The sequence below is a fragment of the Ruegeria sp. BHSA163 genome (assembly GCF_059613365.1).
The window spans coordinates 171653-264469 of sequence record NZ_JBXWSJ010000001.1 but is presented as its reverse complement, the minus strand read 5'-3'; the positions used below and the strand labels follow the sequence as shown (position 1 = coordinate 264469).

Below are 92817 nucleotides of genomic sequence, written 5' to 3'. Positions count from 1 at the left end.
TTTACCGACCCTTCGTGAAGCGCGCTTGGCGCGTGGATCGCGCCGACCTGATGGCCGAGATTCTGGAAAAGGCGTTTCATCTCGCTGAAAGCGGCCAGCCCGGGCCGGTACTGGTCAATGTCCCCATGGACATCTTTTCAGAGGTGATCCCCTCGGACAGTTTCGACCGTATCCGCGACAACACGCGCGCGCTCAAGAAACCGTCGATTGACGACGAGACAGCGGGAGAGATTGTCGAAGCGTTGGCTAAAGCCGAAAACCCAGTCGCTTATGTCGGGGGTGGTATTCTTCTGGCACAGGCCAGCGAGGAGTTGCGAGAATTTGTTGAACATATGGGCCTTCCAGTCGCGCATTCCCTGATGGGTAAAGGCGCGTTGCGAGACGACCATCCGCTTGTACTGGGAATGACCGGGTTTTGGGGCACCGAATTGGTCAACCAGTCCTGCTTGAATGCGGACTACATCTTTGCGGTGGGAACCCGGTTCAAAGAGGCCGATTGTTCCAGCTGGTATCCCGGCTATACGTTCAACATTCCCGGCTCGAAGGTCATCCATATCGACATCGAACCGCAGGAAATCGGTCGGAACTATCCCACCGAGATCGGCGTCGTTGCTGACGCCAAGGCCGCTTTGCGCGTCCTCAACCGGGTCGCCCGCGAGATGTATCCGGACGGTTTCAAACGCCCCGCTCTGGAACAGAAGATCGCCGACTTCCGAACGGATTTCAAAGCGCACAACGTGGAAATGGCGACCTCAGCAGCCTTTCCGATGATGCCCGAGCGTATTCTGGCAGATACCCGCCAGGCACTGCCCGAGGATGCCATCATCACCACTGACGTTGGGTGGAACAAGAACGGTGTCGGGCAACAGTTTGACATTTTGACGCCGGGTTCAATCCTGACCCCGGGTGGGTTCGCGACGATGGGTTTCGGTCCTCCGGGTGCGATCGGCGCGAAACTGGCGGCACCTGATCGTGTGGTGATCAGCCTTGTTGGCGATGGTGGTTTCGGCCAAAACCCGTCGATGCTGGCAACGGCCGTCGAACTCGATCTGGGCATTATCTGGCTGGTCATGAACAACAATGCCTTCGGAACCATAGCAGGTCTGCAAAAGGCGCATTACGGTCTGACCTATGGAACCACGTTCCCCGGATCAGCCGCCGCACCCGCAAACGGACCGGGCTATGCCGACATAGCGCGAGCCTACGGCGCGGAAGGGCACAGACTCAGCGCTGCTGACGAGTTGTTGCCTGCATTGGAAGCGGCAATCGCCAGCGGCAAACCAACCGTGCTGGATGTGCCAATGATCAACAACCCGACACCAACGACCGGTCATTGGAACATCCTGGACATTTATTCGCCGGACAAGGATGTTTCTCACGTCGCGACCTGACGATACTGAGCGCGGTAACTCGAACTGACGCGAGAAGACTACGAGCAGAGGCTCTTCAATCCATCGAAGACCAACCTGAATTTCCACGCCCACATCCTGATGACGACGCGGAAGGTTGATAGGATCACTGGCGATTTTGGTGAGAAAACGCGTATTCTTGACGACAGAACCTCAGGCCCTGGAGAAATCAAGCGTATCCGCGGAGAATGGGAAAAGCGGACCAACGCGGCCCTGCGCAAGATTGGCTCCCACGCGCGGGTTGATCTTCGTTCGTATGCCGAGATGGTCGAGACAGGCGATGCACCGCAAGGCCTGGCAAGACAAGATCATGTCGGGCCACGCAGATCCGCCAGGTCGCGCCGCAGACTGCAAGAAAGCGGAAGCGACGACACAGTTGCCGGAGTGCGGCGCCAGGCTGTCCATGAACACAATTCAACACTCTGGCACTCGTGGTTGCAGCTGCGCGCCCTGGAGCGTCAGAGAGACGACCTCGAAGTGGAGCGTATCGCGCGGGTGAGAGAGGCTGCCCGCAAAAAAACGGCCAGCGATGAGAAACGTCGAATGCTGGAGGCGAGATCCGAGCGCGAAGTGAAAGCAGCGCTGGAAGCTTCGTCGCAAATAGAATGTCTCAGAACCGAAACAGTATACCAGAAAGCGGTGCGATACGGTATTCTCAGAAATTCCCTTTATGCTGGCATACTCGTTTGGGATCGCGTCAAAATGGTACGAAACCCGACAACAGGCAAAAGGGTGAGCCGTGAAAAGCCTGACGAAGACTGGAAATTTGCGGAAGTTCCGCACCTTCGTATTGTCGAAGAGGAACTCTGGGACGCAGTTCAGAGGCGTTTGGCCACGCAGTCTGCGGCCAAGCGATCGGGAAAATCGACCCGAAACCCTGTGCGCCCGTTCTCCGGGCTGATCAAATGCGGGTGCTGCGGTGGCGGCATGTCGATTCATGACAGAAACGGCAATGCCATCCGCATCCGTTGCTCAACGGCCAAAGAGAGTGGCTCCTGCAACAATAACGGGAAGGTTCGCCTCGACAAGATCGAGGGCGCTCTGCTGACCGAATTGCGAAAGGAGTTGTCTAAGCCAACCTGCATCGATGAGTTCATCCGCACCTACAATGAAGAACGTCGCGAACTCAACGCAGCGGACAAACCGGACAGGAAGAAGCTCGAACGCGCTGTAGCAGAAGCTAACAAGCTGCTATCGCGCCGTATCGAGCTTTTTGAGATGGAAATTCTTGAAGGTGTCGAAGGCGAGGCAAAGTTGAACGAGGCCAAAGAACGCGCCTCAGTTGCCGCGGACGAATTGGCCAGCTTTGACGAGAAGGAGAAGGCGCTCGAATTCAATCCTGCGACAGCATCCAGTTATGTCACGGCACTGGATGAAATGATCTCTTCCATGCAGACGCACGACGGCAATCCGAATCCAAAAGCACGTGATGCGGTGCGCGGCTTGATTTCGGAGATCGTTGTGTCTCCGACCGAGGAAGGCGGCGTGCCGGTCGAAGTGAAAGGCCGCCTTAGCGCCTTGGTTTCAAACCGTTCCAAAAAGGTGGGGGGTTTGGTGGTAGCGGAGGAGGGACTTGAACCCCCGACACGCGGATTATGATTCCGCTGCTCTAACCACCTGAGCTACTCCGCCACGAGTGAATGGCGATTTAAGCGAGGGGCAAGGGAGGGTCAAGAGGAAAAAACTGCTCCGTCTGGGTTTGTTGTTGTCGGGTATCCTTGACTGATGTCATTTGGAGGCGGCCTCAGCGACGGAGCGAATGAAGCCGGCACATTCTTTAGGTGCTGTGATTAAGATCATGTGACCACGTCTGTCCATTTCTTGATAATTCAGACCAAAAGCCGTCATGGGGGCTCCATGAACATGTGCAGAAAGAACCGGGTCTTCTGCGCCGAATAGCACGCCTCCCGGAACAGTGAGATCAGCATATCTTTGGCTGAGCAAACCTATGCTGGATTCTGCGCCCACTACGTCTTGCGAGGCGGTAATAAAGGCCGACGGGCGCAGCCCCAATGCGCCCCCGGCGCGATCTAGAAAGTCTGTTGGAGCGGGCTCGGGCGCAAACACATCTTTCAGCACAAATGGGGCCGCTTTGCGTGCCAATGGAACAGCGAAAGTGTGCCCGATCAGGTTGCGCAACCACGCGGTTCGAATTTCTAAAGGTTTGAAGACCGGAGGTGTGTCGGGCATTTCGTGGGTCAACGGCGAAAGCAGGGCCAGTGCTTTTGTAGCCTGAGGAAATTCAAGCGCCATTGACAGGGAAACGGCACCACCCAGCGAATGTCCGACCAAAACGGCGTTTTCTATGTTTTGGCTTTGCAGGAATTCTTGGATCATACGTCCCTGCTGGGGCAGAGATGCGAGCCGTGGGTCGTCACGAGTGGAATAGCCGCAACCTGGCCGGTCCACGGCCAAGACGTGAAAGTCGTTCGATAGCTCATCTACTAATGCGTACGTAAAGTGCTGAAGTTGACCCGAAAGTCCATGTATCATGACGATGGTCTGATTGTTGGGATCTCCGCGCTCAACAAAATGGATGCTTCCTCCAGAAACAGTTATAATTTTACCAAGTTGTGGAACAGTTTTTAACCCTTCCCGAGTTAGGCGACGTGTCCAGAGGTTCATCATCACGAGTAAAAGGATGAGAAGAAGGACAACTGTAAGCAAAGCCGTCATCTCAAATCTCTCCCGTTTGGCCAGACTCGGCAAAGCCTGTAAGCTAAATTTCAGTTTCCATATTGACCAAAGATGGCGTTCATGCGTCAAAAACCTCGGGTCGGTAGGCCGGTTAAGTTAGTTCTTCAAGCAATGTAGTAGTTCACTTGGGTGCATTTTTTCTTTTAGACCTCGGGCAGGGTCACAAGTTTTCGATCGAGCATTCCTTGTAACCGGATAAGATATTCTGTCAGGGTTCTTCGGTTTCGTTTAGGGTGTCCAAAGTGGGGCGAGGCAGCCCTTCGAGCAATTGAAACACTGCCCTCCTGCACTCAGCGCCTGTCCAGTCGGGTGGGAAAAACTCTGGTGGTAGATCTGGTTGGCGTAATACCACCCGCCGCCACCGATGTACCAAAAGTAATCTCAAAGTGGCGCTTTCTGTTGGTGTGGGTCGCCACGCCGCTGGCCTGGTGCGCGCCGTACGCTGCGCGGAGACCATTAATTCGCGGCAGGAACTGCGAAGATCTGTTGAGCAAAGACTCTGCTGAACCCATTCGGGCACTGAGCGGGCGGTAACCTCAAACGCCAGCAATCCATCCGTTCGTTCCGGTACTGGACCGGGACCCAGAGCAACAGTGCGACTGATCGGAGTGTAATCATTGCTGAGCATCATATCTTCCAGCAATGGAGTTCCGGAACCTTCCTCGGCTATCAGCAAATGCCAATGACTGATGGGCTTTGGGATTTGGGCGTAGATTCTGGGCGACACTGCAATTGACTGCGTACGCCCAAAGTCGGTCAGGAAATGCCGCGAAACCCGCCCGATGCGGTCACTTTCGATCCAGCCGTCCTTTCGCAAACGGTGCAGCGCTACCCTAATTGCTTCGGGTTTGACGCCAATTGGCTCGATAATACGTGTTAAGGCACCGCCAGAAATCTGAGAGCCGGGTTCTTGGGCAAGATCACCAAACAGGGATACGATTATAGACCAAACCCGCTGATTTTGCGGGTCTGTCAATTCGGCGACTGCGGACTGGAACCACGTGTCTGTACTGACCATGAAAACAGTTTAACTTATTCGGAGAAATAAGAAAAACACATTCCCCATAATGCAGGATCAATCGGCGCACATGGTCAACAAATCGTATTCCGCGACCGCTTCGTCGTTTTGGTTTGCGACTGTTACATGCCAGCGTACTTCGCCATAATCTTCGTTTCGGGGTGTTTTCTGTTTGACAGTCAGGCGAACCTTGATCGCATCCCCAGGTGACACCGGTTTCAAAAAACGCAAACCGTCCAGTCCGTAATTCGCAAGAACAGGGCCTTCACTCGGCTCTACGAAAAGGCCCGCAGCAAAACTCAGCACTAAATAGCCGTGGGCGACCCGCCCCGGGAAGAAAGGATTTCGCTCTGCCGCGGCTTCGTCCATGTGGGCATAGAACGTATCGCCAGTGAAATTGGCGAAATGCTCGATGTCTTCGAGAGTTATCGTTCGGGCTTCTGTGTGCAATGTCTGACCTGTACACAACTCGCTGAATTTGTAGGTAAACGGGTGATGAGGCTTTTGGATTTCAGTTGCGCCTGGAACCCATTTCTGCCCAATTTGGGTCAGCATATCTGGCGAGCCTTGAATGGCGGTTCGTTGCATATAGTGTTTGACCGCGCGGACACCGCCCAGTTCCTCGCCCCCGCCCGCGCGTCCAGGCCCACCGTGCACCATATGCGGCAACGGAGACCCGTGCCCAGTCGATTCACCCATCGAAGTGCGGTCATTAATGTAGATGCGTCCGTTGAAAGCCGCTGCGCCGATCACAACCTCACGTGCGACGTTGGTGTCGTGTGTGATCAGCGACGTCACAAGTGAACCGCCGCCCCGATTGGCAAGCGCAATAGCGTGGTCCACGTCTCTATAGCCCATTATCGTTGATACAGGCCCAAAGGCTTCGGTTTCGTGAACATGTGTTGCTGTGTCCGGAACACCGCAATAAAACAGCATTGGAGGAACAAAGGCTCCGTTTGAAACACCCTCGCCTTGAAGCTCGAATGCATCGGGTTCGCCGAAAACCTTTTCACTCTCCGTAGCGATTAAGTCAGCTTTGGCCATGACGTCGGCCTTTTGCGCGCCAGAGATCAAGGGGCCCATCTGAGTGTCGTCAATTCGGGGATCACCTATTGTCACGCGCGCCAGACGTTTCGTCAGGGCCTCGATCAATGCCGAGACCTGTACTTCGGGTGCGATAATGCGGCGAATGGCAGTACATTTCTGCCCTGCCTTTACAGTCATCTCGCGGCTGACCTCTTTAACAAAAAGATCAAATTCCGGCGTTCCGGCGACGGCATCTGGACCAAGGATCGAGGCATTCAAACTGTCCTGTTCAGCGACGAAACGGACAGAATTCCGGATGAGCGCATGAGTTTGGCGTAATTCCAGTGCCGTTTTAGCTGACCCCGTGAAACTTACTACGTCCTGACAATCAAGCCGATTCAGCATGTCGCCAAGGCCGCCCGACACCAGCTGCAACGCGCCTGCCGGTAAGAGGCCGCTTTCTAGCATTATGCGAACTGCCAACTCGGCAACATAACAGCTATTCGTCGCTGGCTTTACGATAGCGGGAACTCCCGCCAGCAAGGTGGGCGCCAGTTTTTCCAGCATGCCCCAAACTGGAAAATTGAATGCGTTGATATGGATCGCCGCCCCCAATAAAGGAGAGCAGATGTGCTGACCCAGAAATGTTCCCTCCCGAGAAAGCCGCTCAACCTCGCCATCAAGATAGACTTGTGTATCGGGCATTTCGCGTCGGCCCTTCGATGCGAAGACGAACATCGTACCGATGCCGCCGTCGATGTCGATGAGATGATCTTTCTGCGTCGCGCCGGTCTGAAAACTCAGGTCATACAAAGCTTGTTTGTGTTTAGACAGCTCTTGCGCCAAGGCCTTGAGCATCCGTGCTCGTTGATGAAAGGTCATTTTCCGCAGGGCCGGACCGCCAGTTTCCCGCGCATAATCCAGCATGGCCTGCATATCCAGATCGCTACTTCCAGCAGTTGCGAAAGGTTCACCTGTAATGGCTGATGGTACCACTCGTGCTCCGCTTCCGGGTTTTATCCAAGAACCCGCAGCGAAACTGGAGATTTGATGCAGGGACATATATATTCTCCTGTTTTTTGAGTTTCAGCCGGATGTTGTTGAACGCACGAGTGCGAACCTTAAGGTCGCAGGCTTGCAGGGCTCCATAATTTATTGACCAACCGTTCGGTTTATGCAAGAATTTTGTTGGGTCACTTGTAAGGCGAACAGGAAATGTCCGATACAGTTCTTTCGCGAAACCATGGTCAATGGGTTGAAATCACACTGAATCGGCCTGATCGTCTGAACAGTTTCACCGACGAAATGCATCTCGCCCTGCGTACGGCACTTGAGGTTGCCCGCGACGGTGGGGCAAGGGCAATTTTGCTCACTGGCGCAGGGCGTGGATTTTGTGCCGGGCAGGATTTAGCGGATCGAAATCCTGCTAAGATGGATGGGCCACCGGATCTGGGAAGCACGGTTCGAACTTACTATGCGCCATTGGTTCGCCTGATCCGGTCTTTGAATTTTCCCGTTGTTTGCGCAGTAAACGGTGTCGCGGCGGGTGCAGGAGCTAACGTCGCTTTAGCTTGTGACGTTGTACTGGCCGCGGAGACAGCGAAATTCATTCAGTCTTTCTCGAAGGTCGGCTTAATCCCCGATACCGGTGGCAGTTGGCACCTAACGCGATTGTTGGGTGAGGCTCGTGCAAAGGGTCTGGCTCTTACTGGGCAACCCTTGATGGCGTCTCAGGCGGAAGACTGGGGATTGATTTGGAAAGCTGTGCCGGACGACGTACTGATGTCAGAAGCCCGCGCGTTGACTGCAGATCTGGCTTCCGGGCCGACCCTTGGGCTTGCTATGACAAAACAAGTAATTCAGACGGCAGCGACAAACAATCTATCCGAACACCTAGAAGTTGAGGCCGATGCAATGCGCGTTTGCGGTCGAAGCGCCGATTACGCAGAGGGTGTCACGGCATTCCTTGAAAAGCGTGCCCCGGTTTTCCGAGGTGAATGAGATGACGCCAAAAATACGTGCTGAAAAATCGGCAGCTGCTATGTGGAGCCGGGACCAAGCCTCGCAATGGGTTGGAATGGAACTCGTCGAAATCGACGAGGGGACCGCAACGCTCGCTTTGCTGGTCGAGGGCCATCACTGTAACGGGCACGGGATTTGCCATGGTGGTGTCACGTTCATGCTGGCCGACAGTGCTTTCGCCTTTGCCTGCAACAGTCGCAACAGCTCGACCGTCGCGCAACATAACGTTATCAGTTATGTCGCGCCAGCGAGAGCTGGCGATCGTTTGACAGCCCATGCTGTAGAGCTGAACCTGACAGGGCGAAGCGGCATTTACGATGTGACGGTCATCAATCAAGACAACCTAAAAATTGCCGAGTTTCGTGGATTTTCCCGCGCACTCGGTAACCCGGTATTCGAGGAGACCTGAGATGAGGTGGATTGGATGAAAGATTTGACACCGAACAAGGCGGACCTTGAACCAATCGAAATCGCATCAATTGATGAAATCCGCGGGTTGCAGTTGGATCGCCTGAAATGGTCACTTAGACACGCGTATGAAAATGTTCCCATGTATCGCAAAAGGTTTGAAGATGCAGGCGTTCATCCGGACGATCTGAAGACGCTCGGAGATCTTGGCCGGTTCCCGTTTACGTACAAAAATGACTTGCGCGACAATTACCCTTTCGGTCTTTTTGCCGTGCCGCGCGAACAAATCATACGCATCCACGCGTCGTCGGGAACGACCGGCAAGCCGACTGTCGTTGGTTACACGCAAGGCGATATCGATACTTGGGCCGATTTGGTCGCCCGGTCCTTGCGTGCCAGCGGGTTGCGACAGGGGAACATCATCCACTGCGCCTATGGTTATGGTCTGTTTACCGGCGGGTTGGGCGCGCATTATGGAATTGAACGCCTGGGCGCCACAGTCATCCCAATGAGCGGGGGCCAAACCGCCAAACAAGTCGACCTGATAAACGACTTTAAGCCAGACGGGATAATGGTGACGCCGTCTTATATGCTCAACATTCTTGAGCAATTCCATAAGGTCGGTTTGGATCCTCGGCAAAGCTCGCTGGCCGTGGGAGTATTTGGGGCAGAGCCGTGGACGGATTCGATGCGAGCCGAAGTCGAGCAAGCCTTCGATATGCATGCGGTCGACATATATGGACTGTCCGAGATCATAGGGCCGGGCGTTGCCAATGAGTGCGTTGAAACTAAGGACGGGCCGGTGATTTGGGAGGATCACTTCTACCCAGAGATCATCGATCCAGAGACCGGAGAGGTATTGCCGGATGGTGAAATGGGAGAGCTTGTCTTTACGACGCTTACGAAAGAAGGGCTGCCCATGGTCCGCTATCGTACGCGCGATCTGACACGGCTGCTTCCGGGGACGGCACGCTCAATGAGACGTATGGAAAAAATCACAGGGCGTTCGGATGATATGATCATCCTGCGTGGCGTAAATGTGTTCCCCAGTCAGATCGAAGAGCAGGTGCTCGCAACAGTCGGTCTTGCGCCTTATTACCAAATCGAACTTTTTCGCGCCGGCCACATGGACGCGATGCGCGTTCACGTCGAAGCCATGCTTTCTGTTTCTGATGAGGCTAGCCGGAAAGAGGCATCCCAAAAGCTGGAACGCCGAATAAAAGACGTCGTTGGACTTTCGACTGAAATCCATGTCGGGGAACCAGGCACTGTTGAGCGAAGCCAGGGCAAGGCCCGACGTGTCATCGACAACCGGAACAACTAACCCTTTTCTGGAGATAACAGATTGGCCCGCACGATCGCCAAAGACCACGACCACAAACGCGCCCGTATTCTTAAATCTGCGGCGCATGTTTTCGCGCGCGAAGGGTTCGATCGGGCCTCGATGACGCAACTAGCCACCGAATGCGGAATATCAAAAGCCAATATCTACCATTATTACGAAAGCAAAGACGCAATCTTGTTCGATATGCTGGACACCTATCTGCGGCAGTTGCGCGATGGAATTTTAGGATTAGATATGCGGGGCCTGTCCGCGCCCGACAAGCTGCGCAGGGCAGTGCGGGAAATCCTACTGGCGTATCAAGGTGTGGATGACGAACACCGGGTTCAAACCAGCGGTATGTCTGCGTTGCCTCCAGATCAACAAAAGCTTCTAAAAAGTTACCAGCGGGAGTTGGTGCAGTTTCTGAGCGACATCATTGGCGACATTGCTCCTGATGTTTTCCGGGGCAACCCGGCCAAATTGCGGGCTACTACGATGTCGATATTTGGGATGCTGAACTGGTTTTATATGTGGAATACCAACGCGGACGCCGAAGCGCGGACGGAATATGCCCAGTTGGTCTGTGATCTGGCGCTAGAGGGTGTGCGCGGACTCTAAATCTTGGCTCGCAAGCGTTTGATTGGGCCCCCAAGCAATTAAGTGTTAATTGGACTCAGGAGGCTCGCAATGAATGACCCCGAACGATTTGAAAAGTTCTACTTCGCCAAAGTCGGACTGGGCGAGGCATGTGGCTGCGCTGAAAAAATAATCGATGTTTTTGAATTCAATCGCCAAGGCGGTTCTTCGGCCAAGTTGGGTTTGAAATCGGTAAAATCCCGGCGAAAATCGCTAAGGTCGTTTGCCTTGAAATACGGCCTAATTAGCCGAAAGCGCCTCAGTTAACCCTTTACGGTTTCGTCAGGCCCAGTTGATCCAGAAGGTCTGACGCCTTTTTTGTCCAACTACGTTTAAGTTCGGGGCCAGATTTATGACGAAGGCCCATTTTTCTCAGGTTTTCGGTTTTTTCTACGTTCCCCGAACCAAAGCTGGCCGCCACGCGCGGCCACCAATAGTCTACCGAGTTTTGCATTGTCTCGGTTTCCCCTTGTGCAACCAACTTGATGGCACCTTCCAAAGCAAGTTCACCGTGGTGCTCTTCAATAGGTGAAATCTCGCGGAATGCCTCGGCCAACGGTTGATAAGAGATTGATGAGAACTCGGCCAGTTGTTCGACCACCGCGTTGCTCATCAATAGGTTCATTACGACAGCGTCGGTCCAACCTTGAATCGGGTAGTTGAATACAGCCAAGCGCATATCGTGTTCGCTGCGCACGGCGCCAATATCAGCACCGCGGGCCAAACGTGCCGTCCAAGGGTGATGCGTGGCGTATCTGTCTGTATCTACTCCGAATTCCCCCATAATCCTCAGGACGCGCTCGGCGCTGTCCGTTTTTTCCAGAACGATACGCGCGGCGGCGATCCGTTCCTTGATCCCCGGGCCAAGATTGATTGCGTCCGCAAAACCCGCCGCACCGGCCAGTTCACTGTCAACAAACGTGGCCATCAGTTTCATCAACTCAGCGCGATATCTGGGTGGGACATTGGTGGGGTTTGTCAAAACGCCACCTGCGGCGAGATAGCTGTCGATGGACATGGCGTCTGACATTGGCTTTTCCCCTCTATTGGTCGTAGTCGACGACGACACGGTCAGTCAGGGGATAGGCCTGACAGCTCAGAACATAGCCTTTCTCGACCTCGTAATCCTCAAGCGCGTGGTTCGACATCATCTCGACCTCGCCTTCGATCACCTTGCATCGACATGTGGAACAGACACCTGCCTTGCAAGCAAAAGGTGCATCCATGGCGTTTTCTAAGGCTCCATCCAGAATGGATTGATCCTTGAGCAACGATATTGTTTGAGTTGATCCATCAAGAGTGATTGACGCCTGTGTCTGATTGGCCTGAGTTCGATTATTCGCTGCGTCCAACCTGCGCTTGACGCGTCCCGGTTGGGCGCTGGCAAAAAGCTCGAACTTGATTTGGCTTTCATCCAATCCATGATCGCGCAAGGCGGCCGCGATACCCAGCATCATTGGCTCGGGCCCGCAGATAAAGGCTGTGTCGACGTTGTCGACGTCTATCCAGTGCTCAAACAACTGAGCACATTTTTCCCGCGTCACCAAACCAGTAAAAAGGTCAATTTCCTGCGTATCGGTTTCCAGAACATGGATTACGTTCATTCGACCGATGTAGAGGTTCTTGAGATCCTCTAGCTCCTCGCGGAACATGATCGTATTCACGCCTTTGTTTGCGTAGATGAGTGTGAAACGTGATTTTGGCTCACGGGCTAGAGTTGTGCGTAAGATCGATAGAACCGGGGTTATGCCAGACCCACCCGCAAAGCCTAGGTAATGCTTTTCAGAGGCCGGGTCCAAGGGCGTGTGAAAGCTGCCCATGGGCGGCATTGCCTGCACAATGTCACCAACTTTCAAGCCTGAGTTTGCCCAACTTGAAAAAGCGCCGCCGTCCACACGCTTGATCCCTACCTGCAACAGGCCATCATCTTTGCCCGCACAAATTGAATAGGACCGCCGCAGCTCTTCTCCGTCAAATTCCTGTCGGAAAGTCAGATACTGTCCGGCAGCAAAGTCGAACATTTCTGCATCTTCGTTCACAGGTTCCAAAGTCACGACAACCGCATCGCGGATGGTATTGTAGATGTCAGTGACTTTCAGATCGTGAAAGCGAGCCATGCCGTGCTCCTCCTCAGATGCATTTGAAATAATCAAAAGGTTCCATGCACTCAGTACAACGCCAATGGGCCTTGCAGGGTGTTGACCCAAACTGACTTACCTTTTGAACGGCCTTGCTGCCGCAATGTGGGCACCGCTGTGGCCCGCCCGCAGGTTGCGGCGGGGCGATGCCATACTTTTCCAGCTTTGCCCGGCCTTTTTCGCTCATCCATTCTGTCGTCCATGGCGGCGAAATGCTGGTCTCTATTTTCAGATGCTCAACGCCGTGATCTCGCAGCGCGGTTTCAATATCCATATTGATAACCGAGGTCGCGGGACATCCGGAATAGGTCGGTGTCACGATGACTTTTAACGTTTCTGCATCCCACCGCACGTCCCGTACAATGCCCAAATCCACAACTGAAATCACTGGGATTTCGGGATCTGGAACAGCTTCCAACCATTCCCAAACCTGATCGGTTGAGACGCGCATTGGTCTTACCAGCTTGCGCCGGGATAGGCGCGTTGCAACCATTGCATCTGTGTCAGCAAGTGACCCAGATGCTCTGTATGCATCCGTCCGTCGCGACCACCCTTGTGCGCAAATCTGTTTTCTGGGATGGTGAGCGTCGCTTTGGTCATAACCTTTTCGATCAACGCGTCATATTGCGCGCGCAAATCCAATGGGTTCGGAGCGACGCCTGCGTCAGTCATTATCGCATCAACTTCGTCGACAGCAAACATCTCTCCTACGTATGGCCAAAGATAATCCAGCGCCCCTTGCATACGGCTATGGCTTTCCTCTGTTCCGTCGCCAAGACCCACCACAGTGTCTCGTGAACGTTCGAGATGATATGCAACCTCCTTGCGTGCTTTGGCAGCGATGGCTGCAACGCGGTCATCCGCAGACGATTGCAGCTGTTCCAAAACGATTGAATGCCAAGCGTCGAACAGGAATTGTCGCATTATGGTCCGGCCAAAATCACCGTTAGGAACTTCGACCAGCAGGACATTGCGAAAATCCCACGCGTCACGCAGAAATGCCAGGTCATCCGCGCTTTGTCCGCCCTGAATTTGGCCCGCAAGCCCAAGCCACATCTGTGTTTGACCAATCAAATCCAGCGCAATATTGGCAAGCGCAATGTCCTCCTCAAGCACGGGTGCGTGGCCGCACCATTCACTAACACGGTGCCCAAGGATCAAGGTGTTGTCGCCCATCCGCAGCAGAAACTGTGCCAATGCTTCGTCGTGGGTCATTACATTGCCCCCACGTCGTCTGGAATGTCGTAGAAAGTTGGGTGGCGGTAGACCTTGCTTTCGCTGGGTTCGAACATCGGCCCTTTGTCACCAGGTGATGACGCCGAAATGTCATTCGCCTCCACTACCCAAATCGAAACGCCCTCGTTTCGCCGTGTATAAACATCCCTCGCATTCTTGATCGCCGTTTCAGAATCTGGGGCGTGCAGCGAACCGACGTGGCGGTGGCTCATCCCATGTTGACCGCGAATGAAGATTTCCCATAGTGGCCATTCGTTTTTCATGCTGCTGTCTCCTTTTCTCGAAGATAAAGAAGGGTGAGTACTGCGGCCAAAGCCGCAAAACTAACCGTTTGCAACCAATAGGGAAGAGTGCCTTGGTTTTCTAAAACGGTACGTAGCGCTGAAGACAGGTTTACGGCGGAAAGTCCCAGAACAGTTCCCCAAATCGAAATCAGCGCGTAGGGCACTACGATCAGATGGCGCGATGCCGCAAAGAACAAGGATGCGTAGGTGATCAAAGTGAATGAGATGATCTTGTCCTGATAGGCGTAGTAAGGCGTATCAAAGTAAACAAACAGAACCGGCCATTTGAGGCCGCTGAAATGCGCCAGCCCCATGCAAAGAAAAAAAGCGACACAAATCAGCAGCAAAATGCGAAGTAGCGATGAAGGAGGGTTCATATGGTCACTCCGCAGCAAGATTTCTTGCACGTTTCTTTCCGGCATGTGCCAATAGCCCCTCGCGCACCCATTTGCCGTCGTCCCACGCCTTGTTACGTGCTGCAAGCCGATCGACATTGCATGGGCCGTTGCCCTTGATGACGTCAAAGAACTCGGACCAGTCAGGTTCCGAGAAATCGTAATGTCCGCGCTCATCGTTCCATTTCAAATTTGGGTCAGGAATTGTCAGTCCGAGGTAATCGGCTTGTGGCACTGTTTGATCCACGAATTTCTGACGCAGTTCGTCATTGGTATTGATCTTGATTTTCCAAGCCATCGATTGCGTCGAGTGCACCGACTCTTTGTCGGAAGGTCCAAACATCATCAAAGACGGGAACCAAAAGCGGTTTAATGCATCCTGCGCCATTTTACGCTGTTGGGGCGTACCTTCTGCCATCTTGCGGATCGCGTCATATCCCTGTCGCTGGTGAAAGCTTTCTTCCTTACAAATTCGGATCATGGCGCGCGAATAGGGTCCATAGGACGTGCGTTGAAGCGGTACCTGGTTCATGATCGCTGCGCCATCTACTAACCACCCGACTGCTCCGATATCTGCCCAATTGAGTGTCGGATAGTTGAAGATCGACGAATATTTCATTCGACCGTCCAGCAGCATTTCGGTTAACTCATCGCGGCTGACGCCTAGTGTCTCAGCCGCGCAATACAGGTAGAGACCGTGCCCAGCCTCGTCCTGCACCTTGGCCAGCAGAATTGCTTTTCGCTCAAGCGTAGGGGCGCGGGTTATCCAGTTACCCTCAGGCATTTGTCCAACGATTTCGGAATGAGCATGCTGACTAATTTGCCGGATCAGGGTCGCACGGTAATCATCGGGCATCCAGTCCTTGGGCTCGATCTTGATATCTGCGTCGATCTTTTCCTGAAACTTACGTTCCTGTTCCGTCATTTCTTCACGGGACTTTACGCCGGTTCTAGCCGTCTTGATCATCTGAGCGTACATGCGGGCTCTCCTCCCTTAGACGCGTTCGAGAATTATTGCTGCGCCTTGGCCGGCTCCGACGCACATAGCGCAAAGCGCATATTGGCCTCCGGCGCGACGCAATTGAAATGCTGCGGTCATCACTAACCTGGCACCAGACATGCCCAGCGGGTGGCCGATGGAAATTGCTCCGCCATTTGGGTTCACATGTGCCGCGTCGTCAGGAATGCCCAGCTCTCTCAGGGTGGCCAGACCTTGTGCAGCAAAAGCCTCGTTCAATTCTATCACATCCATCTGGTTGATGCTCAATCCGGCGCGGGCCAGCACTTTTCGAGTGGCGGGAACAGGGCCAATCCCCATAACACGAGGCTCGACCCCGGCGACCGACATGCCGACGACGCGTGCTATCGGGGTTAGCCCATTGCGCGTTGCAGTCTGTTCATTGGCCAGCAATATTGCAGCGGCACCGTCGTTGACACCCGAGGAATTCCCGGCTGTCACGGTTTTTTCAGGTCCGTTGATCCCCTTTAACGTAGAAAGTTTTTGCGCGTTCGTACCTGGACGAGGATGTTCGTCGGTATCGAATACAATCGGTTCACCCTTGCGCTGAGGGATTGTGACCGGGGTGATCTCCTCCTCAAACACCCCGGTCTGGTGCGCCGCGGCCCAACGGGCCTGGCTGCGTTCGGCAAAGGCATCCTGATCTTCGCGGCTGATGCCATATGTTTCCGCAACGTTATCCGCTGTTTGAGGCATCGAGTCGATACCAAACTTCTGCTGCATCTTCGGGTTCACAAACCGCCAACCGATAGTCGTGTCATAAACTGCATTGTCGCGGGTGAAGGGTGAAGTTGCTTTTGGCATAACGAAAGGCGCGCGAGTCATGCTTTCAACGCCCCCGGCGATGACCAGGTCATAGTCACCAGAGCGTAGTGCCCGCGCCGCCATACCCACCGCGTCCATGCCGCTGGCGCACAATCTGTTGACAGTCGTACCGGGGACATCGACAGGCAGTCCTGCTAAAAGGGCTGCCATCCGAGCGACATTGCGATTGCTTTCCCCGGCCTGGTTTGCATCGCCGTAGATCACATCATCCACGCTGGCCCAATCGGTTTCTGGGTTTCGCGCAATCAATGCGGAAAGTGGAATGGCGGCCAGATCGTCGGTGCGCACCTGGCTTAAACTTCCGCCATACCGCCCGATGGGGGTACGTTGTGCATCACAGATAAATGCTTCCATTTAAAGGGCTTCTCCGAAACCGTGGTAATTTGATTAGGTGACCGTTGGGTCGGTTAATATTCGCCCAGTCGATTCGGGACAAGAAAAATGTAACACGAAAATCCAAATTGACAAAAATCGGTAACATAAAAAGTGAAATCAACTCGTCAGACTGCAAGCTTCAGGTTGGGGGATTTCAACACCTTCTTCTGGTGGGCGGAACATTCGAGATCAGATCACACTGGGTATTACCATTACCATTCGAAGGATGGCTTGACGCTGAAGACCCTGCGCAGCAATTTCCGCTTCAGACATGTCCCAATAAGCCTGAACTTTCTGGGCTTTGGTGTGTACCTTCTCGAACTTAGTCAGCGCTTTGGCGGCGCTCTTTTAAAGATCGTAGCCACCTGCGGACAAGGCATTGAACTTGGTACCGACCTTCATTGAAGGTTGCATATTCGATGTCTCTTTTTGATTAGGATTTTTTCGCCTTGAAACGTAATCGATAACTACCCGTTCAGGCGGGTTAGGCTGTACATAACCGATATGCGCGGACAGAATTTCTGAAGTTTCGGAACTACAAACCAGATGCATCCGGTTTTTTGGGTTCAGCGTAGTTGAACACCCCCAGCTATATATTTTGGGATAATCGAGTGCCACTAACACGAAGTTTTTTTTCACTTCTTCGAGGGGTCAATTCTTGTGTTCAAAATGACAAACTGGAAATTAGGGTTGAACAGCTCGTCAGCTCGCGCCAGTCTTTTGTCGATTTCAGAAAATTTCAGGTTTTCACGGGAGACTAAGTGGGATGTCGCAGGCAATAGAGTATGAGAAGATAGGTGATGTTGCCGTCCTTGCTGCCAACAATCCTCCGGTCAACGCGCTCGGCTTAGAAATACGTAAGGGGATTATCAACGGTTTAGAGAGCGCCGAGGTGGATGGAGCAAAGGCAGTATTGATCTATGGCAAGGGCCGTACGTATTTTTCCGGCGCAGACATACGTGAATTCGGTAAGCCACCAGTTCGGCCATTTCTGCCGGATGTGTGCGACCGCATTGAATCCTCACCGTTGCTGGTGGTATCCGCCCTGCACGGCGCAGCGCTGGGCGGGGGGCTTGAAGTTGCGCTATCCAGCCACTATCGCATAGCCATTCCCACAACCAGAATTGGTTTCCCCGAAGTCAATTTGGGGCTTATCCCAGGTGCAGGTGGCAGTCAGCGCCTACCGCGTATCTCAGGTGTCAGCGCTGCGTTGGAAATCATTACATCCGGACGCCACGTACTTGCGCCCGAAGCATTAGAATTGGGTATTTTGGACGAAGTTCAGGATGGTGATCCTTGCGAGATCGGTCTGAGTTACGTGCAGGCGCTTTTGCAACGATCAGCGCCGCGTCGGCCAATTTCGGAGCTGCCTTCGCCTGCCGGGATCGACTTTGACGCAGCCTGCGAAGCAATGCTGAAAAAAGGTCGGGGGCAGTTATCCGGGGCGGTGGCCGTGCGGGCGGTGCAAGCCGCTTGCGAAGCCGATAGTTTTGCGGCGGGGCTGGCACGCGAGCGCGAGCTGTTTCTGGAGCTTATGGGCACAGACCAGCGCAAGGGTCTGATCCACGCCTTTTTTGCCGAGCGAGCAGTTGCCAAGCTACCCGAATTGAAAGGTGTCGAACCGCGGATCCTGCATCAGGTTGGTGTTGTCGGCGGCGGCACGATGGGGGCCGGAATTGCATCTGCGGTACTATTGGCAGGCTTACCAGTTGTGATGCTTGAGATGTCGCATGAAGCGGCCTACGCTGCAAAGAACCGAATTGCCTCCAACCTAAACGGCGCGGTTAAACGAGGTAAGCTGAGCCAAAGCGATTTTGACGAAATTCTCCAAGACCGGCTTGTTCTGGCTATAGACTATGGTGCACTCAGCAACGTCGATCTGGTGGTCGAGGCCGTTTTCGAGGACATGGAGGTAAAGAAGCAAGTGTTCTCGTCATTGGATGCGGTTTGTAAACCAGGTGCGGTTTTGGCGACAAACACGTCCTATCTGGATATTAACGAGATAGGGGCGACCACTTCACGGCCCCAAGATGTAATTGGGTTGCATTTCTTTTCCCCTGCCCACGTGATGAAGTTGCTTGAGGTCGTTGTGGCGGATGAGACGTCTTTGGAGGTTATGGCCACTGGGTTTGCTTTGGGGCGTCGATTAGGCAAAGTTTCCGTTCGCGCAGGAGTTTGCGACGGTTTCATTGGGAACCGCATTCTCAATACCTACAGAGCTTGTGCCGATCATATGGTTTTGGATGGGGCGACCCCTTATCAGATTGACAAGGCGCTGACTGATTTCGGTTTTGCCATGGGACCATTTGCTGTGTCCGACCTTGCTGGTCTGGATATCGGTTGGGCGATGCGCAAAAGGAAAAGAGCAGAAGGGCTGAACCCTCAAGCCCGCGACAGCACATATGCCGACAAGCTGTGCGAGGCAGGGCATTTCGGTCAAAAGACGGGCAGGGGGTATTACGTCTACGAACCAGGTAAACGGACTGGCACGCCAAATCCTGACGTCATGTCTCTGGTTGAGGCAGATCGTGATGCACAGGGTATCGTCGCGCGCTCATTTTCAGACGAAGAGATTTTACGCCGTTACATGGCCTCGATGGTTAACGAAGCCGCCAAAGTCGTTGGCGAAGGCATCGCAAGTCGTCCGCTGGATGTCGACGTAACATTGCTGTTTGGCTACGGTTTTCCGCGTTTTTTTGGGGGGCCATTGAAATGGGCGGACTTGCAGGGTTTGCCCGGAATACTAGAAGACATTCGGAAATGGTCGAACGAAGACTCGTTTTTCTGGCAACCAGCGCCGTTGCTGGAACAACTCGTATCTGAAGGGAAAACCTTCGAGGATCTGAACGCGCATAACTGAAACTTGCTACGAGCGATAAGTTTCTACTATCAACCCATCTAAAAATTCAGTTTTCACGGGGCTGCAGATAGAAAGAAGTGCACTTTATGACAATGCGCGTTCCGCTGCGGTTCGGATGGCTTGGATATTCTCTCCGTAGATATTCGGGTTTTCTACTGATCCACCTTTGAATACTGCCGATCCCGCAACAAGCACATCAGCACCTGCCTCCGCGACCAGAGGTGCGGTACTAGGATCGACGCCGCCGTCAATTTCGATGTGTATTGGCCGATCCCCAATCATTTCGCGCAGACGGCGCACTTTGTCGGTCATGTCGATGAATTTCTGGCCACCAAAACCGGGGTTTACTGTCATCACGCAAACCAAATCCGCCAAATCCAGCAGGTGTTCTACGGATTCCGCCGACGTGCCAGGGTTCAGCGCAACGCCTGCTTTCATTCCCGCCGCCCGGATCGCCTGCAATGTACGATGAATGTGCGGGCCAGCTTCGATGTGCGCCGTCAGGATGTCCGCTCCTGCATCAGCATAGGCCTGAATGTATGGATCGACCGGCGTGATCATTAGGTGTACGTCCATTACCGTTTTCACATGCGGACGAAATGCTTTGACTGCCGGGGGTCCAAAAGTGAGATTGGGAACGAAATGACCGTCCATGACATCAACATGAACCCAATCTGCCCCCTGTGCTTCGATGGCCTGAATTTCCTGCCCAAAATTTGCGAAATCGGCAGAAAGGATCGAAGGGGCGATCTTGATCTTACGGTCAAAGCTCATTTTGGCCTCATGCAATACATGGATTTATCAGCGCGTATATCCGCGATTTTTAACAAAGTGTAGAGCTTGCGGCGCAATACCGGCATTTACAAAACTTTCATCAAACCGACACATATTCGTTGGCCGCCGTCTATAGCTGACCTCCAAAGTCAATTGGGGGTGGCACGTGCTGCGGATCGAGAAACTGACCAAACGCTTTGGCGGCAATATCGCCGTAGATTCTGCAACGCTGGACGTCGACAAGCCCTGCATGATTGGAATTATCGGTCGGTCAGGCGCAGGGAAATCAACGCTTCTGCGGATGGTCAATCGACTTACGGATGCCAGCGATGGCAAAATTGTTTTTGAAGGCCGCGATGTTACAACATTGAAGGGTCGCGAAAAAAGGGCATGGCAAGCCGATTGCGCAATGATCTTCCAGCAGTTCAATCTGGTTCCGCGCATGGACGTTGTGTCAAACGTGCTGCATGGAACGCTGAATCGGCACTCAACACTGGCGACAATGTTCAATCTATTTCCGATGGAGGAAATCCATCGGGCAATCGATATTCTTGATCGTCTTGGTATTGCCGAGCACGCGCCGAAAAGGGCCGAAGCCCTTTCGGGAGGTCAGCAACAAAGGGTCGCCATTGCCCGCGCCCTGATGCAGGACCCGAGGATTATTCTGGCAGATGAGCCCATTGCTTCGTTGGACCCAATGAACGCTCAGGTCGTGATGCAGGCGCTGCGTCGTATCCACGAGGAAGACGGTCGCACTGTAATTGCCAATCTGCACACACTGGATACCGCGCGTCGGTATTGTGATCGCGTCGTTGGAATGCGGGATGGTCGCATAGTATTCGACGGGTTGCCCGAGCAGCTCACGACAGGAGTCGCACGCGAAATCTACGGTGCCGATACAAGCTTTTCAGAAGAAGCGACATCAACCGAGATCGATACGCTCGACGCCACGCAAAAGGCTCTTATGGAAGCTGAAGCAACCATTTAAGCCGACAAAAACCTTTCATCACCTGGTCTGATGAGAGGCCGGGGACATCAACCTGGAGAGAGACAGATGAAAAAAATAGTTGCTGCCCTTGTTGCGACCACGGTTATGGCCACACCGGCCATTGCTCAGGAAATCAGCGAGTTTCGCATCGGCCTTTTGGGCGGCGAAAACGCGCAGGATCGCCTGAACAATAATGAGTGTTTGCGTAAGTACACCGAAGAAGAGCTGGGCGTTGAAACCAAACTGTTCGCCCCTGCGGACTATGATGGTGTCATTCAGGGTTTGCTGGGTGGTACAATCGACATGGCATGGCTTGGCGCGTCGGGCTATGCAAAGACGTATCTGAGCGATCCCGAAGCGGTCGAGCCGGTACTGGTTAAAGTCAATGTCGATGGCGGCTATGGTTATTATTCGATCGGTTTTGCCCGTAAGGATAGCGGCATAAACTCGCTGGAAGACATGAAAGGCAAGACCTTTGGTTTCGGTGACCCGAACTCGACATCCGGTTATTTGATCCCGTCGATTGAAATCCCTCAAGCCACTGGCGCGACCATGGACTCTGGTGACTACTTTGGTGAAGTTAAATTCACAGGAGGACACGAGCAGACCATCGTTGCCGTCAACAATGGGGACGTTGATGGCGGCGTGACCTGGGCCGATGGTCTGGGCGATTGGGAAGACGGCTTTAACTCGGGCGCATTGCGTCGCGCGGTTGATGCGGGCTTGGTCGATATGAACGACATGGTCATGATCTGGCAATCAAAGCCGATCCCAGAAGGCCCGATTGTTCTGCGTACGGCCCTTCCAGCTGACGTCAAAGAGAAAATGACAACGCTGATGGCGGGGCTGGCCGTGAAAGATCGCGATTGCTTTTACGGCGTAGCGGCAGGTGAAGCCAAAGCGTTTGAGCCGATCACACATGACGCTTATGAAATCATCATCGAAGCACGCAAGCTGAAGTCAAACTAAGCTAGCAGTTCAATATATTGGGGTCTGGTGTCTCATCAGGCCCCGATTTCCGCGCGGGAGCATTCCATGACAGACCAGACCGCTGGGTTCCTCAGCGTTTCGCAAATCCGCGATGAATATACTTCACTGACGCGACGCAAACGGGTCTATGGTGGCATTCTTCTGATCGTATTCATAGCCGTTATGGCTTCGGGGTTTCGTATTGCCGACAATCGAAATGCCGGGAGCTTTTTCGATGGCTGGCATCGGATATTAGATTATCCAACTGTGGTGCTCTCAGAAGCATGGGAGAAAATCGCTGAGATGCCTTTGCATCTTGTAGCCTTTTTCCCCGCTTTGGTAGAGACCATCAACATTGCCGCAGCCTCAACTTTGATTGGAACCATCGCAGGTACATTTCTGGCGCTGATGTCAACGCGTGGAATGGCGCTTTGGCCATCTCAGATCCCGCTTTTCAGACGTATCTCGGACATCTGCCGCGCAATACCCGAGATCGTTATCGCCTTGGTTTTGATCTTTGTTCTTGGTGGGGGTCCTGTTCCGGCAATGATTGCAATTGCCATACACACTGCGGGTGCATTGGGAAAATTGTTTTCCGAAGTAAACGAAAACGCGTCACTTAAGCCGGTCGAAGGGTTGCATTCCGTCGGAGCCAATTGGTCTCAGCGGATGTATTTGGGCGTGATTCCTCAGGTGGGTCCGAACTACGTGAGTTATGCTCTGCTGCGGTTTGAGATCAACATTCGAGCTTCGGCCATTCTTGGATTCGTCGGTGCAGGTGGACTTGGTTATGAACTGCGCAACGCGATGTCCTGGGGGCAGGGTCGCTATGACGAAGCTGCGGCAATCTTCATTTTGCTATTCGTGACTATCGTAGTCGTAGATCAACTCTCGGGTTTGCTGCGGGAACGACTGACTCATGGTTCCAATAAAGGGGCACGGGCATGAGCACTTTTGCAACCGATCTGAGCGTCGATGACCTGAAGACCGAAGCGAGCCGATTATTCAATCGCAAGCGCCTGACAAATTTCGGGCTTCCTGCACTGTTGCTTGCTTACCTGACATATGTGTTCTTTGCGTTCGATGTGCCTGGCCTTACCTCACGCGCTGATTGGGAAAACGGTAAAACTCTGGTTTCTGACAGCTACAGCTACAAAACGCACGTCGAAAGGGATAACCGCAACGCCCAGATCGCGATAGCGATCGAGGGCGAACGCAAGGGCACCTATCCGGAAGGAATGACACCTGATTGGGTGACATTGGGCGAAACGACTGTGATCGATCTTGAGGACGGCCACGTCGTACGTTTCGGCCCGGAGACCGTCGAGTATGACATTCCAGGCTATGGAACGGTTCGTGCAACGCCGACGCGGACAGCAGGGGTACAAGCCGAACTGCCTGACGGAGAAATTCCAGAGTGGATAAATTTGTCCAAAAACCGTTTGGCCGTAACAACAGATGCCGGGCGATTAACCGTAACACGAAACAGGTCCGAAGTTTTTCGTTATTTCACCGGATGGGAGCTGTTCTGGTTCACGCTGGACAGTCCTTATTATGGTCAATCCTTTACCGAGCTTGCCGAGCGGGCCGTATCTGGTGAAGCAAGCGAGATATTTAGCGATTTCTGGACAAACAAGATGTGGCGGCATCAGGACGTCGCCTGGGCAATTTTCGAAACAATTCTCATGGCCTTTCTGGGCACATTTGGTGCGGCGATGGTCGCGCTTCCGTTGGCCTTTCTGGCAACGCGTAACTTTAACCCGCTAAAATCAGTACGTTTTTTTACGCGCCGGGTTTTTGATTTCGTGCGTGGGGTGGATGCCTTGATCTGGACAGTAGTACTGGCCCGCGCTTTTGGTCCGGGACCGCTGACCGGCGCGTTGGCAATATTGATTACGGACACTGGAACCTTCGGAAAAATCTTTTCGGAAGCGTTGGAGAACGTTGATCAAAAACAGATTGAAGGTGTGCAATCCACAGGGGCAAATGCGCCCCAGCGGTACAGGTTCGGCGTGATCCCTCAGGTAACTCCGGTTCTACTCAGTCAGCTACTTTATTTTCTGGAATCCAATACCCGCAGTGCCACGGTAATTGGTGCAATTACGGGCGGCGGCATTGGCTTGCTGTTGACGCAGGCAATCATCACGCAAAAAGATTGGGAGGAAGTAGCATACTACATAATGCTTATTATCCTGATGGTGATGTTGATGGACTGGTTTTCGGGCTGGCTGCGTAAACGCCTGATCCAAGGTAAGACGTAACAAAGCATTAACCGCAAAAACGAAAACGCGGCTGGCGACAGCTAGCTCGCGTTCAGATATCAGAATTGAAAAACAGACAATGACACGCCTCCGTTCCGACAAACCTTTCCTCCATCCCGATTGCCAGATTTCCAACAGTAGTTTTGGGGCTTTTGTAGAAATCGGAGCCGGGACACGGGTCGCAAATTCGGAGTTCGGGGATTATTCGTACTGTGACCGAACTTGTGATATCGAGAATGCGAGGATCGGCAAGTTCTCGAATATCGCCAGCTTCACGCGAATAGGTGCAACTGATCATCCCATGGACAAGGCCTCGTTGCACCACTTTCATTATCGGTCGGCCAGCTATTGGGACGATGCTGAAGATGATGCGGAGTGGTTTGAATACCGCGCGAGCCGAAGGACCGAAATTGGGCACGACACCTGGATCGGACATGCTGCGATAATCAAGCCCGAAGTCACTATCGGTCACGGGGCAGTTGTCGCATCCGGAGCAATAGTCACCAAGGACGTAGCACCATATACAATCGTTGCAGGCGTCACGGCCGAACCTATACGTCGGCGTTTTTCAATGGATATTTCCGAGCGTATGACAGCGTTGGCTTGGTGGGATTGGAGTCATGACCGCCTTAGAGAAGCTTTATCGGATTTCCGAACTCTGAAAGCCGAAGCATTTCTGGAAAAGTATGAATGAAGCCCCAAAACACATCATCAGACTAGCGCTTTCGTCTAAATCGAGCCTGTGGTTCAGTCCTAGCTTTACCTTCTCAATGATGATCGAAGTGCTCAGCCGTTGCCTGTCTTCATTCCTCGCTCAGCGTTAACGTCACGCGCTCGCCAGCAAAAACGGTCTTGCCGAACTCTACTGGTTGTCCGCTGGAATCCGCGTTGATGCCTAGTGAATGAAGAACCGGGGCGCCTTCGGATAACTTCAGGTGTAACCCTTGCGTTGCGCTGGCTGCTCTGGCTGTCAATCGCGTCGACACTCGAGTGTAGTCGTCCACTCCGCAGAGCTGTAGTGCGCGCGTGACTGAACCCGTCTGTGTTAGGGCATCCAGAATGCCGGGCAGGCGCTCTGCCGGAAAAAGGCTTTGAAACATAGCGATTGGTTGACCATCGGCTAAGGACAACCCATCGTATACATGCACCGCGTCCCCAGCGGTAAGATTCAGTGCATCAGCTTCAGTTTCGTCAGCAGCTCGAGTAGTCAGTGCAAGGATCTTTTTCCCGGGAATTTTGCCGCTAGCGGAAATACTTTTGTGATACCGGACGCGCTTTCCGATGGGGTAGTCCGTGGGTCGCGCGGCGACAAAAACTCCCGCACCTCGTCGAGGGTGGACCAATCCCTGTTCGGCCAAATCCAAAAGCGCGCGTCTGACGGTGTGTCGATTGACCCCGTGCTTGGCTGCTAATTGCGCTTCGGTCGGCAGGCGGTCTCCGGTTCCGTAACGGCCCTCTGCAATGTCAGAGGTCAGATTCAGGGCGATGCTTTTCCAAATCGGCGTTTTTTTCATGTCACCAAAAATTCACACGGTAGAGGATTGCGCGCACGAAAGCGCAACTGTATTATTTGTCTAGTTGTATAGTATAGGCAGACAACCTGGCCAAGAGGCTTTGATGGCGGAAAATTCGGATATTTCAGCAGAGGCGCGTCGTACGTGGATGGGGCTTTTGGCCCGCGTGCCCCACGATGCGTTAGAGGATGCTTGGACAAAAGCTGCGCTAAGCCCAAAGTTTGAGTGGCTGCGCAGACCCGAGGTGGGCGGTGTTATGATCCAAGGGCGCACAGGAGGCACGGGTGCGCCGTTCAACCTAGGTGAAATGACGGTCACTCGATGTTCGCTGGCGCTGCAGAGCGGACCGATTGGTCATGGATACGTTCAGGGCCGATCCAAGTCCGCAGCTGAAATAGCGGCGCTTGTTGATGCGCTCATGCAAACGGGAACGGCGGATCAAGTGAAAGATCGGGTGATCGATCCGTTAATGCGGCAAATGAATGACACTAAATCTGCCCGAGCAGCAAAGGCCGCTGCCACCAAAGTCGAGTTTTTCACGATGGTGCGTGGAGAAGACACATGACCCAACACACGCAATTTTCTGGCGGATTTCAAAACGCGCCGGTCGACGCCGCCCATGCGTTTCGCGCCGCCATGACCGTCATGGCGCGCCCGGGAGAAATTCGGGAGTTGAAGGGGGTCTTGCCTCCTGGGCCGTTGTCGGTCGCCACAGGCACTTTGCTGCTGACGCTTTGCGATCAGGAAACATCAGTTCACTTAGCAGGCCGAATAAACACGTCGGAAGTTCGGAATTGGCTTGTTTTTCATACGGGTGCCCCGATCACCTCAGCGGCAGAAGCGGATTTTGCGGTGGGAACTTGGGATGAGTTGATGCCCTTAAGTTCATACCGGATTGGAACTCCGGAATACCCTGATCGATCGGCGACACTGATAGTGGAATGCGACGAATTGCTTCCGCAAGGAAGCGCTCTGCGTGGACCTGGCATCAAACAAGCCAGCCACCTTTCACTGCCGGACATCGGGGTGCTGCAGGATAATGCTCGGCTTTACCCACTTGGATGCGACTTTTTCTTTACCAGCAACGATAAGATCGCGGCGCTGCCGCGAAGTACACAGATTGGGGTGGGGGATTAGACAATGTATGTTGCCGTAAAAGGTGGCGAGAAAGCCATCGAAAATGCCCATGCCTGGTTGGCCGAAGAAAGGCGCGGGGCGATCGATGTAGCTGAGCTGAGTCTGGCACAGATACGCGAGCAACTTAGCCTGGCCGTCAATCGAGTTATGGCCGAGGGATCACTGTTTGACCCTGATCTCGCAGCATTAGCAATCAAGCAGGCTCGGGGTGATTTGATAGAAGCGATCTTTCTGATCCGCGCCTATCGCACGACGCTGCCGCGCTTTGGATACTCAGTTCCGGTAGAGACCGGTAAGATGGCTTGTGACCGACGAATATCGGCAACATTCAAGGACGCCCCAGGTGGGCAGGTTCTTGGCCCAACATTCGACTATACGCACCGATTGTTGGACTTCAAACTGGCTGCTGAGGGCGAGGTTGCTTCGGCGCCAGAGGCCTTACCTAGAACAAATCCAACGCCGCATATTACCGAGTTTCTGACGGGCGAAGGTATCATTCAGGACGAACCGCCAAGCGATGCTACACCCGGTGACCTGACACGCGAGCCAATGGAGTTTCCGTCAAACCGTCCGCTTCGTTTGCAATCCTTGACGCGCGGGGATGAGGGGTTTGTGCTGGGTATGGCCTATTCGACCCAGCGCGGTTACGCACGCAACCATGCGTTTGTCGGTGAGTTGCGGATCGGCAAGGTCGAGGTCCAGATGGACATTCCCGAACTTGGATTTGCAATTGATATTGGGGAAATCGAACTGACTGAATGCGAGACGGTAAATCAGTTCAAAGGCTCAAAAACGGAACCTCCCCAATTCACGCGGGGCTATGGGCTGGTATTCGGGCAATCAGAGAGAAAATCTATTGCAATGGCTCTGGTGGACCGCGCCTTGCGTTGGAAAGAACTAGGCGAGGACAATATGGGCGCTCCTGCGCAGGACGAGGAGTTTGTGCTTAGCCATGCGGACAATATTCAGGCGACCGGCTTTCTAGAGCACATCAAACTCCCGCATTACGTTGATTTTCAATCTGAACTGGAACTGGTGCGCAAACTGCGCCGAGAGGCTGAAGAACGGGTTACAATGAAGGAGGCGGCAGAATGAGGGCAGTCGTCTTCGATATCGGCGGTGTTTTGATAGATTGGCAACCGCATTTAGCATGGACCGAGATCCTTGGTTCAGAAGATGCTGCGCGCGCATTCCTTGAAAGGACTGATTTCAAGGTCCTCAATGCACGTGGAGACAACGGGGAAAGCTTTGTCGATCTGGCACAGGAAATAGACGATCCGCGGGACCGTAACCTGTTCGCTGAATACGTCGCGCTATACACGCGAACTGTTGAAAACCCGATACAAGGAACATGGGACCTTTTGGGCCGGCTCAAAGAGGTGGGAACGCCAGTTCATGCTATAACCAACTGGTCAGCGGAGACTTGGCCCGAGGGATTGAAGGTTCATCCACGATTGGCTGAGGTGTTCGGTACCGTCATTGTTTCCGGACAAGAAGGCGTCATGAAGCCAGACGCGCGAATTTTCCAGCTGCTTTGCGAAAGGGCAGGAATTGCCCCTGAGGACTGCACCTTTATCGATGATGGGTTGCACAATATCGAAGGCGCTCGTGCCGTCGGCATGGATGGCATCCATTTCACAACACCGAAGGCGTTGGAGATCGCGTTGATCGAAAGAGGTTTCCTATGAGCGAGTACAATTTTGCATACTTAGACGAGCAGACCAAGCGTATGATACGCCGCGCCATCCTCAAAGGGTTGGCAGTACCGGGATATCAGGTGCCTTTTGCCAGTCGAGAGATGCCGATGCCCTATGGCTGGGGCACAGGAGGCGTGCAAGTCTCGGCCGCGACGCTCACACCGGATGACACTTTAAAGGTTATTGATCAGGGCGCTGATGACACGACGAATGCGGTATCAATCCGCAAGTTTTTTGAAAAAACAGCCGGAGTCGAAACGACCGAAGAGACGGAAAAAGCAACGATCATTCAAACCCGTCATCGAATTCCGGAAGCGGCTTTGCGAGAAGATCAGATTCTTGTTTACCAGGTGCCGATCCCTGAACCTTTGCGTTTTCTAGAGCCCCGAGAGACCGAGACGCGCAAGATGCACAGCCTAGAGGAATACGGGCTGATGCATGTGAAGTTGTATGAGGATATCAGCCAGCACGGCGCTATTTCGACCTCTTACGCTTACCCGGTAAAGGTGTCGGAACGGTATGTGATGGATCCATCGCCAATCCCAAAATTCGATAATCCCAAGTTGGAAATGAACGCGATACAGCTGTTTGGTGCAGGGCGCGAACAACGAATCTACGCTGTGCCGCCGCATACCAAAGCCGTCAGTCTAGACTTTGAGGACTATCCGTTCGAAGCGACCAAGGCTGATCATCCATGTGATTTGTGCGGTGCGGAGAACAGTTATCTGGACGAGGTAATTACAGATGATGCAGGCAACCGCATGTTTGTCTGCTCGGACACAGATTATTGCCGGTCCCGGCGTGAGGCGGGTCACGCAGGCCGATTAGCTAAGGAGGACGCGGCGTGACCCCCCTGTTGCAGGTGAAAGGCATCGAGAAGCGTTATGGAACCCGGATCGGATGCGCTGAAGTGAGTTTTGACCTCTACCCGGGCGAGGTTATGGGCATTGTAGGCGAGAGCGGTTCGGGCAAGTCGACGTTGCTGAACTGCTTGGCTGGCCATCTGGAACCTGATGCAGGACAGGTGGTCTTTGATACAAAAACCGATGGCCCGATGGACACAGTTACCATGTCCGAACCTGAACGCCGGATGCTGGGGCGGACCGACTGGGCATTTGTGCATCAACATGCGCGCGATGGGTTGCGCATGTCGGTAAGCGCCGGAGGCAATATCGGTGAGCGGCTTATGGCAGTCGGCGAGCGCCACTACGGTAATATCCGCACCAAAGCAATTGACTGGTTGGGCCGGGTCGAAATTGATGAAACCCGTTTAGATGATCGCCCAACTTCTTTCTCTGGCGGTATGCAACAGCGATTGCAGATTGCGCGAAACCTAGTGACCGGACCCCGATTGGTGTTCATGGACGAACCAACAGGTGGGCTGGATGTTTCGGTTCAGGCGAGGCTGCTGGATCTGTTGCGCGGACTGGTGCGTGAGATGGGGCTGAGCGCCATCATCGTCACCCATGATCTGGCCGTTGTGCGACTGCTGGCAGACAGATTGATGGTCATGAAGGATGGCCACGTGGTCGAGGCCGGGCTGACTGATCAGGTACTGGACGATCCGCAGCATGCCTACACACAGTTACTCGTCTCGAGCGTTTTGCAGGTCTGAGGTGGCCAACAATGATTGAACTCAAAAACGTAAGTAAGAGTTTTACGCTGCATAATCAGGGCAGTGTAACGATCCCGGTAATGGAGCGTACTTCGCTGAAAGTAGAGTCGGGTGAATGTGTTGCATTAACCGGGGCCTCGGGCGCGGGCAAATCCACTTTGATGCGGGTGATCTACGGAAACTATCTGGCCGGGTTGGGACAGGTCTTGGTCGCCGGGTTGGATGTGGCAAAGGCTGAACCGCGCGAAATTCTAAAGTTAAGGCGTGAAACGCTGGGCTATGTCAGTCAATTCCTTCGCGTTGTTCCAAGGGTGCCGACACTTGAGGTTGTGGCTGAACCATTGCTTGCCACAGGCAGTGATAAGCAAAAGGCTCTTGAAAAGGCTGCGAGTTTGCTAACCCGGCTTAGTATTCCTGATCGGCTTTGGCCGCTCAGTCCGACGACCTTCTCAGGTGGTGAACAGCAACGTGTGAATATCGCTCGGGGATTTGCTCACGACTACCCGGCGATGTTGTTGGACGAACCAACGGCAAGCTTGGATGTAAAGAACCGCGAAACAGTTCTGACACTGATCAAAGAGGCAAAAGCACGAGGAGCTGCCATTGTTGGAATATTCCATGACATTGAAGCCCGCGAAACAGTATGCGACCGAGAGGTCAATGTCTCGGAATTCACACCGGAGATGGTTGCATGAGTCTGGCACCTGTAATCGCGATTGTGGGTCCCTCTGGGGTGGGGAAGGACAGCGTAATTGAAGCTTTAGAGACCCGTTTCCTTGGATATCGGCGTGTAAGGCGAGTAATTACACGGCCCGAAGGAGAGGAAGGCGAAGACTTTGATCGGGTTTCACCCGAGGCATTCGCACAAATGGTTTTGGACGGTGTATTCGCTTTGAATTGGGTGGCCCACGGCTTGAGCTATGGCATACCCAAAGACGTCGAAGCGCAGCGGCAAAACAGTGACGCTGTTTTGGTCAATCTTTCCCGTTCGGTATTGTTAGAAGCACAGCAAACGTTCGGCAATCTGATCGTAATTTCATTGACTGCGGATGCCGAAGTACTGGCGCAACGGCTTTTGAGGCGAGGACGGGAAAGCAACGAAGAACAAAAGCGGCGACTGCGGCAGGCCAAAGCACCATTACCCCAGGGGTTGAAACAAGTTTTTGTCGTCGACAATTCAGGAACTCTCGTCGAAACAGTGGACAAAATCTTGGACCGCCTTCAGTCGGTGAGAGCGTAACGGTGAATCAAATGAAAGCGCCCGTCTTCTGCTTCACCAACCAATGTCAGGTCATTGATCTGAAATGGCACTGGCAACATCGGTGCCAGATCGCGGTCCAGTGTCGTTTTTACGATTTGCAGTATCGACTTGTCCAGCTTGCCGCTAAGGGTGATGTGAAATCGAAACTCGTCCAAGACGTAAGGATATCCCCACTTCAACAGGTTTTGATCCTGTTTGGGGGTCAAGCCGGCAGCGCGGCGTCGATCCAGTTCGCTGGCAGAAGGTGGATGGCGAAACTCGTCAAGCTCTTGGACGCATGCCGCAGCCAAATTGTTCAGTTCGCTCAAATCGCCGATCGGACGCAAGGCAACAAATCGACCAAGGCGGGCAACTTCGAGGCCGTCCAGCCTGATCGGAGTCAGGTGGCTCGCCAGAAGCTCACACGCACTTTGCAATTCCGAAAGTGTTTGCCCTTGGCGCAGGTGGAAGGGTGGTTTCATCGTCGCATGAAGACCGTACTTTCGCGGAACGTCCGTGACAGCAGAAACATTGATGCCCTCTGCGACCGGATGCGTGACTTCGACGCCGCGCGCCATGTCCCAACCCAGCCAGCTGGTCGCGAACTGCGCCCACGGAGCATCCGTTGGTGGCGAAAAATAGATAGCGTATCGCGTAAATGTCACATTGGCCTCCTATTGCGTGGCCGTTCCTTAGCTCAAACATTGTGAAGTTCAGATGACAGAAGAATTGATCCTTGCCAATGCGTCGGTTGTATTGACCGACGAAACCATTACCGGCAGCGTTCGAGTCGTTGGTGAAACCATAACCGACATCGCAACCGGATCTGCGATACCAAAGGGCGGAATAGACTGCGAAGGTGATTACATCAGTCCTGGTTTGGTAGAGCTGCACACGGATAACCTGGAACGTCATATCCAACCTCGGCCACAAGTCGATTGGCCGCATGCCGCAGCAATAATCGCCCACGATTCGGAATTAGTGAGCACAGGGATCACGACAGTTTTCGATGCAATGCGGGTTGGATCCATCCCTTCAGGTGCCCGCAGGTATCTGAAATACGCGCGGGGCCTGTCACAGGAGCTGTGGCAGCTGCGAGAGGCAGATGCGTTGAAGATCAGCCATTTCCTGCATCTGCGCGCCGAAGTGTGCTCGGAAACCCTAGTTGATGAGTTGGATGAATTTGGCCCAGATGACCGCGTTGGTCTTGTGTCGATAATGGACCATACTCCGGGACAGCGGCAGTTTCGGGATATTGGTAAGCTGGAAGCCTACATGAAGGGCAAATACGCGATGGATGACGATACATTCATCCAGCATGTATCGCACCTAAAAACATTACGTGATCGGCACGGCGAACAGCATGAAATTGAAACCGTCAAAGCTGCGCGCCGTTTTGGGGCCGTTTTAGCCAGTCATGACGATACGACCGAGGAACAGGTCAAAGTATCCGCAGGCCACGGTATTCGTCTTGCCGAGTTCCCGACAACCATTGAAGCGGCACGGGCCTGCCATGATCATGGCATCAAGGTCATGATGGGTGCACCGAACATCATTCGCGGTGGATCTCATTCCGGGAACGTTGCTGCGCAGGATCTCGCTGAACTTGGTTATTTGGACATAATGTCTTCGGATTACGTGCCTTCCTCACTGTTACTTTCGGCGGTACAACTGGGGGATATCTGGGGCGGTTTAGCCCGCGGAATCAGAACAGTGACGCAGGCACCTGCGCAAGCCGCCGGATTGAAAGATCGTGGAGAGTTGAGACCTGGGCTGCGTGCCGATTTGATCCGGTTTCGGATACGCGCCGGTGTACCAGCATTGAATGCTGTCTGGTCACGTGGGCAGCGTGTCGCCTGATCCAGCGCGATAGAACAAATATCGGTCCGGAGCGATTGTTTTCGGGCCTTTAATCTGATCAAGACCCACCAAAGGCTGCCCTGAGATCAATAAACCATCAGGCAGCATTACCTTTGAAATCAAAGGACTCAGGCGGGCGGCCTCGGCAACGTCTTCGGCCTTGATGCCTCGCCCGAAATCGTAGTGTGCCAAAATAATTCTTCGACCCATACTGGCGAGCTTTTGCAGCATCGGTTCTGCCTCGCCCTGTAGAAAGTCTTGGGCCGGAGGCACACAAGACGGATGACATTGCAGCGCGCGGTCCATGACCCAAATTCGCCGATCTGGCAGAATTTCTCTCAGATGATCATACGTGCGACCATTTCCAAGCCCCATATCCAAAACATCGCCCTCACGGCCGGCAATTTGATTGGCGGCCCAGTTCAGACCATCCCTTTGAGCGGTAAGGCGGCGCAGCATGGAATCCAATCGGCTCATCCATGGTCTCCTTGGTTATTCAGTGTTTCGAGATCGGCCCAGACAGTTGCGGGACCTTCAAGAAGCCTAACTATCAGTTCCCGGGTAAATGCCCAGACAGCTTGATCGTGGACAAGGTGATGCGTCAGCACACCTAAGGGTTCAGAGTTGTCTGCCAGCCCTTCGCGGCGATCGCGCAGCAGGCTCACTACGTCGCCGACAATGATGTCCGGTTCGATCAAACTTCGAGTTCCATGCCAATCAATCGGGTCGATGTGGGTATTTATCTGTTCAAGCCCGGGCGCAATAAATCTGGTTTCGCGTGGCGTGGCAGTCGACAGGAATCGAAAGCCCAGAATAGGCAATTGTTGAACGGTTTCTGCAGCAATTCGGTTCCAAGGTGGGACAAACATGGGGCACAGACGGTCACCAAACAAATTCCCCAATTTGTTTTTTCCATTTTTAATTTCAGCTACCATTTCCGCCATTGGCCGATGCAAGCGAAACTCGGATTTCTTTTCAACGTCAGGGGCATGATTCTGATGCGCCCAACCGTGTACAACCGGGATCAGAAAGGGACTGTCGGCACAAAAATCAACCAGCGAAGTTCTAGCTTCCTGAGGAATTACCGCTAGGTGAACGGGTAATTCAAGCGACTCTGAGATTGCCGTAAGAGTTTTAAGTTGATCCGTAACAGAAATTGCGTCGTCGTCCCGCCACCAAAGCGGAAACTCTAAATCATCTGCTTGCCAATGTCGCAGTTCGTTCCGCAAAGGAGTCCAGTCGACGCTCATTGTTTGGCTTTCCAAATTTCTTCTGAAATTTCGACTGATTTATTTGCCCCATCGACTCCATGAGTCATTTTGGCTCGCCTTTTGTTTGACAGCACCGTTTTTACGGCCTTGGCAAGGGTTTGAGCATTCAGGTCGGAGTTGGCGACCGTAGCAAATCCAGATTGATGCGCCAGGCTGCGCGCGCGCAATGTTTGTTCGACCTCGTTACCATCGTCGAATGGGATCAAAACGGCAGGAACACCGGTTTGAAGCAAGTCCATCGCGGTGTTGTAACCGCACATGCTGACCGAAGCGGCCGCCAACGGCAGCATCTGTCGAAAGTCGGGCCGCACCGATTCAATGGTAACTGGCGCGCCTTCCGCCAATTCCGTCAGATGTGCTATGCGGGCCAGAGCGTCTTGACCGCCAACCAGAAGTCGCCAGCGATGGCCCTGCATTTTCCGAGCAGCCTCGATCGCCGCGTGAAAAATCGGCTGTCCGACCGAACCTCCGCCAGCACTGACCAAAATCTCTCCGGTCCCCAAGCCATCAGGGTGAGGCTCAGGGGAATTTGGGGCAACAAATCCTGTATATCGTAACCGTCGGGCCAGTAAGTCTGATACCGGCCAACTGACGCTTAACTGGGTAATCGAAGGTTCAGAATGTACCAGAACGGCATCATAGAACTGCCCTATAATTTCATCCGTCCTCTCAGCCTTTGATGGCTTGGAAGGTGGCGCCAGAATGTCACGGATCGATGCAAGAATGATTGGTGGTTTTGTCAGAGCGCGAGCTGCTGACAAAACATTGAGAAACTCGGCAGTAAGTGCTCGCCGTCCAAATGGGAAAAGTTCCGTTATTAATACGTCTGGCTGAAACGAAATTAAAGCTTTCTCCAAGGCTTCGGTTCTGGCGTCCATGTAGTTGAGGTCAGCGACCTCACTGTACTGATCTAATAATCGCGTGAAGTGAGTGCCGTCTGACCGGAGGGGCGGCAACCCAAACAATGTTAATCCTGTCGTGTCCAACTGCGGTGCTGGCAATCCACCCGAGACTACAAAAACTTGATGCTGTTTTTGTGAAAATGCCCGGCCCAAGGTCAGCGCCCGGCTCAGGTGCCCTGTGCCCAACAGATGTGTCACGACGATCATGACTTTCATCCGGATACCTCGTGCCTTGGCAAACGGAGCGGGTCAGGCTCGGCCCGCATGGTATCGAGATGTACTATGTACAAACGGTTTCTCTTGATTTTGAAAGGTGCGGGACCTTGAAACTCCCACCCGGATGCCTTCGCAAGAATGACCCGCATTATACCTATGTGACAGACAGCCAAATTTTCACCTTGCAGCATTTGAAGCCAAGGTTTCAATCGCGCCCACAGCTCGGCCGGGCTTTCGCCTTGCGGAGGGCGGTAGTCCCAGCCCCAGTCCTCAATATGACGAAAGGTGCTGTCTGGTTCTGCGATCAAATCCTGACCGCGTTGACCTTCCCAATGCCCCCAGTCCATTTCGGTAAGAGCATCTGAAATGCGCGGAGAGCGACCCGCAACCAATTGAGCAGTTTCTTTGGCTCGTTCTAGCGGACTTGACCACAACACCGCGCTATTCCAAGGGGCTGGCAGGCTATAGCCGGACAACTCGGAACGAGCCTCTGCATCCAGCGGGATGTCGGTGCGGCCCTGAATTTTGCCAGCGCGGTTCCATTGCGTATGTCCGTGACGCAGCAGTGCAAGACGGTTCATGATCGTGCCTCCAATAATGGTCGAACTGCGGTCCAAAACCGCTTGGTTGCTTTAGGCAAAAGGTGACGTTCTGCAACATACTTACGCGCACGCGCGCCCTCAGAACGGCGCAAGGAAAGATCGGCCAAAAAATTCTGGATTTGGTCGGCAAGACCCCGGGGTCCGTCTTCGATACCAGGATAAGAGGACGGCATAAGAACATCGCGTACTCCGGGTCGATCTTGCGCTGCAACTGGCAGCCCTGCCGCCTGCGCTTCAAGATAGACCATGCCATAGGCCTCATTCACGCCCGGCCAGACAAGTATAGACGCACTTTCGTATTCGCGTTGCAATTGGATCCGGTCCAATTGCCCCAAAAATTGAACCTTTTTCCCAAAGGGCTCCATCAACGATAGAACGTCGTGTCGGGCAGGCCCATCGCCAGCAATATTCAGTTTCCAATCACCGGTCAAAAGATTCAGCGTTTCTGCCAGAATTCGGTACGAAGCCAGTTTGTCCCCGCTTCGCATCATCCCCACGGCCAGCATTGGACCGTCATTCAAGGACGCATTGGGCAATTCGTCGATTGGCAGAAAAGGCGGCATTTCAACTAACACCTGACTTTTGAAACGTTCACGTTCCAACGCAATCAGGTCATTTGCGGTGTGATAAAAAATCAGGTCTGCCGCATCGCATGCTTCATGCGCTGCTCGGGCAAAACTTGCCCATGGCCCTGTTAGGCGACTAAGCGCTCTGGTACTTTCAAGCTGAACGTAAGGGATCTCACGAGCTTTGCAGACTTTTGGTCCCAATAGGTCGGGGGCCTTGTAGTAGTTGTGGTAGTTTACCCAAATCTCGGTGTCCCGCGGAAGCTCGTGAATCAGGCGATTTGCCTCGATTTGTGCCCGTTCCAGCAGTTCCGCTTGCGTAGCTGGGTTGCCTAACTTGTCGTAGATTCGCAGTTCCGACGCTAAATCCACCCGATCTCCTTGAGCTTTGATTGCCGCCATCAGGTTTCGGGCCATTTCCCGATCTCCGGACGGTTTTGAACTGTTCGGAGATTTCATAGGCGCGTAAAAAGCAACCCTTGCCATCAGATGAGACCCGCACACATTTCATTTAACCGTTTTGACAACCGGGCAATGCCGGGGGCCATTCGAAATTCGGCAAGTAGACGTGTGTATGCAGCGTCCGCCATGTGTGCGGCGTTTTCGGGGTTTTCTGCGACTTCAATGATCGCGTCCGCCAAAGCCGTTGGTTCGTCCCGGGACAGAATACCATGCGTGCCGTTTTGAATGAATTCGGGAATGGCTGAGACTGGCGTCGAAAGGATTGGTAGACGCTGAGAAGCAGCCTCCATCAGAACATTTGGCAGACCGTCGCGGTCACCATCCGTTGCTATGCGACTGGGTAGTACGAATAGGTCCGACTGGCGTATTTCTGCGACGACCTCGGGTTGATCACAGGCACCTTTCCAAGTGATGCGATCCGACAATCCTCTTGAGCTTGCATAAGAGCGCAGTTCCCGATCCAGCGCGCCGCCACCGATATGCGTCCAAAACCAATCCAGCGATGAAGGAAGAAGGGCGAAAGCGTCCAAGAGCCTGTCAAACCCCTTTTTTTCGACTAATCTACCGACCGAGAGCATACGGAAAGGGCTATTGTTCGCGCGTTCGGTTCTATCTGGCGGCTCCGGAAAACGGCTTAGGTCAAGACCATGGTAAATCAGATCCACCCGGTCGGGGTCGTCTGCCAGACCTCTCAGGTGGTCGGCACCGATAGCCGTGCAGGTCGCTCCAAACGTGGCTCCGTAAGTGACCGCTTGTAATTTTTCCCGCTTCTCCCAGTCCGGAGATGTCCAAATGTCCTTGGCATGAGCCGAGAAACTCCAAGGTAGATCGCGCATAATGGCGGCGTACCGCGCAACTGAAGAGGGCGTGTGCAGGAAATGTGCGTAAAGCGCCCGTGTTCCCGCGGGTAACTCGGCGGCCAATACGCAAGCCTGCCCGAATCGACGAATACGATTGTGGGTTGGGTCGCGACGCAAATCCTTACGAAAAATCCGGTAGGCGGCTTCATATCCGGGAAGGTGAACCGCAATTCCCCGCGCAGCGTCCAATCGATTTGGTTCGTCGTAAAGATACTCGGGCAGGTAGTGCACCTGCCCACGGAACTTGTCGTGCAGTGGATGGCGTTTGGTGTCCGTTGGATGGCGAAGAGACCAAATATCGAACGAGTGGCCTGCATTCTGCAGCGCAACAAGTTCCTGAGCGATGAAGGTCTCGGATAGGCGCGGCCAGCCTTTGACCAGCACCGCCAGATTGGGGCCTTTAGCGTTCATCCCGTCGCGCGCTCTTGGTCCGGTTCCAGTAATACGTCGATACGGTTTGCTACATAATCGAGCCCGTCCAGCAATCCGCTTTCTATGGCCTCGGATGGTAGCGGTTGGTTCGGCAAATCTCGAATAGCGCGGATCATGGCCTCTGGCGTCAGCCCGTCGCGTTTTTCGTCCAACATCCGGACAAGTCCCAGATCCTCGGCCCGAGAGGCGCGAATCCATTGCTCCAGCCGTGGTGTAGTGCGTGGAACAATGACGGCTCGTTTGTCAAAAGACAGAACCTCGCAGAACGTGTTGTAGCCACCCATACAGACGACACCAGCCGCGCCAGCAAACAGAGTTTCGATCTGGGATTCAAATCCAACCGCCGTGACGCGGCCATTCAATGCGGCAACGCGTGCCTCGAATTCGTCGCGCAGCTCACCTGACAGGAAAGGGCCGTAAACCAGTATTGCGCGCGGCGAAAGATTCTCGTCTTTTTCGTAAGCCGAGAGCACTAGATTCACCATCGCTTTTCCGTCACCACCACCGCCGGGCGTAATTAATATATAGGGCTGTTCGGGCGCTTCACCGATTGGCCCCAAATCGCGTCGCAGATAACCTGTCCAATGAATGCGGGCTTGTGCAGCAGGGCTGAGCGGCAAGCCGATGGTCGGATCGTAGACAGAGCGAAGCCCGTACACCCAGATTTCGTCGTAATACCTTTCGGTCGCGATTAGCGCCTCTTTCCGCTCCCATTCAGCGGCCAAAACTTCGGGTTCGTCCAGAACATCACGAAGCCCTAACACCAGCCGTGTGCTGCACGAGTTTTCCAGATATTCAAGCGTCGGCAGCAATTCACCGCGGAAGCCGGTGGGTTCTTTGTCAACGATCAGCACGTCAGGATCAAAATGCTGGACGGCCGTCTTGATAAGATTCGATCGTAACTCGGTCACTTCATCTATGCCCATACCAATGGTCTGCGACGCATATGATCCGTCGGCTCTTTTGGTGACTCCGGGCAATCGCACGTGATCGACACGTTGCGGAAAGGTGAAGCGACCGGCAACTGGCGAACCGGTCAGAATCAGAGCCGATGCGCTGGGATCTGCCTGTGTCAACGCAGAAGCCAAAGCGCGAGAGCGCCGTAAATGGCCCAGACCGAACGTATCGTGACTGTAAAATAGGATGCGCGGTGCGCGGCCTTTATTTTCGTTTGTTTTGCCTAGGCTCATGCCTTTGCCTGCTTCAGGTTTCGATGCAACTCCGCGCGTTTGCACCCTTTATCGTACATCTTCTGCCGCCACTTGCAAAAGAGGCAAATCGCCACTTGTCAATACGCCAGACACTTCGAGTAGGAAAATGCGATCCTTTTGTTTGTCTGACCTATTTATCCGTCGTAGCGCAACATATGACCCCTGCACTCGGCAAGAGCCGGCCACTAATGCACTTTATTGGCGGTCATATTCAAATTTCATTGGCTTGAAAACCGTTTATGCCAAGCATAGCGTTCGGAACACGGACAAAACACGAATTCGGGAAGCCTTAGCACAAGGTTTGAACCACACCGAAAGCTTATGTACTCTATCCGTCAACTTTGAACTGGATGAAAAAACTATGAAACTGAAACTCTTGGCCGCGTTGGTCTGGGTACTTTGGTCCGTAACAATGGGTCTGCCCACCGAGGCCACAGCGCAGAGTTCTTTGATCCCAGGCTATACTTCTGGAACGAGTGAGGATGCAGCGCCTGAAGGTGATTTGGCCGGAGCGATCCGAGCCGCAACAGAAGCAGGTGCCAGCGTAATAGTTATCGACAGTACGGGACAAGTTGTTTCGGCGACTGGAAATAGTAAACCCGGCGATGAAACATCGTCCGACCCCATGGCGGCCGGTTCGCAGTTGATGAAGGCGCAAGAGCGGTTCTCGAAATTCCGTGCGGCTTTGGAGTCCCGGCTTGAGGCGCTGCCTTACTCGATATTCGAGGTGCAATACATCCTGCGCAACACGAGCCCGGATGGCCGTATCCAGTTCTACGTCGAGCTTTTGGGCTGGAACATTCTGTTCCTGCTGGTGGGGCGCTGGCTGTCCATCGAAATTTACGGCAAGCGAATTGCCCGTCGCTATGTTGTGTCGCGGATTAAGGAAAACCCGATCGGCTATCGCGAGAAAATGCCCTTTCTGGTGATGCGTTTTTTAACAGGGATCGGGGCGACAATTTTTGCCATGCTCTTTGCCCTTGTGGCTGGTTTTCTGGTTTTTGGCAGAACCGAAGATATTTCGGTTCAGTTTACGGTTACAGCCATTTTTACGGCATATTTTCTGTCGCGCACGGTTTCAGATCTGTGGCGAATGGTATTGTCACCTTATCTAAGCCAGTATCGTTTGCCACCATTCTCGGACCGGCACGCAAAGAGGCTTTATTTTTGGGCTTCGGGCTTGGCTACTTTTGACATCATCGTGGTGATGTTTTCCACCTGGGTGGCGGATTTCGGGCTGAACTATAATGTTTATGCAATGGTATATGGCATCCTGACATTGGTGGGTGCCTTTGGGAACATCCTTATGATCCTGTTCAACGCCCGCGCCATTTCTCATGCAATACGAGGTGGGCGAGCTGCAGACCAGGTTTCTTGGTTACTGCGGTTTGTGTCTTTTGCCTGGGCACCTGCTTTGATTGTCTATATTGTGTTCAGCTGGTTCAGACTTGCGGTGGATCTGGCGCTGGAAAATCCGATTCCGCTACCGTTAATCGCCAGCACATATCTGATCTTTATGTCCGTGGTCATAGCTTATGGGGCAATGAACTATCTGCTGGAAAGGTACTTCGATCGTTCCCGTATGATCGAAGAGTTGAACTCCGAAACTCCCGAAGGTGAAAGCGAAGTTCTCGAAACTGAAGAAGCTGAATTGCGAAAGCACTATCTTCTGACCTACGAAGACCTTGCCCGGCGTGTGGCAGGAATCCTTGCCTTTGTAGTAGGCGCGTATGCACTGGTGGTGATCTGGTACCCGGATGCCGATTGGAGCCAAGACCTGCCGATCGAACGGGCTCTGGATGTGATGGTGATCCTGTTTATAGGTTATATCCTTTTTCACTTTTTCCGTATTTGGATCGACACGAAAATCGCAGAAGAGTCCGATGACGGCGGTGTCGAAGCAGAGCTGGGCGACGAAGGCGGTGAAGGCGGACAGAGCCGACTGGCCACGCTGCTTCCACTGTTCCGTGGGGCCATTCTGGCGGTTGTTGTCGTCACAATCGCGCTGATCATCCTGATGGAACTAGGCATCAACGTCAGCCCATTGTTTGCAGGTGCAGGTGTGGTCGGTTTAGCCGTGGGTTTCGGTTCGCAAACGCTGGTGCGTGATATCTTTTCGGGTGCGTTTTTCTTGATGGATGATGCTTTCCGCAAAGGAGAATATATTGATATCGGCGACGTAAAAGGCACGGTCGAGAAGATTTCGGTGCGATCGTTTCAGTTGCGCCACCATTTGGGAGCGCTCAACACCATTCCTTTCGGCGAAATCAAAGTGCTGACGAATTACTCTCGCGACTGGGTTATTATGAAGTTGCCGCTGCGCGTGACCTATGACACTGACGTGGAAAAGGTTCGAAAGCTGATTAAGAAGCTTGGTCAAGAGTTGTTGAGCGACCCCGTAATCGGAGAAAACTTTATCCAGCCATTGAAATCGCAGGGTGTGATTGAAATGCAGGATTCAGCCATGATTATCCGCGTAAAATTCATGACCAAACCCGGCGATCAGTGGTTGGTGAGGAAAAAAGTCTACCAGGAAATTCGCGAACTCTTTGCACGGGAAGGTATCCGGTTCGCCCACCGCGAGGTAACGGTTCGACTGGCTGATGAAAAGGAAGCTCAGGATTTGTCACCCAAGCAGCGCGAGGTAGTGACTGGTGCGGTGCAGGCCGCCATCGATGAAGATTACCTTGATGACATTGGCCCTGGTGGAGATGATCGCTAGGGAGTGTCCAAGACGCCTTGGCATACTTCGTCAATAAAGCTTTTGCTGTTTTGGTGTTTCGGGATTACTTGGCCCAGCGCAAAATTCAATCGCCGAGTGAAGCCCATTCCGGGGCAGAAGTGCCCAGCCGACCAGCGGGCAGATTCCAACGCATGTTTGCGGGTCCAACGGTTAAAGCGGGCTTTAGGCGGTGACCGGGCCCCCATCCTGTATCTTCCGGCGTTTGAGAGTAATCCTCAATTGAAGCGGTGGTAATGTTTCCCTCAGTGCCGGTCTTGGCTAAGCTGGCCAACAGTTCGGCAGTCCTAGCCAAGGAAAGGCGTGCTGTCATGACTGTGTGTCCAGACGCAGCTTCGGCCATTGCGGACAGCGCTGCCGCCGCCATCAAATAGCCCGTCGCATGATCCAATGCCTGCACTGGTAGCGGAGTAGGTTTATCAGCGTTAGCCCATTCCATTCCGGCGTGCGCAATGCCTGAGCTCATTTGCACCAAACTGTCAAAGCCGCGTCTGTTGGCCCAAGGTCCCTGCCAACCGTAAGCATCCAGAGTAACTTCGATTCTGTTCGGAGCCAAACCGTCACGTGCGGTTTTAGTCAGGCCGAGCGAATCCAGGGCGCCGGGGCGATAACCGTGAATAAATACATCTGCTTGGGCAAGAAGCTCTCTCAGGCGATCCAGCCCTGATTGCGATTTCAAATCCAGATAGGCACAACGTTTACCCAAAGAAACACCTGTTATGACCCCCGGTTCGTCCCAGCCAGGTGGATCAATACGCAAAACATCTGCTCCGAAACCGGCAAGTGTTCGGGTCGACACAGGCCCGGCCAAAATGCGTGTCATGTCCAAAACCCTTAACCCAGCCAAGGGTCGGCTTACGGATGCTTGTGGTCGATCACGAAGCTTGACGCCTCTTGGAGACTGCCAGCCTATGAGCGGGTCGCGAGAAATTGCCCGGCCCTGAGGATGGTCCTGCCACTCAGCCCGGCTTCGCATGGCGGCGGCGACGCCACCTTCGGCAACGATCGCGCTTTCAAGATCGGCAACGGTCCATCGGCGAATAGCCCTAGCCACAGATTCCCGATCTACTTCGGCTTTAAGAACCCCCAGCGCGGCCGCCCTGTGGTGAGGAAGGTTGGTGTGCAATCTGATCCAGCCGTCCGCTGCACGGTAATCCCCGGCAACGGCGTCCCACAAGCTTGGCATCTGCCAGCCGTCAGGTTTAAAGGATTCGCCGAACCATAGCGAGGCAAGACGATGGTCAACTGACACCGACTGACTATTCGCGGTCAGGTTTGTTACTGTCATCAGACGGGAAAGTTCTTGCCCCACAGCGGCGTAACTCAATGTCGCCAGCTCTGAAACAGCAAAGGCGCTGGGCAGGTCGCCTGTGCCCGCAGACTCAAAAGTACCGGGGGCCGGGAGAGAGGCAAGAAGGCTCATTGTTGGTACGGATCCAAACTGTCGCGCAGGCCGTCACCAAGGAAGTTGAATGCCAAAACAACAACGATGATTGGCAACATTGGGATTGCAGTCCAAGGGTAAATTTCGATCGACGCTAGGTTCTGCGCGTCGTTCAGCATCACACCCCAACTTACTGCTGGGGCACGCAGACCGAGGCCAAGAAAACTGAGTGCCGTTTCACCTAGGATCATCGCGGGGATAGAAAGCGTGGCCGAGGCGATAAGATGAGACATGAAATTCGGCAGCAAATGTTTTCGGATCACCCGACCCGAACTTGCCCCCATCATCTCGGCGGCACGTACGTATTCTTCTTCTCGCAGCGACAGAAACTTGGCACGAACGGATCGGGCGAGCCCAGGCCAGTCGAGGATGCCCAGAATAATCGATATTATGAAGAACACCGCCACAGGACTCCAGTTCGATGGAACAGCAGCGGATAAAGCGAGCCACAAAGGTAATTCGGGCAATGAGCGGAGGATTTCAATAACACGGTTGATAACCCAGTCGATCTTGCCACCAAAATACCCAGCCATAGATCCGAAAAGAATGCCTAGAAAGAACGACACCGAAATTCCGATTAGGCCAACTGTCAACGATAGCTGAGCGCCGTATAAAATTCGGCTAAATACATCACGACCAAGGCGATCTGATCCCCAAAGGAACAAAGTCGCACCTTCAGGCGCACAGAAAAGATGGGTGTCCGTCTTGATCAGCCCTGCTAGTTTGTATTCCGATCCTTCGCAAAAAAACCGAACTGGGCGTGGATCTTCGGTATCAGGAACAAACTTCCATTGAAAAGTTTCAAGATCAGCCTCGGCTACAATGGGATAAACAAATGGGCCTACAAATTCCCCTTCGTGGAACCAGTTGACGGATTGCGGCGGTGCATAAAGATGTTCCCCGTTTCGGTCATTAGGCCCATAGGGTGCAATGAACCCTGCAAAGGGCAACATCAGATAGCAAAACAACAGGAATATGCCTGAGATCAAGCCAAGTTTGTGGGTTTTAAACTTCCGCCAAACCAGAACCCAGTTCGGGGCATCAAGATCCGCGCGCTCCAATTGCTGTATGGATGCGTTTGGGTCGAACGGGGCATCGTCTACGAAACGGTCGTCTGGTCTGTCGGTCATGCTTCACGCCCCTCATATCGAATGCGTGGGTCCAGCATGACAAGAAGAATATCCGATATCATGGTGCCAATAAGTGTTAGCAGTGCCACGAACATCAGAATAAAGGCTGATAAGAATTGGTCTTGCGTCTTTAGAGCCGTCAATAGGGTCGGACCAATGGTCTGAAGACCAAGGACAACCGAAACCAGAACCGAACCTGAGACCATTGACGGCAAGAGGTTGCCGATGTCCGCGACGAATGGGTTGAAGGCCACACGCAGTGGGTACTTTGTAAGCATCCGCGACGGGGACATGCCCTTTGCAATAGCAGTTTCCACATAAGGCTTACCGAGTTCGTCCAACATGTTTGCCCGCAGGCGTTGCATCATTGCCGACGCGCCAGAAGTGCCAATTACAAATGTCGGGACGATCAAGTGAACCAGAATGGATTTCAGCTTATCCCAACTCATCGGTTGGCCTTCGTATATTGGATCCATCAAGCCACCGATTGGTAGGTTGAAATACCGGTGCCCGTAATAGAACAAGATAAGAGCCAACAAAAAGTTGGGTGTTGCCAGTCCAAGATACCCCACGAAAGCAGAGGTATAATCGATCCACGTTCTGGACCGAGCAGCGGCCAAGACACCAAGAGGAAGCGCAACAGCGTATACAAACAGGATCGCTGCCAGATTAACCACCACGGTTAGCCAAAGCGTGTCGCCTACAATCTCGGACACGGGCCTGTCAAACTCAAACGACCAACCGTAATTTCCCTGCAATAAGCCTTCGAAACCATGCGGTCCCGGCCAGAAACCCATCCAGATCAAATATTGCTCCCACATTGGACGGTCCAGAGCATATTCCTTTCTTAGGAACTCTGCCTTAGCCACACCGGCAGACTGGCCCGAGGCCTGCAATTCCGCGATCTGATTGCTGAGGTAGTCGCCTGGTGGAAGGTTGATAATTACGAAAATCAGGACCGAGACCACCAACAGCGTCAGCAGCATCGTGAAAAAGCGATACACTGCGTAGCGCAGCATGACCATATGGCTGCTCCTGACTCAGTCGGCGAAGAAGAATTCGTCTGGGCGGTGGATGCCAAAATGCGCACCCGGCTCCCACGCCCACATGGCTTGCTCGGGTACGTTGCGCAGTCGGTTCGAAACGACTATGGGCTGCGGAGCCCCATTTAAGATGCCGATCGCGTACAACTGATCTGCGTGAATATCCAGCATTTCACGCCAAGCCGCCGTGCGTTCTTCGTCTGTCGCCGCAATTTCCCAATCGTGTGCAAGTGTCATCAAACGCTCAGCTTCGGGCAAATCTGGCGGTTCACCGGCATCGCCACCTGTTTGGTAGAATTGCCCCCATTTCGGCCAAGCAAGAAAGACTTGATCGGTCGGTGCCAAGTATGCAGGAGACGTGTGCACCTGTGGAATACCATCGTCCCATCCAAACCAGACCGATGCCATCGTATTGCCTGAAAAAACCCGGTTTCGCAGAATGTCCCGATCCAGCGGGCGCATGACAAGTTTGACCCCGACGTCTCGCCAGTTGTCGGTAACAATCTGCAAGGCGTTTTCTACCTCTTGCCGTTCCCCGGCCGTTTCGATCAACAGCTCCATTGGGCGACCATCAGGCAGTTTCCGAATGCCGTTGCCGTCGCGCTGGTCCAATCCAGCCTCATCCAACAGAGCGTTGGCTTGCTCGGGGTCAAACTGGGCCCATGACTGTGCGTTTTCCTCGCTATAGAAAGGCGAGGCTGGCAGGACTGACATCGCCCCGGGTTTGGCCAGTTTGAAATAGAGAGCTTGATTGATTGTCTCCCTGTCAATTGCCAGAGATAGAGCTCGCCTTACGCGGACATCGCGCAGCACATCGCGCCATGCATCGTCTGAGAAATTCAGGTTCGGATATATAGCGATCTGAGAAGCCACCCCGGTTTTCCACAGTAGGGTAGTGTAACCGCCCTCTGCCTCGCCTTTCTTAAGGATCGAGGCATCTCGGAATGCGAGACCGCGCCCCTGCAAGTCCGATTCGCCGGCGTTTGTTTTGGCAGCCACCAGTCCGGGGGCGACAATCTCCATTTCGACCACGTCGATATACGGCAGTTGCACACCATTCGTATCGATCCTGTGATAATAGGGATTTCGTACAAAGTTGTGCCGGATTTTCTTTCCCGAGCTTGCATTCAGCCATGGCTGCAAAGTCGGTAGTTCGTGATTGTCGAATTTGTAGAGGTTATCCAGCTTGTTGTGCAAAGCCGCCCAGCTTTTTACGCGCGCGTCATCAACAGCAAAAGCCAACTCCTCACTATCAGCGAATTTCTCATGGTATTTTTTCAGGAATTCCGAAGGTCGATAAATAAACGGTGGGCGAGCTTGGGCTAAAGACTGCAAGAAACTCGGGTTGGGGTTTTCCCACTCATAGACAATAGTTCTTTCGTCGGGGAAACTCACCGTCGGAGACTGACCTTCGACAAGCAGAAAATCTGGTGGGCCAGAAGGACTGAGCAGTTCGTTGTTCGCAACGTCCTCCCACCAATAGCGGAAATCTTCCGACGTGAATGGTGAGCCGTCAGACCATTTATGCCCTTCGCGCAACTTGAGTGTAAATTTGCGGTTATCTTCGTTTTCGAACGATGCAAGAATATCGGGAACCAGTTCGTAGTTGTTGTCAAAACCTACTAGGCGGGCATAGCCGTAAACGACCATCTGGCGAATGTCTTTGGATCGCGTGACCATAGTACGCAATGTGCCGCCCGGCGTGCCCAGTTCGCGCCCTTTCTTGGTGAGGTCCACTACTAGTGGTTCGGAAGGAATGCGATCCTGAACCGGCGGCAGGTCGCCACTGTCGACTTCGGATTTCCAGAACGCGCTTTCCTGCAATTCCGAATTGGAAAATGCGTTCGTGGGCAGCATACCCAGCAAGGTCAGCGAAGCGGCAAAAAACGTATCACGGGTAGTCTTAAACATGGCAACGTACCTTATGGCCAGGCTCCATCTCTATTAGTGAGGGTATCATGGAGTCGGAGAAACGGAAGGCATCTTCCCAACTGTCGGGCGAACCCGCGCCTAAAGCAACCAGTTTAAGGTCGATCGGCCTGTTTATGTCAGGTTCTGGTTGCGCTGCGATCAGCGCTTTGGTGTAGGGATGCCGGGGGTTATAAAACAAAGTTTCTGGTGGGGCCTGTTCCACGACCAGCCCCTGCCGCATAACAGCTACTTCGTCGGCAATGCGTGCCACGACAGCTAGATCGTGCGAGATGAACAAATACGACAGGTTCAAGCTGTCCTGCAGATGTTCCAAGAGCGTGAGGATTTGTTCTTGAACAGAAACGTCGAGCGCCGAAGTCGGCTCGTCGCAGACGATCAAGGCAGGGTCCAACATCATTGCTCGGGCAATCGAAAGACGTTGGCGTTGGCCGCCTGAGAATGCATGGGGATAGCGTTTCAGCATGTCTGCATTCAACCCAACCCGCGTGAGCATTTCTGCAGCTTTGTCTTTTTGTTCTGCCACAGTACCCAATTTATGGATCTCAAGCGGTTCAGTCATGGCATCCTGGATACGCATTCGCGGGCTGAGCGAACTATAGGGATCTTGAAAGACCATTTGTGCCTTGCGCTGGAACGCATTGCGTTCTGCTCGCGACATCTGATTTACCGTTATTGGGTTGGCCTCTTCAGATGAACGGAACAGGACCTGTCCGCCGGGGTCGGGAAGTTCCGCCCCCAAAGCGATTCGCGCAGCAGTCGTCTTGCCCGAGCCGCTTTCGCCTACGATAGCCAGAGTTTTGCCACGCGCCAGTTTCAAATCTACGCCCCGGCAAGCATGGATAAGCTTATCGGCCTTCCATGCTTTGCTGGAACGCATGGTATAAGTCTTTGACACATCGATCATTTCGAGGATCAGATCCTCGCTTGGCATCGGCAGGCCCACGGCGTCTTGTTCCGGGATAGCCGGAGCGGCGTCAAAAAGCTGTTTTGTATAGGGGTGAGCAGGGGCACTGAGTATGGGGCCGGCGGGGCCTGACTCCATAACGCGGCCCTTGTGCATGACCACTACTTGCTCTGCCATATTTGCGACAACTCCCAGATCATGCGTCACAAGGATCAAGGCCATGCCAGTTTCACGCTGCAGTTCTTTTATTAGGCCAAGAACTTGTGCCTGAGTGGTCACGTCCAGCGCTGTAGTCGGCTCGTCCGCAATCAGGAGTTCAGGTTTTGACACCATGGCCATCGCGATCATCGCGCGTTGACGCATTCCGCCAGACAATTCAAATGGGTAAGAATTATAGGCCCGTTCCGGGTCGGGGAAACCGACCCGTTCGAATTGGGTCAGCACTTTTTTGCGGGCTTCCGCTTCTGATGTTCTGTGATGCAGCCACAAAACCTCGCTGACTTGATTGCCTATCTTGTGTAGCGGGGATAGCGACCGCATGGGTTCTTGAAAAATCATAGAAACCCGGTCGCCTCGGATGTCGCGCATTTGACGTTCGCTGGCGGCGATAAGATCAGCAGTTCCTTTTGAATAGTTCAGGGTGATGGAACCGCTGCGTATCTGCGCCGTGCGTGGCAAAATGCGCAGCGCAGCCCGGCACGATATTGTCTTTCCGGATCCGGATTCACCCACAAGAGCAAGCGTTTGACCAGGCTCGACTTCAAAGCTGACGTTTTGGACCACGGACGGACCCGCGCCAAACCCGATGCTAAGATCCTGTACGGACAGCAACGCGGTCATTCGGGTTTTCCACCCGGTTGGCCGTGGATCAACATCGGCTTTGTGAACTCCCTGACTTTTTGAAGCACTTTCGCGCGGTTGGGGCGCGGTAGTCAAACACCTTCTTTGGCAGAATTGTCGCGGAATTGCTAAATAATGGCATGTTTGCCTACACAATAGGTTGAGATTTTGTAATCAACGGCTCGGTCGGCCCTGCTTTGTCGTGGGCGTGGAAAAAAGAAAGAGGTCTCTTGTGTCCGACAATCAAAGCCGTCTGGATCTGTTTATTGATCGAATGGTGTCGCAACGCGCCTGTCTGGATTTTGCCATTTCTGAAACGTCGGATCTTCCCGGCCCGGTTATCGAGTTGGGTTTGGGCAACGGTCGGACGTACCACCACATGAAAAAACATATTCTGGACCGCCCCATTTACGTGTTCGAACGCGCAGTGGCTTCTCACCCCGATTCTACGCCTCCCGAAAATCGGGTGATTCTAGGCGACGTGCGCGAAACTCTGCCGGCTTCGGTTGATCGTTTCGGTGCCACGGCCAGTTTGATTCATGCTGATCTTGGCGGTCACAACCGCGAAAAGAATGATGCCTTTGCCAAGCTGGTTTCGCCACTTGTCCAACCATTGCTGGCTCCGGGTGGCTTGATGGTTTCAAGTGACAGAATGTATTTCGACGGTCTGCAGGAACTGCATCTGCCGCCGGGCGCTGTCGCAGGGCGGTGTTTTATTTACAGACGATGAGCTGCGTTTTAATCACGAATTGAACCTTCTCTTTTCGGCCAAAACCAGCGCTCTAAATTCCTGAAATCTGACTCTACTGGGAAACTGGCGATGCTTTTTTATGATTGTTCGACGGCACCAAATCCTCGACGCGCGAGAATGTTCATCGCGGAAAAAGGGCTCGATATCGAAACCCGCGAAATTTCGATTGCGCGCGCAGAACAGCGCGATGCGGCCTTTCTTGCCGTGAATCCGAGGGCCACTGTTCCAGTATTAGTTACCGATCTCGGAACGACGCTAACCGAAAACCTCGGTATAGCAGCCTATCTGGAGGCCAGTTTCCCCGAACCGCCACTTATGGGGAGAACTCCGGACGAAAAGGGAGCGGTCCTGATGTGGAATGCGATTGTCGAGCAACAGGGTGGCGCGCCAATAGCCGACGCTCTTCGAAATTCGCATCCGGCGTTTGAAGACCGGGCAATCCCAGGGCGCGTTAACTACGCGCAGATACCGGAATTGGCAGAACGCGGGAAGCTTCGCGTGGCGGCATTTTTCGAACTATTGGAGGAAAGATTGCAAAACAGCGCCTATGTAGCCTGTAGCGATTTTTCTCTGGCTGACATTTCAGCATTCGTCTTTGTGGATTTTGCAAGAGTCATAAGGATGCGTATTCCAACTGAAAACAGTGCCACTTTGGCTTGGTTTAAGTCGATTCAAAGCCGACCCAGCGCAAATCTATGATTTTCGCGCGGGTGTAGGTAATCCAACGTTTTATGAACTAGACAGAAATGTCTAGACAGAATTGAACAGTACCACTAGCGTACGCCTCAACATCATCCAGGGGAGGTCGGGATGAAATCCCAATATCGCGTAGTGGTCATTGGTGGTGGCGTGGTGGGCGCCTCGGTTCTGTACCATCTTGCTAAATTTGGCTGGTCGGACGTTGTAATGCTCGAACGGCGGCGGCTTGCATCAGGGTCTTCCTGGCATGCAGCAGGCGGCATTCATGCGCTTAACGCCGACCCCAATATGGCGTCTCTGCAAGCCTACACTATCGACCTATTAAGTGAGATCGAAAGAGAAACCGGTCAGAACATCGGTCTTCACATGACTGGCGGGTTGACGCTGGCCGGAACCCCCGAACGATGGGAGTGGTTGCAGGCCAACTATCGAATTTTCCAATCCATCGGCATTGACGATTGCGAACTTCTTAGCCCGGAAGAAGCGCAAAAGCGTTGTCCGATAATGTCCACTGAGGGTGTCTTGGGTGCCATGTGGGCTGATCGCGAAGGGTATATCGACACGACCGGCACGGTTCAGGCTTATGCCACGGCTGCAAAGAAACGCGGCGCAGAATACTACGAGGAAACCAAGGTCGACGAGTTGATCCAGACAGCAGACGGGTGGCAGGTCGTGACCGACAAAGGCACGATAACCTGCGAACATGTTGTCAACGCCGCAGGTCTTTGGGCCAAGCAAGTCGGACGTATGGCCGGGGTCGAGCTGCCGGTTTCACCCCTGAAGCATCATTACTTGATAACGGATACGGTGCCCGAAGTGGCGGAAGCAGACTTCGAAATGCCAATGACCGTGGACCTCGAAGGGTTCACCTATATGCGGCAGGACCAAAAGGGTGTGCTGGTCGGCATTTATGAGGTCGATCACGAACACTGGGCTATGGATGGTGCGCCCTGGAATTATGGAGAGGAGCTGTTTCAGGAACAGCTTGACCGGATTGAGAATGAACTGACACTTGGTTTTGAACGTTACCCCTCGATTCAGAATGTTGGCATCAAAACATGGGTCAACGGTGCCTTTACCTTCTCACCCGACGGCAACCCTTTGGTAGGCCCGGTACCCGGCAAACGTGGTTACTGGTCGGCGTGTGCGGTCATGGCGGGCTTTCTTCAAGGCGGCGGTGTCGGCAAGACACTTGCCGAGTGGATGATCCACGGTGAACCGGAAGCTGACGCATGGCCGATGGACGTGGCTCGTTATGGGGACTTCGCGCAAAACAAACGTTATATCCGAGAAACCACGGGTCAGTTTTATTCGCGCCGTTTCGTGATGACTTATCCAAACGAACAACTACCCGCTGGTCGTCCGCTCAAAATGGCCCCGGCTCACGATGCGATGACCGAAGCTGGGTGCAAGTGGGGCGTAAGCTGGGATCTTGAAGTTCCTCTGTATTTTGCTCCCAAAGGGTTTGAAGAAACGCCAACTCTAAAACGGTCAAATGCGCATGATATTGTGGCCGAAGAGTGCCGAGTGATCCGCGAAGGCGTGGGTTTAATGGATATCTCGGGCTTTTCTCGTTTTGAAGTCGCGGGGCCGAATGCCCAGGTGTGGCTTGATAAAGTCATGGCTTCGAAGTTGCCTGCGCCGGGAAGGGCAAAGCTGGCACCCATGCTTGGTGAGAACGGGCGGCTCAAGGGCGATTTAACTGTCCTCAACTGGGGCGATGGGACATGGTGGATCATGGGCAGTTACTACCTTCGCGCCTGGCATATGCGTTGGTTTGACGATCACATGATCGAGGGAGTGAATATTCGTGACCTGGGTGAGGAATATTGCGGATTCGCCGTTGTCGGCCCCAAATCACAACAGGTTGTCGAACGATTGGCCGAACAGGATATCTCGGACCTGAAGTTCATGGGCTGCGGAGATTTCGACATCGGCCTTGTACGTGCCCGGGTCGCGCGCATGTCTGTCACAGGCGAAAAAGGGTACGAGATCAATTGCCGCTATGGTGATCATATCAAGTTGCGTCGAATGTTGCTGGAAGCCGGGGCTGGCGAAGGTATTCGCGAATGCGGGTTCAATTCGATGCTGTCTACCCGGCTTGAAAAAAGCTTTGGCATCTGGTCGGCCGAGTTCACGCAGCTTTATACGCCTGGTATGACCGGAATGGATCGTTGGATCGATTGGGATAAAGACTTCGTCGGCAAAGATGCGGCAGTTGCCGAGCGCGAAGGCAACGGCCCATCTCAGGTTCAGGTTACCTTGGAAGTGGATGCGATGGATGCAGACGCCAGCGGGTATGAACCGGTTTGGGCCGGAGGAGAACGTGTCGGGTTTGTGACGTCAGGCGGTTACGGCCACTATACCGGCAAGTCGCTGGCGATGGCGCTGGTGGATCGCGACAAAGCGGAACCGGGAACGGAATTGACCGTGCATGTAGTCGGTGTTGAACGGCCTGCCAAAGTAATCGCACCGTCACCTTATGACCCTCAAGGTAAGGTAATGAGAGCGTGAGCACGACGTCTCAATCCCTTTCGCGTGGCAGGCGGCGACGTGGGCGAGGGCCCGATGCATCACCCGCCGTCATTCGAGATGTAAATTACCGCCAGCTGAGAAACCCATTTCCTCTGATGGAGGTGTTCCCGGCCGATCAAATCGCTGACATGCACGAAACAGCGCTTCGAATGCTGGAGGAATTGGGGATCAAAGTTCTGCTGCCCGAGGCGCGGCGTCTTTATGCAAAGGCGGGGGCAAGGGTGGATGAAGACAGCGAAATGGTCTTTATCGGGCGCGACATAGTTGAAACAGCTGTGGCGTCGGCTCCTAAGTCCATCTTATGCCGCGCTGGTGCGCGACATCGAGACTTCACTTTGGAACTTGGCTCGCTGGTCTTTCAGCCGGGGGCAGGGGCGCCGAATGCAACCGATCTCGTTCGGGGTCGTCGGCCCGCGTCTGGTCAGGACTACTTGGAGTTTCTGAAACTTACCCATCATTTCGATGTGTTCCAGATGATTTCGCCACAGGTCGAACCACAGGACGTTCCGACCCATCTCAGGCATTACTTTACAACCAAGGCGCAGATGGAGCTTACGGACAAGTTCCCGTTCTTCTTTTCGCGTGGCACTCCGCAGGTGTCGGACTGTTTCCAAATGCTGGCAATGGCGCGTGGGTTGTCTGACGAGGAATTTACCAGCAATGCGTATTGCTACACGATAATTAATACCAATAGCCCTCGTACACTGGACATCCCGATGGCTCAGGGACTGATTGATTTCGCCCGATATGGTCAAATGTCTATAATCACACCTTTCACGTTGATGGGCGCTATGGCGCCGATCACGGTGGCGGGCGCAATTACGTTGTCGCACGCCGAAGCGATGGCGGCTCTCGCGCTTACGCAGATTGCCAATCCGGGCGCACCCGTTTGCTATGGCACGTTTACCAGCAATGTAGACATGAAATCGGGAGCGCCTGCATTTGGAACGCCCTCGCATTTTCAAGCATCTTTGGCAGCAGGGCAGTTGGCCCGGCATTTGGGTTTGCCTTGGCGGTCAGCGGCAGGGTCGGCAGCAAATATCAACGATGTCCAATCCGCGAATGAGAACCAGTTCGGCCTGTGGGGTTGCCTGATGGCTGGGGCGACGGTCATCATTCACTCCGCTGGCTGGCTGGAAGGCGGCCTGACAGTGTCATTTGAAAAGATGATCTGTGACGCCGAAGTTTTGAACATGATCGCGGAGTTGTGTGCCGGTGCGCAGGCAGGAACCTCTGAAATAGGTTTTGATACCGCCCTCAGCGAAGTTGAACCCAGTGGTCACTTCTTTGCCTCCAGCCAGACGATGGAACGTTACAACACAGAATTTTACGAGCCTCATTTGCATGACTACGCCAATTTCGGAACATGGACTGAACGTGGCTCGGTCGATGCCAACCAGCGTGCGACAGGGGTGTGGAAGGGTATTCTGAACGATTTCAAGGCTCCGCCCAGCGACAGCGATCGTATCGGTGCGTTGCATGATTTCATCGCACGCAGAACCGAAGAAGGCGGAGCGCCACCGGAGAGCTAAATGAATACGAAGCCTATTCTGCACCGCGATGATCCCGAAGCCGAACCGCTGGTCGGTAACGTAAAAGTAACACGGGACGATTGGTTGAACGTGGCGATGGACGTTCTGATCTCGGACGGTGTGGACCAGATCAAGGTCTTGAACCTGGCAGAGAGGATGGCTGTTTCGCGGTCGTCTTTTTATTGGTATTTCAAGTCCAGGCAGGAGTTGCTCGACGCCCTTTTGGCTCGTTGGCAGGCTACAAATACCGCAGGTTTGATCAGGCAAGCCGAAGCTCCGGCAGATACAATTACTGCAGCGGTTTGTAATGTACACCGGTGCGTCGTTAATACATCGCTGTTCGACACCGCGCTGGATTTTGCGGTAAGAGACTGGGCCAGAAAATCAGGAAAAGTTCGCCGAATTCTAGACCAATCCGATGCAAAACGGCTGAAGGCTTTGCACGCCATGTTCGCAAGGTATGGCTATCCGGAGATTGAGGCCGAAACACGGGCACGGGTACTTTACTACATGCAGATAGGATACGATCTGGCGCAATTGAACGAGCCGATGGAAACACGGTTATCGATGGTTCCCCATTACCTTTACGTATTTACCGGGGTCGAACCGAAACCCGAAGAAGTGCAAGAGTTTGGAGCCTATTCGCAGCGCCATTGGCAGGGGGACAAGTCATGAGCCAACCAGATGCAATCATAATCGGAACCGGAGTTATTGGCGCCGCAATAGCGTTTGAACTGGCCAAGAAAGGTTGGAAGACCCTTTCGTTGGACCGGAATTCACAGGTTGGGCATGGGTCAACGGCCGGATCTTGCGCAATTATCAGGATGCACTATTCGACTTTTGACGGGACGGCCTTTGCTTGGGAAGGTTACCATTACTGGCGCGATTGGAGCGAGTACCTGGGGTTGCCGGACGACACGCAGTTGGCGCAGTTCCGTGAAACCGGTTGTCTTGTGATGAAGACAGAAGCCAACGGCCTTCTGGACAAGCACAAAGAGTATAGCGCGCAACTTGATTGCCCGTTCGAGGATTGGTCTCCACAACAGATAAAATCGCGGCTGCCAATTTATGCGTTGGACAGTTATGCTCCGGCGCGACGTATGGACGACCCTGAGTTTGGCCATCCAAATGGCAATCAGATGAATGGCGCGGTTTTTTGGCCAAAGGCAGGTTATGTTACTGACCCGGCACTTTCAGCTCAAAACCTGATGGACGCGGGAAAACAACACGGCGCACAAGTTCGGACTGCATCCGAAGTATCGGAAATATTGACCCAAGATGGTCGGGTGTCCGGCGTCCGTTTGACCTCTGGCGAAGAAATCAAGGCTGGGGTCGTGATAAATGTAGCGGGGCCGGGGTCATCTATCATAAACGGAATGGCGGGTGTTCTGGATGACATGACCATTGAAACGCGTCCTTTGCGACAGGAAGTCGTGCACGTACCTGCGCCCGAAGGATTTGATTTTGAAAACCAAGGTACAATCGTCTCGGATAGTGACATTTCGCTTTATTGCCGGCCTGAACACGGGAACCACATACTGATCGGATCCGAGGATCCCGAATGTGACCCGCATCAATGGTGTGAGGACGACCAGAACTATAATCGAGATTTTACAGATCAATGGACAACTCAGGCGATGCGTTATGCGCAGCGAGTTCCAAGCCTTGGTATTCCGTCCAAAACGCGCGGAGTCGTCGACCTATACGATGCCTCAACCGATTGGATTCCGATCTATGACAAGTCCAGTTTGCCAGGGTTTTATATGGCCTGTGGCACCAGTGGGAACCAATACAAGAACGCGCCCATTGCTGGAAAGATGATGGCAAACCTAATCGAATACTGTGAGGGTGGAGCGGATCACGACTCGCAGCCGATGCAATTCGAATTGCCCTATATCAAGCGGACAATTGACGTTGGCTTTTACTCTCGCAAACGTCCTATCAACGAGGACAGCAGTTTTTCGGTTCTGGGCTAGATTCCTCATCCGAACGGATTAAGTTTCCCGGAAATGCGGATGAGAAAAAACTCGTTATGGAACAAAAAAAACCTCATGTACTGATCCTTGGCAGCGCACCAACCGCGCTGATGGCAAGAGGTTGGCCAAGCCATAGCTTCACGCACATCGTCGCGATTAACAACGCGTGGCGCATTAGGGCTGATTGGGATTTCCTTATTCACCCCGAGGATTTTCCAACCGATAACCTGCCTGACCACGTCGGCCCGAACCAGCGTGTTGTTACGGCAGAGGATTATGTGCCACTGCAGAACGAATTAGGTGGATTTGTATATGCGGGCGGGACGATGGCCTTTACTGCAGGGTATTGGGCCTTGGCCGCGTTGAAGCCATCGGTGATGGCCTTTTTAGGATGCGACATGGTCTATCCCCGGTCTGGAAATACGCATTTTTATGGCAATGGGGCAGCCGATCCGTTGCGGCCAGATATTACCTTGCGTTCTCTTGAGGCAAAGTCCGCGCGGCTGGCTTTGTTTGGTGCTACCCAAAATTGCAGTGTTGTCCGTCTTTCCGATGGGGAAAGTAGGCTGGTGTTTCCTACTGTTTCTCAGAATAATTTGGATTCGGCGCCGCTGCCCAGCTTCAAAGGGATGACACAGGCTCTCAAACAAGAAGCAGAGATGGGCTATTTCGTGCCCTCCGGTCGGTATTGGGAATGCCAAAGTCGTTTTGACCCAGTCAAAATAGACGAACTGGATAATCTGTGGCTCAAGACTTACCGGAACTCAATTGTGGCTCATGTGGTCTGATGCGGTAGACCGTTCAATAAGTTGTCTACCTTTGCGCGGGCTAAGGTTGCGGCTCGGCTTCTGACCGGGCCATAACCACGAATTTCATCTGCACACCCGAGAGTTTTGATCCAAACTTCGTGCGTGCTTTCATCGTACTCAGCAATCAGTTTCGCTAGCAATTTTTTGTACCAATCCAGAAGATCCCGGTGCAAACGCGCTTCGGAGTGATAAGCGAATGGGTTCAGGGGCGAACCACGCAAACCCTTCATGTGGGCAAGACCAAATAATATCGGCCGTATCCAAATCCCTAGTTCCCATTTCATCGGGCGTCCCTGTTCATCTTTGCGCCAACTCATCAAAGGCGGCGCCATGTGGTAGGACAGCTTCAGATCCCCCTCGAACTGGTCTGACAGCTCATTTGCAAAGTCGTTGCTGGTCATCAGGCGCGCGACCTCAAACTCGTCTTTATAAGACATGAATCGAAAAAGATTTCGCGCGACGGACCGAACCAACTCTTCATCAGCGTTGGGCAAAGCGTTTCGAATGGCGGAGATCCGGTTTGTATAGTCCTCGCCGTATCTAGTATTTTGGTAGTGCTTCAGAAATTCAGCCCGGCGGTCGACCATCTTATCCAAAGGTTCTTGATAAGACGGCTGGCTAAGATCAATTTCCAATCGATCAGGATGTTCAGCAAGCACGCGACCAATGGCAAACGCAAGCCGATTTTTTTCAACCGCAGTGCCGTTAAGCAAAAAGGCCTGAGACAGCGCGGTTCCCGAAACCGGGACCAAACCCTTCTGCCACGCGTATCCCAATAATATTACATTTGCGAATACGGCGTCTCCCAGCAGCTTTTCGGCGGCAGCGTTGGCATCCACGCCCCAAAGATTTTTTGCCCCCACAACTTGCTGGATCGCTTTTTCACGACTTGCGATATTCAGTTTCGCGTCTCGGTGCAGAACCAGATCACCGGTTGGCATTTCGGCACGGTTCAGAATAACGCGTGTTTTGGTGCTGTAGTGAACGGATGCCTTGGGCCCTGAACTGACTACGGCATCACAGCCGATAACCGCATCGGCGGATCCGCGGTCAATGCGAACCTGGTTCAAAGCTTGCGGCTCGGACCCAAGCCGGATGTAGCTTAGGACAGTTCCGAATTTTTGAGCGAAACCGGTGAAGTCCAAAACCGAAGCGCCTTTGCCCTCAAGATGAGCGGCCATGGAGATCAAAGCTCCTACAGTAACGACACCGGTGCCGCCGACTCCGGTCACGAGCAGGTCAAAGGGTTTGTCCAAGGACGGCAATTTCGGCACTGGCAGCGCTGCCTCTAAGTCACACGGGTTCAGCGCAATTTCTCGTGTACGCCGTTTTGCGCCGGTGACTGTTACAAAACTGGGGCAAAACCCGCTGAGGCAGGAAAAGTCTTTGTTACAAGAGCTCAAATTTATCTTTCGCTTACGGCCAAGCGATGTTTCTCGAGGCTCTACGCTCAAGCAATTTGAAGTGACCGAACAATCCCCACAGCCTTCACACACAAGATGGTTGATCCAGACAAACCTATCGGGGTCTTGCATGCTGCCACGCTTACGTCGGCGGCGTTTTTCCGTAGCGCACGTCTGTTCGTAGATCAAAACAGTCACGCCGGGAACATCGCGTAACGCACGCTGCAGGGCGTCCATTTCGCTGCGGTCGTGAAAGCTGGTTCGATTGGGGAAGTCGGAGTAGTTAAATTTCTTGATGTTATCAGAAACCAACGCGATCCTTTCGACTCCTTCTGCCCTGCATGTCTGGGCGATGCCGGGGACGCTGACAGGGCCGTCTACAGGTTGGCCCCCCGTCATTGCGACCGCGTCATTATATAGAATCTTGTAGGTTATATTCGTGCCAGCCGCGACGGCCTGCCGTATCGCGAGCGAACCAGAGTGATACCATGTTCCTTCGCCCAGATTCTGGAAGATGTGTTTGCCTCCATTGAATTGAGAAGACACCACATGGGGTACACCCTCGCCGCCCATCTGCGCATAACCCACGGTCTGACGGTCCATCCAAGATGCCATTACGTGGCAACCAATCCCGCTGGCTGCGGTCGAACATTCGGGGATTTTTGTCGAACTATTGTGTGGGCAGCCCGAGCAGAAATATGGTGTTCGAGTAGCTCCGGGCACGTTGAGCAATTGAGGCGGTGTGTCGGTCAGCGCACTAGCTTTCGCAGGCAGGTTTTCTTCTGGAAAGAACGTGTTAAGCCGTTGGGAAATTATGGGGACGAGCATCAATGGGCTGAGTTCACCGGTCCATGGAATCAAAGGCTCGCCATGACTGTCGTATTTTCCCACCATCTTATGCGGCTTTTCACCGGGCCAGTCGTAGAAGTATTCCTTGAATTGGCTTTCAATGATCCCACGCTTTTCTTCGACAACCAATACTTCTGACTTACCTTTGACAAAGCGCAGCGCATTGCGCCGGGCGAGTGGCCAGACCATTCCCACTTTGTAGATATCAATCCCCAGACGTCGACAAGCGGCTTCATCAAGGCCAAGCAGTCGCAGTGCCTCCATTAAGTCCAGATGCCCCTTGCCCGTGGTAACAAAGCCAAACTTAGCGTTATCGATATCGTATATCCGCCGATCAATTGGGTTGGCTTCTGCAAAAGCACGCACGGCTCGCAACTTGTGTTGAATACGCGTTTCAATTTCTGGAGAAGGCAAATCAGCTGACCGTACATGCAGGCCATTTTCAGGCAATTCGATTTGTGGCAGAGAGAAGTTTCGATCTGGCCTTAGTTCAATTGATTGGGCGCTTTCTACTGTCTCTGAAATTGCCTTGAATCCAATCCACGCTCCCGAAAAGCGGGAAAGCGCAATCCCGTATTCTCCGAACTCCAGATACTCGTCCACCGATGCCGGGTTCAGCGTCGGCATAAACCAAGACATAAAGGCCACGTCAGATTGATGCGGCATTGATGAGCTAACGCAACCATGATCGTCGCCTGCCACCACCAGTACTCCGCCCATTGGGGCTGAACCGTAGGCGTTACCGTGTTTTAAGGCGTCACCTGACCGGTCCACGCCGGGTCCTTTGCCATACCACATGGAAAAGATCCCTTCGACCTCGCAATTCGGATCAAGCGAAGCTTGTTGCGCCCCCAAAATCGCCGTTGCACCCAAATCTTCGTTAACAGCGGGCATAAACTTAATTTGGTTGTCTTTGAGCCTTTTTTGGGCGCGCCAAAGTTCCAAGTCCAATCCGCCCAGCGGGGATCCGCGATACCCCGAGACAAATCCGGCCGTGTTCAGTCCGGCTTTCCTATCGCGACGGGCCTGATCCAACATGATCCGCGCCAAGGCCTGTGTGCCAGTCAGGAAAACCCTGCCGGCTGTCATGTCGTAACGGTCTTGTAACTTGTATGTCCGGGGTGAGGGTTCGTGGTGGCTCATGCTGTCGTCCGAAGTCTGCCAGATTTCTTGGTTATTTTACTCGGATAATCGTGGAAATACGTACCTTTTTATCAGCCTAAGGCACCATCAGTCGAAAAATTTGGTCGATTATTGTCAAAAATTGACTATTTTATTCGCTATGACTTTCATCGAAGAAAAAGATCATCGGATACTGAAGCTGCTGCAGGAAGACAGTCAAATGTCTAATGCGGAATTGGCCGAGGCGGTGGGAATGTCGCCGTCAGCTCTTTGGCGACGAGTGCGCGCGCTTGAGGATGCCGGGATCATTCGACGCTACGGAGCGGTTGTCGATCCATCTGCTATGGGGCTGCATTTCGAAGCGATTGTTCATGTTCACCTTACCCGGCACGACCCGGAAAGAATCGTCGAATTCATTCGTGCGGTTGAGCTGAATTCGGACGTTCAAGAGTGTTACGCGACCACCGGTCAGGCAGACTATCATCTGCGTGTTTTGTGCAAGGATTTGGCAGGGTACAACGTATTTCTCGAGGAATTTCTCTTCCGCCTTCCGGCCGTTGCGAGCGCGCAAACCAACGTGGTTTTACGCACGATCAAAAGAAATCGGCCAATTGTTCCTTAGAAACTAGGCCGCGAAAGAAACCCATGCCCAGGCCATCGCGATGTAGGTCAGGTTGTGCAAACACTGATCCAACCCTGCCGCGCGCCAAAATGCCGCCTGATTTGGTTGTAGGCGTTTCTTGTCGGAGTAGCTTGCCTTTGCAAAGTCGATATGAAAGTGAACAATCCATTCCAGAGCCGCGACAATTAGAATGAATTCCACTGGCGCGCGGAACAGAGCAAATATAATCACTGACCCCAAAACATGTACAGCGGCATGCTGGGCCCGCCCGAGATGAAAGTATGTGCCACGCCCCGAAAGCATTTTGGGCGTTTGCAAGTAATAGTCGGCAAACATGTGCTTTATCTGCAGTAGACAGAGCAAAAGCAGCACGGTGCCTATCGTCGCAGGCAAATGAATCCTCCCGATATCGTCCTCGTTAGAAGATTAGGGTGGAAATCCGTGAGGTGCAAATGAACTTGTTCACACAACGCGAAATTGTCTCGAATCGGAAATTCATTTGCGTATTCGGATATGAATGCGGTAAATTCTTCGTATTGTATTCACGTTCAAATCAATGATTTGACTGACGGATCAGCAGTGGGGCGGGTTCCATAGAACGAACGATTTTTCAGTTCATCTGGAAATACTCCAAACGCGATCAGTTGACCTTGCTGGCCGTGACAGCGACTTTGTTCCCTTTGCTATACCTCACGCTTGAATTGCCCAAGCGCATTATCAATGACGCGATTGGTGCTTCAAGTTCGATCATAAATGTGTTGGGTTTCGATCTGCCACAGACAACGTTCCTGATCATTCTATGCATCGCATTTTTATTCGCGGTCTTGGCCCACGGTCTAATGAAAATGCGCATCAACACCATGAAGGGCATTCTGAGCGAACGGATGTTGCGTCGTTTTCGCTATCAATTGATCAATCGGGCGCTCAGGTTCCCACAGCCATATTTTGAGCGGGTCAGCCAAGGCGAAATGGTTTCGATGATCACCGCTGAAAGCGAACCAATGGGCGGGTTGATGGGTGACGCGATCAGTCAGCCTGTCTTGCAAGCTGGTCAGATGATAACCATCCTGTCCTTTCTGTTCCTTCAGAGCTTCTGGTTCGGGCTGGCAGCTATTGCATTGATACCGCTGCAAGCTTGGCTCATTCCTAAGCTTCAACGGCAAATCAACCTGTTGAACAAAACTCGTATTCAAGAGGTTCGTGTTCTGGCTGCGCAAATCGGTGAAAATGCTGCAGGTGCCGCCACTCTGAGGGCCAACGGCGGCTGGCGGTACCGTCGCTCCATGATTTCAGATCAGCTGAGCAGGCTTTTTGCAATTCGTTTCGAGATCTATCAAAAAAAGTTTTTCATGAAGTTTATCAATAACTTCATCTCGCAACTGACACCATTCTTGTTTTATCTGGTTGGCGGATTATTGGTTTTACAAGGGTCCGTATCGTTAGGGGCATTGGTAGCTGCGCTTGCGGCTTACAAGGACTTAAGCTCTCCGTGGAAAGAGCTTTTGACATATTACAACCAGACCCAAGATATGTCGCTTCGATGGGACGTGGTAATCGAGCGGTTTGCCCCCACTGGAATGCAGGACGAAGCTTTGTTCGAAGGGGAGCCGAAAGATCGGCCGCATTTGAACGGGGACATTGTTTTGGACAGAGTTTCTGTGCGCGACATGGACGGAAATCAGGTGTTGGACGATCTGAACCTTAAGTTTCCCGCCGGAAAAACAATTGGAATAGCGGCCCCAAGCGAAGAAGACCGGCGGGCAATGGCCGAGCTTTTGACGCGTGAAATCCTGCCCGGTTCGGGGCATGTCAAGATTGGCGATCATGATCTTGCATCGTTGCATCAAGCAGTCGTGGCCGCACGGATCGGTTATGCGACCTCGAGACCTGTAATGTTCCAAGGTTCCCTGGGCGATAATGTGATGATGCCGATGCGGTATAGACCTGTTTCGATACCAGAGGCGGATTCGGAGTTTGCCGAAACTCTGCGTGCAGGCAATAGTGACGATCCCTTCCGCGCCGATTGGCTTGACCCCTCGTTGGCGGGATTAAAAAGTCCCGAAGAACTGCGCGATTGGTGGTTGAAGTTAATCGACGGGATGGGGTCGGGGGCAGCATTATTCCAGCGAGGAGCAGACCAAGTCTTTGATCCCGAAGAACATCCAGCGTTGGCCCGAAAGTTGGTTGAACTGCGGCCCATTGTGCAACAGGCAGTGCGACGGGCCGAACTTGACCAACAAGCGTTGATTTTTGATCGAAAGGTTTACAACCCCGCATTGCCTGTCGCAGAGAACCTTTTGTTTGCAACGCCGCGCGTTCCCGTCACCCAAGAGTTGTTGGCCCAGCAGACTGTTTTTCTGGGTCAATTACGGGAATTGGGGTTGGATGAGACTTTGATTGGATTGACCCGTGACGTCATCGATATGCTGCGTCAGATCTTTGGCTTGGACGGTACGGATCACCCGCTGTTTCGCAAACTCGGCCTTCAGGCACAGACTTACGAAGCCGCCGTCGAACTCGTAGAACGCACCCGGCAAGAAGGGGCTTCTGGGTTGGATGACGGGCAACTGGCCAATTTGCTTGCTGTTCCCTTCGTTATATCTGCAGAACAGATTGGCCCCGCATTTACCGATGAATTGAAGAACCGCATATTGGAATTACGAGCCAGTCATTCTGATAAGTTAATGGAGCGTTTGCAGGATGTGTTCGTGCCGCTGAATCAAGCGGAATTTGCTCCTGGGCTCACGGTCATGGAGAATGCACTATTCGGAAAAGTCAGTCAGATTGGGGGAGGTCGGTCTGACGAGGTTCGCAAACTTATTGCTGACGTTCTTTCGGAAAATGGAGCACGATCACTTGTGGTGGCTCTAATTTACGACATTCCAGTCGCGCTTGGCGGTCAGAACCTGCCCGCCGTCTTTGCCGAGCCGCTCGCATTTACCCGGGCAACAATAAAAAAACCCGACATCCTTATTCTGGAAAATGCGTTGGCTAGCTATGACATGGAAACGCAAGTGGCCGTATATAAAAACTTGCGTGAGTTGCTGCCCGAAACAACGGTCATCTACCTCAATGATCAGTTTCAGAATCCAAATGTGTTCGACATGTACGTTGAAATCCGCCAAGGTCGTGTTGTGACAGACGAAAAACCAGAGGACGTGGAAGAAGACAGTGCCTCTTCTGCTGACCTTGCGCGTAAGCTGCGCGCACTGGAACAGACACCGTTGTTTTCGGGTCTGGACAGGAGGCAGTTACGGCTGCTTGCGTTTGGTGCGCGTTGGTTCAACGCGTCTGCTGGTGAAGTCATTTTTCTTAAGGACGATCAACCAACCGACGGTGCATATGTGGTTCTTGAGGGCGAGGCAGGTTTGTATCTGCCACAACCTGACGGGCCGGATAAACTGATCTTGACTGTTGGCTCGGGGGCTTTAGTAGGTGAACTCGGCTTGATCCGAAAAGAACCCCGCGCGCTCAGCATGATCGCAGAGACAGATCTTGCTTGTTTGCGCATTGGGGAAGAGGAATTCCTGGCCGTGGTCGAAAATGACGCCGCCACCGCATTCAAGCTAATGCAGGTTATTGCTGGATATGTCTCGAACTAATCGGGTTGTGTCGTCGGAACGCAAAACAAACTGTACAGCAGCTCGATGGTCTGCGCAGTCTTCCCGTCACTTAATGCATAGTAAATCGTTTTCCCATCCCGACGGGTTGTGACCATCCCCTCTTCGCGAAGACGGGCAAGCATTTGGCTGACTGTCGCCTGACGCATGTCCAGAAGCTTCTCTAACTCCCCAACAGAGTACTCACCGGCGCTAAGATGGCAAAGGATCATCAAGCGCCCTTCATGGCCAAGCGCCTTGAGGAACGCAGCCGCATTGGCCGCGCTTTCCTTCATGTTGTGCGGCGTCTCGGGGGGTAGTACGTTGGGTCCAGGGTGATGGGCGTTCACGGGAGGTCCAGTCGACAGATTGGAGTTGGCACAATATGCCTTATTCAAGTCAAGTTTGTCACCCCTCTGTCGCGGGTGCGCCGCCCTGAAACGCGTTTCCGTTGACGTAATCACATGGATCTTCCTGCATCTGCAAATGCAGCCCATCCCCAGAATATGGGTGCGCGCGCGCCAACTCCTCGTCGACTTCGATCCCAAGGCCGGGCGCGGTGGGAGGGACCACAAAACCGTCCTGAACCTTGATCGTCCCCTTAATCAATTGATCGTGGAAAGGTGTTTCGATGGTTTCCAGCAACAACAGGTTCGGTATCGACGCTGCCAGGTGAATGTTAGCGGCCCATTCAACTGGCCCCGCGTACAGATGCGGTGCCATTTGCACGTTAAACACTTCAGCCATGGCGGCCACTTTTTTCATTTCCCATATCCCGCCAGCGCGGCCCAAAGCAGGTTGCAAAATTTCAGCCGCGCCTGCGCGCATAACAGCCCCGAATTCTGCCTTGGTGGTCATCCGCTCGCCTGTCGCCACGGGAATACGTACATTCCGGGCGACACGAGCCATATCCTCAATCATGTCAGGTGGCGTCGGTTCCTCATACCAGAGAGGTGAATAAGGCTCTAACGCCTGGCCAAGACGAATAGCGCCGGCTGTATTGAACTGTCCGTGAGTCCCAAATAACAAATCTGCCTGATCCCCGACCGCTTCGCGAATAGCTTTGCAAAATGCGACCGACATTGAGATGTCGGACATTGCAGGCATATGCCCACCCCGGATTGTGTATGGGCCAGCCGGGTCGAACTTGACTGCAGTAAACCCTTTTCGCACCATTTCAGCTGCGCATTCACCGGCCTGTTCCGGAGAAGTCCAAAAGTCGGTGAGGTTATGGTGAGGCAGTGGATAAAGATATGTATAAGCCCTGATTTTTTCATTCATTCGCCCGCCCAACAGCGCATAGACAGGACGGCTACGATCCTTACCCAGGATATCCCAACAAGCGATTTCCAAGCCGGAAAATGCGCCCATTACTGTCAGGTCAGGCCGCTGCGTGAAACCGCTTGAATAGACTCGGCGGAACATCAGCTCAATGTTTTCAGGGTTTTCATCGGCCATGTGTCGGTCGAACACGTCGCGGATCACGTGTTGCATGGCTTCGGGCCCGATTGACGATGCATAACACTCGCCCCAACCGGTAATACCTGTGTCAGTAGTTACTTTTACTAGTATCCAATACCGTCCGCCCCACCCTGGGGCTGGCGGGGCAGTGACAATGATATCGAGATCCTGCAGTTTCATTCGCTGTCCTTTCAGGGACTCAATCTTTGCCGAACATGATCACGTTGCGCTTTGCTGAACCAGTTTTTGTGTCTTCGATCGCCTCGTTGATCTGGCTTAAAGACCAACGGCCCGAAATCAATTCATCCAACTTCAACCGCCCTTGTTCATAAAGATCGACCATCCATGGGATATCACGTTGAATGACTACATCGCCCATTTTTGATCCAACCATACCTTGCGCAACCGCGGCCAAAATTACAGGCTCATAGCTGGCTTGCGCTCCGGAATGGGGCATGCCGATCATCACGGCCTTGCCACCGCGTCCAAGGTATCGCGGAGCCTGATCGTAGGCCGGTATCGCGCCAACGGTGATCAGAACGGCATCCGCGCCTCGCCCACCAAAAGCCTTGTAAGCGGCCTTCCACGGCTCGCTCAGAGTCGCAAGGACGCCATGAGTCGCTCCGAACTCTTTAGCGATATCCAGCTTCTCTTCTGTCATGTCTACGGCGACGATGCGACGTGCGCCGGCAATGCGCGCACCCTGAATTGCGTTCAGACCGACACCGCCAGCACCGATCACCACAACATCTTGACCTGGGCGCAGGGCCGCCGCGTTAACGGCTGCTCCAACCCCGGTAATAACGCCGCAGGACAAAAGACTGGCGACGTCCTTTGGCATCGATTGAGGTATTTTTACGATCTGGCGATGGCTAACCACGACTTTTTCAGCAAAGGCACCGCAAGCCATAGCTTGTTCCAGTGGCTCGCCATCAGCCGTACGCAGCGGCCCTTTGACGGTGTCATAAGGCGTTTCGCAAATGGTCGGCTTTCCGCCAGCGCAAGACGGGCAGGTGCCGCAAGCACGGATGAGTGTCACGACCACAGGGTCGCCGACATTGAATTCTCCGGCACCTTCACCCAATGCCGTGATTACACCAGCGGCTTCGTGGCCGTACACTGCGGGTAAAAACCCACCCCAGGCACCACTGGCATATGAAATATCGGAATGGCAAATTGCTACGGCTTCCAACGTGACTTCGACTTCGCCCATACCGGGCGGCGCGATCAGAATATCCTCGATGACCAATGGGTCGCCAAAAGCATGGCAAACTGCGGCTTTGATGGTTTGCATATTTGTCCCCGTTCACTTTTGACGCCACGGTGGACTGTCACGATGCGAGCTGCAAGGCAGTTTCCGTCAAACGCGTGTCGTTTACGTCGCGTTGGTCGTACTTGTCTAATTAACTATAGTCTTGCGGGCATCAGAAAGACGGTCAATAACAAGGCGCGACGGGTATGAAGGGCAGGGTTTGCCGACTGACTAATTTCTCAACGGCATTCTGCAACCGGCGACGCGACTACCGAACGCGCGTTTCGTGCAACCAATCCTTTTTATGCCCTTTGAAAACAGCGGACTGACTACATCTTCCGAGCGGCAAGGGTGATAAGCTCAGCCAATTTTTTCGGGTGTGAGAAAAAAGGTGAATGGGAACTGTCGATGGTCAGTTGAAGTTCCGGTTCAGCGCACAGACTCATCTCGGCTTGATATTCTGTTGGTACCGTTTGGTCATTGGTCGTGCGGATATATACTTTGGGAACTTTCGCAAAATTAGATCCAGTTTTGAGCGGCGTTTCCTGTGGCCGGATTGCCTGCGGGCACAATCTGGCTTGGGCATAGCTAACCACCTCGGGCGGACAATCGTGATAAAACAGAGATTGCACCCGGCCAGGTAGCATCCTGTACGAAAGCCCGTCCGCAGATTTTTCAATTGCATCTGCGATCAATTGCCGTGGGGCACGTTTGCGCATTTCGGCCATCGACAGCCCGTCTTTTGGAACATATGCGCAAAGGTAAATTAACCCACGCAGCCCTTTTGGGTCGGCCTCCGCCGCGGCGCTGATTGGAAAACCGCCCCACGAATGTCCTACGACAATTGTTTCCGGGCTTGAGGCATCAAGTATTGCGTCGCGACACAAATCCAAGGAAACATCCGCGATAGGCGTCGGATCAGAACCATGGCTGGGCATATCTATTGCGCGCGCGGAATGCCCCATTCCAGTTAGTTCGGGAATAAGGTCGCGCCAGCACCAGGCACCGTGACATGAACCATGGATCAATAAAAAGTCTGTCACAGAAGGCTCCTTTAAATGTGACCGATCCGGGTCATGAAATCGGCAAGAATGGTCGCGTATTCCTTGGGACGTTCGACGCAAGGTAAATGACCGGCTCGTCTGATTAGCTCGAATTGGGAACCGGGTACCAGATCAACCGTTTCGCGGACCAGATCGGGTGGGGTCGAGCCGTCCTCACTGCCGGCGATGCCGAGCGTTGGCAAGCGTAACCCGCTAGTGGGTGTGTAGAAATCTGTTCCCGAAATGGCCGCGCAACATCCCAAATAACCATCAACCGGCTGTCGTGTCATCATGTTACGCCAAAGGTTCATTTCCGGTTTTGCGCGAAAATCACGGGAAAACCAACGTTCCATAGTCGCGTCTGCAATTGCTTCGATTCCACCGGATTGCACAGCATTGATGCGATCCTGCCAGATCGAAGGAGTACCGATCTTGGCAGCGGTGTTTGACAAAACTAGCGCTCGTACCGTGTCCATACGTTTGACGGCCAGTCCCTGACCGATCAACCCGCCAACGGAAAGGCCGACAAATACGCAATCTTTGATTTCGAGATAATCTAAGAGCCTTTCTGCATCATGCACTAATGCACCCATGGAATATGGCCCCGGTGGTTCTGACGAAAGTCCGTGTCCGCGCTTGTCGTAGCGAATGACTTTCAATCCATTGGGTAAGAACGGCAACATGAGGTCCCATAGACGCAAATCTGTTCCCAGCGAGTTCACCAGAACCAAAGGGGCGCCATGCGGATCGCCATCAATTCGGCAATGCAACTGTACATCCCCGAGGTCGACAATGTTCATGGTAAATATCCCATCCTGCCTGTTTCCGCCAAACGGACCCGATCTATCAAATATGCACCCCGCACTGCGGGTTGTCAGGTCAGGAAATCCAATGCTTGCGCAAAAACCTGCGGGTCGGCGTTTCCGCCTGAGGCGACGACTATAACCGTTTCGCCCTTGATTTCATCCGCCCGGAACAACGCTGCAGCCAGTGAAACTGCGCCACCTGGTTCCAAAACGATCTTTAACCTCAGAAAAGCCTGCGCCATTGCGCGAAGTGATTCTGTCTCTGAGACGGCAAGTCCTGGACCGCAAAGCCGCTTCAGGATCGGAAATGTGACATCTCCCGGCTGCGGTGTCAGGATCGCATCGCAGATATTGCCTGAGACGGCATTGTTACTTTGGATGTGTCCTGTCAGCAATGAACGTTTCACATCGTCAAAACCCTCAGGTTCGCATGGGCGGGGCCGCAATCCTGGGGAATGGCCCTCTAGCGCCAGCGAAATACCGGCAGTCAGGCCGCCACCTCCACAGCAGATCAACACATCGGCTTCGGTGACACCCGCATCGCCTGCCTGACGCGCTAATTCCAGACCAACCGTGCCTTGGCCCGCGATGACAAGTGGTTCGTCATAAGGTCGGATCAATGACAAGCCTCGCTTTGCGGCAAGGGATTCGCCAATTTCTTCGCGGCTTTCATTGGCGCGATCATACAATACGACCTCGGCACCCAAGGCGCGCGTGTTATCGATTTTAAGTTGCGGTGCATCGGATGGCATAACGATGACTGACGCCACCCCATGTTGCGCAGCAGCGTATGCCACCCCTTGCGCATGGTTACCCGACGAGTAGGCAATCACTCCGCATTGGCGCGAAACCTCGGTCAAGGCAGAGATGGCAGACCAAGCGCCGCGAAACTTGAAACTGCCTGTATGTTGCAGGCACTCCGGTTTCACCAGAACCTTACGACCAGCGATTTCATCCAAAAAGGGCGAGGACAGCAAGGGCGTCTCGCGAACATGTCCATTCAACCGTTGAGCCGCGGCCTCGATCATTTCCAACGTGCTCATGATGCGTCCAATACTTTGCGGATGATGGCCAGTGATTGTGGTTCATTCAGAAATGGCACGTGCCCACGATCTGGCACTTCGACCGAGATCAGACCAGGATGCCTCTCATGCATTTTTTGCACTGTATCAACCCCCAAAACGTCCGAGTTTTCTCCCCGGATCACACCGGTCGGGATGTTTCGCAAGGCTTCGAAAAATAGCCACAGGTCAGGAGTTGCGCCAGCCGCGGCTTGTTCAAGCAGCGCTTTTCGTAACGCGCCATCATACCGCAATTCCAATCCACTTTTCGACTTGGCATACTGGATCTCAGCCTGTTGCCTCCAGACTTCCAAAGGGACGCCCGGAAATTTTGGCTCCATTTCTTGTTGGATAAGGGCGGCGGCTTGGTCATAAGTGGCTGCGACTGGTTCTTTGCCGACATAATCCATGATTTTTGCTATACCCACCGGTTCAATGACCGGTCCGACATCGTTCAGAATAACACCAGCCAGACGATCAGGATTGCTTGCCGCTAACGCCATCGCGATTAAGCCACCACGAGACGTGCCCAGTATCGTCACCTTATCAAGGTTCAAATGATCCAATAATTCGATGACGTCATGTGCTTCCCTAAGTACGTTATAGTTCATGAAATCGGGGTCATAGTCTGATTTTCCCCGCCCCCGATAATCCATCGTGATCATGCGCAAGTCGTTGGCGTGTGGCGCAAAAAACGAGAAATCACGACTGTTTCGGGTCAATCCTGCGAGGCACAACAGAGGCTTGCCCGTGCCACTGTCCTCGTAGTGGATTCGCAGACCATCGGATGTCGTAAAGAACGCCATTAAAGACCTGCCAAAGCTGGGATCGTCGATAGGTTGGGCAGAACATGCGCTGGCGTCCAGGGTAGTCGATCCATAGGTTCATTTGCGCGGTTGACCCACGCAGTAATAAAACCATATCCACTTGCGCCAGCGGCATCCCACCCGTTCGAACTGACGAAAAGCACTTCGTCTCGGTCGCAACCAAACCTTTTTTGCACCAGATCATAGACACGAGAGTGAGGTTTGAAGACTCCTACGGCTTCAACCGACAGCACATCGTTAAGTAATTCTTCGATCCCCGCCGACTGTACCGCTCCATCCAACATCGGTGGCGACCCGTTGGAAAGAATGGCCGTTTGCAGGCCTCCGGCCTTTAGAGCCGCCAACATTTCTGGAACCTCAGGGTATGCTTGTAACTCCCAGTATAGGTCCAACAGTCTTTGCCTTAGCCTGTCGTCACCTTGCAGCCCAGTGGCCTCCAGTGACCAGTCAAGGCCGTCCTGTGTAACATCCCAGAAATCTGCGTGGGCATTCGCAACTGCACGCAGCCATGTATATTGCAATTGTTTCAGACGCCAGTGAGCTGCCAATTCAGGCCATTTGTCACGAAGCGCTTCGAACTCTGGCTCGGCAGATGCTTGACGGGCGGCTGCTGTCACATCGAATAGTGTGCCATAGGCGTCAAAAATACAGGTTGTAATAGCCATCGGTTCCTCCCGCGATCGCGCGCAAGGTGACACAAGAATATGAGGCTTTAAAGTGCTTAGGGAATTCTATTCCATTATGTCGGGCCATGCTCTAATTTAGGCCGCTCATGCCCTGAGGCTGGAGGCCGAATTGACCACTATCAGACAAGGCGACACTGTTCGCATTCATTACACGGGAACACTTTTGGACGGCAAAGTTTTCGACAGTTCCGACGGACGTGATCCTTTGGAGTTCGCGGTTGGTTCAGGCCAAATCATTCCTGGCCTCGACGCCGCCCTTCCGGGAATGGCAATCGGTGAAAAAAAACGTGTCGAAGTTCCCTGCACGGAAGCTTATGGTCCGATCAATCCGGGTATGAGGCAGCAAATCCCAAGAGAGGGGATACCAGACGATATCCCGCTTGATCCAGGCAGTCAGTTGCAGATGCAGACGCCTGATGGGCAAGCTGTACCTGTTACCGTTGTAGATAGTGATGAGGCGACGGTCACCTTGGATGCAAATCATCCGCTAGCCGGTCAGGATCTGATTTTCGACATTGAGATTGTTTCGATAAACTGATCCAGACTTTCAAAGATCGGCAAACCCGTGCAGAAGCGATTCAAAGGCAGAAACGACCTGAGGCTGCGTAAAAAACAAAAACGCGGTCAGTAGGCCAACTAAGGTTACCAGCAAGAGACGCGCGCGACTATTACGAATCCCGGGTTTCTTCTGAGACGCGAGGGTACGACCATTGCTTGCAAGTATCTGATCAAGTTTGCTCATGCCGCAATCCCTGCATCGGAAACGTGGTGAAATCTTGACACCAACAGGGAAAGATAAGGTCACATTGCGTCTGGTTGCGGCATGCCAAGAATGTGAAATCCGCCATCCACGCGAATAATTTCTCCCGAAGTATACATCCCGGCATCCGAAGCCAGGTAAACAGCAGTGCCGCCTACTGCCTCGAGCGTTGCGTTTGAACGCATCGGCGCATTCTGGTCGCAAAACTTGTAGGTCTTGCGCGCACCACCAATAGCGGCACCTGCCAGTGTTTTCATAGGGCCAGGGGAAATCGCGTTTACACGGATACCTTCAGGGCCGAGATCATTGGCCAGATACCGAGTCGCGGATTCCAATGCAGCCTTAGCAACACCCATGACGTTATAATTCGGCACCACCTTGTTCGACCCCTGATAAGTCAAAGTCAGTAGAGTTCCACCGTTGTCTTTCATCAGCGGATAAGCCCGACGGGCGATCTCGATAAATGAATACGCTGACACATCGAGCGAGTGTTTGAAATTGGCCCTGGTAGTGTTGAGAAACCGTCCGGTCAGCTCTGATTTGTCAGAATAAGCGATAGCGTGAACCACAAAATCGATCGTTGGCCAACGGGCAGCCAATTCGTGAAAGGCGTGATCTAATGAGGCATCGTCAGTGACGTCTGCATCCACCATGAAATCGCTGCCAAGGCTTTCGGCCAATGGTGCAAGGCGCTTTCCGAATGCGTCGCCCTGATAGGTGAACGCAAGCTCGGCGCCTGCCTCATGCATGGCCTTGGCGATGCCCCAGGCAATAGAGCGATCATTGGCCACGCCCATGATCAGGCCGCGTTTACCCTTGAGAAGATCCGACATCTTATTCACCCGTTATATTTTGACAGAACCATGGATCCATTTGTGCCGCCAAAGCCAAAGCTGTTGGTCATGACACTATCCAAGCCTGCGTTTTCAACGACTTGAGTCGCAATTTCACCGGGCTGGATGCCTTCGGCAAGCGTTTCCACGTTGATCGATGGAGTAATGAAGTCGTGGTGCAACATCAAAAGACAGAAAATCGCCTCAAGCGCACCAGCTGCGCCCTGCGCATGGCCCGTCATCGATTTGGTTGACGAGATCGGTGGAACATTGCCTTCGCCAAAAATACGGCGCACCGCCTCCACCTCACCCACGTCTCCGACCGGGGTCGAGGTGCCGTGAGCGTTGATATATCCAACAGTTCGACCTTCGGGCAGGGTCGACAAAGCCAAACGCATTGCGCGCTCGCCACCTTCGCCAGATGGGGCCACCATATCGTGACCATCCGATGTTGCCGCATAGCCGGTGACCTCGGCGTAGATCTTGGCGCCACGTGCCAACGCGTGCCCGAGTTCTTCGAGAACCACAATGCCGCCTCCACCGGAAATCACGAACCCATCGCGGTTCTGATCAAAAGCCCGCGACGCTTTTTCCGGGGTGTCATTGAACTTCGATGACATTGCACCCATTGCATCAAAAAGACAGGACAGGGTCCAATCCAGTTCTTCACCGCCACCGGCAAACATAACATCTTGCTTACCCATCATGATTTGCTCGGCAGCATTTCCGATGCAATGTAGAGAAGTCGAACAGGCCGAAGTGATCGAGTAATTGATTCCCTTAATTTTGAAGGCCGTGGCTAAGTTGGCTGAAATAGTCGAGCACATGCACTTGGGTACAGCAAAGGGACCAATGCGCTTGGTCGCGCCGTTTTTCAGAACCGTCTGGTGGGCGGTCAACATCGCGCTGGTCGATGGCCCGCCGGATCCAGCGACAAGTCCAGTACGGGGATTCACGACCTGTTCCAGGCTCAGACCCGAGTCCTCGATTGCCTGATTCATGGCAATGTGTGCGTAAGCGGCGCCTGGACCCATAAAACGAAGAGTGCGCTTGTCCACATGCTCGGTTACATCGATCTTTACAGTCCCGGCGATCTGGCTACGAAAGCCATGTTCAACCATCTGCTCATTCGCTTCGATCCCGGATTTGCCCGCTTTGAGCGAGGTCAAAACCTCTTCGGCATTGTTTCCGATTGAGGACACGACCCCCAGACCGGTGACGACGACGCGACGCATAAGCGTACTCCTGTGTTCCGTTTAGTGCAATGTATCCGACAGCTGGGGTCAGCTCTCGGATAATGCAACCTTCATGTCCTTGACCTGATAGATCAATTCGCCATCAGCTTCGACTCGGCCATTTGCTACGCCCATGGTCAGGCGACGTGTCTGCACGGCCTTTGTAAAATCCACGTAATACGTCAACATCTTGCGGTCGGGACGCACCATACCAGTCAGCTTGACCTCGCCGACACCCAGCGCATAACCGCGCCCCTGCCAGCCACGCCAGCCAAGGTTGAAGCCAGTTAATTGCCAAAGCCCGTCCAAGCCCAAGCAGCCAGGCATGATTGGGTTGCCCGGAAAGTGACAGTCAAAAAACCAAAGATCGGGAGTGATGTCGAATTCAGCGACGACATGTCCCTTGTTATACTCTCCGCCGTCCTCTGAAACATCAGTTATCCGATCCATCATCAGCATTGGCGGGGCAGGCAATTGCGCGTTGCCTGGGCCGAATAGTTCGCCGCGGGCGCACTTCAGCAGATCGTCCTTGTCAAAACTGCTCGGGAATTGGGCCATTCTGCCGCCTCTCCTGCCAGGGTCCGTTCGTAATATCTGGCCTCGTCTAGCACCCGTATGCAAGGTCCTGCAAGAGTGGTGCGCCACATCATGCTGTGGTTACGACAATCTTTGCGATTGAAATTCATTTGAAATTGCGGGTCGAGAGCACTTATATATGAGTATAGCGAAAATGGGTATCGGACACATGACACCTCAGAGCCGTGACATAGCGACAGATTGGCTGGTCAATGCCGGGTTGCGACCAACGCGTCAGCGGGTTGCTTTGGCAGAGCTACTGGTTGGCGATGGCCGACACAGACATGTCACTGCCGAAAGTCTGTTCGAGTCTGCAAAAAATAATGGTGACCCGGTGTCGTTGGCTACGGTTTACAACACTTTGCGAGCATTTTGTGACGCGGGCGTTCTGCAAGAGATCACGGTTGACGGTTCGAAAAGTTATTTTGATACCAACACTCATGATCACCCGCACTTTTTCTGGGAAGAACAAGGCCGATTAAGCGATGCGCCGTCTGATGAGTTGGTGATCCAACGGCTCCCGGAAGCGCCCGAGGGCGTTGAGATAGCGTCCGTAGACGTCGTCATTCGTCTTCGAAAGAAATCCTGAAATTGATCTGAATTTCCTTGAGTGCGGAAAATTTTCTGCGGCTCAGATTCATTAAGACGTCGTGTCGCAATTGGAATTGATGGCACGATTCAAATATGAACAGATCAATCGAACGATTTTCCGGAGCCTTTAATGCCTCACAGACTTGTAACCCAGGAAATGATCGACACCTATCAGATGGATGGAGTCGTTTTGGTCAAGGGTTTGTTTGCTGATCATGTGAACGAATTACGTGAGGGTGTTGCCGCGAACATGGCCGCACCCGGGCCTTATGCCTCGGAAAACAAGAAGTCCGGAGAGACAGGGCGATTCTTTGACGATTACTGCAACTGGTCACGAATTCCACAATTCCGGGCTGTGATTGAAACTTCGCCTGCAGCAGAAGTGGCTGCCGATCTGATGCAGTCACAATCAGTTCAGATGTTCCACGATCACGTTCTGGTAAAAGACCCAGGTACTTCGATGGCTACGCCTTGGCATCAGGACGGGCCTTATTATTTTGTCGAAGGCCAGCAAACTATCAGTTTTTGGTCGCCGCTCGATCCGGTTAGCCAGGCTACGCTACGTTGCGTGGCGGGATCTCACCGTTGGGAAAAAGAAGTGCTTCCGACGCGGTGGGTATCGGAAGAAGGTTTTTTTGCGGATGAAGGGCAATATATCCCGGTGCCTGACCCAGATGTCGAAGGCATGAGGATCGTCGAATTCGAAATGGAACCTGGCGACGCAGTAGCGTTCAATTTTCGTACATTACACGGGGCACGCGGCAATCAATCTGATATCAGCCGCCGGGCCTTCTCGCTAAGGCTGGTGGGCGACGATGCCCGCTATGTTCAGCGCCCGGGTCGTACTTCACCGCCATTTCCAGGACACGACATGGTGCCTGGCCAACGCCTGCGGGAGGATTGGTTTCCGATGTTGTTGCAACACTGAGTCTGCTTAGAACCACTGCCCAGGTTCCATCAGTCCCAAATCCATCAGTTGTTCCGATTTCCATTCGAACGGAACCGACTTGCACCATCGAAAACTTGGAATGTCAAATGTCGACCCTGAATTGGACTTGAGCGCCTTCGCCGCGCGGAAAGAGCACACAGCGGCGGATAGATTGTGGTGCCAAGGACAGGAGTACGTGTTGTACTCCGGCTCGTTGAAAGTATGGTCCGGCTGCAGCAATAACCCTTTTCGAGCCCTGAACAGAGCGACCCGATCGATGCGTCGGCGCTCGTAAGGAATTTGATCTTCAAATCGCCACCGCAGTCCACCTGACATGTCCAGTTGCCGCTCCAGCGGCCGTCCTTCAGAGTCGTGTCGTGCATGCGCGTAGTAACCTGTACTGTCCAGCATCGCGTGATTTGGCGCTACCCCGTTAGGAAAGACGTCCAAATCATCTGCGTACAAGTCGACAACATGAGCCATCATTGAGTCGCGTCTTTCCTCGGAGTGAAAGGCGAGCAACTCTTCTACGCTTCGTGTCTCGCAAAAGGGGTAAAACAGATATTCGGCATTGTATCCGTAGTAAAACCAAACACCGGGCGCGGCCTTTATGACGCGATTGACCGTGTCAAAGACTACATCGCGTGGCGCGCAGTTTAATGTTATACGATGAATCTTGGCTTCAAGCTCAGCTTCCAAAGCGAACTGATCAGGCAGAAAGACAATAACTGACTTGAAACCAAGCCTCAGATGATGGCGCAGGGTACTGTCCAACTCAACATCATCTTCAGCAAACAACAACGCCACGGGGCCTTGGGCTAAGGTTGATGGTGCCCATTTCTGAAAATGCTCGAGAGAGTCATACCGCACTGTCTGCACCGGTCCCGCTTTGCTGGAAGTTTTCGTCAAACTCGGGTAAATGCGCGGCCATTGCAAGCGGCGTTCGTTGCGTATAGATGACGTCGACCTAGCGAGCGCAAAGGCCTTTCTCATGTCCGAACCCAAAAAGCTGTATATCAAGACTTATGGCTGCCAGATGAATGTCTATGACAGTGAGCGGATGGCCGAGGCGCTTGGCGGCAAGGGCTATGTTGAGACGAAGTCCCCAGACGATGCTGACATGATCTTGTTGAACACATGTCACATTCGTGAAAAAGCCGCTGAAAAGGTTTATTCCGAACTTGGCCGCTTTAAAGGTTTAAAGGCCGAAAAACCGGATTTAAAGATCGGTGTGGCAGGTTGTGTGGCCCAGGCCGAAGGGCAAGAGATTATGCGCCGCCAGCCGTTGGTCGATTTGGTGGTAGGTCCGCAAAGTTACCACCGTTTGCCCGAAATGGAGGCCAAAACGCGGGAAGGCAAAAAGGCGCTGGATACCGATTTTCCTGAAGAGGATAAATTCGAAAAGCTAAAGAACAGACCAAAAGCCAAACGTGGACCAACAGCTTTTCTGACAGTACAGGAAGGGTGCGACAAGTTCTGCGCGTTTTGCGTGGTCCCATATACACGTGGGGCCGAGGTCAGTCGGCCAGCCGATAGAATCCTGCACGAGGCACGCGATCTGGTTGAACGCGGTGTGCGCGAAATCACATTGTTGGGGCAAAACGTCAACGCCTATCATGGTGCCGGACCGAGTGGCGACATGACGCTGGCTGGTTTGATATGGGAACTGAACAAAGTAGATGGTTTAGAGCGCATCCGCTTTACCACATCTCACCCCAATGACATGACCGATGATCTGATCGAAGCACACGGTACATGTGACAAGCTGATGCCATACCTGCACCTACCGGTACAGTCTGGATCTGACCGAATTCTAAAGCGCATGAACCGTAGCCACACTGCGGATAGTTATCTGCGATTGATAGAGCGTATTCGCGAAGCCCGCCCTGACATCTTGATGTCAGGAGATTTTATTGTCGGTTTCCCGGAAGAGACGGATGAAGACTTTAAGGCCACCTTGGATTTGGTGGAGCAGGTTAGATACGGCTATGCCTATTCTTTCAAATATTCAACGCGGCCAGGCACACCTGCGGCAGAACGGCCACAGGTGGACCCGGAAAAGGCGGACAGCCGCTTACAAGAATTACAGGCCGTTATCACTCGGCACCAGCGCGAAATTCAGGACTCAATGGTTGGACGAAAACTACGTGTCCTGTTTGAAAAGCCGGGTCGGCAAAGTGGGCAAATGGTGGGAAAATCCGAGTATCTGCACGCAGTTCACGTCTCTGACGCAAGTTTGAAGGTCGGCGAGCTGCGAGATGTCAGAGTAGTTTCGTCAAGCGCGAATTCGTTGGCCGCAGAACTACTCTAACCTGTGCAACTCGTTCAAATATGACGATTCTAATGAAAAATTAACCCTTGATTTAAGGGTGGAATGTATGGTCCGAGGTATCCCAGTTTTTTCAAGGGTCATGTATTTCCCTTGGCTGTTCGAGTTGCAAGTTGACTAGTTGCTTGAAAAACGCACTGGAGGGTACGAGTAGTGAGCCGAATAGGTCGTCAACGAATGAAACTGAAAGGTTTCCTTTCGGCGACTTTCCCGTTCTTTCTTTCGGCTCTGTTCTCAACATCTGTATATGCCAGTGGCAAAGACGGCGAAGTGGCTGAACCCGATGTTTTTTCGCCTCAGACCGAAGCAAGTGACGTCAGTGCATTTTATCTTGGCGTGAGTGCTGGTTACGGAGCAGGTGGTACCGACCGCTTTGGGCTCGCGGTACCCGGTGACAGAATAAACATTGGAGACCTTGAACCCTCGGGCGGTTATGGAGGCATTCGCGGCGGTTGGCGTGGGATAGTCCCAACCACCGGCGGACGCGACTATGTCTATGGTGTAGAATTAACTTATGATTTTGGCACGTTGGACGACACCGCCTCGTCATTGGTCGGTGGGACGACGGTCGACGCCCGATCTGCTATTTCAGATGTTTTTTCGATCCTATTTCGAAACGGAATCACAAACCGCAGCCGGAGCGTTCTGTACTTTTTTTCCGTAGGTTACGCCCGGGGGGAAGTTACAACTTCGTCCACTCTTACAGGAGAAGATTTGCTTCTAAATTTGGAAGACACCGGCAACCGAAACGGTTTTTCAGCCAGTCTGGGTGCTGAACATCGGCTGAACAAGAATTGGTCAATCACGGGTGAAATCGAATATTTCCAGTTTGAGTCGGAAGAAGTCGACCTAGGGTCGGGTTTTTCCACCAAATCAACTCCGAACTTCGGCGGATTGCGTGTCGGGCTGAACTACACCTTCTAGTTGGTTCGCGCATCGGATTGCGGTCTTTCGTAAATTTCACAATGTTTTTTCAAATGACTGTAGAAGGTTAATCCTTTTCATCGCGAATTTATGAAACTCCAGCTTGCGTCTGGCCCAAGATGTTGTCTACGCTCAGGGTGAAACGCCAAGACAGGAGAACGGATTGGCCATCGGTGCCCTGAACCCACCGCAAAGTGACATGCCCCAGCGCGAGGCTTTTGTTGAATTTCCAGACAACCGGTTGTTGATAGATTTATGCGGGGAATACGACCGCAATCTTGCAAGCATTGAGCAGAAGCTGTCGGTTCAAATCGTACGCCGAGGCAATCAATTGGCGGTAATGGGCGACGAAGACGCCCAAAAGCAAGCCATTGATGTTTTGCAGGCTTTGTATACCCGTCTTGAAGGCGGTCGCGAGGTTGAAGCAGCCGATGTGGACCGAGAGCTGAGAATGGGCAATTCTGAGGCGGAAACTGGAGCACGCGACGGCGACCAATTGGAGATGTTCAAAGGCGGCGCGGTTGAAATCAAAACACGCAAGAAACTGGTCGAGCCTCGTACAGATGCTCAGAAGGCCTATGTCCAGTCGTTATTCAACAATGAATTGGCTTTTGGGATTGGACCGGCCGGTACGGGCAAAACATATCTGGCCGTAGCTGTCGGGGTATCAATGTTCATAGGCGGGCATGTGGACCGCATCATCCTCAGCCGTCCTGCAGTCGAGGCTGGTGAAAAGCTGGGGTACCTTCCGGGCGACATGAAGGACAAGGTCGACCCTTACATGCAACCACTTTACGACGCTCTGAACGATTTTCTACCTGGTAAGCAACTGGCAAAGTTGATTGAGGAAAAAAGGATAGAGATTGCGCCGCTTGCCTTTATGCGCGGGCGAACACTAGCGAACGCATTTGTTGTTTTGGACGAGGCGCAGAATGCCACGACTATGCAGATGAAGATGTTCCTAACACGGCTGGGTGAGGGTAGCCGCATGGTGATTACTGGCGACCGATCACAGGTTGATCTGCCGCGCGGTGTACCATCGGGTCTTGCAGATGCCGAGCGGTTGTTAAAGACTATTCCAAACATCAGCTTCAACTACTTCACCTCGAAGGATGTGGTGCGACATCCGCTTGTCGCCGCCATAATCGAGGCCTATGAAGCTGATGCAGGTCGCGAAACAGGTTAAAAACACACGGCGCGGTCGGGAATGCAGCCTTAGATCATTTTCATGAACCTTGAAATTACCATCGAAGACCTCCGTTGGCATGAGATAGAGCCGCTCATACTTCGCGCTGTCGAAGCCACGCTGGATTATAGGGGAGTCGAGAAAGATAACTGTGAAATCAGTTTTTTATGCTGTGATGACGCCCGGATCGCGGAATTGAATTCTGAATTCAGAGAAAAGCCGACTCCAACAAATGTTCTGAGTTGGCCCACAGCGGAGTTATCTTCTGAAATTCCTGGCGAAATTCCTTCAATGCCTGAAATGGATTTCACCGGCGAGATAGCTTTGGGTGATGTTGCAATTTCCTATGACACCTGCATGCAAGAGGCAATTGAAGCGGGTAAAAATTTGGAAGATCACGTGACACATCTAATCGTTCACGGTGTTTTGCATTTACTGGGGTATGACCACATTCGTGACCCCGACGCCACTCTGATGGAGGGCGTGGAGGTTAAGATACTTGGCAAATTGGGTGTGGATAACCCATATAATACATGAAGTGGGCACTGACCCGATCATTTGGAACAGGAAAATGGGCGATATAGACGGCAGTTCTAGGGCGGCGCAAAGCGCGCGATCCGAGAGCACCAGTAATCTCAACAACGAAAAAAGCGGGTTATTTTCCCGACTTGTCGAAGTGTTCTCTTCAAAAGACGATGAACCTGGTCGGATAAACGGAACTCCTGCAAGCCCTCCCCAATCGCGTGGTATGATGAACCTGCGGCGCATGCGGGTCGAGGATGTGGCGATCCCAACTGCAGAAATCGTGTCGGTTCCATTGACGACGACTAAGGAAGAACTGGCGCAGATTTTCCGAGAAAGCGGTCTGTCTCGAATACCGGTTTATGACGGTACTCTGGATACGCCACTTGGATTTGTGCACCTAAAGGATTTTGCGCTGACCCACGGTTTTAACGGAAATTCGGCGAAGTTTGACTTGAAATCTATGTTGCGGACACTGTTGTTCGTCCCGCCCTCCATGCCAATAGGTGTTTTGTTAACCAAAATGCAGACCGAACGACGGCACATGGCCCTTGTGATCGACGAATATGGCGGGGTCGATGGGCTGCTAACAATCGAAGATCTCATTGAACAGGTCGTCGGGGAGATTGCCGACGAGCATGACGCCGATGAAGATCAGCTGTGGGTTCAAGAAAAACCTGGGTGCTATATCGTAAAAGCGCGCGTTCCATTGGAAGAGTTCGAAGCTGAAATCGGTCGTTCGCTGACCAGTCATGAGGATGTGGACGAGGAAGAAATCGACACGCTTGGTGGCTTAGTCTTTATGTTGTCCGGTCGCGTGCCGACGCGAGGAGAAGTTGTTCAACACCCCGAAGGTCCGGAGTTCGAAGTGATCGAAGCCGATCCGCGACGGATTAAGCGTTTACGGGTAATGTTGCCGGACATCGCTCAATGATGCCCATTCAAGGCTGGCCGTTTTGGTTAAGACTTGCACTAGCCGGAATATTGGGGGCATTCGCAGCATTTGGTTTGGCACCTTGGGGATACTGGTTGGCGACGCTGGTCGGACTGGTTTTTATCACGCCATTGTTTTTGGCCTGCGAAACGCCGCGCCGCGCCGCTTGGCTAGGTTGGGTATTTGCCACAGGGTATTTTGCCAACGCCCTTAGCTGGATAACCGAGCCATTTCTGGTCGATGCAGAACGTCATGCTTGGATGGCGCCATTTGCGCTGGTGTTCTTGGCTGGTGGACTAGCCTTATTCTGGTCCTTTGCATTTTGGACAACACGGCGGATCGGTGGATCACCTTTAAAACAGGGTTTGCTGCTGTCGATTTCTCTGACTTTGGTTGAATTCGCCCGAGGATATGTCTTGACCGGATTTCCTTGGGCAGGAGTTGCGCAAGTCTGGGTCGACACGCCAATAGCGCAACTTTTGTCACTTGTAGGACCCTATGGCTTGGCGGCACTGACCTTTGTATCAACGCTGCCGCTTGGTGCGTATCTCAACGGACCTGGGAAACCGCGTTATTTATTAATCCCCGCGTTTTTGACCCTTGGGTCTATGGTCTTGTCCTTAGGTTATGCAACATTTCGCCCCGAGGTGCAGTTCAAGCAGCAAGTCGTGCGCCTGATACAGCCGAACGCGCTGCAACATCAAAAATGGGATCCGGACTTTGCGCCTGTGTTTTTTGCGCGGCAAATTGAATTCACGGCGGCTGAACCCCGACCTGATTTGATCGTTTGGCCAGAAACCTCTGTACCGGCATGGCTCGACAACGCACAACCTTATTTGGAGTCGATAACAAAGGCGGCGCAAGGCACCCCTGTCGTTCTGGGCATTCAAAGGGGGGAAGGGCCGCGTATTTTCAACTCGATGATCTATCTTGGGCCAGAGGGTCGACAAGACGGACTTTATGACAAGCACCATCTGGCCCCATTTGGCGAATATGTACCTTTCGGCGATCTAATGGCGCGTTTCGGAATATACGGTATGGCGGCGACCACCGGCAGCGGGTTCAGCGCGGGGCCAGGGGCGGCGCTGCTCGATGCTGAGCCTCTGGGCAAGGCGTTGCCGCTAATTTGCTACGAAGCAGTTTTCACGCAAGATGTTCTTTCTGCGCCTGGGCGCGCCGACTTTTTGTTACAGATTACAAACGATGCCTGGTTTGGTACGCGTTCCGGACCGTTTCAGCATTTGGCACAGGCGCGGATGCGTGCGATCGAGCAGGGTTTGCCGATGATGCGGTCGGCGAACACGGGCGTAACAGCGATGATAGATCCGCTGGGTGCAGTTACCCAGTCTTTGGACTTGGGACAATCTGGTTATATCGACGCCGTCCTGCCCATCCCCTTGGCAAAGACGGTTTATGCACGGATTGGGGATATTTGGGTCTTGGCGGCTTTATTGATGCTATTTGTGCTGGTTTGGCGCAACGTTGGGACGCCTCGGGTGCAAATACCAATTGACCCTTCGCCTTAGCACGCGTATTCCCTGGCAAGTTCGTCACAACGGCTTCCTGGCGTGGCGGGGAAATCTTAATGGAGCGCTTTTATGTCCCGACAGAATTACGTTTTTACCTCGGAGTCCGTTTCCGAGGGGCACCCGGATAAGGTTTGTGACCGTATTTCGGATGCTGTGCTTGACGCATTTTTGCGTGAAGAACCCGAAGCACGTGTGGCGTGCGAAACCTTTGCAACAACGAACCGCGTGGTTATCGGAGGTGAAGTTGGGCTGTCTGATCAAGACAAGCTGCATGACTACATGGGGCGTATAGACGAGATCGCGCGCGCCTGTGTAAAGGACATTGGTTATGAGCAGGATAAGTTCCATCACGAAACTATTGAGGTGACGAACCTGCTGCATGAACAATCTGCCCATATCGCGCAAGGTGTAGATGCGTCCCATAACAAGGATGAAGGCGCCGGCGACCAGGGTATTATGTTTGGTTATGCGACAACCGAAACGCCTGAGTTAATGCCGGCACCGATCCAGTACTCGCACGCGATCCTGCGCCGTCTGGCTGAAGTGCGAAAAAACGGTACTGAACCTGCACTGGGACCTGACGCTAAATCACAGCTTTCGGTCGTCTATCGAGACGGCAAGCCAGTAGGGGTGAGTTCGGTTGTTTTATCGACCCAGCATTTGGATGAGTCGCTCACTTCGGACGACATTCGCCTGATCGTTGAGCCTTATATTCGCCAAGTCCTACCTGACGGTTGGTTGTCTTCGGAAACCGCATGGCACGTAAATCCGACAGGTAAGTTTGTTATCGGAGGACCAGACGGTGACGCTGGTTTGACCGGGCGCAAGATTATCGTGGACACATACGGGGGCGCAGCGCCGCACGGCGGTGGGGCATTCTCTGGCAAAGACCCGACAAAGGTGGATCGTTCGGCGGCTTATGCAGCACGCTATCTGGCCAAAAACGTCGTGGCGGCAGGGATGGCCGAGCGCTGTACCATTCAGTTGAGCTACGCGATTGGCGTATCCAAACCTCTATCGATTTATGCTGACACACATAGCACTGGCCAAGTTCCAGATGCTGATATCGAAAAAGCAGTGGGGCAAGTCATGGACCTCACGCCACGCGGCATCCGAGAGCATCTTGCGCTGAACAAACCAATCTATCAACGTACTGCGGCCTACGGCCACTTTGGTCGCCAGCCAGATGAAGATGGTGGTTTCAGTTGGGAGCGCACAGATCTGGTTGACGCACTGAAACAAGCGGTTTGATCCAACGGAAAAAGCGCACCGAAGACGGTGCGTTTTTTACATTGGCCGTTGAGACTTCGCCCTTGAAACGCTTGAACTGCAGCAGTATGGCCACCGCTATGAGCAATCAGCTTTCGCAACGTCCGCACCGGAATTTTTATGGCCGTCTCAAGGGCAAAGCCCTCAAGCCCAGTCAAAAGGCCTATTTGAGCGAGGATTTGACCGCACTTTCCCCCGGTGCGGTCGATTGGCATACTAATCCTGAACGTGTTCCGTTGGATCTTGCGGGTCTGTTCGACAGTCGCCCTGTTTGGCTAGAGATTGGGTTCGGAGGAGGCGAGCATCTGGTGCATCAGGCGGAAAGCAATCCGGATATCGGTATTATTGGGGCAGAGCCATACATCAACGGTGTTGCAATGTTATTGGGTAAGATCCGGAAAGCCGGGGTCGAAAACTTGGCAGTTCATCCTGGTGACGCGCGTGATCTGTTCGATGTTTTACCAGAAGCCAGCATCTCGCGTGCATTCCTTCTTTATCCCGATCCATGGCCCAAAAAGCGTCATCACCGCCGCAGGTTCGTCACGCCTGAACATTTGGAGCCGCTTGCTAGGGCGTTGAAGCCCGGATCTGTTTTTCGTGTGGCTACAGACATCCCTGATTACGTGCGCCAAACATTGGAAGAAGTGCCGCGTGCCGGGTTCGAATGGTTGGCCGAAGGCCCCAAAGACTGGCGCGAGCCTTGGGGTGATTGGATTTCCACCCGTTACGAACAGAAAGCTCTGCGTGAGTGCCGCACGCCGCACTACCTGACCTTCCGCCGCAAAGATTGATTGCTGCTGGACCAATTGGTGCCAATTCGCTAATCGGCCATGGATTGACAGCGCATAAGGAGCCCCCATGTCCGGACACGGCACGCCCATACCGATGACTTCGCATCCCTGCGGACCGCTGAACGGCACAGCCGAAGTACCCGGGGACAAGTCGATTTCGCACAGATCGCTGATTTTAGGTGCTATGGCAGTGGGCGAAACCCGGATATCTGGATTGTTGGAGGGCGAGGATGTTCTGGATACCGCTAAGGCGATGCGAGCTTTCGGGGCTGAGGTAACGGATCTCGGCGGTGGTAAATGGACGGTTCATGGTGTTGGTGTAGGCGGCTTTGCCGAACCGGATCAGGTGATTGATTGTGGCAACTCTGGAACTGGAGTGCGTCTGATCATGGGTGCTATGGCCACCTCGCCAATTACGGCAACCTTTACTGGTGACGCGAGTTTGAATAAGCGTCCAATGGCGCGTGTTACCGATCCACTAGCGCTGTTCGGGGCGCAATCTGTCGGGCGTTCTGCTGGACGGTTGCCGATGACTATCGTTGGTGCCAATGATCCGATCCCAGTTCGATACGAGGTTCCAGTGCCGTCGGCTCAAGTCAAATCAGCCGTTTTGCTGGCGGGTTTGAATGCGCCTGGTAAAACCGTCGTAATCGAAAAAGAAGCCACTCGTGATCATTCAGAGCGGATGTTAGCCGGGTTTGGGGCAGAAATCACGGTAGAGGACACAGACCAAGGCCATGTGATTACCTTGACTGGCCAGCCAGAACTTAAGCCGCAGATCATCGCGGTACCACGTGATCCGTCCAGTGCAGCCTTCCCGGTTTGTGCTGCGTTGATCACGCCCGGTTCAGATGTTTTGGTTCCAGGTATTGGCTTGAACCCAACGCGAGCCGGCTTGTTTACTACTTTGCGCGAAATGGGCGCTGATTTGACCTATGAAAATGAACGCGAAGAAGGCGGCGAACCCGTCGCCGACCTCAGAGCCCGGTATTCACCTGAAATGAAGGGTATCAAAGTACCGCCTGAACGTGCTGCGTCGATGATAGATGAGTACCCCGTGCTGTCCGTGGTCGCTGCAAACGCCGTCGGAACCACGCTCATGGGCGGGGTGCGAGAGTTGCGGGTCAAAGAAAGTGACCGAATCGACGCTATGGCGCGCGGTTTGCGTGCTAATGGTGTCGCAGTAGAGGAAGGTGAAGATTGGTGGTCGGTCGAAGGGTTGGGTATTGGTGGTGTGCCAGGCGGCGGTGTATGCGAGAGTTTCCTTGATCATCGCATAGCCATGTCCTTTATGGTGCTGGGTATGGGTGCGAAAGTTGAAGTTTCGGTGGATGACGGTGGGCCAATTGCCACCTCATTTCCGATTTTTGAGCCTCTGATGGCAGGTTTGGGTGCCAGGGTCGAACGCACATGAGGTTCACTGTCGCGATCGACGGTCCAGCTGCAGCCGGCAAGGGGACAATATCAAAGGGCATAGCGGAGCGCTTTGGGTTTTCACATCTGGACACCGGGTTGCTGTATCGCGCAGTTGGAAGGCGTACTCTTGATGGCACACCAGCCGCCGAGGCCGCCAAAGCTCTGAAAGCCGAAGAACTTGAACAAGGGGATCTGCGCACAGCTGAAATAGCACAAGCAGCATCGAAGGTGGCAGTCATACCAGAAGTTCGGTCCGCACTGGTTGATTTTCAACGCGCATTTGCCTTCAGGGCAGGTGGGGCTGTGTTGGATGGACGCGACATCGGAACGGTAATTTGTCCCAAAGCCGAGGTTAAATTGTTTGTGACTGCCAGCGCCAAGGTCCGCGCCGAACGGCGTTTTCTTGAACTTAAAGCCAAAGGTGCAGACGTGACGCGCGATCAGGTGCTGACCGACGTCAAGGAACGTGATGCGCGTGACGCCCAACGCAGTACCGCTCCGATGAAGCCAGCCAAGGACGCAAGTATGCTTGATACTTCGAGTTTGAGTATTGAAGAGGCGCTTGCGCAAGCTGTGGCAATCGTAGAACGAAAGCTACCCACAGACTGGTAACCTCGGGCCTTGCTGTTCACCAAGCTTTGTTTGGCCTTTGTTACACCCGTATTTTATGGTCGAGGCAACGTCTTTAGGAGATTGACCATGATCCGGTACGCACTGGCGCTTATTCTTTTGGCTGGCAGTACACTTGCTCAGGAAGCTGAACCTCCGATGGACTATAAACGGCTGGGTGAGATCATATTTGCGTTGGACCCCGACGCCCAACCAGTTGGGCCGGGGTTTGAGTTAACGGTATCGGTCCAGACGGAGCTAGTGATCACTGACGTCACCGCAGACAGGATGCGAGCGATGGTATCGATTGGCAGCGCCGCGGATTTATCAACCGCGGATTTGCAGCGAATGATGCAAGCAAATTTCGACAGCACGCTGGACGCGCGTTACGCGATCGCCAATGGTATCTTGTGGGCTGTTTACATACACCCGTTGTCTGCTCTGAAAAAAGAACAGTTTATCTCGGGGTTGGCCCAGACCGTAAACATCTCCAAAACCTACGGTACTCTTTACACCGGCGGCGCTGCGGAATTCGGCGGGGGCGATAGCCTTGATCTGCAGCGCGCCCTGATTGAAGAGCTTCTTAAGAAAGGCGAGGAAATCTAAGCCTCGTCCCGAGTTTATGCCGAAGCTGATGTGAGGCAGACTCAAGAAATCCAATGTAGTCTAGAATATACGCGGCGGGGCTCGCATCAGGCGCCCTAGGGTTATTTGCAGACCCGAGGTTACAGGGTTCGTACCCGAGGGCCAAAGATCCCTATGGTTGGCAGAGCATGTAGGCCGGGCGCCACAGTCCTTGGTTCGATGCAGGATAGCGGCAATTCTTCCCCTCGGACCCAAAAAGAATTCTGCTATACAGTCTAAAAACAAAATATGGGAATGTTTGTACATCTCCCCAATATTCAACAGGGACTGAACCAAATGAATAATCGCTTGAGCAAAATCACCATCGTTGGGGGTGGCACTGCAGGTTGGATGAGTGCGCTGATCCTCGACATGGTGTTTTCTCGCACTTCTGCACCCAAAGACCGTCCGCGCATCTGTCTGATCGAAAGCCCTAATATTGCGACTGTTGGTGTTGGTGAGGCCACGGTGCCGCGCATGCCGGTTACACTCCGCCAAGCGGGTATTTCAGAGCAGGATTTTTTTCGTGAAACCAATGCGTCGTTCAAGCTAGGTGTAAAGTTCTGTAATTGGAACAGAGACCCAAAGGGAAACCGAATTGATTATGTAAACCCTTTTGCACACGGACAGCTGTTAGAGGGGTTGGAGGCCGCCGAGTATTTTTTGCGCTTTGGCAACGGAGATCGGGACTTCACTCAGTCGATCTCTCCGCATGACGATCTGGCCCGCCTATGCAAAGGGGCGCGGCAGTTGGGGCAGCCTGAATTCGAACAGCGGTTCGGCTACGCATATCATTTAGACGCTGTAAAATTTGCCGGCATGCTCACCAAAGTCTGCACTAAGCGCGGTGTTGAGCACATCCAGGACGAAGTACAATCAGTCGAACTTGATGAACAAGGCAACGTCAGCCATTTGATGCTGGAGCGTAAGGGTCGCCATGACATTGAAATGGTCATAGATTGCACAGGATTCCGCGGATTGATAATCAATCAAGCTCTGGGCGAACCGTTTATGGATTACTCGGACTATCTGCCAAACGACCGCGCCATGGCGCTGCAGATCGAGCACCCAGATCCAGAGAAGATCGAAAGCGTCACTCGGTCTACCGCACTAGGGGCAGGTTGGACGTGGCGAGTACCGCTCTACAACCGGGTTGGCACGGGTTATGTGTTCTCATCTGCACATCGCACGGATGATCAGGCGGCAGACGAATACCTCGAATGGTTGGGTGACAGCGGTAAGGGTGCAACCCCGCGTGTGATCCCAATGCGTATCGGGCGCGTACGTAACGCATGGGTCAAGAATTGCGTCGCGATAGGTCTGTCCGGCGGATTTATCGAGCCGCTAGAGAGTACAGCGATCCACATGATTGACCACGCGATACGCTGGTTCGCCGAGCACTTGCCCACACGCGATATCGAGCCGTCCCTGCGAACCAGATATAATAGGCAGATGAATAAGCTTTATGACGAGGTTCTGGATTTCATCTGTCTGCACTATCGATTGGGCAACCGTACGGATGATCAATATTGGATCGACGCGCGCACGGAAATGAAGTTACCGGATCGATTGGCCGAAAACCTAGAGTTATGGCAGCACCGTTTGCCGGTAGAGCATGATATCGAGTTTGCAACGCTATTCAATTTTCGCGTTTATCAGACCGTTCTTTTAGGCAAGCAGGTCTATGATACTGGCTATGGTACCGGCATCCGTGATCGCGTGCGACCATTGAAGAAGCCGATTTGGTTCCATTGGTGGAAAGGCGCGAAAGTGGATCTTGCGCAGATACTCAAAACGATGCCGGATCACAAAACGCTGCTGCGAGATATCCGAGGTGAGCTGGAGCAACCAGCTGTTGGAAAGGCTGCCGCTATGAAACCGGCGGTCGCAATGCCCGGCACCGCACCAGCACCGTTAGCGGTCCTGAATATGCCGAATCTTGCTGAGATCCAAAGCGGCGCGAAGGATTTGCAACTGTTCTAGAAACTCTCTGAGTTGCCGATACCGGGTGTTGCTGAGGTAAGTACGAAGGCTGGAGTGTTGACGCTTAGCCTTCGATACTACGTATGGCGAAACGCTCGATTCCCATTGCACCTCTTGATAAGATATGTAATGTCATCACATTACGAAAATTCTGGAATTAAGCGGTGCTGATTCACGATGTCGCGCAACCTTCGCAGTGAGCTGAAACGTCGTCGTAGGCAGGCGTCACCGATGCAAGCCTATGATGCGCTACCGCAGCCCTTACGGCAGTGGTTGACGCAAGCCTGTCTGCCCTGGAGTCCAGCTTCGGCTTTGAAAATCTGGAGGCAGACTGGCGGCAGCCGCAATCCCGCCGCTGCGATTGGTCGTCTTAATGCGGTCGAGCAGGCGATGTTGCAACAGGACACCAAGGTTTGGGCTCCAAAGAGTTGAGGATGACCCAGTGGCAATATCCGGCCGGGCTT

The 92817-nt window shown here is 53.2% G+C and carries 90 protein-coding genes, 1 tRNA gene and 1 riboswitch; of the genes, 49 read left to right on the top strand and 42 right to left on the bottom strand.

What is annotated here, in order from left to right:
- Both AC2FNV_RS01285 and AC2FNV_RS01280 read left to right on the top strand, forming a co-directional pair.
- A partial coding sequence (locus tag AC2FNV_RS01285) for a thiamine pyrophosphate-binding protein (RefSeq protein ID WP_496772178.1) occupies positions 1-1391 on the top strand: 1391 nt, incomplete at its 5' end.
- A 24-nt stretch (positions 1392-1415) separates the two neighbouring features.
- Entirely contained in the window at positions 1416-3008 is a 1593-nt protein-coding gene (locus AC2FNV_RS01280; protein ID WP_496772182.1) for a recombinase zinc ribbon domain-containing protein, read from the top strand.
- Here the strand turns inward: AC2FNV_RS01280 and AC2FNV_RS01275 are convergent.
- The 4 genes from AC2FNV_RS01275 to paaZ all read right to left on the bottom strand — a co-directional run bounded on the left by AC2FNV_RS01275 (position 2965) and on the right by paaZ (position 7212).
- Positions 2965-3041, bottom strand: a tRNA-Met gene (locus tag AC2FNV_RS01275). The genes AC2FNV_RS01280 and AC2FNV_RS01275 overlap by 44 nt on opposite strands.
- A 96-nt stretch (positions 3042-3137) precedes the next feature.
- Complete coding sequence (locus tag AC2FNV_RS01270; RefSeq protein WP_170604471.1) at positions 3138-4085, bottom strand: alpha/beta fold hydrolase; 948 nt, start codon at positions 4083-4085, stop codon at positions 3138-3140.
- Positions 4086-4314: 229 nt separating this feature from the next.
- Positions 4315-5082, bottom strand: a complete 768-nt coding sequence (locus AC2FNV_RS01265; protein WP_367648113.1) for a PaaX family transcriptional regulator C-terminal domain-containing protein — start codon at positions 5080-5082, stop codon at positions 4315-4317.
- Positions 5083-5181: 99 nt separating this feature from the next.
- Positions 5182-7212: a phenylacetic acid degradation bifunctional protein PaaZ gene (gene paaZ, locus AC2FNV_RS01260; RefSeq protein WP_496772176.1), complete on the bottom strand. Its 2031-nt coding sequence runs from the start codon at positions 7210-7212 to the stop codon at positions 5182-5184.
- A gap of 153 nt (positions 7213-7365) precedes the next feature.
- Here paaZ and paaG point away from each other — a divergent pair, with 153 nt between their 5' ends.
- From paaG to AC2FNV_RS01235, 5 genes are all read left to right on the top strand, one after another.
- Positions 7366-8151: a 2-(1,2-epoxy-1,2-dihydrophenyl)acetyl-CoA isomerase PaaG gene (paaG, locus tag AC2FNV_RS01255; protein WP_170604477.1), complete on the top strand. Its 786-nt coding sequence runs from the start codon at positions 7366-7368 to the stop codon at positions 8149-8151.
- 1 nt (position 8152) lies between these two features.
- Entirely contained in the window at positions 8153-8581 is a 429-nt protein-coding gene (paaI, locus tag AC2FNV_RS01250; protein ID WP_170474052.1) for a hydroxyphenylacetyl-CoA thioesterase PaaI, read from the top strand.
- A 15-nt stretch (positions 8582-8596) separates the two neighbouring features.
- The gene (gene paaK, locus AC2FNV_RS01245) at positions 8597-9904 is read left to right on the top strand and encodes a phenylacetate--CoA ligase PaaK (RefSeq protein WP_170610390.1); all 1308 of its coding nucleotides are present in this window, start codon (positions 8597-8599) and stop codon (positions 9902-9904) included.
- A 21-nt stretch (positions 9905-9925) separates the two neighbouring features.
- Positions 9926-10522, top strand: coding sequence for a TetR/AcrR family transcriptional regulator (locus AC2FNV_RS01240; protein WP_170604481.1), 597 nt, complete (start codon positions 9926-9928; stop codon positions 10520-10522).
- A 69-nt stretch (positions 10523-10591) separates the two neighbouring features.
- Positions 10592-10807: a hypothetical protein gene (locus AC2FNV_RS01235; protein WP_170604483.1), complete on the top strand. Its 216-nt coding sequence runs from the start codon at positions 10592-10594 to the stop codon at positions 10805-10807.
- Positions 10808-10811: 4 nt separating this feature from the next.
- Here AC2FNV_RS01235 and AC2FNV_RS01230 read toward each other — a convergent pair whose 3' ends face one another.
- The 8 genes from AC2FNV_RS01230 to pcaF are packed head-to-tail and all read right to left on the bottom strand — an operon-like array spanning position 10812 to position 16790.
- Positions 10812-11570 (bottom strand): Phenylacetic acid catabolic protein, encoded by a 759-nt coding sequence (locus tag AC2FNV_RS01230; protein WP_170604485.1) that lies wholly within the window; start codon positions 11568-11570, stop codon positions 10812-10814.
- A gap of 13 nt (positions 11571-11583) precedes the next feature.
- Positions 11584-12657: a 1,2-phenylacetyl-CoA epoxidase subunit PaaE gene (paaE, locus tag AC2FNV_RS01225; RefSeq protein ID WP_170604487.1), complete on the bottom strand. Its 1074-nt coding sequence runs from the start codon at positions 12655-12657 to the stop codon at positions 11584-11586.
- Between the two features lie 13 nt (positions 12658-12670).
- Positions 12671-13129 (bottom strand): 1,2-phenylacetyl-CoA epoxidase subunit PaaD, encoded by a 459-nt coding sequence (paaD, locus tag AC2FNV_RS01220; protein WP_170604489.1) that lies wholly within the window; start codon positions 13127-13129, stop codon positions 12671-12673.
- Between the two features lie 5 nt (positions 13130-13134).
- Positions 13135-13893: a 1,2-phenylacetyl-CoA epoxidase subunit PaaC gene (paaC, locus tag AC2FNV_RS01215; protein ID WP_496772171.1), complete on the bottom strand. Its 759-nt coding sequence runs from the start codon at positions 13891-13893 to the stop codon at positions 13135-13137.
- Positions 13893-14177: a 1,2-phenylacetyl-CoA epoxidase subunit PaaB gene (paaB, locus tag AC2FNV_RS01210; protein WP_170604493.1), complete on the bottom strand. Its 285-nt coding sequence runs from the start codon at positions 14175-14177 to the stop codon at positions 13893-13895. The genes paaC and paaB overlap by 1 nt, the downstream gene beginning before the upstream one ends.
- Positions 14174-14575 carry a hypothetical protein gene (locus tag AC2FNV_RS01205; protein WP_170604495.1) on the bottom strand — a complete coding sequence of 134 codons (402 nt, stop codon included), beginning with the start codon at positions 14573-14575 and terminating at the stop codon, positions 14174-14176. The genes paaB and AC2FNV_RS01205 overlap by 4 nt, the downstream gene beginning before the upstream one ends.
- Positions 14576-14579: 4 nt before the next feature.
- Positions 14580-15572: a 1,2-phenylacetyl-CoA epoxidase subunit PaaA gene (gene paaA / locus AC2FNV_RS01200; protein WP_496772169.1), complete on the bottom strand. Its 993-nt coding sequence runs from the start codon at positions 15570-15572 to the stop codon at positions 14580-14582.
- Between the two features lie 15 nt (positions 15573-15587).
- Entirely contained in the window at positions 15588-16790 is a 1203-nt protein-coding gene (gene pcaF / locus AC2FNV_RS01195) for a 3-oxoadipyl-CoA thiolase (protein WP_170604499.1), read from the bottom strand.
- A 252-nt stretch (positions 16791-17042) separates the two neighbouring features.
- Here pcaF and AC2FNV_RS01190 point away from each other — a divergent pair, with 252 nt between their 5' ends.
- The gene (locus AC2FNV_RS01190) at positions 17043-17216 is read left to right on the top strand and encodes a hypothetical protein (RefSeq protein ID WP_170610392.1); all 174 of its coding nucleotides are present in this window, start codon (positions 17043-17045) and stop codon (positions 17214-17216) included.
- Between the two features lie 361 nt (positions 17217-17577).
- Positions 17578-19671: a 3-hydroxyacyl-CoA dehydrogenase NAD-binding domain-containing protein gene (locus AC2FNV_RS01185; protein ID WP_170604503.1), complete on the top strand. Its 2094-nt coding sequence runs from the start codon at positions 17578-17580 to the stop codon at positions 19669-19671.
- 84 nt (positions 19672-19755) lie between these two features.
- Here AC2FNV_RS01185 and rpe read toward each other — a convergent pair whose 3' ends face one another.
- Positions 19756-20445 carry a ribulose-phosphate 3-epimerase gene (gene rpe / locus AC2FNV_RS01180; RefSeq protein WP_170474008.1) on the bottom strand — a complete coding sequence of 230 codons (690 nt, stop codon included), beginning with the start codon at positions 20443-20445 and terminating at the stop codon, positions 19756-19758.
- 166 nt (positions 20446-20611) lie between these two features.
- Between rpe and phnC the strand changes: the two genes are divergently transcribed.
- The 5 genes from phnC (at position 20612) to AC2FNV_RS01155 (ending at position 25357) form a co-directional block, all read left to right on the top strand.
- Positions 20612-21433, top strand: a complete 822-nt coding sequence (phnC, locus tag AC2FNV_RS01175; protein WP_170474006.1) for a phosphonate ABC transporter ATP-binding protein — start codon at positions 20612-20614, stop codon at positions 21431-21433.
- 66 nt (positions 21434-21499) lie between these two features.
- The gene (phnD, locus tag AC2FNV_RS01170; protein ID WP_170604505.1) at positions 21500-22402 is read left to right on the top strand and encodes a phosphonate ABC transporter substrate-binding protein; all 903 of its coding nucleotides are present in this window, start codon (positions 21500-21502) and stop codon (positions 22400-22402) included.
- Positions 22403-22468: 66 nt separating this feature from the next.
- The gene (gene phnE, locus AC2FNV_RS01165; protein ID WP_170604507.1) at positions 22469-23350 is read left to right on the top strand and encodes a phosphonate ABC transporter, permease protein PhnE; all 882 of its coding nucleotides are present in this window, start codon (positions 22469-22471) and stop codon (positions 23348-23350) included.
- Positions 23347-24663 carry a phosphonate ABC transporter, permease protein PhnE gene (gene phnE, locus AC2FNV_RS01160; protein WP_170604509.1) on the top strand — a complete coding sequence of 439 codons (1317 nt, stop codon included), beginning with the start codon at positions 23347-23349 and terminating at the stop codon, positions 24661-24663. Before phnE (AC2FNV_RS01165) ends, phnE (AC2FNV_RS01160) begins: the two co-directional genes overlap by 4 nt.
- A gap of 79 nt (positions 24664-24742) precedes the next feature.
- Positions 24743-25357, top strand: a complete 615-nt coding sequence (locus AC2FNV_RS01155) for an LbetaH domain-containing protein (protein WP_170604511.1) — start codon at positions 24743-24745, stop codon at positions 25355-25357.
- A gap of 109 nt (positions 25358-25466) precedes the next feature.
- Here the strand turns inward: AC2FNV_RS01155 and phnF are convergent, their stop codons facing one another.
- Positions 25467-26177, bottom strand: a complete 711-nt coding sequence (gene phnF / locus AC2FNV_RS01150) for a phosphonate metabolism transcriptional regulator PhnF (protein WP_170604513.1) — start codon at positions 26175-26177, stop codon at positions 25467-25469.
- Between the two features lie 103 nt (positions 26178-26280).
- Here phnF and phnG point away from each other — a divergent pair, with 103 nt between their 5' ends.
- From phnG to phnN, 8 genes are read left to right on the top strand one after another with little or no spacing between them, the layout of a single operon-like run.
- Positions 26281-26742 (top strand): phosphonate C-P lyase system protein PhnG, encoded by a 462-nt coding sequence (phnG, locus tag AC2FNV_RS01145; protein ID WP_170604515.1) that lies wholly within the window; start codon positions 26281-26283, stop codon positions 26740-26742.
- Positions 26739-27314, top strand: coding sequence for a phosphonate C-P lyase system protein PhnH (phnH, locus tag AC2FNV_RS01140; RefSeq protein ID WP_170604517.1), 576 nt, complete (start codon positions 26739-26741; stop codon positions 27312-27314). Before phnG ends, phnH begins: the two co-directional genes overlap by 4 nt.
- Before the next feature lie 3 nt (positions 27315-27317).
- Entirely contained in the window at positions 27318-28409 is a 1092-nt protein-coding gene (locus AC2FNV_RS01135) for a carbon-phosphorus lyase complex subunit (RefSeq protein ID WP_170473984.1), read from the top strand.
- Complete coding sequence (locus tag AC2FNV_RS01130) at positions 28406-29002, top strand: HAD family hydrolase (RefSeq protein ID WP_170604519.1); 597 nt, start codon at positions 28406-28408, stop codon at positions 29000-29002. The genes AC2FNV_RS01135 and AC2FNV_RS01130 overlap by 4 nt, the downstream gene beginning before the upstream one ends.
- Positions 28999-29859 (top strand): alpha-D-ribose 1-methylphosphonate 5-phosphate C-P-lyase PhnJ, encoded by an 861-nt coding sequence (locus AC2FNV_RS01125; protein ID WP_170604521.1) that lies wholly within the window; start codon positions 28999-29001, stop codon positions 29857-29859. The genes AC2FNV_RS01130 and AC2FNV_RS01125 overlap by 4 nt, the downstream gene beginning before the upstream one ends.
- A complete protein-coding gene (gene phnK / locus AC2FNV_RS01120) occupies positions 29856-30626 on the top strand; it encodes a phosphonate C-P lyase system protein PhnK (RefSeq protein ID WP_170473976.1) in 771 nt (256 codons plus the stop codon). Before AC2FNV_RS01125 ends, phnK begins: the two co-directional genes overlap by 4 nt.
- Before the next feature lie 11 nt (positions 30627-30637).
- On the top strand, positions 30638-31321 hold the full coding sequence (phnL, locus tag AC2FNV_RS01115; RefSeq protein WP_170604523.1) for a phosphonate C-P lyase system protein PhnL: 684 nt from the start codon (positions 30638-30640) through the stop codon (positions 31319-31321).
- Complete coding sequence (phnN, locus tag AC2FNV_RS01110; RefSeq protein ID WP_170473971.1) at positions 31318-31866, top strand: phosphonate metabolism protein/1,5-bisphosphokinase (PRPP-forming) PhnN; 549 nt, start codon at positions 31318-31320, stop codon at positions 31864-31866. Before phnL ends, phnN begins: the two co-directional genes overlap by 4 nt.
- Here the strand turns inward: phnN and AC2FNV_RS01105 are convergent.
- Positions 31848-32531 (bottom strand): DUF1045 domain-containing protein, encoded by a 684-nt coding sequence (locus tag AC2FNV_RS01105; RefSeq protein ID WP_170604524.1) that lies wholly within the window; start codon positions 32529-32531, stop codon positions 31848-31850. The two genes, phnN and AC2FNV_RS01105, sit on opposite strands and share 19 nt — an antisense overlap.
- Before the next feature lie 52 nt (positions 32532-32583).
- Between AC2FNV_RS01105 and AC2FNV_RS01100 the strand changes: the two genes are divergently transcribed.
- On the top strand, positions 32584-33726 hold the full coding sequence (locus tag AC2FNV_RS01100) for an alpha-D-ribose 1-methylphosphonate 5-triphosphate diphosphatase (protein ID WP_170604526.1): 1143 nt from the start codon (positions 32584-32586) through the stop codon (positions 33724-33726).
- Here AC2FNV_RS01100 and AC2FNV_RS01095 read toward each other — a convergent pair.
- The 7 genes from AC2FNV_RS01095 to AC2FNV_RS01065 are packed head-to-tail and all read right to left on the bottom strand — an operon-like array spanning position 33703 to position 40227.
- On the bottom strand, positions 33703-34203 hold the full coding sequence (locus AC2FNV_RS01095; protein WP_170604528.1) for a class I SAM-dependent methyltransferase: 501 nt from the start codon (positions 34201-34203) through the stop codon (positions 33703-33705). The two genes, AC2FNV_RS01100 and AC2FNV_RS01095, sit on opposite strands and share 24 nt — an antisense overlap.
- Entirely contained in the window at positions 34200-34976 is a 777-nt protein-coding gene (locus tag AC2FNV_RS01090) for a polysaccharide deacetylase family protein (protein WP_170604530.1), read from the bottom strand. The genes AC2FNV_RS01095 and AC2FNV_RS01090 overlap by 4 nt, the downstream gene beginning before the upstream one ends.
- Entirely contained in the window at positions 34973-36115 is a 1143-nt protein-coding gene (locus AC2FNV_RS01085) for a glycosyltransferase family protein (RefSeq protein ID WP_170604532.1), read from the bottom strand. Before AC2FNV_RS01085 ends, AC2FNV_RS01090 begins: the two co-directional genes overlap by 4 nt.
- Entirely contained in the window at positions 36112-36696 is a 585-nt protein-coding gene (locus tag AC2FNV_RS01080; protein ID WP_170473959.1) for a histidine phosphatase family protein, read from the bottom strand. Before AC2FNV_RS01080 ends, AC2FNV_RS01085 begins: the two co-directional genes overlap by 4 nt.
- Positions 36693-37769, bottom strand: coding sequence for a glycosyltransferase family 4 protein (locus AC2FNV_RS01075; protein ID WP_170604533.1), 1077 nt, complete (start codon positions 37767-37769; stop codon positions 36693-36695). The genes AC2FNV_RS01080 and AC2FNV_RS01075 overlap by 4 nt, the downstream gene beginning before the upstream one ends.
- Positions 37769-39016: a glycosyltransferase family 4 protein gene (locus AC2FNV_RS01070; RefSeq protein WP_170604535.1), complete on the bottom strand. Its 1248-nt coding sequence runs from the start codon at positions 39014-39016 to the stop codon at positions 37769-37771. Before AC2FNV_RS01070 ends, AC2FNV_RS01075 begins: the two co-directional genes overlap by 1 nt.
- Positions 39013-40227: a glycosyltransferase family protein gene (locus AC2FNV_RS01065; protein ID WP_170473950.1), complete on the bottom strand. Its 1215-nt coding sequence runs from the start codon at positions 40225-40227 to the stop codon at positions 39013-39015. Before AC2FNV_RS01065 ends, AC2FNV_RS01070 begins: the two co-directional genes overlap by 4 nt.
- A 382-nt stretch (positions 40228-40609) precedes the next feature.
- Between AC2FNV_RS01065 and AC2FNV_RS01060 the strand changes: the two genes are divergently transcribed.
- Complete coding sequence (locus tag AC2FNV_RS01060) at positions 40610-42970, top strand: mechanosensitive ion channel domain-containing protein (protein ID WP_170604537.1); 2361 nt, start codon at positions 40610-40612, stop codon at positions 42968-42970.
- 85 nt (positions 42971-43055) lie between these two features.
- Here the strand turns inward: AC2FNV_RS01060 and AC2FNV_RS01055 are convergent, their stop codons facing one another.
- From AC2FNV_RS01055 to AC2FNV_RS01035, 5 genes are read right to left on the bottom strand one after another with little or no spacing between them, the layout of a single operon-like run.
- Positions 43056-44411, bottom strand: a complete 1356-nt coding sequence (locus tag AC2FNV_RS01055) for a CoA transferase (RefSeq protein ID WP_170604539.1) — start codon at positions 44409-44411, stop codon at positions 43056-43058.
- Entirely contained in the window at positions 44408-45562 is a 1155-nt protein-coding gene (locus AC2FNV_RS01050; RefSeq protein WP_170604541.1) for an ABC transporter permease, read from the bottom strand. The genes AC2FNV_RS01055 and AC2FNV_RS01050 overlap by 4 nt, the downstream gene beginning before the upstream one ends.
- On the bottom strand, positions 45559-46587 hold the full coding sequence (locus tag AC2FNV_RS01045; protein WP_170604543.1) for an ABC transporter permease: 1029 nt from the start codon (positions 46585-46587) through the stop codon (positions 45559-45561). The genes AC2FNV_RS01050 and AC2FNV_RS01045 overlap by 4 nt, the downstream gene beginning before the upstream one ends.
- A 15-nt stretch (positions 46588-46602) precedes the next feature.
- A complete protein-coding gene (locus tag AC2FNV_RS01040; protein WP_496772160.1) occupies positions 46603-48516 on the bottom strand; it encodes an ABC transporter substrate-binding protein in 1914 nt (637 codons plus the stop codon).
- A complete protein-coding gene (locus tag AC2FNV_RS01035; protein WP_170604545.1) occupies positions 48509-50281 on the bottom strand; it encodes an ABC transporter ATP-binding protein in 1773 nt (590 codons plus the stop codon). Before AC2FNV_RS01035 ends, AC2FNV_RS01040 begins: the two co-directional genes overlap by 8 nt.
- Positions 50282-50513: 232 nt before the next feature.
- On the opposite strand from AC2FNV_RS01035, the gene AC2FNV_RS01030 reads away from it, so the two are divergent.
- The 7 genes from AC2FNV_RS01030 to AC2FNV_RS01000 all read left to right on the top strand — a co-directional run bounded on the left by AC2FNV_RS01030 (position 50514) and on the right by AC2FNV_RS01000 (position 58562).
- Complete coding sequence (locus AC2FNV_RS01030) at positions 50514-51011, top strand: class I SAM-dependent methyltransferase (RefSeq protein ID WP_170604547.1); 498 nt, start codon at positions 50514-50516, stop codon at positions 51009-51011.
- 90 nt (positions 51012-51101) lie between these two features.
- On the top strand, positions 51102-51731 hold the full coding sequence (locus AC2FNV_RS01025) for a glutathione S-transferase (protein WP_170604549.1): 630 nt from the start codon (positions 51102-51104) through the stop codon (positions 51729-51731).
- Between the two features lie 111 nt (positions 51732-51842).
- Complete coding sequence (locus AC2FNV_RS01020) at positions 51843-54245, top strand: GcvT family protein (RefSeq protein WP_170604550.1); 2403 nt, start codon at positions 51843-51845, stop codon at positions 54243-54245.
- Positions 54242-55798 carry a trimethylamine methyltransferase family protein gene (locus AC2FNV_RS01015; RefSeq protein WP_496772157.1) on the top strand — a complete coding sequence of 519 codons (1557 nt, stop codon included), beginning with the start codon at positions 54242-54244 and terminating at the stop codon, positions 55796-55798. The genes AC2FNV_RS01020 and AC2FNV_RS01015 overlap by 4 nt, the downstream gene beginning before the upstream one ends.
- Complete coding sequence (locus tag AC2FNV_RS01010; RefSeq protein WP_170473916.1) at positions 55799-56473, top strand: TetR/AcrR family transcriptional regulator; 675 nt, start codon at positions 55799-55801, stop codon at positions 56471-56473.
- The gene (locus AC2FNV_RS01005) at positions 56470-57774 is read left to right on the top strand and encodes an NAD(P)/FAD-dependent oxidoreductase (RefSeq protein ID WP_170604554.1); all 1305 of its coding nucleotides are present in this window, start codon (positions 56470-56472) and stop codon (positions 57772-57774) included. The genes AC2FNV_RS01010 and AC2FNV_RS01005 overlap by 4 nt, the downstream gene beginning before the upstream one ends.
- 56 nt (positions 57775-57830) lie before the next feature.
- Positions 57831-58562, top strand: coding sequence for a hypothetical protein (locus AC2FNV_RS01000; RefSeq protein ID WP_170604556.1), 732 nt, complete (start codon positions 57831-57833; stop codon positions 58560-58562).
- On the opposite strand, the gene AC2FNV_RS00995 is transcribed toward AC2FNV_RS01000, so the two are convergent.
- Positions 58550-61978: an indolepyruvate ferredoxin oxidoreductase family protein gene (locus AC2FNV_RS00995; RefSeq protein ID WP_496772154.1), complete on the bottom strand. Its 3429-nt coding sequence runs from the start codon at positions 61976-61978 to the stop codon at positions 58550-58552. The two genes, AC2FNV_RS01000 and AC2FNV_RS00995, sit on opposite strands and share 13 nt — an antisense overlap.
- Positions 61979-62117: 139 nt before the next feature.
- On the opposite strand from AC2FNV_RS00995, the gene AC2FNV_RS00990 reads away from it, so the two are divergent.
- Positions 62118-62579 (top strand): Lrp/AsnC family transcriptional regulator, encoded by a 462-nt coding sequence (locus AC2FNV_RS00990; protein WP_170473905.1) that lies wholly within the window; start codon positions 62118-62120, stop codon positions 62577-62579.
- 3 nt (positions 62580-62582) lie between these two features.
- On the opposite strand, the gene AC2FNV_RS00985 is transcribed toward AC2FNV_RS00990, so the two are convergent.
- Complete coding sequence (locus AC2FNV_RS00985) at positions 62583-62972, bottom strand: DUF3307 domain-containing protein (protein ID WP_170473902.1); 390 nt, start codon at positions 62970-62972, stop codon at positions 62583-62585.
- A 212-nt stretch (positions 62973-63184) separates the two neighbouring features.
- Between AC2FNV_RS00985 and AC2FNV_RS00980 the strand changes: the two genes are divergently transcribed.
- Complete coding sequence (locus AC2FNV_RS00980; protein ID WP_170604869.1) at positions 63185-66181, top strand: ABC transporter transmembrane domain-containing protein; 2997 nt, start codon at positions 63185-63187, stop codon at positions 66179-66181.
- Here AC2FNV_RS00980 and AC2FNV_RS00975 read toward each other — a convergent pair.
- The 8 genes from AC2FNV_RS00975 to AC2FNV_RS00940 all read right to left on the bottom strand — a co-directional run bounded on the left by AC2FNV_RS00975 (position 66178) and on the right by AC2FNV_RS00940 (position 73293).
- Positions 66178-66474 carry an ArsR/SmtB family transcription factor gene (locus AC2FNV_RS00975; protein WP_170473899.1) on the bottom strand — a complete coding sequence of 99 codons (297 nt, stop codon included), beginning with the start codon at positions 66472-66474 and terminating at the stop codon, positions 66178-66180. The two genes, AC2FNV_RS00980 and AC2FNV_RS00975, sit on opposite strands and share 4 nt — an antisense overlap.
- 112 nt (positions 66475-66586) lie before the next feature.
- Entirely contained in the window at positions 66587-67819 is a 1233-nt protein-coding gene (locus AC2FNV_RS00970) for a mandelate racemase/muconate lactonizing enzyme family protein (RefSeq protein WP_170604560.1), read from the bottom strand.
- A 19-nt stretch (positions 67820-67838) separates the two neighbouring features.
- Positions 67839-68933, bottom strand: coding sequence for a zinc-binding dehydrogenase (locus tag AC2FNV_RS00965; RefSeq protein WP_170473893.1), 1095 nt, complete (start codon positions 68931-68933; stop codon positions 67839-67841).
- Between the two features lie 287 nt (positions 68934-69220).
- Positions 69221-69934, bottom strand: a complete 714-nt coding sequence (locus AC2FNV_RS00960) for an alpha/beta fold hydrolase (protein WP_170604562.1) — start codon at positions 69932-69934, stop codon at positions 69221-69223.
- Between the two features lie 11 nt (positions 69935-69945).
- On the bottom strand, positions 69946-70734 hold the full coding sequence (gene pcaD / locus AC2FNV_RS00955; protein ID WP_170604564.1) for a 3-oxoadipate enol-lactonase: 789 nt from the start codon (positions 70732-70734) through the stop codon (positions 69946-69948).
- A 74-nt stretch (positions 70735-70808) separates the two neighbouring features.
- On the bottom strand, positions 70809-71783 hold the full coding sequence (locus AC2FNV_RS00950; RefSeq protein WP_170604566.1) for a threonine ammonia-lyase: 975 nt from the start codon (positions 71781-71783) through the stop codon (positions 70809-70811).
- The gene (locus AC2FNV_RS00945; protein ID WP_170604568.1) at positions 71780-72607 is read right to left on the bottom strand and encodes an alpha/beta fold hydrolase; all 828 of its coding nucleotides are present in this window, start codon (positions 72605-72607) and stop codon (positions 71780-71782) included. Before AC2FNV_RS00945 ends, AC2FNV_RS00950 begins: the two co-directional genes overlap by 4 nt.
- The gene (locus AC2FNV_RS00940; protein WP_170604570.1) at positions 72607-73293 is read right to left on the bottom strand and encodes a haloacid dehalogenase type II; all 687 of its coding nucleotides are present in this window, start codon (positions 73291-73293) and stop codon (positions 72607-72609) included. Before AC2FNV_RS00940 ends, AC2FNV_RS00945 begins: the two co-directional genes overlap by 1 nt.
- Before the next feature lie 130 nt (positions 73294-73423).
- On the opposite strand from AC2FNV_RS00940, the gene AC2FNV_RS00935 reads away from it, so the two are divergent.
- The gene (locus AC2FNV_RS00935) at positions 73424-73852 is read left to right on the top strand and encodes an FKBP-type peptidyl-prolyl cis-trans isomerase (protein WP_170604572.1); all 429 of its coding nucleotides are present in this window, start codon (positions 73424-73426) and stop codon (positions 73850-73852) included.
- A gap of 9 nt (positions 73853-73861) precedes the next feature.
- Here the strand turns inward: AC2FNV_RS00935 and AC2FNV_RS00930 are convergent, their stop codons facing one another.
- Genes AC2FNV_RS00930 through fabA form a run of 4 tightly spaced genes read right to left on the bottom strand, consistent with a single transcriptional unit; the run spans position 73862 to position 76700 of the window.
- Positions 73862-74056 (bottom strand): hypothetical protein, encoded by a 195-nt coding sequence (locus tag AC2FNV_RS00930; RefSeq protein WP_170604573.1) that lies wholly within the window; start codon positions 74054-74056, stop codon positions 73862-73864.
- A 59-nt stretch (positions 74057-74115) separates the two neighbouring features.
- Complete coding sequence (locus AC2FNV_RS00925) at positions 74116-74907, bottom strand: enoyl-ACP reductase FabI (RefSeq protein ID WP_170604575.1); 792 nt, start codon at positions 74905-74907, stop codon at positions 74116-74118.
- Positions 74908-74912: 5 nt separating this feature from the next.
- Positions 74913-76142, bottom strand: coding sequence for a beta-ketoacyl-ACP synthase I (gene fabB, locus AC2FNV_RS00920; RefSeq protein WP_170604577.1), 1230 nt, complete (start codon positions 76140-76142; stop codon positions 74913-74915).
- A gap of 48 nt (positions 76143-76190) precedes the next feature.
- Positions 76191-76700 carry a bifunctional 3-hydroxydecanoyl-ACP dehydratase/trans-2-decenoyl-ACP isomerase gene (gene fabA / locus AC2FNV_RS00915; protein ID WP_170473870.1) on the bottom strand — a complete coding sequence of 170 codons (510 nt, stop codon included), beginning with the start codon at positions 76698-76700 and terminating at the stop codon, positions 76191-76193.
- Between the two features lie 187 nt (positions 76701-76887).
- Here fabA and irrA point away from each other — a divergent pair, with 187 nt between their 5' ends.
- The gene (irrA, locus tag AC2FNV_RS00910) at positions 76888-77307 is read left to right on the top strand and encodes an iron response transcriptional regulator IrrA (RefSeq protein ID WP_170475354.1); all 420 of its coding nucleotides are present in this window, start codon (positions 76888-76890) and stop codon (positions 77305-77307) included.
- A 132-nt stretch (positions 77308-77439) separates the two neighbouring features.
- Positions 77440-78237 (top strand): phytanoyl-CoA dioxygenase family protein, encoded by a 798-nt coding sequence (locus AC2FNV_RS00905; RefSeq protein ID WP_170473867.1) that lies wholly within the window; start codon positions 77440-77442, stop codon positions 78235-78237.
- 6 nt (positions 78238-78243) lie between these two features.
- On the opposite strand, the gene AC2FNV_RS00900 is transcribed toward AC2FNV_RS00905, so the two are convergent.
- Entirely contained in the window at positions 78244-79107 is an 864-nt protein-coding gene (locus AC2FNV_RS00900) for a glycosyltransferase family protein (protein ID WP_170604871.1), read from the bottom strand.
- 121 nt (positions 79108-79228) lie between these two features.
- Between AC2FNV_RS00900 and miaB the strand changes: the two genes are divergently transcribed.
- From miaB to AC2FNV_RS00835, 13 genes are all read left to right on the top strand, one after another.
- A complete protein-coding gene (gene miaB / locus AC2FNV_RS00895; protein ID WP_170604581.1) occupies positions 79229-80548 on the top strand; it encodes a tRNA (N6-isopentenyl adenosine(37)-C2)-methylthiotransferase MiaB in 1320 nt (439 codons plus the stop codon).
- Between the two features lie 195 nt (positions 80549-80743).
- Positions 80744-81490: an outer membrane protein gene (locus AC2FNV_RS00890; RefSeq protein WP_170604583.1), complete on the top strand. Its 747-nt coding sequence runs from the start codon at positions 80744-80746 to the stop codon at positions 81488-81490.
- Positions 81491-81653: 163 nt separating this feature from the next.
- On the top strand, positions 81654-82676 hold the full coding sequence (locus AC2FNV_RS00885; protein ID WP_437436508.1) for a PhoH family protein: 1023 nt from the start codon (positions 81654-81656) through the stop codon (positions 82674-82676).
- 42 nt (positions 82677-82718) lie between these two features.
- A complete protein-coding gene (gene ybeY, locus AC2FNV_RS00880) occupies positions 82719-83213 on the top strand; it encodes an rRNA maturation RNase YbeY (protein WP_170604585.1) in 495 nt (164 codons plus the stop codon).
- Positions 83214-83247: 34 nt separating this feature from the next.
- Positions 83248-84132 carry a hemolysin family protein gene (locus AC2FNV_RS00875; RefSeq protein ID WP_170473855.1) on the top strand — a complete coding sequence of 295 codons (885 nt, stop codon included), beginning with the start codon at positions 83248-83250 and terminating at the stop codon, positions 84130-84132.
- Complete coding sequence (gene lnt, locus AC2FNV_RS00870; protein WP_170604587.1) at positions 84129-85658, top strand: apolipoprotein N-acyltransferase; 1530 nt, start codon at positions 84129-84131, stop codon at positions 85656-85658. Before AC2FNV_RS00875 ends, lnt begins: the two co-directional genes overlap by 4 nt.
- An 18-nt stretch (positions 85659-85676) precedes the next feature.
- Positions 85677-85725: riboswitch (SAM-SAH riboswitch) on the top strand.
- Between the two features lie 5 nt (positions 85726-85730).
- Positions 85731-86912, top strand: a complete 1182-nt coding sequence (metK, locus tag AC2FNV_RS00865; protein WP_170604589.1) for a methionine adenosyltransferase — start codon at positions 85731-85733, stop codon at positions 86910-86912.
- Positions 86913-87010: 98 nt separating this feature from the next.
- Positions 87011-87721, top strand: a complete 711-nt coding sequence (gene trmB, locus AC2FNV_RS00860; protein WP_170604591.1) for a tRNA (guanosine(46)-N7)-methyltransferase TrmB — start codon at positions 87011-87013, stop codon at positions 87719-87721.
- Positions 87722-87788: 67 nt separating this feature from the next.
- The gene (gene aroA / locus AC2FNV_RS00855) at positions 87789-89135 is read left to right on the top strand and encodes a 3-phosphoshikimate 1-carboxyvinyltransferase (RefSeq protein ID WP_170604593.1); all 1347 of its coding nucleotides are present in this window, start codon (positions 87789-87791) and stop codon (positions 89133-89135) included.
- A complete protein-coding gene (locus tag AC2FNV_RS00850; RefSeq protein ID WP_170604595.1) occupies positions 89132-89749 on the top strand; it encodes a (d)CMP kinase in 618 nt (205 codons plus the stop codon). Before aroA ends, AC2FNV_RS00850 begins: the two co-directional genes overlap by 4 nt.
- A gap of 87 nt (positions 89750-89836) precedes the next feature.
- Positions 89837-90352, top strand: coding sequence for a hypothetical protein (locus tag AC2FNV_RS00845; protein ID WP_170604597.1), 516 nt, complete (start codon positions 89837-89839; stop codon positions 90350-90352).
- A gap of 315 nt (positions 90353-90667) precedes the next feature.
- A complete protein-coding gene (locus AC2FNV_RS00840) occupies positions 90668-92353 on the top strand; it encodes a tryptophan halogenase family protein (RefSeq protein WP_170610403.1) in 1686 nt (561 codons plus the stop codon).
- A gap of 177 nt (positions 92354-92530) precedes the next feature.
- Positions 92531-92785, top strand: coding sequence for a DUF6525 family protein (locus AC2FNV_RS00835; RefSeq protein WP_254442476.1), 255 nt, complete (start codon positions 92531-92533; stop codon positions 92783-92785).
- Positions 92786-92817 lie beyond the last annotated feature (32 nt).

Excerpts from the sequence above, each read along its gene's own strand:
- AC2FNV_RS01125 (WP_170604521.1), top strand. The coding sequence starts at position 28,999 with ATGAGCGAGTACAATTTTGCATACTTAGACGAGCAGACCAAGCGTATG.
- AC2FNV_RS00845 (WP_170604597.1), top strand. The coding sequence starts at position 89,837 with ATGATCCGGTACGCACTGGCGCTTATTCTTTTGGCTGGCAGTACACTT.
- AC2FNV_RS00875 (WP_170473855.1), top strand. The coding sequence starts at position 83,248 with ATGGGCGATATAGACGGCAGTTCTAGGGCGGCGCAAAGCGCGCGATCC.
- AC2FNV_RS01095 (WP_170604528.1), bottom strand. The coding sequence starts at position 34,203 with ATGAGCCGATTGGATTCCATGCTGCGCCGCCTTACCGCTCAAAGGGAT.
- ybeY (WP_170604585.1), top strand. The coding sequence starts at position 82,719 with ATGAACCTTGAAATTACCATCGAAGACCTCCGTTGGCATGAGATAGAG.
- AC2FNV_RS01080 (WP_170473959.1), bottom strand. The coding sequence starts at position 36,696 with ATGAACCGTCTTGCACTGCTGCGTCACGGACATACGCAATGGAACCGC.
- AC2FNV_RS01000 (WP_170604556.1), top strand. The coding sequence starts at position 57,831 with ATGGAACAAAAAAAACCTCATGTACTGATCCTTGGCAGCGCACCAACC.
- pcaD (WP_170604564.1), bottom strand. The coding sequence starts at position 70,734 with ATGAACATTGTCGACCTCGGGGATGTACAGTTGCATTGCCGAATTGAT.
- AC2FNV_RS01135 (WP_170473984.1), top strand. The coding sequence starts at position 27,318 with ATGTATGTTGCCGTAAAAGGTGGCGAGAAAGCCATCGAAAATGCCCAT.
- AC2FNV_RS01005 (WP_170604554.1), top strand. The coding sequence starts at position 56,470 with ATGAGCCAACCAGATGCAATCATAATCGGAACCGGAGTTATTGGCGCC.
- phnN (WP_170473971.1), top strand. The coding sequence starts at position 31,318 with ATGAGTCTGGCACCTGTAATCGCGATTGTGGGTCCCTCTGGGGTGGGG.
- metK (WP_170604589.1), top strand. The coding sequence starts at position 85,731 with ATGTCCCGACAGAATTACGTTTTTACCTCGGAGTCCGTTTCCGAGGGG.
- paaZ (WP_496772176.1), bottom strand. The coding sequence starts at position 7,212 with ATGTCCCTGCATCAAATCTCCAGTTTCGCTGCGGGTTCTTGGATAAAA.
- phnE (WP_170604507.1), top strand. The coding sequence starts at position 22,469 with ATGACAGACCAGACCGCTGGGTTCCTCAGCGTTTCGCAAATCCGCGAT.
- phnD (WP_170604505.1), top strand. The coding sequence starts at position 21,500 with ATGAAAAAAATAGTTGCTGCCCTTGTTGCGACCACGGTTATGGCCACA.
- AC2FNV_RS00940 (WP_170604570.1), bottom strand. The coding sequence starts at position 73,293 with ATGGCTATTACAACCTGTATTTTTGACGCCTATGGCACACTATTCGAT.
- AC2FNV_RS01230 (WP_170604485.1), bottom strand. The coding sequence starts at position 11,570 with ATGTCAGACGCCATGTCCATCGACAGCTATCTCGCCGCAGGTGGCGTT.
- AC2FNV_RS00925 (WP_170604575.1), bottom strand. The coding sequence starts at position 74,907 with ATGTCGGATCTTCTCAAGGGTAAACGCGGCCTGATCATGGGCGTGGCC.
- AC2FNV_RS00950 (WP_170604566.1), bottom strand. The coding sequence starts at position 71,783 with ATGAGCACGTTGGAAATGATCGAGGCCGCGGCTCAACGGTTGAATGGA.
- AC2FNV_RS00890 (WP_170604583.1), top strand. The coding sequence starts at position 80,744 with ATGAAACTGAAAGGTTTCCTTTCGGCGACTTTCCCGTTCTTTCTTTCG.
- AC2FNV_RS01075 (WP_170604533.1), bottom strand. The coding sequence starts at position 37,769 with ATGGCAAGGGTTGCTTTTTACGCGCCTATGAAATCTCCGAACAGTTCA.
- fabA (WP_170473870.1), bottom strand. The coding sequence starts at position 76,700 with ATGGCCCAATTCCCGAGCAGTTTTGACAAGGACGATCTGCTGAAGTGC.
- AC2FNV_RS00930 (WP_170604573.1), bottom strand. The coding sequence starts at position 74,056 with ATGAGCAAACTTGATCAGATACTTGCAAGCAATGGTCGTACCCTCGCG.
- AC2FNV_RS01040 (WP_496772160.1), bottom strand. The coding sequence starts at position 48,516 with ATGTTTAAGACTACCCGTGATACGTTTTTTGCCGCTTCGCTGACCTTG.
- phnH (WP_170604517.1), top strand. The coding sequence starts at position 26,739 with ATGACCCAACACACGCAATTTTCTGGCGGATTTCAAAACGCGCCGGTC.
- aroA (WP_170604593.1), top strand. The coding sequence starts at position 87,789 with ATGTCCGGACACGGCACGCCCATACCGATGACTTCGCATCCCTGCGGA.
- AC2FNV_RS01060 (WP_170604537.1), top strand. The coding sequence starts at position 40,610 with ATGAAACTGAAACTCTTGGCCGCGTTGGTCTGGGTACTTTGGTCCGTA.
- paaE (WP_170604487.1), bottom strand. The coding sequence starts at position 12,657 with ATGGCTCGCTTTCACGATCTGAAAGTCACTGACATCTACAATACCATC.
- AC2FNV_RS00990 (WP_170473905.1), top strand. The coding sequence starts at position 62,118 with ATGACTTTCATCGAAGAAAAAGATCATCGGATACTGAAGCTGCTGCAG.
- miaB (WP_170604581.1), top strand. The coding sequence starts at position 79,229 with ATGTCCGAACCCAAAAAGCTGTATATCAAGACTTATGGCTGCCAGATG.
- AC2FNV_RS00835 (WP_254442476.1), top strand. The coding sequence starts at position 92,531 with ATGTCGCGCAACCTTCGCAGTGAGCTGAAACGTCGTCGTAGGCAGGCG.
- AC2FNV_RS01270 (WP_170604471.1), bottom strand. The coding sequence starts at position 4,085 with ATGACGGCTTTGCTTACAGTTGTCCTTCTTCTCATCCTTTTACTCGTG.
- AC2FNV_RS01185 (WP_170604503.1), top strand. The coding sequence starts at position 17,578 with ATGTCGCAGGCAATAGAGTATGAGAAGATAGGTGATGTTGCCGTCCTT.
- AC2FNV_RS01100 (WP_170604526.1), top strand. The coding sequence starts at position 32,584 with ATGACAGAAGAATTGATCCTTGCCAATGCGTCGGTTGTATTGACCGAC.
- AC2FNV_RS01025 (WP_170604549.1), top strand. The coding sequence starts at position 51,102 with ATGCTTTTTTATGATTGTTCGACGGCACCAAATCCTCGACGCGCGAGA.
- phnF (WP_170604513.1), bottom strand. The coding sequence starts at position 26,177 with ATGAAAAAAACGCCGATTTGGAAAAGCATCGCCCTGAATCTGACCTCT.
- AC2FNV_RS00995 (WP_496772154.1), bottom strand. The coding sequence starts at position 61,978 with ATGAGCCACCACGAACCCTCACCCCGGACATACAAGTTACAAGACCGT.
- AC2FNV_RS01085 (WP_170604532.1), bottom strand. The coding sequence starts at position 36,115 with ATGAAAGTCATGATCGTCGTGACACATCTGTTGGGCACAGGGCACCTG.
- AC2FNV_RS01035 (WP_170604545.1), bottom strand. The coding sequence starts at position 50,281 with ATGACCGCGTTGCTGTCCGTACAGGATCTTAGCATCGGGTTTGGCGCG.
- AC2FNV_RS01045 (WP_170604543.1), bottom strand. The coding sequence starts at position 46,587 with ATGGTCATGCTGCGCTACGCAGTGTATCGCTTTTTCACGATGCTGCTG.
- AC2FNV_RS01090 (WP_170604530.1), bottom strand. The coding sequence starts at position 34,976 with ATGAGCGTCGACTGGACTCCTTTGCGGAACGAACTGCGACATTGGCAA.
- AC2FNV_RS01235 (WP_170604483.1), top strand. The coding sequence starts at position 10,592 with ATGAATGACCCCGAACGATTTGAAAAGTTCTACTTCGCCAAAGTCGGA.
- paaC (WP_496772171.1), bottom strand. The coding sequence starts at position 13,893 with ATGACCCACGACGAAGCATTGGCACAGTTTCTGCTGCGGATGGGCGAC.
- AC2FNV_RS00850 (WP_170604595.1), top strand. The coding sequence starts at position 89,132 with ATGAGGTTCACTGTCGCGATCGACGGTCCAGCTGCAGCCGGCAAGGGG.
- AC2FNV_RS01065 (WP_170473950.1), bottom strand. The coding sequence starts at position 40,227 with ATGAGCCTAGGCAAAACAAACGAAAATAAAGGCCGCGCACCGCGCATC.
- paaG (WP_170604477.1), top strand. The coding sequence starts at position 7,366 with ATGTCCGATACAGTTCTTTCGCGAAACCATGGTCAATGGGTTGAAATC.
- paaI (WP_170474052.1), top strand. The coding sequence starts at position 8,153 with ATGACGCCAAAAATACGTGCTGAAAAATCGGCAGCTGCTATGTGGAGC.
- AC2FNV_RS01050 (WP_170604541.1), bottom strand. The coding sequence starts at position 45,562 with ATGACCGACAGACCAGACGACCGTTTCGTAGACGATGCCCCGTTCGAC.
- paaA (WP_496772169.1), bottom strand. The coding sequence starts at position 15,572 with ATGTACGCTCAGATGATCAAGACGGCTAGAACCGGCGTAAAGTCCCGT.
- AC2FNV_RS01010 (WP_170473916.1), top strand. The coding sequence starts at position 55,799 with ATGAATACGAAGCCTATTCTGCACCGCGATGATCCCGAAGCCGAACCG.
- AC2FNV_RS00970 (WP_170604560.1), bottom strand. The coding sequence starts at position 67,819 with ATGAAACTGCAGGATCTCGATATCATTGTCACTGCCCCGCCAGCCCCA.
- irrA (WP_170475354.1), top strand. The coding sequence starts at position 76,888 with ATGACACCTCAGAGCCGTGACATAGCGACAGATTGGCTGGTCAATGCC.
- AC2FNV_RS01130 (WP_170604519.1), top strand. The coding sequence starts at position 28,406 with ATGAGGGCAGTCGTCTTCGATATCGGCGGTGTTTTGATAGATTGGCAA.
- paaB (WP_170604493.1), bottom strand. The coding sequence starts at position 14,177 with ATGAAAAACGAATGGCCACTATGGGAAATCTTCATTCGCGGTCAACAT.
- AC2FNV_RS00905 (WP_170473867.1), top strand. The coding sequence starts at position 77,440 with ATGCCTCACAGACTTGTAACCCAGGAAATGATCGACACCTATCAGATG.
- AC2FNV_RS00945 (WP_170604568.1), bottom strand. The coding sequence starts at position 72,607 with ATGGCGTTCTTTACGACATCCGATGGTCTGCGAATCCACTACGAGGAC.
- paaD (WP_170604489.1), bottom strand. The coding sequence starts at position 13,129 with ATGCGCGTCTCAACCGATCAGGTTTGGGAATGGTTGGAAGCTGTTCCA.
- phnE (WP_170604509.1), top strand. The coding sequence starts at position 23,347 with ATGAGCACTTTTGCAACCGATCTGAGCGTCGATGACCTGAAGACCGAA.
- rpe (WP_170474008.1), bottom strand. The coding sequence starts at position 20,445 with ATGAGCTTTGACCGTAAGATCAAGATCGCCCCTTCGATCCTTTCTGCC.
- AC2FNV_RS01055 (WP_170604539.1), bottom strand. The coding sequence starts at position 44,411 with ATGAGCCTTCTTGCCTCTCTCCCGGCCCCCGGTACTTTTGAGTCTGCG.
- AC2FNV_RS01020 (WP_170604550.1), top strand. The coding sequence starts at position 51,843 with ATGAAATCCCAATATCGCGTAGTGGTCATTGGTGGTGGCGTGGTGGGC.
- phnL (WP_170604523.1), top strand. The coding sequence starts at position 30,638 with ATGATTGAACTCAAAAACGTAAGTAAGAGTTTTACGCTGCATAATCAG.
- AC2FNV_RS00965 (WP_170473893.1), bottom strand. The coding sequence starts at position 68,933 with ATGCAAACCATCAAAGCCGCAGTTTGCCATGCTTTTGGCGACCCATTG.
- pcaF (WP_170604499.1), bottom strand. The coding sequence starts at position 16,790 with ATGGAAGCATTTATCTGTGATGCACAACGTACCCCCATCGGGCGGTAT.
- fabB (WP_170604577.1), bottom strand. The coding sequence starts at position 76,142 with ATGCGTCGCGTCGTCGTCACCGGTCTGGGGGTCGTGTCCTCAATCGGA.
- lnt (WP_170604587.1), top strand. The coding sequence starts at position 84,129 with ATGATGCCCATTCAAGGCTGGCCGTTTTGGTTAAGACTTGCACTAGCC.
- paaK (WP_170610390.1), top strand. The coding sequence starts at position 8,597 with ATGAAAGATTTGACACCGAACAAGGCGGACCTTGAACCAATCGAAATC.
- AC2FNV_RS00975 (WP_170473899.1), bottom strand. The coding sequence starts at position 66,474 with ATGAAGGAAAGCGCGGCCAATGCGGCTGCGTTCCTCAAGGCGCTTGGC.
- trmB (WP_170604591.1), top strand. The coding sequence starts at position 87,011 with ATGAGCAATCAGCTTTCGCAACGTCCGCACCGGAATTTTTATGGCCGT.
- phnG (WP_170604515.1), top strand. The coding sequence starts at position 26,281 with ATGGCGGAAAATTCGGATATTTCAGCAGAGGCGCGTCGTACGTGGATG.
- AC2FNV_RS01070 (WP_170604535.1), bottom strand. The coding sequence starts at position 39,016 with ATGAACGCTAAAGGCCCCAATCTGGCGGTGCTGGTCAAAGGCTGGCCG.
- AC2FNV_RS00840 (WP_170610403.1), top strand. The coding sequence starts at position 90,668 with ATGAATAATCGCTTGAGCAAAATCACCATCGTTGGGGGTGGCACTGCA.
- AC2FNV_RS01155 (WP_170604511.1), top strand. The coding sequence starts at position 24,743 with ATGACACGCCTCCGTTCCGACAAACCTTTCCTCCATCCCGATTGCCAG.
- AC2FNV_RS01205 (WP_170604495.1), bottom strand. The coding sequence starts at position 14,575 with ATGAACCCTCCTTCATCGCTACTTCGCATTTTGCTGCTGATTTGTGTC.